The sequence below is a fragment of the Natrialba swarupiae genome, from assembly GCF_008245225.1.
Lineage (GTDB): Archaea > Halobacteriota > Halobacteria > Halobacteriales > Natrialbaceae > Natrarchaeobius > Natrarchaeobius swarupiae.
The window spans coordinates 55,794-168,666 of sequence record NZ_VTAW01000002.1 but is presented as its reverse complement, the minus strand read 5'-3'; the positions used below and the strand labels follow the sequence as shown (position 1 = coordinate 168,666).

Annotated in this window: 106 protein-coding genes (2 of these 106 only partly in view); 51 read left to right on the top strand and 55 right to left on the bottom strand. The window is 64.7% G+C overall.

Annotated elements, in window-relative coordinates:
• Window positions 1-470 carry the 5' portion of a DEAD/DEAH box helicase gene (locus tag FYC77_RS02860; RefSeq protein WP_238386776.1) on the bottom strand. Its footprint begins 1,513 nt before the window's first position, so the window shows 470 of its 1,983 coding nt (coding positions 1-470); it begins with the start codon at window positions 468-470; the stop codon falls past the left edge of the window.
• Between the two features lie 212 nt (window positions 471-682).
• Here FYC77_RS02860 and FYC77_RS02855 point away from each other — a divergent pair, with 212 nt between their 5' ends.
• Both FYC77_RS02855 and FYC77_RS20325 read left to right on the top strand, forming a co-directional pair.
• Complete coding sequence (locus tag FYC77_RS02855) at window positions 683-2,410, top strand: methyl-accepting chemotaxis protein (RefSeq protein ID WP_149080000.1); 1,728 nt, start codon at window positions 683-685, stop codon at window positions 2,408-2,410.
• Window positions 2,411-2,514: 104 nt separating this feature from the next.
• Window positions 2,515-2,691, top strand: coding sequence for a hypothetical protein (locus FYC77_RS20325; protein ID WP_200840329.1), 177 nt, complete (start codon window positions 2,515-2,517; stop codon window positions 2,689-2,691).
• Here the strand turns inward: FYC77_RS20325 and FYC77_RS02850 are convergent.
• Window positions 2,684-3,637, bottom strand: coding sequence for a transcription initiation factor IIB (locus tag FYC77_RS02850; RefSeq protein WP_149079999.1), 954 nt, complete (start codon window positions 3,635-3,637; stop codon window positions 2,684-2,686). The two genes, FYC77_RS20325 and FYC77_RS02850, sit on opposite strands and share 8 nt — an antisense overlap.
• A 772-nt stretch (window positions 3,638-4,409) precedes the next feature.
• On the opposite strand from FYC77_RS02850, the gene FYC77_RS02845 reads away from it, so the two are divergent.
• On the top strand, window positions 4,410-5,009 hold the full coding sequence (locus FYC77_RS02845; protein WP_149079998.1) for a DUF7344 domain-containing protein: 600 nt from the start codon (window positions 4,410-4,412) through the stop codon (window positions 5,007-5,009).
• 431 nt (window positions 5,010-5,440) lie between these two features.
• Here the strand turns inward: FYC77_RS02845 and FYC77_RS02840 are convergent, their stop codons facing one another.
• The 5 genes from FYC77_RS02840 to FYC77_RS02820 form a co-directional block, all read right to left on the bottom strand.
• Window positions 5,441-7,225 carry a hypothetical protein gene (locus FYC77_RS02840; protein ID WP_149079997.1) on the bottom strand — a complete coding sequence of 595 codons (1,785 nt, stop codon included), beginning with the start codon at window positions 7,223-7,225 and terminating at the stop codon, window positions 5,441-5,443.
• Window positions 7,226-7,711: 486 nt separating this feature from the next.
• Window positions 7,712-8,650: a hypothetical protein gene (locus FYC77_RS02835; RefSeq protein WP_149079996.1), complete on the bottom strand. Its 939-nt coding sequence runs from the start codon at window positions 8,648-8,650 to the stop codon at window positions 7,712-7,714.
• A gap of 287 nt (window positions 8,651-8,937) precedes the next feature.
• Complete coding sequence (locus FYC77_RS02830; protein ID WP_149079995.1) at window positions 8,938-10,152, bottom strand: GNAT family N-acetyltransferase; 1,215 nt, start codon at window positions 10,150-10,152, stop codon at window positions 8,938-8,940.
• An 8-nt stretch (window positions 10,153-10,160) separates the two neighbouring features.
• Entirely contained in the window at window positions 10,161-11,381 is a 1,221-nt protein-coding gene (gene mct, locus FYC77_RS02825) for a succinyl-CoA:mesaconate CoA-transferase (protein WP_149079994.1), read from the bottom strand.
• Window positions 11,382-11,435: 54 nt separating this feature from the next.
• Window positions 11,436-13,235 carry a hypothetical protein gene (locus FYC77_RS02820; protein ID WP_149079993.1) on the bottom strand — a complete coding sequence of 600 codons (1,800 nt, stop codon included), beginning with the start codon at window positions 13,233-13,235 and terminating at the stop codon, window positions 11,436-11,438.
• 355 nt (window positions 13,236-13,590) lie between these two features.
• Between FYC77_RS02820 and FYC77_RS02815 the strand changes: the two genes are divergently transcribed.
• Window positions 13,591-14,937, top strand: coding sequence for a hypothetical protein (locus FYC77_RS02815; RefSeq protein ID WP_149079992.1), 1,347 nt, complete (start codon window positions 13,591-13,593; stop codon window positions 14,935-14,937).
• 40 nt (window positions 14,938-14,977) lie between these two features.
• Here the strand turns inward: FYC77_RS02815 and FYC77_RS02810 are convergent, their stop codons facing one another.
• Both FYC77_RS02810 and FYC77_RS02805 read right to left on the bottom strand, forming a co-directional pair.
• Entirely contained in the window at window positions 14,978-15,349 is a 372-nt protein-coding gene (locus tag FYC77_RS02810; RefSeq protein WP_149079991.1) for a hypothetical protein, read from the bottom strand.
• A 97-nt stretch (window positions 15,350-15,446) separates the two neighbouring features.
• Complete coding sequence (locus tag FYC77_RS02805) at window positions 15,447-17,039, bottom strand: alkaline phosphatase family protein (protein WP_149079990.1); 1,593 nt, start codon at window positions 17,037-17,039, stop codon at window positions 15,447-15,449.
• Between the two features lie 329 nt (window positions 17,040-17,368).
• On the opposite strand from FYC77_RS02805, the gene FYC77_RS02800 reads away from it, so the two are divergent.
• The 5 genes from FYC77_RS02800 to FYC77_RS02780 all read left to right on the top strand — a co-directional run bounded on the left by FYC77_RS02800 (window position 17,369) and on the right by FYC77_RS02780 (window position 21,957).
• On the top strand, window positions 17,369-18,343 hold the full coding sequence (locus tag FYC77_RS02800) for a polysaccharide deacetylase family protein (protein ID WP_149079989.1): 975 nt from the start codon (window positions 17,369-17,371) through the stop codon (window positions 18,341-18,343).
• A gap of 197 nt (window positions 18,344-18,540) precedes the next feature.
• The gene (locus FYC77_RS02795; protein ID WP_149079988.1) at window positions 18,541-19,644 is read left to right on the top strand and encodes a Gfo/Idh/MocA family protein; all 1,104 of its coding nucleotides are present in this window, start codon (window positions 18,541-18,543) and stop codon (window positions 19,642-19,644) included.
• Window positions 19,641-20,615 (top strand): DUF362 domain-containing protein, encoded by a 975-nt coding sequence (locus tag FYC77_RS02790; RefSeq protein ID WP_149079987.1) that lies wholly within the window; start codon window positions 19,641-19,643, stop codon window positions 20,613-20,615. The genes FYC77_RS02795 and FYC77_RS02790 overlap by 4 nt, the downstream gene beginning before the upstream one ends.
• Window positions 20,605-21,567 (top strand): NAD-dependent epimerase/dehydratase family protein, encoded by a 963-nt coding sequence (locus FYC77_RS02785; protein ID WP_149079986.1) that lies wholly within the window; start codon window positions 20,605-20,607, stop codon window positions 21,565-21,567. Before FYC77_RS02790 ends, FYC77_RS02785 begins: the two co-directional genes overlap by 11 nt.
• Before the next feature lie 87 nt (window positions 21,568-21,654).
• The gene (locus tag FYC77_RS02780) at window positions 21,655-21,957 is read left to right on the top strand and encodes a ribbon-helix-helix domain-containing protein (RefSeq protein ID WP_149079985.1); all 303 of its coding nucleotides are present in this window, start codon (window positions 21,655-21,657) and stop codon (window positions 21,955-21,957) included.
• 59 nt (window positions 21,958-22,016) lie between these two features.
• Here the strand turns inward: FYC77_RS02780 and FYC77_RS02775 are convergent, their stop codons facing one another.
• On the bottom strand, window positions 22,017-22,934 hold the full coding sequence (locus FYC77_RS02775) for a glycosyltransferase (RefSeq protein ID WP_149079984.1): 918 nt from the start codon (window positions 22,932-22,934) through the stop codon (window positions 22,017-22,019).
• A gap of 153 nt (window positions 22,935-23,087) precedes the next feature.
• On the opposite strand from FYC77_RS02775, the gene FYC77_RS02770 reads away from it, so the two are divergent.
• Window positions 23,088-24,218, top strand: coding sequence for a DUF354 domain-containing protein (locus FYC77_RS02770; protein ID WP_149079983.1), 1,131 nt, complete (start codon window positions 23,088-23,090; stop codon window positions 24,216-24,218).
• 78 nt (window positions 24,219-24,296) lie between these two features.
• Here the strand turns inward: FYC77_RS02770 and FYC77_RS02765 are convergent, their stop codons facing one another.
• Both FYC77_RS02765 and mvaD read right to left on the bottom strand, forming a co-directional pair.
• Window positions 24,297-25,439 carry an NAD(P)/FAD-dependent oxidoreductase gene (locus FYC77_RS02765; protein ID WP_149079982.1) on the bottom strand — a complete coding sequence of 381 codons (1,143 nt, stop codon included), beginning with the start codon at window positions 25,437-25,439 and terminating at the stop codon, window positions 24,297-24,299.
• An 81-nt stretch (window positions 25,440-25,520) separates the two neighbouring features.
• Window positions 25,521-26,504: a phosphomevalonate decarboxylase MvaD gene (gene mvaD, locus FYC77_RS02760; RefSeq protein ID WP_149079981.1), complete on the bottom strand. Its 984-nt coding sequence runs from the start codon at window positions 26,502-26,504 to the stop codon at window positions 25,521-25,523.
• Window positions 26,505-26,705: 201 nt separating this feature from the next.
• On the opposite strand from mvaD, the gene nth reads away from it, so the two are divergent.
• Both nth and FYC77_RS02750 read left to right on the top strand, forming a co-directional pair.
• Window positions 26,706-27,389, top strand: coding sequence for an endonuclease III (nth, locus tag FYC77_RS02755; RefSeq protein ID WP_149079980.1), 684 nt, complete (start codon window positions 26,706-26,708; stop codon window positions 27,387-27,389).
• 145 nt (window positions 27,390-27,534) lie between these two features.
• The gene (locus FYC77_RS02750) at window positions 27,535-27,804 is read left to right on the top strand and encodes a hypothetical protein (protein ID WP_149079979.1); all 270 of its coding nucleotides are present in this window, start codon (window positions 27,535-27,537) and stop codon (window positions 27,802-27,804) included.
• Between the two features lie 45 nt (window positions 27,805-27,849).
• Here the strand turns inward: FYC77_RS02750 and FYC77_RS02745 are convergent, their stop codons facing one another.
• Window positions 27,850-28,617, bottom strand: coding sequence for an NAD(+)/NADH kinase (locus FYC77_RS02745; RefSeq protein ID WP_149079978.1), 768 nt, complete (start codon window positions 28,615-28,617; stop codon window positions 27,850-27,852).
• Window positions 28,618-28,770: 153 nt separating this feature from the next.
• On the opposite strand from FYC77_RS02745, the gene FYC77_RS02740 reads away from it, so the two are divergent.
• A complete protein-coding gene (locus tag FYC77_RS02740; RefSeq protein WP_149079977.1) occupies window positions 28,771-30,972 on the top strand; it encodes an AAA family ATPase in 2,202 nt (733 codons plus the stop codon).
• 143 nt (window positions 30,973-31,115) lie between these two features.
• On the opposite strand, the gene FYC77_RS02735 is transcribed toward FYC77_RS02740, so the two are convergent.
• The 4 genes from FYC77_RS02735 to FYC77_RS02720 all read right to left on the bottom strand — a co-directional run bounded on the left by FYC77_RS02735 (window position 31,116) and on the right by FYC77_RS02720 (window position 36,071).
• Entirely contained in the window at window positions 31,116-31,814 is a 699-nt protein-coding gene (locus tag FYC77_RS02735; RefSeq protein WP_149079976.1) for a protein sorting system archaetidylserine decarboxylase, read from the bottom strand.
• An 85-nt stretch (window positions 31,815-31,899) separates the two neighbouring features.
• Complete coding sequence (locus FYC77_RS02730) at window positions 31,900-32,286, bottom strand: response regulator (RefSeq protein ID WP_149079975.1); 387 nt, start codon at window positions 32,284-32,286, stop codon at window positions 31,900-31,902.
• Between the two features lie 237 nt (window positions 32,287-32,523).
• Window positions 32,524-35,355, bottom strand: coding sequence for a DEAD/DEAH box helicase (locus tag FYC77_RS02725; protein ID WP_149079974.1), 2,832 nt, complete (start codon window positions 35,353-35,355; stop codon window positions 32,524-32,526).
• Window positions 35,356-35,549: 194 nt separating this feature from the next.
• Entirely contained in the window at window positions 35,550-36,071 is a 522-nt protein-coding gene (locus FYC77_RS02720) for a hypothetical protein (protein ID WP_149079973.1), read from the bottom strand.
• Between the two features lie 335 nt (window positions 36,072-36,406).
• Between FYC77_RS02720 and FYC77_RS02715 the strand changes: the two genes are divergently transcribed.
• The 4 genes from FYC77_RS02715 (at window position 36,407) to FYC77_RS02705 (ending at window position 38,314) form a co-directional block, all read left to right on the top strand.
• On the top strand, window positions 36,407-37,429 hold the full coding sequence (locus FYC77_RS02715) for a PGF-CTERM sorting domain-containing protein (RefSeq protein WP_149079972.1): 1,023 nt from the start codon (window positions 36,407-36,409) through the stop codon (window positions 37,427-37,429).
• Between the two features lie 54 nt (window positions 37,430-37,483).
• Window positions 37,484-37,705 (top strand): hypothetical protein, encoded by a 222-nt coding sequence (locus tag FYC77_RS02710; protein WP_149079971.1) that lies wholly within the window; start codon window positions 37,484-37,486, stop codon window positions 37,703-37,705.
• 121 nt (window positions 37,706-37,826) lie between these two features.
• Window positions 37,827-37,991, top strand: coding sequence for a hypothetical protein (locus FYC77_RS20320; RefSeq protein WP_202911761.1), 165 nt, complete (start codon window positions 37,827-37,829; stop codon window positions 37,989-37,991).
• 62 nt (window positions 37,992-38,053) lie between these two features.
• Window positions 38,054-38,314, top strand: a complete 261-nt coding sequence (locus tag FYC77_RS02705) for a hypothetical protein (protein ID WP_149079970.1) — start codon at window positions 38,054-38,056, stop codon at window positions 38,312-38,314.
• Window positions 38,315-38,376: 62 nt separating this feature from the next.
• On the opposite strand, the gene FYC77_RS02700 is transcribed toward FYC77_RS02705, so the two are convergent.
• From FYC77_RS02700 to FYC77_RS02690, 3 genes are all read right to left on the bottom strand, one after another.
• Window positions 38,377-40,938, bottom strand: a complete 2,562-nt coding sequence (locus FYC77_RS02700; RefSeq protein WP_149079969.1) for a DEAD/DEAH box helicase — start codon at window positions 40,936-40,938, stop codon at window positions 38,377-38,379.
• On the bottom strand, window positions 40,935-42,506 hold the full coding sequence (locus FYC77_RS02695; protein ID WP_149079968.1) for a ribonuclease H-like domain-containing protein: 1,572 nt from the start codon (window positions 42,504-42,506) through the stop codon (window positions 40,935-40,937). The genes FYC77_RS02700 and FYC77_RS02695 overlap by 4 nt, the downstream gene beginning before the upstream one ends.
• A gap of 72 nt (window positions 42,507-42,578) precedes the next feature.
• Window positions 42,579-43,811 carry an iron-containing alcohol dehydrogenase family protein gene (locus FYC77_RS02690; protein WP_149079967.1) on the bottom strand — a complete coding sequence of 411 codons (1,233 nt, stop codon included), beginning with the start codon at window positions 43,809-43,811 and terminating at the stop codon, window positions 42,579-42,581.
• A 130-nt stretch (window positions 43,812-43,941) separates the two neighbouring features.
• Here FYC77_RS02690 and FYC77_RS02685 point away from each other — a divergent pair, with 130 nt between their 5' ends.
• A complete protein-coding gene (locus tag FYC77_RS02685; protein ID WP_149079966.1) occupies window positions 43,942-44,871 on the top strand; it encodes a hypothetical protein in 930 nt (309 codons plus the stop codon).
• A gap of 114 nt (window positions 44,872-44,985) precedes the next feature.
• Here FYC77_RS02685 and FYC77_RS02680 read toward each other — a convergent pair whose 3' ends face one another.
• A complete protein-coding gene (locus FYC77_RS02680) occupies window positions 44,986-45,783 on the bottom strand; it encodes an endonuclease V (RefSeq protein ID WP_149079965.1) in 798 nt (265 codons plus the stop codon).
• Window positions 45,784-45,877: 94 nt separating this feature from the next.
• Window positions 45,878-46,807 carry a rhomboid family intramembrane serine protease gene (locus FYC77_RS02675; RefSeq protein WP_149079964.1) on the bottom strand — a complete coding sequence of 310 codons (930 nt, stop codon included), beginning with the start codon at window positions 46,805-46,807 and terminating at the stop codon, window positions 45,878-45,880.
• A 349-nt stretch (window positions 46,808-47,156) separates the two neighbouring features.
• Between FYC77_RS02675 and FYC77_RS02670 the strand changes: the two genes are divergently transcribed.
• From FYC77_RS02670 to FYC77_RS02630, 9 genes are read left to right on the top strand one after another with little or no spacing between them, the layout of a single operon-like run.
• Entirely contained in the window at window positions 47,157-48,194 is a 1,038-nt protein-coding gene (locus FYC77_RS02670) for a monovalent cation/H+ antiporter subunit E (protein ID WP_149079963.1), read from the top strand.
• Complete coding sequence (locus tag FYC77_RS02665; RefSeq protein ID WP_149079962.1) at window positions 48,191-48,472, top strand: cation:proton antiporter; 282 nt, start codon at window positions 48,191-48,193, stop codon at window positions 48,470-48,472. The genes FYC77_RS02670 and FYC77_RS02665 overlap by 4 nt, the downstream gene beginning before the upstream one ends.
• A gap of 14 nt (window positions 48,473-48,486) precedes the next feature.
• Complete coding sequence (mnhG, locus tag FYC77_RS02660) at window positions 48,487-48,897, top strand: monovalent cation/H(+) antiporter subunit G (RefSeq protein ID WP_149080114.1); 411 nt, start codon at window positions 48,487-48,489, stop codon at window positions 48,895-48,897.
• Window positions 48,894-49,442 carry a DUF4040 domain-containing protein gene (locus FYC77_RS02655; RefSeq protein WP_149079961.1) on the top strand — a complete coding sequence of 183 codons (549 nt, stop codon included), beginning with the start codon at window positions 48,894-48,896 and terminating at the stop codon, window positions 49,440-49,442. The genes mnhG and FYC77_RS02655 overlap by 4 nt, the downstream gene beginning before the upstream one ends.
• A complete protein-coding gene (locus FYC77_RS02650) occupies window positions 49,442-49,936 on the top strand; it encodes an MnhB domain-containing protein (protein ID WP_149079960.1) in 495 nt (164 codons plus the stop codon). Before FYC77_RS02655 ends, FYC77_RS02650 begins: the two co-directional genes overlap by 1 nt.
• Window positions 49,929-50,300, top strand: a complete 372-nt coding sequence (locus FYC77_RS02645) for a cation:proton antiporter subunit C (RefSeq protein ID WP_149079959.1) — start codon at window positions 49,929-49,931, stop codon at window positions 50,298-50,300. Before FYC77_RS02650 ends, FYC77_RS02645 begins: the two co-directional genes overlap by 8 nt.
• A complete protein-coding gene (locus FYC77_RS02640) occupies window positions 50,293-51,903 on the top strand; it encodes a proton-conducting transporter transmembrane domain-containing protein (protein ID WP_149079958.1) in 1,611 nt (536 codons plus the stop codon). The genes FYC77_RS02645 and FYC77_RS02640 overlap by 8 nt, the downstream gene beginning before the upstream one ends.
• The gene (locus FYC77_RS02635; protein WP_149079957.1) at window positions 51,903-53,969 is read left to right on the top strand and encodes a proton-conducting transporter transmembrane domain-containing protein; all 2,067 of its coding nucleotides are present in this window, start codon (window positions 51,903-51,905) and stop codon (window positions 53,967-53,969) included. Before FYC77_RS02640 ends, FYC77_RS02635 begins: the two co-directional genes overlap by 1 nt.
• Window positions 53,966-55,798, top strand: coding sequence for a Na(+)/H(+) antiporter subunit D (locus FYC77_RS02630; RefSeq protein WP_149079956.1), 1,833 nt, complete (start codon window positions 53,966-53,968; stop codon window positions 55,796-55,798). Before FYC77_RS02635 ends, FYC77_RS02630 begins: the two co-directional genes overlap by 4 nt.
• A gap of 93 nt (window positions 55,799-55,891) precedes the next feature.
• On the opposite strand, the gene FYC77_RS02625 is transcribed toward FYC77_RS02630, so the two are convergent.
• The 3 genes from FYC77_RS02625 to FYC77_RS02615 form a co-directional block, all read right to left on the bottom strand.
• Window positions 55,892-57,055, bottom strand: coding sequence for a tyrosine-type recombinase/integrase (locus FYC77_RS02625; protein ID WP_202911760.1), 1,164 nt, complete (start codon window positions 57,053-57,055; stop codon window positions 55,892-55,894).
• 182 nt (window positions 57,056-57,237) lie between these two features.
• Window positions 57,238-58,851, bottom strand: a complete 1,614-nt coding sequence (locus FYC77_RS02620) for an alkaline phosphatase family protein (protein WP_149079955.1) — start codon at window positions 58,849-58,851, stop codon at window positions 57,238-57,240.
• 318 nt (window positions 58,852-59,169) lie between these two features.
• Window positions 59,170-60,180 carry a lipid II:glycine glycyltransferase FemX gene (locus FYC77_RS02615; RefSeq protein ID WP_149079954.1) on the bottom strand — a complete coding sequence of 337 codons (1,011 nt, stop codon included), beginning with the start codon at window positions 60,178-60,180 and terminating at the stop codon, window positions 59,170-59,172.
• Between the two features lie 373 nt (window positions 60,181-60,553).
• Here FYC77_RS02615 and FYC77_RS02610 point away from each other — a divergent pair, with 373 nt between their 5' ends.
• The gene (locus tag FYC77_RS02610) at window positions 60,554-61,582 is read left to right on the top strand and encodes a DUF1616 domain-containing protein (RefSeq protein WP_149079953.1); all 1,029 of its coding nucleotides are present in this window, start codon (window positions 60,554-60,556) and stop codon (window positions 61,580-61,582) included.
• Window positions 61,583-61,837: 255 nt separating this feature from the next.
• Window positions 61,838-63,652: an MFS transporter gene (locus tag FYC77_RS02605; protein WP_149079952.1), complete on the top strand. Its 1,815-nt coding sequence runs from the start codon at window positions 61,838-61,840 to the stop codon at window positions 63,650-63,652.
• 78 nt (window positions 63,653-63,730) lie between these two features.
• Here FYC77_RS02605 and FYC77_RS02600 read toward each other — a convergent pair whose 3' ends face one another.
• Window positions 63,731-64,885 (bottom strand): beta propeller repeat protein, encoded by a 1,155-nt coding sequence (locus FYC77_RS02600; protein WP_149079951.1) that lies wholly within the window; start codon window positions 64,883-64,885, stop codon window positions 63,731-63,733.
• 394 nt (window positions 64,886-65,279) lie between these two features.
• Between FYC77_RS02600 and FYC77_RS02595 the strand changes: the two genes are divergently transcribed.
• The gene (locus FYC77_RS02595) at window positions 65,280-67,217 is read left to right on the top strand and encodes a right-handed parallel beta-helix repeat-containing protein (RefSeq protein ID WP_149079950.1); all 1,938 of its coding nucleotides are present in this window, start codon (window positions 65,280-65,282) and stop codon (window positions 67,215-67,217) included.
• A 141-nt stretch (window positions 67,218-67,358) separates the two neighbouring features.
• Here FYC77_RS02595 and FYC77_RS02590 read toward each other — a convergent pair whose 3' ends face one another.
• The 13 genes from FYC77_RS02590 to FYC77_RS02530 all read right to left on the bottom strand — a co-directional run bounded on the left by FYC77_RS02590 (window position 67,359) and on the right by FYC77_RS02530 (window position 81,395).
• Window positions 67,359-68,468 carry a glycosyltransferase family 4 protein gene (locus FYC77_RS02590; protein ID WP_149079949.1) on the bottom strand — a complete coding sequence of 370 codons (1,110 nt, stop codon included), beginning with the start codon at window positions 68,466-68,468 and terminating at the stop codon, window positions 67,359-67,361.
• 184 nt (window positions 68,469-68,652) lie between these two features.
• Entirely contained in the window at window positions 68,653-69,615 is a 963-nt protein-coding gene (locus FYC77_RS02585; protein WP_149079948.1) for an NAD-dependent epimerase/dehydratase family protein, read from the bottom strand.
• Window positions 69,612-70,580, bottom strand: coding sequence for a sugar phosphate nucleotidyltransferase (locus tag FYC77_RS02580; RefSeq protein ID WP_149079947.1), 969 nt, complete (start codon window positions 70,578-70,580; stop codon window positions 69,612-69,614). Before FYC77_RS02580 ends, FYC77_RS02585 begins: the two co-directional genes overlap by 4 nt.
• A gap of 146 nt (window positions 70,581-70,726) precedes the next feature.
• Complete coding sequence (locus tag FYC77_RS02575; RefSeq protein ID WP_149079946.1) at window positions 70,727-72,247, bottom strand: flippase; 1,521 nt, start codon at window positions 72,245-72,247, stop codon at window positions 70,727-70,729.
• Complete coding sequence (locus FYC77_RS02570; RefSeq protein ID WP_149079945.1) at window positions 72,247-73,932, bottom strand: alkaline phosphatase family protein; 1,686 nt, start codon at window positions 73,930-73,932, stop codon at window positions 72,247-72,249. The genes FYC77_RS02575 and FYC77_RS02570 overlap by 1 nt, the downstream gene beginning before the upstream one ends.
• 137 nt (window positions 73,933-74,069) lie before the next feature.
• The gene (locus FYC77_RS02565) at window positions 74,070-75,002 is read right to left on the bottom strand and encodes a hypothetical protein (protein ID WP_149079944.1); all 933 of its coding nucleotides are present in this window, start codon (window positions 75,000-75,002) and stop codon (window positions 74,070-74,072) included.
• Between the two features lie 157 nt (window positions 75,003-75,159).
• Window positions 75,160-76,533 (bottom strand): sulfatase, encoded by a 1,374-nt coding sequence (locus FYC77_RS02560; protein WP_149079943.1) that lies wholly within the window; start codon window positions 76,531-76,533, stop codon window positions 75,160-75,162.
• Between the two features lie 168 nt (window positions 76,534-76,701).
• A complete protein-coding gene (locus FYC77_RS02555) occupies window positions 76,702-78,462 on the bottom strand; it encodes a histidine kinase N-terminal 7TM domain-containing protein (RefSeq protein WP_149079942.1) in 1,761 nt (586 codons plus the stop codon).
• 267 nt (window positions 78,463-78,729) lie between these two features.
• Entirely contained in the window at window positions 78,730-79,578 is an 849-nt protein-coding gene (locus FYC77_RS02550; RefSeq protein ID WP_149079941.1) for a BKACE family enzyme, read from the bottom strand.
• Entirely contained in the window at window positions 79,575-79,805 is a 231-nt protein-coding gene (locus FYC77_RS02545) for a hypothetical protein (RefSeq protein WP_149079940.1), read from the bottom strand. Before FYC77_RS02545 ends, FYC77_RS02550 begins: the two co-directional genes overlap by 4 nt.
• A 61-nt stretch (window positions 79,806-79,866) precedes the next feature.
• Window positions 79,867-80,787: a mechanosensitive ion channel family protein gene (locus FYC77_RS02540; protein ID WP_149079939.1), complete on the bottom strand. Its 921-nt coding sequence runs from the start codon at window positions 80,785-80,787 to the stop codon at window positions 79,867-79,869.
• The gene (locus tag FYC77_RS02535; protein WP_149079938.1) at window positions 80,784-81,032 is read right to left on the bottom strand and encodes a YhbY family RNA-binding protein; all 249 of its coding nucleotides are present in this window, start codon (window positions 81,030-81,032) and stop codon (window positions 80,784-80,786) included. Before FYC77_RS02535 ends, FYC77_RS02540 begins: the two co-directional genes overlap by 4 nt.
• 84 nt (window positions 81,033-81,116) lie before the next feature.
• Complete coding sequence (locus FYC77_RS02530) at window positions 81,117-81,395, bottom strand: ribonuclease P protein component 4 (RefSeq protein WP_149079937.1); 279 nt, start codon at window positions 81,393-81,395, stop codon at window positions 81,117-81,119.
• Between the two features lie 312 nt (window positions 81,396-81,707).
• Here FYC77_RS02530 and FYC77_RS02525 point away from each other — a divergent pair, with 312 nt between their 5' ends.
• A complete protein-coding gene (locus tag FYC77_RS02525; protein ID WP_238386775.1) occupies window positions 81,708-83,417 on the top strand; it encodes an ABC transporter substrate-binding protein in 1,710 nt (569 codons plus the stop codon).
• Window positions 83,417-84,325 (top strand): phosphatase PAP2 family protein, encoded by a 909-nt coding sequence (locus FYC77_RS02520; protein WP_149079935.1) that lies wholly within the window; start codon window positions 83,417-83,419, stop codon window positions 84,323-84,325. Before FYC77_RS02525 ends, FYC77_RS02520 begins: the two co-directional genes overlap by 1 nt.
• A 97-nt stretch (window positions 84,326-84,422) precedes the next feature.
• Here the strand turns inward: FYC77_RS02520 and FYC77_RS02515 are convergent, their stop codons facing one another.
• Window positions 84,423-84,893: an MGMT family protein gene (locus FYC77_RS02515; RefSeq protein WP_149079934.1), complete on the bottom strand. Its 471-nt coding sequence runs from the start codon at window positions 84,891-84,893 to the stop codon at window positions 84,423-84,425.
• Window positions 84,894-84,985: 92 nt separating this feature from the next.
• Between FYC77_RS02515 and trpC the strand changes: the two genes are divergently transcribed.
• From trpC to FYC77_RS02490, 5 genes are all read left to right on the top strand, one after another.
• Window positions 84,986-85,792, top strand: a complete 807-nt coding sequence (trpC, locus tag FYC77_RS02510; protein ID WP_149079933.1) for an indole-3-glycerol phosphate synthase — start codon at window positions 84,986-84,988, stop codon at window positions 85,790-85,792.
• Window positions 85,789-87,186: a tryptophan synthase subunit beta gene (gene trpB / locus FYC77_RS02505; protein ID WP_149079932.1), complete on the top strand. Its 1,398-nt coding sequence runs from the start codon at window positions 85,789-85,791 to the stop codon at window positions 87,184-87,186. The genes trpC and trpB overlap by 4 nt, the downstream gene beginning before the upstream one ends.
• Window positions 87,183-88,103: a tryptophan synthase subunit alpha gene (gene trpA, locus FYC77_RS02500; RefSeq protein WP_149079931.1), complete on the top strand. Its 921-nt coding sequence runs from the start codon at window positions 87,183-87,185 to the stop codon at window positions 88,101-88,103. The genes trpB and trpA overlap by 4 nt, the downstream gene beginning before the upstream one ends.
• A 24-nt stretch (window positions 88,104-88,127) precedes the next feature.
• Window positions 88,128-88,925 (top strand): 2-amino-3,7-dideoxy-D-threo-hept-6-ulosonate synthase, encoded by a 798-nt coding sequence (locus tag FYC77_RS02495; protein ID WP_149079930.1) that lies wholly within the window; start codon window positions 88,128-88,130, stop codon window positions 88,923-88,925.
• 326 nt (window positions 88,926-89,251) lie between these two features.
• Window positions 89,252-89,602, top strand: a complete 351-nt coding sequence (locus tag FYC77_RS02490) for a hypothetical protein (protein WP_149079929.1) — start codon at window positions 89,252-89,254, stop codon at window positions 89,600-89,602.
• Between the two features lie 30 nt (window positions 89,603-89,632).
• Here FYC77_RS02490 and FYC77_RS02485 read toward each other — a convergent pair whose 3' ends face one another.
• From FYC77_RS02485 to FYC77_RS02470, 4 genes are all read right to left on the bottom strand, one after another.
• A complete protein-coding gene (locus tag FYC77_RS02485; protein ID WP_149079928.1) occupies window positions 89,633-90,253 on the bottom strand; it encodes a GNAT family N-acetyltransferase in 621 nt (206 codons plus the stop codon).
• Window positions 90,254-90,319: 66 nt separating this feature from the next.
• Entirely contained in the window at window positions 90,320-90,922 is a 603-nt protein-coding gene (locus FYC77_RS02480; protein ID WP_149079927.1) for a PH domain-containing protein, read from the bottom strand.
• Window positions 90,919-91,680, bottom strand: coding sequence for a PH domain-containing protein (locus tag FYC77_RS02475; protein ID WP_149079926.1), 762 nt, complete (start codon window positions 91,678-91,680; stop codon window positions 90,919-90,921). Before FYC77_RS02475 ends, FYC77_RS02480 begins: the two co-directional genes overlap by 4 nt.
• Window positions 91,677-92,141, bottom strand: a complete 465-nt coding sequence (locus FYC77_RS02470; RefSeq protein ID WP_149079925.1) for a MaoC family dehydratase — start codon at window positions 92,139-92,141, stop codon at window positions 91,677-91,679. The genes FYC77_RS02475 and FYC77_RS02470 overlap by 4 nt, the downstream gene beginning before the upstream one ends.
• A 182-nt stretch (window positions 92,142-92,323) precedes the next feature.
• Here FYC77_RS02470 and FYC77_RS02465 point away from each other — a divergent pair, with 182 nt between their 5' ends.
• From FYC77_RS02465 to FYC77_RS02450, 4 genes are all read left to right on the top strand, one after another.
• Complete coding sequence (locus tag FYC77_RS02465; RefSeq protein ID WP_149079924.1) at window positions 92,324-92,506, top strand: DUF7525 family protein; 183 nt, start codon at window positions 92,324-92,326, stop codon at window positions 92,504-92,506.
• 141 nt (window positions 92,507-92,647) lie between these two features.
• Window positions 92,648-92,872: a DUF7123 family protein gene (locus tag FYC77_RS02460; protein WP_124197675.1), complete on the top strand. Its 225-nt coding sequence runs from the start codon at window positions 92,648-92,650 to the stop codon at window positions 92,870-92,872.
• Window positions 92,873-92,937: 65 nt separating this feature from the next.
• Entirely contained in the window at window positions 92,938-93,384 is a 447-nt protein-coding gene (locus tag FYC77_RS02455) for an SRPBCC family protein (protein ID WP_149079923.1), read from the top strand.
• The gene (locus FYC77_RS02450) at window positions 93,381-94,217 is read left to right on the top strand and encodes a carbon-nitrogen family hydrolase (protein WP_149079922.1); all 837 of its coding nucleotides are present in this window, start codon (window positions 93,381-93,383) and stop codon (window positions 94,215-94,217) included. Before FYC77_RS02455 ends, FYC77_RS02450 begins: the two co-directional genes overlap by 4 nt.
• 115 nt (window positions 94,218-94,332) lie before the next feature.
• On the opposite strand, the gene FYC77_RS20845 is transcribed toward FYC77_RS02450, so the two are convergent.
• The 3 genes from FYC77_RS20845 to FYC77_RS02440 all read right to left on the bottom strand — a co-directional run bounded on the left by FYC77_RS20845 (window position 94,333) and on the right by FYC77_RS02440 (window position 97,088).
• A complete protein-coding gene (locus FYC77_RS20845; RefSeq protein WP_274381023.1) occupies window positions 94,333-94,455 on the bottom strand; it encodes a hypothetical protein in 123 nt (40 codons plus the stop codon).
• Window positions 94,456-94,580: 125 nt separating this feature from the next.
• Entirely contained in the window at window positions 94,581-96,167 is a 1,587-nt protein-coding gene (locus FYC77_RS02445) for an aldehyde dehydrogenase family protein (protein WP_149079921.1), read from the bottom strand.
• A gap of 111 nt (window positions 96,168-96,278) precedes the next feature.
• Window positions 96,279-97,088, bottom strand: a complete 810-nt coding sequence (locus FYC77_RS02440) for an RIO1 family regulatory kinase/ATPase domain-containing protein (protein WP_149079920.1) — start codon at window positions 97,086-97,088, stop codon at window positions 96,279-96,281.
• A gap of 202 nt (window positions 97,089-97,290) precedes the next feature.
• On the opposite strand from FYC77_RS02440, the gene FYC77_RS02435 reads away from it, so the two are divergent.
• The 3 genes from FYC77_RS02435 to FYC77_RS02425 all read left to right on the top strand — a co-directional run bounded on the left by FYC77_RS02435 (window position 97,291) and on the right by FYC77_RS02425 (window position 99,977).
• Window positions 97,291-98,478: a DUF7544 domain-containing protein gene (locus FYC77_RS02435; protein ID WP_149079919.1), complete on the top strand. Its 1,188-nt coding sequence runs from the start codon at window positions 97,291-97,293 to the stop codon at window positions 98,476-98,478.
• Between the two features lie 81 nt (window positions 98,479-98,559).
• The gene (locus tag FYC77_RS02430) at window positions 98,560-99,753 is read left to right on the top strand and encodes an acyl-CoA dehydrogenase family protein (protein WP_149079918.1); all 1,194 of its coding nucleotides are present in this window, start codon (window positions 98,560-98,562) and stop codon (window positions 99,751-99,753) included.
• Window positions 99,754-99,755: 2 nt separating this feature from the next.
• Window positions 99,756-99,977 carry a hypothetical protein gene (locus FYC77_RS02425; RefSeq protein ID WP_149079917.1) on the top strand — a complete coding sequence of 74 codons (222 nt, stop codon included), beginning with the start codon at window positions 99,756-99,758 and terminating at the stop codon, window positions 99,975-99,977.
• A 6-nt stretch (window positions 99,978-99,983) separates the two neighbouring features.
• Here FYC77_RS02425 and FYC77_RS02420 read toward each other — a convergent pair whose 3' ends face one another.
• The 3 genes from FYC77_RS02420 to FYC77_RS02410 form a co-directional block, all read right to left on the bottom strand.
• Entirely contained in the window at window positions 99,984-100,427 is a 444-nt protein-coding gene (locus tag FYC77_RS02420) for a DUF2062 domain-containing protein (RefSeq protein WP_149079916.1), read from the bottom strand.
• 63 nt (window positions 100,428-100,490) lie between these two features.
• Window positions 100,491-101,747: a Glu/Leu/Phe/Val family dehydrogenase gene (locus FYC77_RS02415; protein WP_149079915.1), complete on the bottom strand. Its 1,257-nt coding sequence runs from the start codon at window positions 101,745-101,747 to the stop codon at window positions 100,491-100,493.
• 183 nt (window positions 101,748-101,930) lie between these two features.
• Window positions 101,931-102,794 (bottom strand): HpcH/HpaI aldolase/citrate lyase family protein, encoded by an 864-nt coding sequence (locus FYC77_RS02410; protein ID WP_149079914.1) that lies wholly within the window; start codon window positions 102,792-102,794, stop codon window positions 101,931-101,933.
• Window positions 102,795-102,913: 119 nt separating this feature from the next.
• On the opposite strand from FYC77_RS02410, the gene FYC77_RS02405 reads away from it, so the two are divergent.
• Window positions 102,914-104,314 (top strand): NAD-dependent succinate-semialdehyde dehydrogenase, encoded by a 1,401-nt coding sequence (locus FYC77_RS02405; protein WP_149079913.1) that lies wholly within the window; start codon window positions 102,914-102,916, stop codon window positions 104,312-104,314.
• Window positions 104,315-104,334: 20 nt separating this feature from the next.
• On the opposite strand, the gene FYC77_RS02400 is transcribed toward FYC77_RS02405, so the two are convergent.
• Both FYC77_RS02400 and FYC77_RS02395 read right to left on the bottom strand, forming a co-directional pair.
• Window positions 104,335-105,366 (bottom strand): phosphate signaling complex PhoU family protein, encoded by a 1,032-nt coding sequence (locus tag FYC77_RS02400; RefSeq protein WP_149079912.1) that lies wholly within the window; start codon window positions 105,364-105,366, stop codon window positions 104,335-104,337.
• A 168-nt stretch (window positions 105,367-105,534) separates the two neighbouring features.
• Complete coding sequence (locus tag FYC77_RS02395) at window positions 105,535-106,695, bottom strand: ATP-NAD kinase family protein (RefSeq protein WP_149079911.1); 1,161 nt, start codon at window positions 106,693-106,695, stop codon at window positions 105,535-105,537.
• A 94-nt stretch (window positions 106,696-106,789) separates the two neighbouring features.
• On the opposite strand from FYC77_RS02395, the gene FYC77_RS20840 reads away from it, so the two are divergent.
• Window positions 106,790-106,915: a hypothetical protein gene (locus tag FYC77_RS20840; RefSeq protein ID WP_274381022.1), complete on the top strand. Its 126-nt coding sequence runs from the start codon at window positions 106,790-106,792 to the stop codon at window positions 106,913-106,915.
• Window positions 106,916-106,918: 3 nt separating this feature from the next.
• On the opposite strand, the gene FYC77_RS02390 is transcribed toward FYC77_RS20840, so the two are convergent.
• Window positions 106,919-107,614: a competence/damage-inducible protein A gene (locus FYC77_RS02390; protein WP_149079910.1), complete on the bottom strand. Its 696-nt coding sequence runs from the start codon at window positions 107,612-107,614 to the stop codon at window positions 106,919-106,921.
• A 111-nt stretch (window positions 107,615-107,725) separates the two neighbouring features.
• Between FYC77_RS02390 and FYC77_RS02385 the strand changes: the two genes are divergently transcribed.
• The 5 genes from FYC77_RS02385 (at window position 107,726) to glnA (ending at window position 112,001) form a co-directional block, all read left to right on the top strand.
• Window positions 107,726-108,076, top strand: a complete 351-nt coding sequence (locus FYC77_RS02385) for a winged helix-turn-helix domain-containing protein (protein WP_149079909.1) — start codon at window positions 107,726-107,728, stop codon at window positions 108,074-108,076.
• A 206-nt stretch (window positions 108,077-108,282) separates the two neighbouring features.
• Entirely contained in the window at window positions 108,283-108,756 is a 474-nt protein-coding gene (locus tag FYC77_RS02380; protein ID WP_149079908.1) for a 6-pyruvoyl trahydropterin synthase family protein, read from the top strand.
• Between the two features lies 1 nt (window position 108,757).
• Complete coding sequence (locus FYC77_RS02375; RefSeq protein ID WP_149079907.1) at window positions 108,758-109,561, top strand: 7-carboxy-7-deazaguanine synthase QueE; 804 nt, start codon at window positions 108,758-108,760, stop codon at window positions 109,559-109,561.
• A gap of 11 nt (window positions 109,562-109,572) precedes the next feature.
• A complete protein-coding gene (gene queC, locus FYC77_RS02370) occupies window positions 109,573-110,331 on the top strand; it encodes a 7-cyano-7-deazaguanine synthase QueC (RefSeq protein ID WP_149079906.1) in 759 nt (252 codons plus the stop codon).
• A 314-nt stretch (window positions 110,332-110,645) separates the two neighbouring features.
• Window positions 110,646-112,001: a type I glutamate--ammonia ligase gene (glnA, locus tag FYC77_RS02365; protein ID WP_149079905.1), complete on the top strand. Its 1,356-nt coding sequence runs from the start codon at window positions 110,646-110,648 to the stop codon at window positions 111,999-112,001.
• A gap of 179 nt (window positions 112,002-112,180) precedes the next feature.
• Here glnA and FYC77_RS02360 read toward each other — a convergent pair whose 3' ends face one another.
• The gene (locus FYC77_RS02360; RefSeq protein WP_149079904.1) at window positions 112,181-112,414 is read right to left on the bottom strand and encodes a MarR family transcriptional regulator; all 234 of its coding nucleotides are present in this window, start codon (window positions 112,412-112,414) and stop codon (window positions 112,181-112,183) included.
• An 86-nt stretch (window positions 112,415-112,500) separates the two neighbouring features.
• Window positions 112,501-112,873, bottom strand: the 3' portion of a protein-coding gene (locus FYC77_RS02355) for an SDR family oxidoreductase (RefSeq protein ID WP_149079903.1). Its footprint extends 353 nt past the window's final position; the window shows 373 of its 726 coding nt (coding positions 354-726); its start codon lies off the right edge, out of view; it ends in the stop codon at window positions 112,501-112,503.

Sequence of the window (112,873 nt, the reverse complement as noted above, 5' to 3'; positions counted from 1 at the left end):
GCCAGTTGCGCGCGGGTGAACTGCTCCGGTCGGTCGACGACGATCTCACGTCGTTTCGGAAAGACGACGATCCGCTCTCGGTCGGTCAGATCCTCGAGTTCGCTCGGGTACCAAACGACCGGATCGGTCGACACCGAGAGTCGCTCGAGATCACCGCGGTCGGCGAGGTCGTCGAGGCGCTCGCTGACCGCGTCGTGGGGATACTCGAGCGCTCGAGCGACGGCACCGGCGGTGAGCACCGGTCGCCCCTCGCGCTGGCAGGCCTCGTGGAACGTCGCGAGCGTGATTTCGCCGTCGGCTTCGCCCGGTCCGTCGTCATCGCTCGATTCGTCGGGTCCGTCGACGTCGTTCGGTTCGTTCGTCTCGCCCGCAGTCTCTCGCCCGTCAGGGTCGTCCCCGTTGTCCGACACAGCGTCGGAGTTGCCGGCGGCTCCGTCGGTCGCCCGCTCGGAGGAACGTTCGTCGGTCACTGGGGGATCTACCGTCGGCGGGAGTAAACCCATTTCGCTCGTGTCTCGCCCGTTTCGTCTCTCGACCGCGTCCCGAGGGTCGTCCGTATGCTACTCACGTCGCGCCGGTGAGCCGCGTTTCCCTCGACCGACAGACCAGTTGAATTAGTGATGTATTTCGACGATCTGGTACTAGCCACCGCAGTTAAGTAGTCCTTCGGGAATTTCAGCGTATGTCGACCGCTTCTTCAGAACTCGATGGATTCGACGGCCGGACAACGTCGATACGGGAGCGATACGAGACGGCACTGTGGGGAGTGATGGAACGAATCGGGATCGCCGAGAGCCTCGAGCGTAAGATCATGGCGGCGGTCTTCCTGCAGTTTCTCTCGACGCTCGCCGTCTTTGCGCTTCCGCTCGCGTTTCTCGGGCCGCGAGAAGCGATCGCGGTCTTTCCGACCGCACAGATCGTGTTGACGGGCCTCGTCTTTGCGCTCTCGGTGGTCGCGTTCGTCAACACGCTCCTGATCGCTCGCCGTGACATCGTCGGACCGATCCTGTCCCTTCGGACGGCTGCCGACGCCATCGCGTCGGGACGGCTCGACGATCGGCCGGAACGGACGGATCAGTCGGACGAGATCGGCGACCTCCAGCGCTCGTTCGACTCGATGCACGCCCACCTGAGGACGGTCGCGGCCCAGGCGGATGCACTCGCTTGCGAGGAGTTCGACGCTGACGTCCTCGACGAGCGAGTCCCCGGCGAGTTCGGCGACTCGCTCGAGGCGATGCAGACAGGCTTGCAAGACCGAATCGGAGAACTCGAGGAGAGCCGCCAGCAGATCGACCGTCAGCGTGAGCGCGTCGAACAGCGAAACGCGACGCTCGAGGCCGACGCCGAACGGATACGAGCGGTTCTGGACCGATGTCGCCAGGGCGATTTCACCCGCCGCGTGACGGCCGAAAGCGACCACGACGCGATGAACGAGATCGCTGACGGATTGAACGAGACCCTCGACGACATCGAGGGGACGCTCCACGGCATCCAGACGCTCGCGCTGGAAGTCGAAGACGTCGGACGCGAGGTCTCACAGAGCGTCCGGCAGATCGAGGCGGCCAGCGAAGACGTCAGCCAATCCGCAGAGGAGATTTCGATCGCGACGGACGAACAGAACGATCGTTTCGAAGACGTCCTCGGTGAGATGAGTGACCTCTCGGCGACGATCGAGGAGATCGCCGCGACGGCCGACGGCGTCGCGGACGTCTCGGCGGCGGCGACCAAGCGTGCACAAGCCGGTCGCGAAACGGCGACCGACGCACTCGACGAACTCGATCGCATCGAACGACGCGCCGGGGAGATCGTCGACCGGATCGAAACGCTCGAGGACGACCTCTCGGAGGTCGGTGACATCGTCGACGTGATCGACGGGATCGCCGAGGAGACGAACCTACTCGCGATCAACGCCTCGGTCGAGGCGGCTCGAGCCGGTGCGGACGGGAAACGGTTCGCCGTCGTCGCGACCGAGGTCAGATCGCTCGCCGAGGAGACGAGCGACGCGACCGACGACGTCGACGCCGTGGTCGGCGACGTTCAGTCGTCGGCCGGACGAGCACTCGAGGAGATCCGAACGATGCGACGGGAGGTCGTCGAGGGCGTCGAGACGATCGAGGAGAGTCTCGACGCGCTCACGGAGATCGCCGACCGCGTCCAGGACGCCAACGAGGGGATTCAGTCGATCGACGATGCCACCGACGAGCAGGCGCGCTCGAGTCAGCAAGTCGTCACGATGGTCGATACGGCGACCGAACGGAGCGAGCGGACGTTGAAAGAGACGAGCAGCGTCGCAGCCGCCGTCGAGGAACAGACCGCGACGATCGCCGACATCGCCGGCGCAGCAGAGTCGCTGTCCGAGCGGGCGACGGAACTCAGCGATCGGCTCGAGGAGTTCACCGTAGAGGAGTAAGTGTGACCGGGGGACAGCTCGGGTAATTCGTCGCGGTCGGTACGGAGCCCCAGTTGTTCGTGACGGTCCAACAGTATATGCCGATCGAGGACGTATTCTCGCGCATGTTCCGTGCGATCCTCCCCGAAGGTCAGATCGTCTGTGAACGGTACGACCACGTCGAGAAGGGCCTCGAACTGTACGACGAGAACGACGAGTTCCTCGGGTTCGTCCCGTACGCGAACCTCCACGCGCTGGTCGACGAAGACGTCTACGGCGGCGACGAGCGTTCGATCATGTAGCGGGTGTCTGGTCGATCGCCTCGAGTTGTTCTCGGTACCTGTTTCGGACCGTGACGACCGTCGTCTGTGCGGTGTCGGCGACGGCCCGCTGGGGAATCGTCTCCTCGCAGAGCAATCCGGCGGCGTAGATCGCGGCGGCGGCGAACCCGGTCGGCGACTTTCCGGAGTGAAGCCCCTGTTCGGTCGTGCGGTCGATGATCTCGATCGCCTTCGTCTCGACGTCCTTGTCGACGTCGAGTTCCGAACAGAATCGCGGGACGAACTGTCTCGGGTTCGTCGGCTCGAGGTTGATGTCGAGTTCGTCCGCGATGTATCGGTAGGTGCGGCCGATCTCCCGCTGGTCGACGCGTGAAACTGCCGTCACCTCCTCGAGGCTCCGCGGGATATCCTCCTTTCGGCAGGCGGTGTAGAGCGCGCTGGTCGCGACGCCTTCGATCGATCGGCCGCGGATGAGATCCTGATCGAGCGCCCGTCGGTAGATGACGCTCGCGGTCTCCTTGACTGGGTTGGGGACGCCGAGTGCGCTGACCATTCGATCGATCTCCGAGAGCGCGTACTTGAGATTTCGTTCGCCGGCGTTTTTCGTCCGAATCCGTTCCTGCCAGACGCGAAGGCGATGAATCTGCCCGTGTTTATCGGACGACACCGAGTGTCCTTTCGCATCCTTGTTTCGCCAGTCGATCGTCGTCGTCAGCCCGCGGTCGTGCATCGACTGAGTGAGGGGTGCGCCGACGCGCGAGAGCTGGTCGTGTTCTTTCGCGTTGAACGCCCGCCACTCGGGCCCGTAATCGATCGGATCTTCGGTTAGGACGAGACCGCACTCCCGGCACACTCGTTCGCCTCGGTCGGGGTCGTGGACGATCGTATCGGTCTCACAATCGGGACACAGTTCGGCATCCGCTCGCTGAGACTCGCGCGTAGTATGGTCGATAATGGACTGTGTCATCAGTGGTGGGGGAAGCCGTGCCGAGACTGTAAGGGGTTCACATGGTTTCGCGGGAAACACCGACTTACTGCAGTCGTCGGCTTCCGAAGAAAAAGAGCGAAGACAAGCGACACGGAACGTCCCACCCGCCCGCTCGAGGCGGTCAGCATTCGTGCCGAGACCGTGTCCCGTCGGTCGTGTTCGGACGAAGCGATCGACGGCGGCGGACGATGCGAGCCACCTCGACCGCCTCGGCCAGTGAGTCAAATGCCAACATGGTACATTAATCGACTTCATTGTTCGGCGAATCTCGTCCAATAAACTGGGAGTTCATCCCGTAAACTTCCATTTCGGGGGCAAACCGACGCCCGAATTTATGTCGCTCCAGTCGGACGTTCTCTCGTATTGCCGTGTTCGAGATATCCCCGACAGTCGCCGACGATCCCTCGTCTGCAGCCGAGTTGTGGGGCGTACGCAACGGATACGGCGGCGCAATCGGACGATACCGACGCCGTCGTATTCGCCAGTCGACCCGCCCCGCGAGCCGATGCAGACCCCTAGTGGCGACCCCAGACCGAAGTCGACGCGTAGTACCTTTGCAGCCGGTGCAAAACGTGACCGTGTTTAAGAGAGTCACTGTTGGTGTACAACTTGGTGTGTCAATCGTGATTGCGACCTGCCGTTTGAATACGAAACGGCCCCTGCAAACCCGTCAGTTCGGTGGTGGTCTCGTCTCCCGAAACCGACGCGGACGCGGTTCGAGCAGGCGGCTGCAGTCCGGAGGCCAAACATAATGTCGTCGATCGATACGTCTCTGCCCGACGAGATTTCGTCGTCGGTCTCTCAGTCTGAAGACGATGAGGGACTCTCGAAGGACGTCATTTTCGAACTCCTGAAAAACCGACGCCGACGGGAAGTCCTCGCGTACCTCCTCGAGGCGGAGGAGACGGTAACGCTCGGCGAACTCGCCGAACAGATCGCGGCCTGGGAGAACGATACGGACGTCAACGCGCTCAGCTCCGACCAGCGAAAACGGGTGTACGTCGCATTGTATCAGACTCATCTCCCCAAGATGGACGACGCGGGAATCGTCGAGTACGACCAGGATCGTGGGCTCATTACGCTCGCGGACAACGCGGATCTCCTGATGATGTACCTGGACACCGACTCTCACCAGCAGGACCGATGGGATCGGTGGTACGGCCTACTTAGCGTCGGCGGCGTGGGACTCGTTGGGGCAGCGTTCTTCGGTGTTCCGCCGCTGTCGGCCGTTCCGACCATCGCGGTCGCCGGCACGGTCGTTCTCGCGTTTTTGCTGTTGTCGGCCGTCCACACCGTTCGGAACCGCCGACGTGAGCGCTCCGTCAACGGCAAACTCTCCCGGATCGAGTGATACGGATTGCTGTAACGGTTTACCGGTGAAACCACAGATGGCTCGTGGTTTCGCCGGTACCGATTTACAGCAGATCGTATGAGTCGTCCGCGCCACGCGCGAGCCACGGATTTCGACCCCGATCCGTCGTATCGTTTAATCGTTTTGGAGAAATACGAACGTGGTTCCTCCATACGAGAAGGACTTTTATTCGCGCCGCACGTACGACCGTCTGGCTCCCGGTGACCGTCATCCAGTACCGGAACAGTTCGCGTGCCAGCTTGCTGTTCTCGGCGCGGGAGCCATCTTTACTCGAGACTGTCCAGACCGCGACCAGCGTTCGCTCTCGCTGCCGGATCGGTCGTCACCCTCGTAGGGACCGCTCTGCGTTAGTTCTGGTGTGACCGCAGGTGGGCCGCGGTCACGCCTGGATATCGGGATACTAGTCCGTTTCAGAGATTCCGAGCGTTGTACTGGACGTCGACGGTCGCATCGCCGAGCAGATGGAACTCCTCGATATCGCCGTCGAACCAGTAGGCGTCGAGCCAGTCTCCGACCCCGCCTCGGACGGCGCGCCCCTCGACGACGTCCTCGTCGTCGATCGACGCGTCGCGATACGCTGATTTGACGACCGTCCCGCTCACCTCGAAGGAGTACGTGGTGGGCCCGTCAGCGTGCGTTCCGTCGAAGACGATCGCGTGCGGGAGGAGTTCGTGGTCGCCGTACTCGCTCGGATCGATCTCCTCGCCGTCGACGAACAGGGCGGCCTCCCCGTCCGTGAACGTCACGTCGGTGACTGCACCCGAGAACCGGAACCGGTGGGTCGCGTCGGTGACCGAACTCTGGACGGTCGATCCCGAGACCGTCGTGGCCGTCTCTTCGGGATCGGCGGACTCGAGTTCGATTCGTCCGTCGACGGTGATCTCGTAACTCGTCGGCGCGCCGCGTCCGTCGACCTCGAGGACGTGCGGAAGGTTCTCGCCGAACGCGTCGGGATCGACGACCTCGTCGTTCACCCGAACCGTCGCCGGCCCGTCGACCGTAAGTCTCTCGAGATCGCCGCTGAACCGGAACGCGTCCTTCCAGTCGGCGACGCTGCCGTAGACGGAAGATCCGTCGACGACGTCCTCCTCGTCGATCGAGGCTCCGTCCGCGTTCGACTTCTCGACGTCACCGCCGACCTCGAACTCGTAGCGGCTCGCGTCGGACGGGTCGCCGTCGACGACGAGCAGATTCGGAAGCGACGAATCGTCGGTCGTGTCCTCGTCCGCGCCGCTCCCGTCGCGTCGGCTACTCGAGGCACCCGAAGCCGCCTCCTCGGCGGACGTCGGGACGCCTGCCGGCGGCGACAGCTCCGGCGACCCGGAGACGCTCGATCGCTCGAGTCCGCCCCCCTGGACGGAGCCGCTGATGGCGCCACCGGACATCTGCGCTCGGCCCGAGCCTCGCAGGACCATCGCGTGGGGATAGCCACCGCTGGCGAACTCCGAGTTCTCGATCGTCACGGGACCGCCGGGCCAGACCCAGACCGGGCGACCGGCGTCTTCGACGTAGCCGCCCCAACCGGGTCCGTAGTCCGTGCCGTCGTTGTAAGCGACGCAGTTCGAGATGACGTCGTTGCCGCCGGCGACGCGGTACGTACTGACACCGTTGTTCTTGCCGTAACAGTTTTCGAAGCGAGCCGAACCGCCCGAAGCCGTGTTCGAGCAGTAAAAGCCGTTGTTCGGCCACCCCTGAACGTTGCAGTGTCGAAAGGTGACGTCACACGACGCGTTTCGGTGGTAGAAGACGGCACCCGGGCCGTGAACGAAACTCTCGCCCTCTTTCGTCGAGCCGTCACCGAGGTAGACGTTCTCGATCAGGACGTCGCCGCTGGGCGCGTTGATCGAGATCATGAACTCGTCCCCGCGGTGGAGGCCCCTGAACCCAACGTTCCGGATCACGGAGTTTCCCCCCTCGACGAGTAACAGGACGCTGTTCCCGTTGGTGAGGTCGAACAGCTTGTTTTCGTACGTTTCACCGGCTCCGATTCTGATCACCTGACCGCGCGCCGTGATCTCCTCGTACTCCTCGTCGGCGCTCGTGGTAGTCGAAAGCGCCGCGGCCGCCGTCGTGACGCCGGCCAACCGCATATACGTGCGTCGGTGGAGTAATCCATCGTTACCACCGTTCGCCGTCGTGGTTTCGTCGTCGCGGACTGAACGCTCGTCGTCCAGTACCGAATGTTCGCGTGCCATGCAATCCGAGTAATATACCACTACTCGCATAAACTTTCCCAATTTATAACCCTAAAATTTACACAATGTAATTTCTTCACAGGGGTTTTAATAGACATCTATCGAAAAACGTTCACGGAAGAATGAACGTCGAACCGGCCTACGGCGGCGACGTAATAAGATATTACCGGGTGCAGAACGCTTCGTAAGCGATTATTACCGGATGTCGACCGTCGATCACGTGACTTCCGAGCGTCGACTGCCGGGTCGTCCGATTGCCGTCTCGATGTATCGCCGAAACCGCAAACGGAATCGTGGCCCCACCTGATACGGCGTCCAGCGGTCCGGATCGGGGCAGCTGCTCGCGGCGTAATACCGTATTACAACCGTTCGAGCAGACGTGGAGGAACGAATGCGGACAGTCGACTCGCGCGTCAGCGAAATCGACCGTGAAAAAGAACGAAGCGCGTGGAGGACCGCGTCAGCGGGGTCGTATGACCGATTCGATCAGTTTCCGGCGGCGGCGTCTTCCGCGGAGGTCGGCACGCCGTTCGGAATGTACGCGTCGGGGGCGGTTCCGACGTCGTCCTCGAGTTGGACGGTCGAACCGGCGTGTTCCTGAACGCCTGCGGTTTCGTCGTAGTCGGTGTCACGGACCGCAACCGTCGTTCCCTGCCCGTTCGCACCGGCGTCGATCGCGACGTTCTGTCCGTTCATCTCGAGTTGACAGTTCTCGACTTCGACGGTGCCGGGCGCCCAGGCCCAGATACCACGGCCCTGGTACCCTTCGTCGTCGACGTAGACACAGGAGTTGGTCACCTTGCTCCCCTCGGTCGCGAGACGGAAGTGGGAGACATAACAGTTGGCGGCGAAACTGCTGTCGATGTGGACCGTCCCGCCGCCGGCGTTACCGGGCGCGGAGGCGTAGATCGCGTTGTCCGCGAAGCCCTGGATGTTGACGTTCTCGAAGTCGACGTGTCCGGCGTGGTCGGGGTCGACCCAGAAGGCGGTCTGGCCGTGGCCCGACGAACTGCCGTTGCGGCTGTCGGAGCCGTCGCCGAGGTAGACGTTCTCGATCGTGCTCGAGCCGCCGGCATCGGAGATGCCGAACGTGGCGGAGCCGGTTCCGGACGTGTTCTCGCCGCGGAACCCGACGTTTCGGACCGTCCAGTCGCTTCCGTGTGCGGTGATGACGACGTCCTGGCCGGTCGTCATGTCGATCAGTTTGTTCTCCCAGGTCTCACCGGAGTCGATGGTGATCGTCTGGTTTGCAGCTTCGATGACCTCGTAGTCGTCCTGGCCCGCTACCGTACCCGTTGCGCCAAACGCCGTCGTCGCGGTCGCGACCGCGGCGAGCGAGCGAACGTAGTTTCGGCGGCTTAATCGCGTGTTACGGCCTGTAGTCGGAGCGGAATCCGTCTCGGACGTACGGGGGTTCTGCGCCATACACTCGGGTAACAAGGGTTTACACTCATAAACTTTTCTTTGCCGAAATAGATTAAACTTACTGAATAACTTTAGAACAGTACGTGATCGATCACATTGTGTGGGTGTTTTAGCCCGAAAGTAAGAACAGTTTGGGTGGGTGAAGGGGTCGATGTACGAGGCAATTACTCGAGAAATTCGGTATTTCCCGCAGACGTGACGGGCCTGCGCGAGTCACGCGAACCGACGGAAACAGGTTTATACGGATCGATACCGGTCGGCGAGAACGAGCGTGGCGTCGCGAAGAACTACCAGGAGTCCTGTTCGGCGAACGTAATCGTCCAGTTCGCGGGGTCGGTCACCGCACGGCCCCCGACGGTCCACTCGTGTCCCCCGTCGTCCGCGATGGGATACGTCACCTGCGTCGTCGGCTCGGTCAGCCTCGAGAGGGGGGGTCGCTGGTCGGTGTGAAACCCGAACCGGCGGAGGAGCGTCGGCTGGATCACTCTGCCGCTCGCGGCGAGAATCGCGGCGTCGCGGTGGTCTTGGACGACTCGAGACAGGATCGCGAGCAGGCCGTCCCGACGAGCTGGCGTCTCAGCGAGGGGGACGACGTCCGTCAGACAGGTCGTTTGCGACCGATCGTCGACTCTCGTTCCGACGACCACGCCCGCGACCGGGACGTCGTTTCGGCTCGCGAGATACGCCTCGTAGGACCAGTGGGGAGTATCGAACCGCCACTCGTAGAACGTCTCGTCTCGGGCGGCGTGGATCGTCCCCGGCGTCCGTTTCCCGGCCAGACCGACGAACTGGTCGACTGGAATCCCGTCGAACCGGTCGACCGTCACGTCCGACGGCGTGGCAACGAGCCGTTCGCGGGCGCGACAGTAGCCGGCAGCGACCGGCCGAGCGAGCGAGGCGAGCGTCTCGAGTCGGCCGTCACCGTCGGCGAGCGCGTCCGGGCGTTGTACTCGGTAGAACGTCGGGACCTCCTGGACGATCCGCCAGCCGTGTTTCAGACTCCCGGAGAGCGTCGCCTCGTTGGGAAAGTTGAAAAACAGCGCCGGCTCGCGGTCGCGGTAGTGGTCTTTCAGTCGCTCGGTCGTCCGAGAGTACAGCCCGTTGCGTCGGTGGTCGGGGTCGACCATCACGTCCGCGGGCTGGAGCCCCAGCTTCGTCGTCGATCCGACCTGTAGCTCGAGGGCGAAACAGGGTTTCGTCCCGACGACGCGTCCCTCGTGGGTCGCGACGATCATCGGCACGTGGTCGACGTACGGGTTGTCCTCGTACTTCCAGCGGAACCACTCGTCGTTTCGGTCGCCGAGAACCCGATCGTAGAGCTCGAGGAACTCCTCCCGGTCCGCCGGCTGGTACGGCCGAATGACGTACGGATCGTCCCCAGGCTCGCGACCATTCTCGCTCGCCGCACCCCCGATGTTGTCAGTACGCGATCGTTCGAGACGATCTGTGGCACGATCACCGTCGGTCGATTCCGCGTCAGAGTGTGTACGCTCCGTTGCCATAGCTCCGATCAGTCGTTCTGGGGGTTTCCGTCGGTGACGCCGACGGGACTCGAGTCGGTTTCGTGGCGGCTCGAGTGGATCGCGTCCTCTCTGTCGACGATCTCGCTCCGGTGTTCGTCGAGAAGCGGCGCGCGTTCTCCGGGCGACGGCGGCGTCTTGGCCATCTTGATGGGCGTCCCCGCGATCGTCACCGTCTCCTCGGAGTGGGGAAGTTCGGCCTCGACGAGCATCTCACGCTGGTGGGCGTGTTCGCTGTCGTAGACGTCGGTGATATCCTGGACCGGGCCACACGGAACGGCCCCGTTGAGTTCGGAAAGGACCGATTCGACCGAGAGGGTGGCGACCCAGTCGGCGATCCCCTCCTCCAGTCGATCTCTGTGTGCGAGGCGATCGGACGCCTCGGGATAGTCGACAGCCCACTGCGGACGATCCATCCGCTCACAAAGGTTCCGCCAGTGGCGGTCGGTGAGCGCGGCGATGACGACGTAGCCGTCCTCGGCCTCGAAGGCGTTGTACGGGAACAGCGTCGGGTGTGCGTTCCCACACCGGGTCGGGTTCTCGCCGGTGTAGGAGTGTTGATACACCGCCCGCTCGGCCAGGCTGATCATCGCGTCGTACATCGCCGTATCCACGAACTGGCCGACGCCCGTCCGATCCCGGTAGTGCAACGCGCCGAGGATGTTGACCGCGTGGAGCACGCCCGTGAAAATGTCACCGACGCCGAACCCGACTTTCGTCGGCGGGCCGTCCTCCTGGCCGGTGTGATGCATGATCCCGCCAAGGGCCTGCGCGACCAGGTCGAACGCCGGCTCGTCCTGTCGTGGACTCGAGACCGTTCGCGGATCGCCGAACCCTCGCATCGCGGCGTAGACGAGACGCGGGTTGATCTCGGCGAGTCGCTCGTACTCGAGGCCGAACTTCTCCATCGTCCCCGAGCGGTAGTTCTCGACGACGACGTCGGCCGTCTCGACGAGGGATCGAAACTCCTCGCGGTCGCGTTCGTCGGTGAAGTCGAGTTCGAGACTCCGCTTGCCGCGGTTGATACTCTGGAAGTAGCCGCCGAAGCTGTCGTCGTCTTCGTGAAACGGCGGTGTCTGGCGAACGAAATCGCCACCGGGCGGTTCGACTTTCACCACGTCGGCACCCATATCGGCCAGCAGCATCGTACAGTACGGTCCACCGAGGACCCTCGTCAGATCCAGCACACACACGTCATCGAGGGCAGACATGTATCAACCACGATGGGTGTTCTCGGGCTTTGTTATGCAGACTGTTTTCCCCGCTCACTCGTCGTCGTCCTCGCTAACGACGGCATACATCTCGAACTCGTCGTTCGAAATCACCTTGTCGACGGCCGGATCGGAGCCGAGTCCCTCGAGTGACTGTTCGCTGTAGTGGAGTTCCTGATAGACTTCGATTTCCCGCGTGAGGTCGTACTCGGTGACGATCAGGTAGTAATCGAGACCGTGATACGCACCGGTGTAGTTCCCAGCCGCGAGTTCGTCGGGATCGGCTTCGCCCGTCGCGGCCGTTGCGCCGCTCAGCGTCTCCTCGCCCTCGAGTCCGTGGAGGGCGTGGTCGTACCGGAACGGATCGTAACCGATCGCCGCGTGCGAGTAGCCGTCGGCCCCGTGCTCGAGCCCGGACTCGTAGCCGCTGAACTGCTCGTCAGTGACGTGCTGGCTGGGGTTGTAGATGAGCGGCGAGGCGTAGACGGTCATCAGTCCCAACACGAGGAGTGCAGCGAGACCCACCGACGCGACTGCGTTCGCACCGGGTCTCGTGATCACTCTCGAGAGGCCGCCGATCACGTGTGCGATCCCGATGGCACCGAGGATCGTCAGGAGGACGTAGATGAACCCGACTTGGCGGAAGGCCATCGTCGGCGTTCCGACGAAGTAAACGAGGAAGATCCCACCGAGGGGGATCAGGGCGATCGCGAGGTAGGTGACGAACGACGCCGCCTCGCGGTCGAGTGAGGTCCACCCGAGCCAGGTAACGAGGACGAACAGCGCGGCGACGACACCGACGATCGCCGCATCGAGGAACATCGTGACGAACAGCTCCTGGATACTGCCGCCGATCTCGGTCAGCGAGGCCCCACGCTGGTCGACTTCCGCGCTGGCACCGACGTCAGCTGTGAGGACCCCTTCGGCGAGTCCGACGCCAGCGCTTCTGAACCGCTCGTTCGAGACCGTCCAGACGGCAAACAGCGTCCCCAGGACGATCGTATGCGCGTACGTCGTCGGTTGATCGACCATCGGGTGATCGGAAAATCGCCATCGGGCGAGAAACTGAATGCCCGCGATTGCTCCCACGAGGACGACCACGTTTATCATCTGCTGGGGGTGGACGACAAGGAGAGCGATCCCCGAGAGGTAGATGAGAACGCTGTACGGCGAGATGCCGAACGGAAGGCGCTCGGTCGTCGAGCGTCGCCGGAGGTACGCGACGAGCGCGAAGATGACGACCGGAACCAGAAACAGCGCGTTCGAGTTCGAGTGGATGCCCATGTGGGTCGCGACGTTGTTGATCGGCAACACCATCCAGGAGACGATCGCCGCGACACCCACGGCTGCGGGGGATCCAGTCATCTCTCGGACCGTCAACGGGACGAAAATCAGGAACGGAACGAACAGGACGACGATGGTCAACAGCAACGCGCGTTCGACCGGAATGCCACCGAGGAGGTGTAGAGTGGCTCCGAGCGAGTGAACGCCCGGGTAGATCAGTTCGTGGGGAGACAACAGCCCGTCGACGATATCCCCCGTCCAGCCGAGGTGAGTCAACGCGTCGCCCATCCCCGAGAATCGATAGTTTCTGAGCACGGGAAGACTCACGATCGACGTAACCGTCGTCGCCCCGAGGACGATCCCGAGCGTCTGTGACCGGCCGCGGGCGGCGACCGCCGCAACGACGGACAGGCCGAGTGCGACCGCGAAACAGAGCCACACGGTCGTCGGCGTACCGGTGTAGATCGACGACTCGTACGACGTCGCCGGGTTCGCCCGCGCGAGGACGACTCCCGCAGCGAGTGCGAAGAACCCGAGGGCGAACGTCAGGTTCGACGCCGTCCGATTCACACAAACCCACCCCAGCAACCAACGACGCTCGTATCCGTACGCATCTCTCGAGCGGAGGGTCACTGGACCCGGCGTTTGTTATAGTGACCTTATTCGACGACCCCGGTCCACGCCTGACGACGTCGAATTCGTGACCGACGCCAGTCTCTGTGAGAATCTGCTCGAGCGAACGCGGCGTCTTCGACCGCCGACCGGGAACGCGGTACGAACGTCGTACACCGGTAACGACTCGGTCTCGAATCGACGACGACGGCGTATCCGGTGCTTTCACCTCGCCGTGACGATCAACGATTCTGCCCGTTTTTGTAGCGAGCCGTGATCGTCGGGACCGACGGTCACTGCCGTCTCCACACCAATGTCATCTATCGTCATCGACAGCATCACCGCAACGGGATCGACCCTCGAGTGCGACGTCAGGCCCTCGAAAGACCTCGAGCGCTTCTTCTCGGGGGAGCCGTTCAGGGTAGAGTACGATCGGTCGATCGAGGACGTTCCCGAGGGTATCCTCGCGATTCCGGCCCTCGCGAACGTCTGCCCGCTCGCCTGGGCGAGCGGTGCGGACGTCTACGTCGACGAGGTCGACGGCCGGTTCGCGCACGCCTTAGAGGACGTCAAAGCCTCGTTGCTCTCCATGCACGACTTTCTCGAGGGTGGAACGCTGTACGCACGGGAGACGACCGACGCTGAACCACCGGCAGTCGAGAGTTCCGCCGAACGGGACCACGGTCGATCGACCGACGCGGACAGCGCACTGCTCTTTACCGGCGGCGTCGACTCGACCTGTTCGTACGTCCGCCACCGCGAGGAGTCGCCGACGCTCGTCAGCATCCGCGGCTGGACGATCACGACGGACCGAGCCGACGACGAGAAGTGGAACGACCTCCGGGAACGTGTCTCGACGTTCGCCGACGAGCGCGGCCTCGAGACCGCGTTCCTCGAGTCGAACGTCCTCTCGGCGATCGATCATCCGATGGTACTCGCACACTACAAACGGTTCGTCGACGGCGCGTGGTATAGCTCAGTCGGCCACGGACTCGGGTTGCTCGGTCTCTGTGCACCGATGGCGTACGCACGCGGTATCTCGGAGCTGTACGTCGGGGCGACTCATTGGGAGGGCGTCGACCTCGAGTGGGGCTCCCGACCCGACATCGACGACTACGTCCGCTGGAGCGGGACCCGGTGTCACCACGACGCCTACGGCCTCACCAGACAGGAACGCCTCGACGTGATCGCCGACTACGTCGAGAGCGACGCGCCGACGCTCGACCTCCAGACCTGCAACGTCCGGATGGACGGCAACTGCGGGCGCTGTGAGAAGTGTTATCGGACCGCAGTTGGCCTCCGACTGTCGGGACTCGAGCCGACGGCCCACGGCTACCCGTTCGACGAGACGGAGTACGATCGGATCAGGCGCACGCTCGAGGGTGGCGAGTGGGAACTCGGCGAGGACGAGCGATACATGTGGGCGGACATTCGGGACCGCGTTCGCGAGACGACGCCCGAATCAGCCGCCGAGCGGGCCTTTTTCGAGTGGCTGGTCGACGCCGACCTCGAGGAGCTCGTCTCGGAGGCCGAACCGCCGCTGTCGGATCGACTCTTGCGCGCAGGCGCGAGGAACGTTCCGACTCGACTCTACAACGCGGCGTACCCGGCGGTAAAATCGGCGCGGACCGGACTCGAGCGCGTGCGTTCGGCGCGGTGACATCGCAGGGACACACTGACTGGCTGCCGGAGACGGGTCGCTACTTCTCGTCGGTTTCGTCCCGCACGCCGACCTCGATCGGAGGGCCGTCCTCGTCCTCGTCTCTCCCGCCGCCGACCGGAATCTTGGTCCGTAACTCCGAGGCGAACGACTGGACCTGATCGATCATCGTCTGGACTTCCTCCTCGAACTCCTCGACCGACCGCTCGACGTAGTGTACCCGTTTGGACGGAATGCGACGGACGATATCGTGTCCCTCGTCGTCCTCGTCGGTCTTGATGATCCAGTGGTCCTGGAAGTACGCCACGTGTTCGTTCGGAACCGTCTTCCGGACCGTCCCGTCGTCCGGTTCGTCGTATACGATCGTCGCCTCGCCGATGTCACGCTCGAGTTCGAGGTCGTCGTCGACCATAGGACGAGATAGGAACGCCCGGCGGGTAGCTTCGGTGCTTGCAAAGAGGCAGTCTGCTGTTCGTTGGAGGCGCTGTCAGCGTAGCCGACCGAGAACGTCACTCCATGTAGCCGAGCCCTTTCAGGCGGCTCTCGACGTCGGCGAAATCGTCGTGGACGTCGTCGTCTTCGTCGCGTCTCGAGACGTCGACTCGCTCGACTTTCGTACGGGACGGCTTCGCATCGGTCCGGAACGCATCGAAGAGGACGCGGCCGTCGGCGTTCGCAGGGACCGGTTGGCCGATTCCGTGGAGCAGCGTCGGGGCGACGTCGACGACGCGAGCGCCGCGGAGGGTCGCGCCGGCGTCGATCGTCGGGCCGTGACAGAGGACGATTCCCTGTTTCCGATGGCTCGCGGCGTACGTTCCGGTGTCCCCGAACGGCTCGTCCGTGATCGCGTTTCGTGACTCGTAGCCGTCGACGCCGTTGACGACGAGGTCGGGCGAGTCGTCGTCCGTCGGGAACAGCTCGTCGCCGTCTTCGACGGTGAGAACTCGATTCCCGTCGTCGTCCGTGACCGATTCGAAGATCTCGATGAGCTCGTCTTTGACCGACGGGACGTCGACCGGCGAGACGACGCCGTGCTCGAACCGGTTGGTGTCGTTGATATAACAGTTCCCGGCACCGTGGACGAACGCGCGCGTTCGATCGTAGTCGACGTCGTAGAGGGCGTGATCCCCTGGGATCTGCTCGGCGACCGAGTCGACGAGTCCCCGTGGCAGCGTCGAGACGAGCATCTCCTCGGAGATTCCGACCCGCTCTAAGACGTTCGTGATACGCTCACGCGAGATTCCCAGGCTCGCGAGCGCTCCCCTGGTCCCCTCGTCTTCGCGTCTGCAGAGGTACCCCTCCCGCTCGAGAACGTGATTGACGTAGACGAGTTCGTAAATCGGCCCGAAGCCGTGATCTGAGACGACGTAGAGGTCCGCGTCGTGGCGCTCGGTGTACTCCATCACCTCCCCGAGGAGGTCGTCGAGTTGCCGGTAGTGTTCGAGGAGGCGATCCAGATCCCAGGTAAGATGCTGGAATCGGTCGGGTGCGGTGTAGACGAAGAAAAACAGCTGCCAGTCGTCGTCGGCGCGTTCCATCTGGATGTCCATTACCTCGCGACGGTTCGCGAGCATCTCGTCGACGGCCTCCTCGAAGGCGTCGAGCCGACCGGCGTACTCGGGATAGTCGAGACTGATCCGATAGTCGGGAACGCGCGACTCGATCTCTTCGCCGAGGTCGGGCGGATACGTGAACTCGCGCTCGGTCGAGGGTGTCATCATCCCGGAGACCATCGTTCCGTCGAGTTCGCGAACGGGGTAGGTCATCGGAACGTTCCCGACGTGGGCCGGCGAGAGCAGGTCCCAGAGCGTCGGCTGTTTCAGATCCCGACTCGTATACATCTCGTGGCTATACTCAGCGGAGAGGTTCTGGAAGCCGTAGATACCGTGTTTGTCGGCCCAGACGCCGGTCGCGATCGACGGCCACGCGAGCGGCGTCGTCGGCGGACTGGTGCTTACGAGCGGACCGGATGCCCCTTCCTCACGCAGTCGCTCGAAGTTGGGGAGTTCGCCCCTGTCTGTCCACTGTTCGAGAAGGTTCCACGGGACGCCGTCGAGCCCGAGCACGAACGCTCGCTCGGATCTCGGAGTAGATGCACTCATGATTGTCTGAGAACGCCTGCTGTGGGGGAGGTGGCCGGATATCCGCTTTGTTATAGAGAGTGTTCACGCCGCTGGCGAACCCTGACCATCCCTGTTCGGTCCGCTTACCGTCGGATGCACCGACTGTTCGCGAATTCTGGTACTCGCTTGCGACGATACGATACTCCGGGTGACTCGAGGCGAAAGCCGGAACGGAAGGACCACGGAGGCGGGGGTTCGTCCCGGTCGACGGACGGCCACGAAACGAGATCGCGTCGGAAAAAGCGAGCAATAACAAAACCGTCCGGTCGGTTGCGCTACGGATATGACTGTACGCCGTGGTGGGTCCGATGGGTAGCGTCGTCATCTCGCTCGATGCCGAACTCGGCTGGGGGTTTCACGACCTCGAGTCCCTGCCGGGCCGTCGCGTCGAAGCCGGCCGTCGCGGCTGGTCGACGATGCTCGAACTGTTCGAGACGTACGAGATTCCCGCGACCTGGGCGGTGGTCGGCCACCTCATGCTCGAGTCGTGTGACGGGAGACACGCTGACCATCCCGCACCGGACGAGTGGTTCGAGCGGGAACGAACGACGTGGCGCGACCGCGAGGACCTCAGATTCTGTCCCGACCTCGTCACCGACCTCCTCGAGTCCGACGTCGACCACGAGTTCGCCAGCCACTCGTTTTCGCACGTCCTCTTCGATCGGCCGGAGACGGACGCCGAGATCGCCGCGGCCGAACTCGAGCGAAGCGTCGAGATCGCCGCCGACTGGGGGCTCTCGATCGACTCGTTCGTCTATCCGCGAAACGGCGTCGGCCACCGGGACGTGCTGGCGGAGTACGGCGTACGTGCGTATCGTGGCCGGTCGCCAACCGGCGACGGCGTGTGGGGATTGCTCGATTCGACGATCCGCGACCGGTCCATGCTGGTCGCGCCGACGATCGACGAGTACGGGCTGGTCGACGTTCCGGCGTCGTTGTTCCTGTTCGGGTTCGAGGGGCCAGCACGCACCGTTGCAGAGTCGATCTGGCGGGATCCGATGGTCGTCCAGGTGCGCCGCGGTATCGACGAGGCTGTCCGACGAGACGGGGTCTTCCACATGTGGCTTCATCCGAACAACCTCGTCGGCAAACAAGACGACCGGCGGATGCGGGCGATCCTCGAGTATCTCGATCGCCGGCGGTCAGAAACTGATCTCCGCGTCGAGACGATGAACCGTGTCGCCCAGCGCACCGTCGACGGCAACGCCACGACTGCGAGCGACGCCAACGGCGGCGTGATCTCGGTCTCCCAGCCGGCACCGGCGAGTCGATCGAACGATTGATTTCGGCTCGATCCGCTCGCCCAGTGTATTTTCGTCTTACCGTCTCCGAGACCGACTGTCAGCGCTGTTGATCGGTCCGGTCGTCGATCCGAACCACAGCCGATTCCGACGGCAGGTCGCTGTACGATCACGAATCCGACGACGACAGCGCTGTACGGCGATGATAACAAAGCCCGACGCCACCCCGTCTCCGACAGATGAATACGGCACTTCTCTCGCGGTTGACGGAGTCAGATTCACTCGCTGTGGGCGTACTCGGGGCTGGAAACATCGGCACTGTCCATCTGAAATCGGCGCTGGTCATGCCCGGCGTGGACGTCCGTGCGGTCGCGGACGCCCGATCGGAGAACCGAGCCCGGGCGAAACGCGCCGGCGTCTCGCGGACGTACGACGATTACGCCACGCTCCTCGAGTCGGAGGATCTCGACGCCGCGGTCGTCGCGCTGCCCCCGTTTCTCCACGCGGACGCCGTCGAGCAGGCCGCCGCAGCCGGCATCGACGTCTTCGTCGAGAAACCCTTGGCCCGCTCGAGCGCGGAAGCCGACCGGATGCTCGAGGCGGCGACGGACGCGGGGATCGCCGTGGGCGTCGACCACACGCTTCGCTACCAGCCCGACGTAGTTGGAGTCAAGGAGGCCTACGAGGACGGTCGCGTCGGTCACGTGCCGTACGCGTCGATCACGCGGCTCAACGACGGCGCCCTCGGTCGACCGCCGGCGACGGACTCACCGCCGGAGTGGCCGCTCGACGCCGACGCGGCCGGGGGCGGCTCGTTGCTCGAACTCGGAATTCACTGTTTCGACGTCCTCGAGTGGCTGTTCGGCGACCTCGAGGTCGAGAGCGCGGCGATCGGCGAGACGCTCGAGTTGCCGGTCGAAGACGCCGCGACGGTACTGCTCCGGGCGCCGGAGACCGAGACGACGATCACGCTTCACTGTGGTTCCTACCAGTGGGAACAGCTCCCCGAGGTCAACACGCGGCTCCGTCTCGAGGGCGTGACGGGGACGATCGCCAACGAGGAGTACCTCCCGGAGAACTTCTATGCGAGTGCCGCCAAATCCGCGATCGGAAACGTCGCCGGTCGGGTGACCGGAGACGACCCGGACGTCTTCGGCCCGACGTTCTACCTCCGGGCACACTACGATGCCCTGGCTGCGTTTTTCGACGCCATCCGGAACGACGAACGGCCGCCCGTCGATGGCCGCGACGGCAAGCGGACGCTCGAGCTCGCCGAAGCCGCCTACGAGTGTGCCAAACCGACCGGATCGAACGATCTCGAGGCGACGGAGGTGACGCTATGAGTGCTGACCACGGCGGGAGCCACGGTCACGTTCGCGTGGCCGCCGTCGACGCCGGCGACCGAACCGGTGGCTGGCTCCCCGACGTCGACGCGCGGATGGCGACGTTCGAGTCGTCACTTTCGGCGATCCTCGAGCCGTCGATCACTGTGATCGAGAACGCCGATCGAATCGCCGTCGTTCCCGACGTCCACTACCCCTTTCACCCGTCGACCGGGATGGTGACCGATCCGGCGCTCGTCGGGGCGCTCGTCTCCCACATCGAGCGTCGGGGCGACGCCGAGATCGACGTCGTCGGCGCCGGAACCGGAATCGACGCCGACCGAACCGCCGCCTACCTCGGCTACCCGGCGGTTCTCGAACGCTTCGAAGCGACGTTTTCGGGGATCGACGACGAGACGAGCCGGACCAGAGTCGTTCGATCCGTCGACGATCGGTCGGTTCCGTTCGCGGTGCCGACCGACCTCCTCGAGCGCACCGTGGTCGTCGTCCCGACGCTCAGGCCGACCGAGTCGGGGGCGGTTGCCGGCGGCATGCGGACGCTCGCAGCGCTCGGCGATGAGACGGACGATCCGGACGCGACGGCAGTCGCGGCCGCCGACATCGTCGATCCCGCGCTCTCGATTCTCGACGCGACGACGGCCTACGGCGGGACGCCACACGCGGCGAACGCGATCTTCGCCGGTCCGACGGCGCCAACCGACGCCGTCGCCGCTTCGCTTCTCGGCCGGTCGATCGACGAGGAGCCCGCACTCTCACTCGCGCTCGAGGACGGGGCGAGAATCGACGTCGAACGCGTCGGGCCGGAGGCGCGAACGCTTGACGTCGAGGCGATCGGCGATCGGCTCTCCGGCGGCGAGTTACCGCCGGACGGAGACATGCATCCGGTAGTGACCGCAGCCTACCGACTGTACGCCGCGGCCGGGCGCGATGCCGTCCCACCGCAACTCGAGGGGAAAGGGGATGCCGACTGACGTCGCGGCGGTCACCGGCGCGACGGGGTTTCTCGGGGGCCACCTGTGTGAGCGACTGCTCGAGGAGGGGTGGGACGTTCGGGGACTCAGCCGCCCGACCTCCGATCGAAACGGGCTGGAGGGCGTCGACTGGTACGTCGGAGACGTGTTCGAAGACGAGACCCTCCGGGCGCTCGTCGACGGGGTCGACGCCGTCTTCCACCTCGCCGGCGTCGGGCTCTGGAGTGCCGGCCCGGAGACCGTCGAACGGGTCAACCGCGACGGGACGGCGACGCTGCTGTCGGCCTGTCGCGATTCGGACGTCGGCCGGCTTGTCTTCACCAGCACCGCGGGCACCCGCCGGACCACGAAACGCTTCGCCGACGAGACGGACTTCGCCGAACCGATCGGTGCCTACCAGTCCTCGAAAGCCGCGGCCGAACGACTGGTCGACCGGTACGCCGAGGACGACGGCGATGCGGTGACGGTTCACCCCACTTCGATCTTCGGCCCCGGCGACGACTCCTTTACCCCACAGTTGCTCGCGATGGGCCTCGAGCCGACGATGCCCGCCTACCTCCCGGGCGGACTGAGCGTCGTCGGCGTCTCGGACGTCGTCGACGGCCTACTTTCGGCCTACGCCGCCGGCACGCGCGGCGACCACTACATCCTCGGCGGCGAGAACCTCACCTACGACCGGGCGGCCGAACGGATCGCCGACCACGCGGGTGGCTCCCCCGCACGCGTTCCCGTTCCGTCGACGGCGATCCACGCCGCCGGCCCAGTCGCCGAGGTCGTCGACGCCGTCGCCGACAGGCGAGTGTTTCCCTTCGACCGGCGGATGGCCCGTCTCGCGACCAGCGAACTATTCTACAGCTCGCAGAAAGCCCACGAGGAACTGGGCTACGAGTACGAACCGCTCGAGGCGCACCTGCCGGAGACGGTGGCGTGGTACCGGTCGACGAACGGGTGAACTGCCCCGGGACCATGTCGAGAGACGATCGATCGTTCCATCGAGGATGTCCGCATCTTTATTTGGCTGTACTACTATAGTATTACAATGAAGTACGCCAACGTTAGCGTCAAATTCCCTACAGAGCTCGACCGGGAACTCGAGCAGTTTCTCGAAGAGACAGGCGTCTACACGAACAAGAGCGAGTTCATCAAGGAGTCCGTCCGTCGCCACCTGATCGAACTAAACGACGAGCCAGCTATCGCCGCACTTCGCGTCGAACAGCTACTCGCTCGCGCCGAACAGGAGCCGGTGAGCGACGACGAGCTACACGCCCGCCTCGACGACCTTCGCCAGCGTGTCGACGAAGAGGGGGTTTCGGATTCGGTCGAAACCGCTCGTAGCGAATAGTTTGCCAGAACTCACTCTCGAGCACGTCGACTGACGGTTTTTCGAGGCACCCTCCTGATTTAGACGACTCGTTCGTACACCTCGAGCATCCGCGTCGCCGTGTTGTCGAGGCTCACCTCGCGGGCCGCCTCGCGACCGTTCGATCGCTCGCCGCGCTCGAGGATCTCCCGAAGCCCGTCGACCAGGTCCTCGTCGTCGTCGCTCACGCAGGAGGGGGAGACTCCCTCGAGGCGCGTCCGAACGTCGCCGACGTCGGTTGCAACGACCGGGAGGTTACAGGCGAGAGCCTCCTTCACCGAGTTCGGCGATCCCTCGCTATCGGAGGTCATCAACAGCGCGTCGGCGGCGTTCATGTAGTCCGGGATGGTCTCGTGATCGACGTCGTAGACCGTCCGGAGCCTGACCGGGCGGTCGACCAGTCCGTTGACCGCGTTGACGATCCGACGGGCGCGGGGGTAGTTCTTCACCGTCCGCTTTGGCGTGTACGGAAACAGTACCTGGTACTCGTCGCCGGCCCAGCCGACCGCCTCGCGTGCGTCCCGCCTGGGACCGGGATGGAACTTCTCGAGGTCGACGCCGTCCGGGACGACCGTACACTCCCGTCCGAGGTACTCCCGCATCTCCTCGGACATGACGACCACCTCGTCACAGATCGGGACGCAGGCGCGGCTGATCGGCTCGATCGGGCCGTAGAGGTCCGATCCCCACAGCGAGAGCACGACCGGCTTGCGACACTGTGCGAGGCCCATCGGTGCCGTCAGCCCGTAGTGGGCGTGGATCAGATCGTAGCCGTTCGTCGACTCGCGGAGGACCGACGGGAAGAATCGGAGGTAGTCGGTCGGCCCCCTCGAGTGGCCCGCGCGGCCGTCGCCGGAGACCGAAAGCGTCGAAAACGAGACGCCGCGGCGCTCTAGGAGTCGCATCTGCTCGTTCATGAACGGCGCGTCGTCGTTCGTCGTCAGCGCGAGCACGTGCATCCGGGTCGAGGAGTGAAACCGCCCGACGACGCTTCGTTATCCGCCCCTTTTTCCGACACGTCTCGTCGCACCGAATGGTCCGCCAGCGCCGCCGACCCACGTTCGTTTGTACGTGTACGATTACAAAGCACGCGCGGCGGGAATCCACCCTCGATGCGGATTCTCGTCTTCGCTAACACGCCCGCGCACGTTCACCTCTATCGCCACGCGGCTGATCGCCTCGAGGACGCCGGCCACGACGTCCTCGTCCTGACCAGGGAGTACGCCTGTACGACCGACCTACTCGAGTTCTTCGGGATGCCGTTCCGGCGTTACGGGAGACACGAGACTACGGCGCCGACGAAGCCACAGCTGGCGCGCGAACTCGGCGAGCAAGCCGCCCGGATCGTCGGCGAGAGCCTTCGATTCCGACCAGACGTTGTCTTCGGGCGGGGTCCCTACGCCGCCCTCGCCGGGACGGTGACCCGGACGCCGACCGTGTTGGTGCTCGACGACGAACCGGGCGATTTCAACCACACCGTCTCCAGGCCCTTCGCCGACTGCATCATCTCGCCGGCGGTGACTCGCCGCGACCTCGGCGACGACCACTACACCTTCGACGGCTTCAAGGAGTGTGCGTATCTCCACCCCGACGTCTTCGAACCGGACGGCGCCGTCCGGGAGTACCTCGGGATCGGTCCCGACGAGCCGTACGCGTTGGTTCGATTCAACGGCCTCGACGCGCTCCACGACGCCGGACTCGAGGGCTTTACGCGCGAGCAACGTCGCGACCTGCTCGAGCGCTTGAGCGAGCGCGCGACCGTCTTCGTCTCGGACGAGGGCGGCGAGATGACCCTCCGTGATCTCCCCGCTCGCGAGTACGACCTTCACCCGGCGTTGATCCACGACGCCATGGCCGAGGCGTCGTTACTGGTGGCCGACACCGGGACGATGGTCAACGAGGCCGCCTTACTGGGGACGCCCGCGCTCCGATATCGGGGAACCGACGACCACGAGTACGGCGAGTTCCGCGAACTCGAGCGCGTCGGTCTCGCCGAACAGTTCGACGAGTACGAGGCGATCCGCGATCGCTCGCTCGAGTTGGTGGCCGACGAGACTGCATCCGACCGCTGGGCGACGCGACGACGCGAGTACGTCGGCGATCTGGTGAACCTGACCGACCTGCTCGTCGACGTCGCACAAGCCGGCGGCTCGCTCGAGCGCGTGACGCCGTCGACGCGACGAGCGCTACAGTCGACGTCGCCGGTTGGGGGGACGAACGCGCGGTCGTCGTCGTCCGACTGACGGCCACCGAATTCGACGACTTCGACGGACCGTCGCCACGACTGCTACCGGTGACGCGGATCGAGTTCATCGCGACCGTTACCGGTGTCGCGGATCGAGTTCGTCTCGAGCGCGACCGAGCGCCGTCCTCCTCGCGCCGACCGCGGAGAGGTAGCCGACGCCGACGGTCGATTTGAGCGCCTTCGCCCCACGGCCCGTGAGTACCGCGGGGCCGACCTGTGCGACGGCATCGTCACCGACGCTGACGAGCCAGCCCGGCGAGTGAAAGCTGAACGACTCCATTCGGGGCTCGACGCCGTCGCTCTCGCCACGGGCCGCCTCGACGACCCGCGTTACGTTGGTCGCGGCCGTTCGAGCCTGCCGGACAGCCGCCTGCGCACTCGCCGGGACCGTCTCGCCGTCGGCGTCGACGACGGTTGCGGCGTCACCCAGCGCGAACGTCCGGTCGTCGAGCCGGAGGTCGTCTCCGACCGTCGGACGCTCTCCCTCGAACGCGTCCGACCCTCGAATACCGCCGGTCCAGACGAACTGGTCGAACGGAATCGTCTCACCGCTCTCGAGGTGAACGGCCCGTTCGTCCGCCGATGCGACGGTCGCGTCGGTCCGAATCTCGACACCGGCGTCCCCGAGGGCCTTTTCGACGGCCCGCTGGAAGTTCGCCGGGAACGACGGCGCGACGGACGGAAACTGCTCGACGATCGTGATCGTCGCCTCGGCGCGGCGTTCGCGAGCGAGCGCCGCGAGTTCGCCGGCGACCTGGACCCCCGAGAGCCCCGCGCCCCCGACGACGATCCGCGGGTGATCCTCGCCGAGGACCTCGAGCGCTCGGTTGCGGATCCGAAACGCGTCCGAGAGTCGCGTGAGCGGCGTCGCGTGCTCGCGGACCCCTTCGAGGCCGTAGAACGCGGTTTTCGCGCCGAGACAGATCGCCGCGACGTCGTACTCGAGGATGCCTCCCGAGAGCGACACGGTTCGGTCGTCCCGATCGATCGCCTCGACCCGGCCGACCCGGACGGCCGCGCGCTCGAGAACGTCGGGGAGGGACACTGTGATCTCCTCGGCGAGTTCGGGTCGACGGACGACCCGGTGAAGTTCGTGTTGAACGAGGTGATCCGGCGACCGATCGACGAGCGTAAGCGCGACGTCTTCGGGGAGCTCACGCTCGAGCGAGCGGGTGAGGGTGAGCCCCGCGTACCCCGCGCCGAGAACGACGACGTGCATACGACCAGGTACGGACTCGAGATGTATAGCGATTGATGTACTCGAGCGGCGTCCGGAGCGGTTGCGCTGGGTCAACAGCGTCTAGAACAGGTGGTCGTCCTCCTCGAGCAGACGGGCGGGTCCGCCGACGTCCCAGGTGGTCGTCGAGACGCCGCAGTCGGCGATCTCCTCCTCGACGAACTCGGCGTGTTCCTCGGTGGTGTTGACGTAGACGCTCGCGCCGGTGTCGGTCGAGAAGTAGACAGGAATGTCCTCTTCCTCGCGGAGTTCGCGAACGCGGTTGAAGATCGCGAGGGTGGCCGGCTGCCAGTAGACCCACCCCGAAGGGCCGGTCATCGTCGTCGCGGCCAGCGACAGCGAATCCTGTTCGGCGAGTTCGAACGCGCGGTCGAACTCGTCGTTGCGGAGCGCGTCGCGCATCTCGACGATCTGGTCCTGGACGTGTGCCCGACGAGCGTCGAACATGTGGCTGTCCGTCGCCTCCGCGTGGGCGTCCTCGGTCTCCTTGTGGTAGGGAACGAGACCGACGACGATCTTTAAGTTCTCGTGAAGGTCCGTCGGAATGCGCCGGGAGTGACAGTCATCGTCGTTCAATCCGGCGTCGAGTTGGGAGAACGCGCCCGTGACCGCTCGAGCGGCCGAGGCAGAGCCGACGCGGGCGATCGTCGAAATCTCGGGGAGCGAGAGATCGAGTTCGGCCGCCTCCGCGAGCGCCACCGCGGCGGCCGCGAATCCGGATGACGACGATCCGAGTCCGACGTTCGAGGGGAAGCTATTCTCGCTCTCGAGGCGGACGGGGTAGACCGTGTGGGCGGCGTCGGACATCGATCGAGCCTTCTCGACGACGGCCTCGACCCGCTCGAACGCACGCCCCTCGAGTTCCTCGCCGTCGACGACGTAGGTATCCTCGTCGTAGTCCATCGAGAACTCGACGGTCGTCCGGGTGTGACTCGGCGCCGTACAGAGACTGATGCTGTCGTGGTAGGGGAGGCGCTCGATGTCGTCGCGCATCCCGTGGTACTTCACCAACCCCTGGATCGGGTGGGCCATCGCGGTTGCTTTCATACCCACACACGTGAGTGAAGGCCGCTTAAATGTCACGGCATTCCGACCGACCGTTCTCGACCGACGGTTACCGTCGAAATCGCCGCTCGAGCGATGGCCATCCGCGACACGCAAAGAAGCCGACTGCAGGGAGTCGAGAGCCGACAACGTGGGCGATCCGGAACCCGAACGCTGAAACGAGGCCGCTCCTACCACACCCTCATGGGAACCCCACACGAGACGCGGTCAGAACAGGCCGAGGCGGTCGTCGACCGGCTCGAGGAAGCCTACCCCGACTCGACGATCTCGCTTCGCTACTCGGATCGCCTCGAGTTGCTGATTGCGGTGATCCTCTCGGCGCAGTGTACGGACGAGCGAGTCAACCAGGAGACCGAACAGCTCTTCGAGACGTACGACGGACCGGAAGCGTACGCGAACGCCCCGCAGGCGGAACTCGCGGAGGCGCTGAACTCGATCACATACTACAACAACAAGGCGAAGTACATCCGCAGCGCCTGCGAGACGATCGTCGAGGAGTACGACGGCGAGGTTCCAGATACGATGGACGAACTCACCGACCTCTCGGGTGTCGGCCGGAAGACGGCGAACGTCGTCCTCCAGCACGGCCACGACGTCGTGGAAGGAATCGTCGTCGATACGCACGTCCAGCGACTCTCGCGGCGGCTGGGACTCACCGACGAGGAGTACCCCGAACCGATCGAACAGGAGCTGATGGAGATCGTTCCGGAGGGGTACTGGCAGCAGTTCACCCACCTCTGTATCGATCACGGTCGGGCGACCTGTACGGCGCGAAATCCCGACTGTGCCGACTGCGTTCTCGCGGACATCTGCCCCTCCGAGAAAGGCGACTCCGAGGTCGACCTCGCGGCGGACGAACCCTGGTAACGGCGAGGATCGACGGGCAGACAAGCCGCTGACTACAGGCCACGATCGGACCTGCGACGGACCCACGACGGCTCCACGCTCGAGGCCGACCGTCGCAAGCCCAACGCCTTTTCCGCAACTCCCGATACCCTCAGTCGGGATCACTATGTCCGACAACACCGACACCAACTCCGACGAGCGAACCAAGACGGGCACGGACGAGCACGGACGCGACGTCCAACTCGCCCGCGAGAAGAGCGATCCGGAGGAGGACGAAGGCGAAGGGCTCTCCGAGGCCGAAAAGGAAGCACGAGAGCGCCAGGACGAGCAACAGCGTCGCCAGGACATCGAACACAAATCGACACAGCGCGAGGCCGATGCCCTCGAGAACGCGAACCCCGACCACCACCGAGACGAGGAACCGTACAACAGTTAATCGCGTGTCGAATGCGATCCGACAATTCGTTTTCGCCGCCCGCGATCAGCCTCGCTCGTCTGCTGACTCCGGAACGACGACGGTCGAGAGCGTTCCGTCCGCGGTGATCGAGACTCGTTCACCCGCCGAGATCCGTTCGACCGTGCGGTCGTCGACACAGAGGACGATCGGAGGTTGATCCCGTTCGACCGACAGCGCCACCCCGTCGTTCGGAAGGACCCATCGACACGTCTGCGTGACAAACGGTGCGATCGGAACGACGACGACGCCCTCGACTGCCGTGGAGAGCAGTGGGCCGTCGATCGTCTCGGCGTAGCCGTGACTCCCCGCAGGCGTTGCGGCGACGACGCCATCGGCACGAAACTGGGCGACCGACTCCTCGCGGCTCGAGACGCCGTACTCCGAGATCTGTGCCGGCTCGGCGGTGACGAGCGCGACGTCGAACAGCGCACGTTCGCTGTTTCCGCTCGGAGTCTCGACGACGAGTACTGGATTCGTCCGGAGGTGCCCGTCGCCGCGGAAGACCGATTCGAGTGCGCCCACGACGTCGTCGGGATCGACGGCGGCGATACCGGGGACGTCGCCGACCGGCAATACCGGAACATCGGGCCTTGCGTCGGCGGCCGCGGCGACTGCCGAGTCACCGACGGCGACGATCGTCGAGGGATCGGCCTCGAGAACGTCTGCGGGCGGGCCGGAGACGACGTTCGCTTCAGCGGCCTCGAGATCGCTCGGCTCGAGGTCGTCCTCGGAATCGCTTTCGACGAACCCGACCGGGGACGTGGGATCCGGTCGCCACGCGTCACCGTCCATTGGGTACTCGTTGCCAGGGATCGGACAAAAGGGTGCGGATTCGATGTGCGGAGTCAACCCGGCGGTGAGCCGCCAGCGAGTCGAGGCGGTAGCTGATCCGACGCCAGTCTGTGGAGGGTAATTCTCAAGGCGACTGGCCGGAAAGAACCTGGTATGAGTGGGTCGGATTCAGACGGCGTTTCGCTGTCGGTTCGCGCCGCCGAAAAGCGGGATGCGGGACGCGGTGTCGCCCGAATTCCCGAGATCGCACGGAGACAGCTCGGCGTGCTGAGCGGCGACACCGTCGTCATCGAGGGCGAGTCGACGACCGTCGCGAAGCTCTGGCCCGCGGACTCCGCCGTCCCCGAGAACGTCGTCCAGATCGACGCGGACACCCGCGCGAACGCCGGCGTCCACGTCGGCGATACGGTCACCGTCCGCACGAAGGACAAATCGACCATCCGGGAGGCCGAACGCGTCACCCTCGCCGCCCCGCCGACGCTCTCCGAGGAAGCGCTCACCGCGCGCGAGGCGACGAAGAAGCTGCGCAACCGGCCGGTCAGCGTCGGCGAACAGATCCGACTCGAGGGCGTCGGTCAGGAGCCGTTTCGCGTCGTCGACACCGACCCCGACGGCGACGTTCGGATCACCAGCGCGACGACGGTTCGCGTCGTCGATCGGAGCGGCGAGCCGGCCGACGACCTCGTCACGAGCGCTCGAGGCGGTGATTCAAGCGATTCCTCGACGTCTCGCAGTTCGTCGGCGTCCAGAGACGGGTTCGAATCCGAGCCGAGTTCCGGCGTGACGTACGAGGATATCGGTGGCTTAGACGAGGAACTCGAACTCGTCCGGGAGATGATCGAACTGCCGCTGTCCGAGCCCGAACTGTTCCAGCGGCTGGGCGTCGAACCGCCATCGGGCGTCCTGTTGTACGGCCCGCCGGGCACCGGGAAGACGCTGATCGCCCGCGCGGTCGCCAACGAGGTCGACGCGAACTTCGTGACGATCTCGGGCCCGGAGATCATGTCGAAGTACAAAGGCGAGAGCGAGGAGCGCCTGCGGGAAGTCTTCGAGGCCGCCGAGGCGAACGCGCCGACGATCATCTTCTTCGACGAGATCGACTCCATCGCCGGCGAGCGCGACGACGACGGGGATGCCGAGAACCGGATCGTCGGTCAACTGCTGACACTGATGGACGGGCTCGACGCCCGCGAGGAGGTGATCGTCATCGGGGCAACCAACCGCGTCGACTCGCTCGATCAGGCCCTGCGCCGTGGCGGCCGCTTCGACCGCGAGATCCAGATCGGCGTCCCCGACGCGGAGGGCCGCAGGGAGATCCTCGAGGTCCACACCCGCGGCATGCCGCTGTCCGACGCCGTCAGCGTCGACGCGATCGCTCGTCGAACACATGGCTTCGTCGGTGCAGATCTCGACGCCGTCGCGAGCGAGGCCGCGATGGCCGCCATTCGGGATCGACCGACCGACGCCGACGAGCGGGCGTCGTGGAACCGCGATCCCGTCGTGACGAAACGTCACTTCGACGAGGCGCTGGCGTCGGTCGAACCCTCCGCGATGCGCGAGTACGTCGCCGAGTCACCGAACACCGACTTTTCGGACGTCGGCGGCCTCGAGGACGCCAAACAGGTCCTCCGAGAATCCGTCGAGTGGCCGCTTACGTACGACAGACTGTTCGAGGAGACGAACACTGACCCGCCCTCGGGCGTCCTGTTGTACGGCCCACCGGGAACCGGGAAGACGCTGCTCGCGCGGGCGCTTGCCGGCGAGACCGACGTCAACTTCGTCCGGGTCGACGGCCCCGAGATCGTCGACCGGTACGTCGGTGAGTCCGAAAAGGCGATCCGTGAGGTGTTCGAACGGGCTCGGCAGGCCGCGCCATCGATCGTCTTCTTCGACGAGATCGACGCGATCACGGCGGCTCGCGGCGAGAGCCACGAGGTAACCGAACGCGTCGTTTCCCAACTTCTGACCGAACTCGACGGCATGCGCGAGAATCCGAATCTCGTCGTCCTCGCGGCGAGCAACCGCAAGGATCAGATCGATCCCGCCCTGCTTCGGCCCGGACGGCTCGATACGCACGTGCTGGTCGGCGAGCCCGACCAGGAGGCCCGCGAGAAGATCCTCGAGGTCCACACCCGCGGCAAACCACTGAGCGACGACGTTGATATCGACGGCCTCGCGGCTGAACTCGAGGGGTATACCGGCGCTGACCTCGAGGCGCTCGTCCGCGACGCCTCGATGAAGGCGATCCGCGAGGTCGCAAGCGAGTACGATCCCGAGGAGGCCAACGCGAAGGCGGACGAAGTCGTCGTCGAGCGCCGACACCTCGAGGCGGCCCGCGAGCACGTCGATGGATAGCGGGTTCCCGGTGTGGTGTGAGTCCGCCCTTCCGATTTAGATTTCGCCACTATCAGGAGATGCGGATTGGCCCCCTACGCTCTTTCGTCCCAGGAGGCACTCGTTCTCTTGGGGGCATGGATCACCTCCAGACGCACGGGCGGTTACCCCATGGCGGGGTCGTCGTCATCGGGTGGCGAGACGTCGATCTCGAGGTCGCCACGTTCGACCGAACCGGCGTCGAGGACCACCGTCTCCCCAGCCGTCGTCGAATCGCCCCGTTCGACGGCGACGTCATCTACGTCGACAGTCGGCGGGAAGAGGAGATCGACTCGACTCCCGAACGCGATGTGGCCGATCCGCTGGCCCCGCTCGAGATCCTCGCCGGACTCGACGTAGGGGTGGATTCGACGGGCGAACGCGCCGGCGATGAGGGTCACCTCGGCGTCGCTTTCGGAGGTGTCCGCCGAGGGAAGGTTCGGCGAGTCCGTCTCGAGGCGAGCGTGGACCCGCTCGTTTCGATCGGACTCCTTCGAGAAGGCGGGTCGGTGTGCACCGGAGACGTGTTCGACGTCCACGACGCGGGCGGCGACCGGGGCGCGGACGACGTGGACGTGCCAGACGTTCATGAAGACGCCGAGGCGAACCCGGTCGCCTTCCTCCCGTAGGACCGAGACCGTGCCGTCGGCTGGCGAGACGACGCCCGTCGGTGGCGGCGTTCGCTCAGGATCTCGGAAGAACGCGAGCGTTGCGACGGCGAGTGCGAGCGCGACGACGCTCGCCGTGACGCTGATGACGAGCGCGAACGGCGCGGCGAGCAGGGGAACGACCGCGTACTTCCAGGCCCCCGGCGCGAAGTTCATGTCGAGGTAGACGGACGCGACTCGTATGGCCGTTACGGACGGTTTGCGATCTCCACGAGGGGGCGTCCGCCGCGGTCTGACGACGTCACTCTCCGGCGGCGATCGCGAGTCGAATCCGGTTTGCGAAGACGTCCATCCCGCCCGTCGCGCCGCTGCTCTTGCTGACGAACGCGGAAACCCCGGCCTCGAGGGCCTCCTCGGCGAGTGGCTCGAGCGGGTTTCCGGTAAAGAGGACGAACGGGACCTCGTCGCCGTCACCGTTGATCGATTCGGCGAGTTCGATCCCGGTTTCGTCCGGGAGTTCGTACGTCGAAACGACGCAGTCGAAATCCGACTCCGCGAGGGTGTCTCGAGTCTCACTCGCCGAGGTGACCGTTTCGATCTCGAAGCCGTGTTCCGACTCGAGGGTCTGGCTGACGTGCTGTGTGATGAAATCGCTGTCTTCGGCGAGGAGAACGGTGTACGACGACATACGTATCGAGAAGTGACACAGGTCCGTCTAATAATTCTTCTTGCAGATCGTATCAGACTCCTATCCTTATCAGCGTATTTCGCCACTACTCACCCCGGAAGAAACGTAACTGCGGGGATACTGGGGACAAAACGGGGTGGTGAAACTCGTCCTCCAGCGCCCCCGACACCACTGTCAAATATACGTCACTTCTTCGGGACGTAACGGTCGTTCCGAATTCGACCCGGTCGGTACCCGTCAGTCCCAAAACGACTGCGTTCGCGCGTATTCACGCTCCTTTGAGAGGACGTCCCGGTAGAACTCGGATTCGTCCTCTCGGTGTCTGTTGATGATCTGGGCCGCGTTGTGCGGGCCGACGCCGCGGGCGGCCATCGCGATCACGGCGCGTTTGCCGTGACTCTGGACGAGACTCGCGCTCCGGAATGCACGCTCGGTCATCCGCTCTTGTTCGTCGTCTTTCTTCTGGGCGCGAACGGCGTCGACGACCTCGTCGGCCCACGGGTTCAGCGCCGCGATCCGAGTCGATCCGCATTCGGGACACTCCGGCTGGTCGCGGACACGTTTTACCTTCGTCCTGGACTTCCACTCCGTGCAGTGGGTACAGAGCAGAATAATCCGGTCGTTCTGAATCCGCTCTCGGACCGTCTCGATGACGCTCGCGTCGGCGTTCTCGGGGGCCAGCAGCTCCTTACCCGACGATCGTCCGCCCTGTCCGATTGCCGTCCGCCCGCGGTGGCACATGACCTCGAGGTCACCCGACTGGATCGCCTCGAGGACCGAACTCGCTCGCTCGACGGCCAGGTCCTCGTGGAACACCTCCCGGATCGCCTCCTCGTACATCGGAGTGTCCTCGAGCGCCGAGAGCAGTCGTTCGTTCGAGAGACGACCCGACCCCTGCCAGCGTTTGAGCGCGCCGAACTTCCCCGAGACCTGTGCGAGCCGAAAGGCGAGGGCGTCCGAGCGCTTGAGCCCGAGTTCGACGATCGCCTCGACGTGATCCGGATCCGTCTCGGTTAGGACTTCGAGGACGTCGCTGGTCGCGATCGAACTCGGCACCTCGAGTTCGATCCGGTAGGGATCCGTCTCGAGGGCAACCGACGAACCGGCGCGCTGGCCGAGCAGCGCCGAGAGGATCCGCCCCAGCGTCTCGTTGGCCATGTGGCCGAAGCAGGCGTTGAGGACGACGGTTCGGCCCCGACGCTCGAGAACGAGGCGGTCGGCCGTCGGCATCGGCGCGTCGGCGTCGACCTGGCGCTCGAGTTGGCCACAGGCCTCGGTGAGCGTGTACTCGTCGCCCGGATAGCGGCCCGCGAGCTCCCGACCGACCGCCGCCCCGTCGGCCCCTGCCTCGAGTTGGGTGGCGGCGACGCCGCGGATCTCGCCGACCTCGCCGGCGACGGCGGCCGGAACCGGGATCTCCTGGCCGATCCACGACGGCACCTCGCCGGCAGGGTCCTCGATCGGGCTGACCTTGACTCTGGCCTCGTCGTCGTCGATCTCGGCGATCCGCCACATCTCGCCGCGCTGGACGAACACCTCGCCGGGTCGGGCGAAGTTGACCACGAACCGCTCGTCGAGCGTCCCGATCTGGGTACTCGAGGCGATGTCGTGGACCTCGTAGGTCTCCTCGTCAGGGATCATCGAGAGATTCGCGTAGACGTACTGCCACGTGCTGCCGCTCGTTTCGATCCGGTTCTCGCCCTCGTCGAACCAGACGATCCGATTGCGGTGGAGTTCGGAGACGACGTTGCGAAATCGTTCCTCGGAGAGATCCCGAAACGGGTACGCGCGACGGATCGTCCCGTAGACCTCGCTTGCATGTCTCGAGCCGCGGCTCTGGACGATGCCCGGAATCTGGTTCGCGACGACGTCGAGGCTCCCCTCGTGAATCGCCGCCGGTTCGACCTCTCCTGCACGGGCGCGTCTCGCGATGGCGAGCGCTTCGAACGTGTCGTCGGGACGGGTCGTGACGATGGTCCCGCTCGAGACTTCGTCGCGTCGATGACCGGCACGGCCGATCCGCTGAAGCAGTCGGGTAACCTGTCGCGGGCTCTTGTACTGGATTACGTGATCGACCCGGCCGACGTCGATCCCGAGTTCCATCGAGGACGTACAGAGCAACCCGTCCAGTTCGCCGGCCTTGAACCGGTCTTCGACGTCGATCCGGGCCTCCTTCGAGAGCGAGCCGTGGTGGACGCCGATCGGCAACTCGAGTTCCGTAAAGCGGGAGCCAAGCGCCTCGGCAGTCTGGCGGGTGTTGACGAAGATCAGCGTCGATTCGTGTTCGTCGACGAGGTCGCGGATCAACCGAACATGACTCGCGGTGTCCGGTTCGGTCATCAGCCGCCCTGCGAGTTGCTCGTCTTCCTCGGTGATCTCCGGTTGGCGGACGGCGACGTCGACGTTGCTCCCGACGTCGATCTCCCGTATCTGGCAGGGTCGGCCGCCCGTGAGGAAGTTCCCGACTTCCGCGGGGTCGCCGACGGTCGCCGAGAGTCCGATCCGCTGGATCTCCCCCGCCAGATTTCGGAGTCGCTCTACGCCGACCGCGAGCTGGGCACCGCGTTTCGACGCCGCGAGTTCGTGGACCTCGTCGATCACGACGTGGGAGACGTCCCGAAGTCCTTCCCGCAGCCGCTCGCCGGTCAGCATCGCCTGCAGCGTCTCTGGCGTCGTGATCAGGACGTCCGGCGGATCTTCGGCCTGCTTCCCTCGTTCGTACTGGGTCGTATCGCCGTGGCGAACCGCGACCTCGAGCTCTAGGTACTCACCCCACCACTCGAGGCGCTCGAGCATGTCGCGGTTGAGCGCTCGAAGCGGGGTGACGTAGAGCGCGCCGAACCCCTCGGGCGGTCCCTCGCCGTCGACGAGGTGGTCGAAGACGGGGAGCATGGCCGTCTCGGTCTTGCCACTCCCGGTGGGCGCGATCACGAGCGTGTTCTGGCCGGCCGACAGCGGTGGAATCGCCAGTCGCTGGGGTGCTGTCGGCGTCGAGAACCCGCGCTCGGAGAGCGCATCACGAACCGTCGGTCCGAGGTGCGTAAAGGCGGCTACGTCCCCGTCGCTCATTCGAGATACGGTAGGGGAGACGGCCGGTTAAGGGCCACGTTATTCGTCGATCCCGGCCCGTCGTCGCGCTATAGTAGCCACTGAAAGTCATTGCACACCCGCTCTCGATAATCTACCCGGAGACCGCCCAATCGGGTCGGTCTCCGGGTGATGGCTGCGAGCGATGTGTAAATCGTTTCAGTTGTTACTATAGCTCACTCCTCCTCTTCGGTTTCGTCGTCCGATCCCTCCCCGTCGATCACGTCGGCCACGTCGTCGTCGATCGCCATCTCACCGGGTTCGGCTCGTTCCTCGCGCGCTCGCTCCTCGATCTCTTCGGGCGACCGTTGCTCGTCCGTCACGTCCACGTTCGTCTCCGCGTCGTCGATGACGTCGGCGGCGGATGTCTCGTCAGCGGAGAGCTCGTCGGCGTCCTCGTCCGACGCGTCGGGTTCGTCCGACTCTCCGATGGGAATCTGCTGGAACTCACCCGGAACCGCGTTCGACGTTCGATCGCGAACCGCCTCGAGCGACGGTGCCAGGTCGCGTGCGTTCTCCACTGCGGTGTCGTCGGCCCGGTCGAGATATCGGACGACGAGGTATCCGACAGCGACGAGACCGACCGCGAGTGCGACCAGTCGTCGCAGGGACGTGTCTCGAGACCCCGGTTCGGTCGTCTCGCCCTGTCGTTCGTCGTCGGTTGGCGGCCCCGCTCCAGCGGTGAATCGAGAGCGCATCGAGCGTCGTACAGCCTCGAGTCGGAAGTCGGTTCGGGGTGATCCCGCAGGCGGTTCGTCCCGCGGTCGGCAAAACCGGTCGAAGGCACTCCGTACCTGCGACTAGGCGGAGCATATTTAGAACCACGCACTCGGAACTTCAGCTGAATGATTGGTCCTCATCCACGACAGTCACGGCCCCCGAACGATGGCGGCGTCGGAACCAGGCGGCCGGTCGATACGGTCGAGCATCGGCGGACCGCCGACCCGCGAGCACCAGCCAGTGAACCGAAAGCAGACACCGCCGAACCGAGACCACGAGGCCGGTCCAGCACGTGGCTGCTCGTGAGGTGACCATGCGCGAGAGTCGAGACGCCAGGTTGGTCGTTCCGATCGGTGCGGTCGTACTCGGAGTGCTCGTGGCGAGCGGCGCCGTTGCCGGTGTCGCCGCTTCGCCAGGAACGCCCGCCCCGGTCGCCCAGTCGACGAACGATACTCCCGTTTCCGAGCAGACGTACGAGGAGCCAGTGCCCGAACCCGACGATCCGTACTTCGAAGCGACCGCGGAGGACGGTAGCTGGATCAGCTACGTCAATCCCCGCGACGAGTATCGGGTGCCGTATCTCGGCGACGGCTCCGGAAAACTCTGCGTCACGCTCCTCAACGAAGCCGGCGAACCCGTCGTCGGCGAGTCGGTCTCGGACGTGACAGCGACGATCGACACCGGCGAGGAACTCGAGTGGCACAGCCACGCCGACCCGTTCGTCGTGGAGTACCCGCTGACGGAGAACTACGACCGCCCGCTCGACGCCGACCAGTTCGGTACCGATCCCGATCTCCCACAGGGCGACGGCTACCTCGATTCGCACTGTCTCGAGTGGCACGGCCTGCCAGAGGACGAGACGGTGGCCTACGGCGAGATCGAACTCGAGGGTGACGACGCCGACAGAATCGAGGTCGTCGGCTACGTCCAGCAGGCCCACGATTCCTGGGATACGGACGTCGATCCGCTGACGGAAGCACAACCGTACGAGGAGGCTGGCGGCTGGACCTACCTCCCCGACGGCTCACACGGGCAGGCAGTCGTCGTGTTACAACTCGACGGCCAGGATCTCGAGACGTCCACGGACGACGGTGGCGAGCAGGGCGGCGATGCGGACGATACGATCACCGACGCCGACGATACGATCACCGACGCCGACGATACGATCACCGACGTCGACGACCACGAGTCGGTCGACTCGGACGACCGGGCGAGCGAGGGAGATGACACCGAAGCGGACGACTCCGGTGACGAAAGCGACAGAATGCCCGGATTCGGCGTCCTCGTCGCACTCCTCGCGCTGACGGTCGCCGCCGTCGCGAGCCGGCGGTGGTGATCTCGAGCGAATCACGTACGCTTTTACTGATCGGTCCCGGAGCATTCGAGGACGATGAATTCCGACGCCGAGAGCGGAAACCCACGCGTTCCGATCGTCTGTCCCGAATGCGAGACCACCTCGCGCGTCCCGCTGACAGATCTCGCCGACGCGATCGAACGGCACAACGACCAGCTCCACGACGGCGAGGGGGTCGCCGAAGTCGACCCGGACGTCGCAGACCACATCGCCGACCTGATCGCGACGGAGCTCGGGTTGCTCGAGGACGGCGCCTAATCTGTCGCCTTCGCCCGTCTAATCACGTTTCGTCTCCGGCCGAGTGACTCGAGGAGCCATCGCGACCTCACGCCGAATAGCCGGCGGTCGATTTATCGACGACGACGCGTTCTCCTCATGTATGGCTCGCTCGAGTCACACCTGTGTCTGTGGCGCCGTGTTGCAGTTCAAACAGGATCTCCGAAAGGAGCCGGGAACGACCGCTCCGACGTGGAAGTGCAAGGACTGTGGCACTCCGGTTCCCGGAACAGTCGCCGAGAAAATCAGCCATCAACACCCCTCGTGACCGGAGCCGGTGGCCGGACCGAAGCACACATTCGTCTCCGAAGCGAACGAGAGATCAGGCACATGTCCGAGGACACCGACGACTGGATGGCACCACCGGACGAGTACATCCTCGAGGAGATGCAGTCCGACGACGTCTTCTCGCCGACGCACATCGAGGAGGCCGACATCTGTCGCGGTCCCGATGCAGCCTACCGATGTCGCGAACTCGCGAAACGCGGACTGCTCCGAAAACACGCGCCGGGCCTGTACGACATCACCGACCTCGGCGAGCGCGTTCTCGAAGGGTCGGTCGATCCGGACGAACTCGAGGCCGAGGACTGAACTTCGTCGCGACGGGGCGACGAGCCTCTGACCCCCGGCGAAACAGCCGGGTGGCGGTGCTCTCAGGACACCGATGCGGGAGGGCGTCGGTCGTCTCGGTCGCCGTCGTCGGGCACGTCATCCACGTGCGCCGATTCGCCGTCTACGTGTGCCGGTTCGTCGTCTTCGTGTACCGGTTCGTCCTCACCCTCGAGGAGCGCGTCGATGACGGCCGTCGCCGCCGGCGAGTACAGCGGTTTGTTGTCGTTTCCACACCGCGGGTCCATCAGGCAGGCCGGACAGCCGTCGTCGCGGCCACAGCCACAATCGACCATCAGCGCTCGAGCGCGTCGGGTGACGTCCTCGAAGCGCTCGTAAATCCGCCGCGAGAAGCCGAGTCCGCCGTCGACGCCGTCGTAGATGAACCAGCCGCTCCTGTCGGGGCGGTCGGGGAGGCGATTCGTCGCCAGCCCGCCGAGATCCGCCGGATCGACGGTGAGTTCGAGCGGCGTGACGGCGATCATCGCGTGTTCGATCGCGTGGATACCGCCGAGGTAGCCGTGCAGATGTGGTGGGATCTCTTCGCAGTCCTCGTCGAGGTAGTCCGCGTGTGCGTCCGTCACCGCGCGCTCGAGGGCTGGCGGCACCTCCGCCCAGCACAGTTCGGTCCGCATCTCGAGAGGCGACACGCCGGTTTCGAGGCCTGCCTCGATCGTCTCCCCGGTCGATACGTCGCGTTTCGCGTACTTGTTGTAGCGCGCCGTCACGGTGCCGTACCCCCGGTTGAGCCGAAACGCGCCGACCCGTCGTGAGTCGCGGATCTCGGTGTCGTAGATCGACACCTGCCGCTGGGACTGCGTGTAGTAGTCGACGTCGACCGACTCGAGTTCCACGTACGGCTGTGGACCGTCCTCCCGGAGTTCGCGGACCTGATACTGCTCGCCGCGATAGCGCACCGTCGCCCCCTCGTGGTAGTCGCGATAGGCACGGGCGCGGCCGATCGGTTCGTGGTCGAACGACTCCGCGCCAGCGAGGCGAACGTCGAAGGCGTTCCCGCCCGCCGCGTAGAGACTCACCGCGTCCTGGGGCCGGTCCCGGTGGGCGTAGCTCACGCCGCCCGCGAGCGTCCCCTCGAGGTCGCCCGTCCGACGGCCGTACTCGACCGCCTGCCGGAGTCGCTCGATCCCACCGAACCGGTCGGCGTCCTCGCGGGAAAGCGGGAGTTCCTGGGTCGCACACCGGACGTGCTGGAGGTAGACCGGATTGTTCTCGAGGTCGACCACCGCGCGTTCGGGCTCCCCCTCGAGTACGTACTCCGGGTGCTCGAGGACGTACCTGTCGAGCGTCGAGTATCTGGGGACGAACGCGAGAAGCGCCTCCCGTCGACCGCGACCCGCGCGACCGAGTCGCTGCCAGAACGACGCGCGACTCCCCGGATGCCCCTGGAGTACGGCGCCGTCGATTCGACCGACGTCGATCCCGACCTCGAGTGCGCTCGTCGTCGCGACGCCGTCGAGCGTTCCGTCCGCGAGTCGGGTTTCCGTCTCGCGGCGCGACCGGGCGCCGTGGCCCGCGTTGTACGCCGCGAGTTCGACGTCACCGCGGTCGGGCAGGGAAGGTGTCTCGAGATAGTCGGTCGCGCGATCGACCGCGAGTTCGGTTCCTTTCCGCGACCCACAGAACAGCAGACTCGAGACGTCGCTGGCACACAGATGCGCCCAGAGCTCGGGTGCCTCGACGGTCGCGGGACGTGTACCGGCAGAGCGGTCGTCGCGGCCACGCCCCTCACCGAGATCAGCGGAATCGGCCGGGGACTCGTCGTTCGATGGCGGCTCCCAGAACACCAGCTGTCGGCGGCCGCTCGGCGAGCCATCGTCGTCGATCACCGTCGCCGGCTCGCCGGTCAGCGCGCGGGCGTGTTCGCCCGGGTTACCGATCGTTGCGCTCGTCAGGACGTACTGTGGATCGCCGCCGTACCACTCGGCCACCCGGCGCGCTCGTCGGAGAATCCACGCGGCGTGCATCCCGCTGATCCCCGTCCAGGAGTGGGCTTCGTCGACCACGACGAGCGAGCAGTTCGCGTGAAACGCCGCCCACCGGTGGTGACCCTCGAGGTACTGGTTCAATCCCGCGACGTTGGTGATGACGACGTTCGACTCCTCGCGGATCCGCGATTTCGTCTCGGGGTCGGTGTCGCCGTCGTAGACGCCGACCGAGACGTCGACGCCGAGGTGCCCAAACAGCTCCTCGAGTTCGCCCCGCTGATCCCTGCTGAGCGCCTTCGTCGGATAGACGAGCAGCGCCCGCACGTCCGGGTCCTCGAGGTACTGCCGGGCGATTTCGAGACCGTAGACGTACGTCTTCCCGGAGGACGTCGAGGTCGAGACGCAAACGTTCTCGCCCGCCCTGAGCGCGCTGAGCGCCTCGGCCTGATGACTCCAGAGGTCGACCTCGAGTCTCGACGCCAGCTCCGCGGGCAGAACCTCCACCGCGGGAACGTACTGTGGCTCTCGTTCGGGAATCGTGAACTGGTCGCGAATCTGCCCGTGGTATCGGCCGGCCGGGTAACTCGCAGCGAGTTCCTCGCCCGAAAGCGCGATGCCGTCGCCAGAAATGACGTCGTCGTCAGGGACGTTCGAGTTCATGAGTCGAAATCGGTTAGTCCGGTCTGAGTCGTCGCGTCGGTTCGCTCGTCTTCGGATTCGCCGGCTCCGCCCGCCGCGCTCCTCGAGTCGGAGTCGGCCGGCGGATCGGCCTCGGCGAGCGCGTCGTACACGGCGGCCAGTTCGCGAACGTCGGCCTCGCAGTAGCGACGTGCCCGTTCCCAGTCGATCCGAGGTTCGCACTCGAGTCGGGTCTCGTCCGCGCAACGGCTCGGTTCGTCCGCCGAACGGTTCGATTTCCCCGCCGAACGGCACGGGTCGTCCGCGTCGGGAGCCTCGAGCAGTCGACGTACCCGCGTTGCGAACGTTCGGCCGTCGACCGCCTCGGCGTCGGCCGCTCGCTCACAGCCGAGTGCCCTGGCGACGTCCTCGAGTCGGTTCGTCCGTCCCGGCAGGACGGCGTTGTCGCGCCGGATCGCCCAGTCGTAGGGATCGACCGTCGAGACGTGCTCGGTCCAGTACTCGCGGTATTCGGGCGCGTACCGGGCGACGAACCGCTCGAGGTGGAGAAAGTCGAACTCGTAGCCGTTCCAGGCCGCGAGAACCGGTTCGTCGTACGTGGCCGCCAGCCAGTCGACGAACGCCCGGGTCGCGGTGCCTGGGTCGGTCCGTGACGGATCGCTGTCCACGAAATCGACGTACTTCCTGCGGTTCGGATCGAAGACCCCGATCAGGGGGATCACCGTCGGATGGAGCCCGTCAGTCTCGACGTCGACGAACAGCGGATCGCACCCGACGGGGGACACCGGATCGTCGGTTCGACGAACCACGCGGGACTGCTCGAGCGCACGAGCGCTTCGCTGTATCGCGCTCGCCGTCGACTCACCGATGCCGCGGATCGAACGCAGGTCGGCGACCGACGCGTCGGCGACCGCTCTCCTCGAGTCGTACCCTCGATTTCGAAGCCGTTCTGCGGTCGTCGGGCCGACGCCGGAGAGCGCACCCAGCCCGAACCGGTCCGCAGGAACGGACGAGACTGTGACCGACCCGTCTGCGCCGAGGCGGAGACGGGCGAGTTCGGCTGCTCCGGATCGACGGATCGGACCGAGTCCGCGGAGCGGAAGCCGAACCGATCCCTCCTCAAGTTCGCGGCCCCAGACGTGGTCGTAGCTCGCCGGAAACGAACCAGTACAGAACACCGTTTCGGTGGCGGACTCGCGCTGATAGTCGGCGATCGTCCCGAGTCCCTCGAGTTCCACCTCGAGCGCGACGCGGTCGGTCGTCGGCGCCAGGTCCTCGCAGACGACGTAGTCGGCGTCCGGCGGAACGTCCGCAGACGCCCGGTTTTCGAGGAGTTCGATCGAGTCGGCGAAGACGACCGAGTTTCCGGCGACAGTCTCGGTCCGGCACGTCGCGGAACCGCCGGGCGCGATCACGGGACCGTCGAACGCGCGCCGAATTCGGCTCGCGACTCGGACGTCGGCCCCCTCCCAAAGGACGTAGACGAGGTCGGGATCGGCGTACTCGAGCAGGTCACAGAGTGCGGGCTCGTCGGCGTACTCGAGCGCGTCACAGCCCAGAGCGAGCAGGTCCGCGCCGCGCTCGGTCATGGACACTGGATACCGGCGGCGGGTGATAAGACTCGTGGTCGGGGACGCGGTCGGCGGCATCGACCTGCCGCGCTACCAGGCGTCCTCGAGAATACCCTCGATCTCCTCCCGCGAGGGGTCGAGTCCCGGCGGTGCGTTGGCCATGAACGAATCGGCGAGAATACTCTCGGCGACAGCGGGGAACTCGTCGGGGTTGGGGCCGTCGACATCGCGGAGTCGGTCGGGGAGCGCCAGCGCGTCGCGAACGTCCTCGACGGCCTCGAGGATCGCGTCGTCCGGATCAGCCGGGTCGTCGACGCCGAGCGCGTCCGCCAGGACGGTCGGCCGAACGTCGACGCCCTCCGCCTCGAGGAGGTACTCGAGGACGTGGGGAACGACGACGGCGTGGGCAGCTCCCTGCTGGACGTCGTACGTCCGCGTCAGGCCGTGGCCGAACGCGTGGACGATCGAGATCGTCGTCTCGCCGGGTCTCGAGATGCCGTACTGGACGAGGACGGTCCCTTCGACGATCGTCTCGAACGTCGACAAATCGCGCTCACCCTCGCCGAACGCGCGGAGGCCGTCGACCAGCGAGCGCAAACCGCGGGATGCGGTCGCGTCGGTTACGGGCGTGGCGTTGCTCGCGTACAACGTCTCGAGACCCTTGTCGAAGCCGTTCATCGCCGAGCCCGCGAGGATCGGTTCGGGCGTCGTCGCGACGAGTTCCGGATCGCAGACGGCCGCGGCGGGCATCAGTGCCGGGCCGGAGATGCCGCCGCTGACCTCCTCGTCGACGAGGCCGGAGTCGGGCGCGGCCGTCACGCCAGCGACTTGTGAGAGGTCTGCACCCGCAAGCGTCGTCGGGACGGCCACGATCGGGAGCAGTCCCTCGTCGGGAACCGGAATCGTCCCCGTCTCGGCGAACGCTCCGGCTACCGCCTCCCGCGGCCGATCGAGCGCCGCGAGCGTGCTCACCACCTTCGCGACGTCGAGACTACTTCCGCCGCCGAGACTCACGAGGACGTCGACGTCCTCACGCTCGGCTCGCTCGAGGCCGTCGACCGCCGTCTCGAGGCGCTTTTCGGGGGTCGTCTCGTCGAAGACGCCAGCCAGCCGATCGCCGAGCCCGCTCCTGACGGGATCGATGACGTCCGGCGTGGTACCGACCGTCGAGCCACAGACGACCAGCGCGCGTTCGAGACTCTGGCGCTCGAGTTCGTCCTCGAGGTCGTCGACGCAGCCGGAGCCGAACCTGATCGTCGCGGGATCGTACTCGAACCGAAACGCCCGGTCGCGCCCTCGATCGTCCGTCCGCGTTGCAGTCATAGGCGTGCCTACGAGTTGAGCGGTGTTAAAAGCGCGAACGGCGGCGAGATACGCGACGTCGGATGTCGAAGACCACTATCCTCGGGTCACTACCGTAATTCATTTGACCGACAGGTCTGACAAACGAACGATGCCCTCCACACAACTATCTTCCAGACGGGCGTTTCTCGCCTCGAGTGCGATCGGCCTCGGTGCCGTTCTCGCGGGATGTGTCGAACCCGGTGGTGCGTTGACGATGACGCCCGTCGAAACCGACGAGGAGATCGGAGCCGAGGCCACGCTCTCGATCGAGTCGGATCGCGATTCGGAGACGACTGCGTTGCTCGAAGCTGCCCACACCGACGGGGAGGCGACGGTCGACGGCGAACGGCCACCGTTTCGTCCTGATCGTCCGCTCGAGTTTCGCGGGGCCGTCTTCGAGGCCTCCTTGGCGGTCGTCGACGAGCGGACGGAGACGGGATACGTCGTCACCGCGACGGTCGGTTCCGAAGACGTCGGCGATCCAGAAATCGCGTTCGAGGATCTCCCCGCCGTGGATCGGTCGGCGCTTGAGGCGTTGCCAGAGCGCGTCGATGCCCACCAGGGCGGTGACGACCCGGAGACGGGTGCCGTCTTCGAGTACGATCGAGACGTCGACCTCGAGGCGTCGGCGCTCGTCCCCGATTCCGACTACCAGGTGATCGAGGTCGACGGAGAATCGGTCGAGGTCGAGAGCCGCGAGACGGAGACCGCTGTCCACACGTATCGGTACGAACTCGAGGAGCAAGCGTCGTCGGTGGCCGAGTACGGCACACAGCTTCGTCGACGAACCGTCGTACTCGACTCGCTGACCGACGACGAACGGGAACTCGTCGAGGAAGCCATCGAGGATGGCCGTGCGGTCGTCGACCGAGACGACGAAGCGTTCGTCTCCGTTGGCGAGCGATTGCTCGAGGAGGAGCCGATCTACGAGGACGAGTACACCGGGGAGTGGCTCGTCGAGTACGAGGGCGCACTCTACTGGACGGAACTCGACGCACTCCGAACGCAAGAGCTCGTCGAGCAACTCGACGATGGGTGAGAGGTTGGCTCTCCGTCAGTTCCGTGGAACCGACGAAAGAACCCCATCTCGACAGTAGACCGTACGAGCCGTTGCTCGCGCCCGTGTTATCCATTCGGGTTGTGATCGTCGATCTCACGTCCGTCCACGTTCGCGTTTGGCCTCGTCAGCGTAGGCGTCGGCCAGCCGAATCGGCTCCGGGAGTTTGTACGACGTCGCGAGGTCGAAAGCGACGTCTGCGGCCGTCTCGGCGCTGACCCGGTGGCCAGGGCTGACGTACAGCGGGTTGATCGACCGATTCGGCGAGTCGTACTGTCTCGTCTGGACCGCGTAGCCGAGCACCGTCCCCTCGAGAGCGTCGACTCGCTCGTTCGCTTCGATCGGGACGCGTACGCCGGGCTGGCGGTTCTCGAGGTCCCCGCGAGGCGTTCCACACAGCAAGCTCTTCGCGACGCCGACGCTCGGTGCGTCGAGGACGACGCCGACGTGGGTCGCGATCCCAGCCTGACGGAAGTGGATGCGCCCGCTCCCGTCGAACAGGTAGCAGTCGGGGTCGACGGAGAGTTCCTCGAGCGCTGCGAGGATCGGCCCGCCCTCCCGGAACGCGAGCAGACCCGGTACGTAGGGGATCTCGAGGGACGTTACGGCGTGGACGCGCTCGATCACCTCGCCGCCGCGCATGGCGACGACCGCGCTCAGGGCGCGTTCGGGCTCGGAATCGAGGAGAAACGACTGGTCGACGCCGGCGACGATCGGCGTCTCCGCACCCGCCGCGGCCGCCTCGAGCGGGCTCGAGAGTGCCTCCAGATCGACCTCGAGTGAGTCTTCGAATATCGCGGCCTCGGCGATCTCCCGCTGGAGCGATTCCATCTCCTCGCGGGAGAGGTCGGCCTGTGGGGCGAGATCGGGGCGTGGATCGTGAGACGTGACCATCGGTTAGCGGTCGTAGGGAGGGGACGAAAATCAGTGTCCGGGTTGATAAGTGGCCTCGAGTCCGATCGTCGGTTCCGACCCACAGCAGACCGTATCAGAACCGTCGGCGTCCGCCGGGACCGCCGGGACCGCCAGGACCGCCGGGTCCACCGGGACCGCCGCCGCCGAGTTGGAACTGGCTCGGCGCGCGAACGTTCTGCGTTCGTTTGACGTACTCGCCGTAGCCGAGGCCGACGACGAGACCGACGAGGTGGGCCATGTGGGCGACGTTACCGCCGCCACCCGTTCCGATGAAGATGACGCTGATGACCGCCGTACCGGCAGTCAACAGCCAGATCGGGACGGGGAGGATGAAGTAGAGGTAGACCTTGAGACTCGGATTCAACACCGTGATAACGCCCATAATCGCGAGTGCGGCACCGCTTGCACCGAGGACGCCGGCGATCCCACCCTGGAATCCAGTGATAGCAACCTGACTGAGGCCGGCGAGTGCGCCGCTGACGACGAACAGGATCGCGAACTTCTTCGAACCGACGTAGCGCTCCACGAGCGGGCCGAAGAAGAATATCACGATGCTGTTGAAGACGATGTGCATCAGGCTGCCGTGGGCGAAGACGGAGGTGACCCAGGTCCAGACGAACTCCGGATTCTGTGGCGTCAACACGAACACCATCCGGTGGACGCCGGCTCCGAAGATCACCCCAACCAACTGCTGGGCGACGAACGTGAGCCACATCAGTGCGAGGAACGTGTAGGTCATGTTCCCGCGGAAGTAACTTAACGGCCCGCCGGGACCGGTGTCGATCGGGAGTTTCCCGCTGATTCCCGACCGGCCCGAGGACCCCCCGTTTTGCACGCTATCGTCGAATCCGCTGTCGAAGACGCCGTTCGGATCGTTCCAGTCCTGGAGGCCGCTACAAGAGTGATTCTCCGGCAGCCTGTGGTCGGCACAGTAGGTTCCGCCGCAGTGCCGACAGTTGTAGGGCATGCTTTCGTCTTTCCCACACACGTCGCACTTGGCCATTGACCGGGGGTATGTGTGGCACGGCTAAGGGATTTGGGGTTCACTGCAGTTCCGCCCGTCCTGTGACGCTCTGTCACACGATTCGATCGTGTCTCGCGGCCTCGTATCGTGGTCCACGCCCGATGGGTCGTGGGTCTATACCCCGTCGGACGCCGTATCGACACCCTATTTCTTGACGTTCGTCAACGAAATCTCCGATAGAAGTGAATGATACGAGGGTTGGTTCGGAGTAGATCTCCGAAAGGCGAACGCTGTCGGATAACGAAACCGTTTTCCTACGGCTACCGCTTGAGTCGACTAACAATCAGAGCCATGAGTAATCGACGACGACCACCCGGAGGGACGTACCGTGGTGGATAACCGACTCCTCGTACCGCTGTCGGAGACACCAACCGTTCGGCAGACGGTCGGCTACGCCGTCCAGTCCGGACTCGAGGACGCAGACGAACTCGAGGTCCACCTCGTCGTTGCGTTACCGTACGACGCGGAGGTCCCCGAGGGCGAACAACAGATCTCGGAGGCGAAACAGCTGCTCTCGAAGGCTACACGCTGGGCCGCGGAGGATGCCGGAAACGCGGACGTAACGCTCGAAACCGAGGTCCTCGGAACCGACGAGTATCTGTTCGGCCCGCGGGACTACGCCGACGTCTTCGGGTCGTACGCCGACGAACACGACGTCGAACGGATCGTTCTCGATCCGGAGTACAAACCGGGCGTGACGTCGTCGATCCTCCAGCCACTCGAGCGCGAACTCGACGCCGTTGGTCTCCCCTACGACGAGGCACCGGTCGAGCGTCCGGCTCGCCACGAGCGGCTGGTCGGGACGGGGACCGAACGGTTCGACCGGTACTTCGCGCTGTTCTGGATCTCCTTTGGCTTCTATCTCGTATTGGGCGATCCGACCTACTGGTTCGATCTCGTCACCGGCGTCGCGGTGGCGGGGATCGTCTCGTTCTCGCTCGCGAACGTGACGTTTTCCTTTCCGCTCCACCGGGTCGAATCGCCGCTTCGGACGCTTCGATTCGCGATCTACGTCCCTTACCTCATCTGGGAGATCGTCAGGGCGAACATCGCCATCTCTTATGTCATCCTCCGGCCGTCGATGCCGATCGAACCGGTGGTGACCCGCGTCGACGCCCGCGTCAGAAGCGGGCTCCCGCTTCTCGCGCTCGCGAACAGTATCACGCTTACGCCGGGGACGCTCGTCGTCCGGGCGAACGATCAGCGACTGATCGTCCACACGCTGATCCCACCAGCCCGCGAGGACCTCTTCGACGGATCACTCGAGCGCGCGGTCAGGTTCGTCTTCAACGGCCGCGCGGCGGCCAGAATTCCGACGCCGCGTGAACGCGGCGACGCGGAGATCGTCGGAGGTGACGAGGTGTGATACCGACGTCGATCGAGGAGATATTCCTCCTCGCGGCGGCGCTGTTCGTCCTCCTCGCGATCATGATGTTCTACCGTGCGGTCGCCGGACCGACGACCCAGGATCGGCTGCTCGCGGTGAACGTCCTCGGGACGAACACGGTCGTCATCCTGGCGTTGCTCGCGGCGGGACTCGACGAGCCGTGGTTTCTCGACATCGCGTTGATCTACGCGTTGCTCAACTTCCTGATGGCTGTCGCCATCTCGAAGTTCACGGTCGAACGAGGTGGCGTGCTGTGATCGACGCGATTCCGATGGGCGAACAGCTTCGCTTCGCCGCGATCGTGATCCTCGTCGTCGCCGGACTGTTCTTTACGTTCGTCTCGGCCGTCGGCGTCCTCCGTCTGCCCGACATCTACGCGCGGGCACACACCGCATCCCAGGCGGACACGCTCGGCGCCGGACTCGCGCTCGCGGCCGTCGCGCTCGCGCTGGGCTGGCAACACGCGACGGTGTACACCGTCTTGCTGTTGTTCTTCGTGTTCATCACGAACCCGACCGCGGCCCACGCGATCGCCCGCTCCGCGGCCGAATCGGGAATCACACCCGTGACGAGCGAGCCGACTGCGACCGACGGCGGTGAGCGGGCCGACGACGGCCCAGCCGACTCGAGCCCGAACACCGACGGAGAGGACGGATCGACGGGCGGAGGTGGGTCGGCGTGAGCGCCGTCGCCTACACGCTCGTCGTCTTCATCCTGCTGGCGGCAGTCGCGACCGCCCTGTTCCGAGACGTCCTCTCGGCGATCGTCGTTTTCGGCGCGTACAGCCTGGGGATGGCGATCCTCTATACGTACCTGCTCGCGCCGGACGTCGCGATGACCGAGGCGGCGATCGGCGCGGGCGTGACGACGATCCTGCTGTTGTTGACGATCGCGCGTACGACTCGCCCGTCGACCGACCGGCTCTTCGAGCGGGTTCACCTGCCCGCGGTCGTCGTCGTCGGTGCGTTCGTCCTCGTGTTGTTCACCTTGTTGCCCGACATGTACGCCGTCGGCGATCCCGACGCACCGATATGGGGCGGCGGGGTGTTAGCGGAGACGCCGTCGGTCTACTACGTCCAGAACACGTTCGCCGACACGGGCGCACAGAACGCGGTGTCCGCGGTGCTTGCCTCCTACCGTGGCTTCGACACCTTCGGCGAGGCGGTCGTCGTCTTCGCTGCCGGTGTCGCCGTTCTCCTCGTGCTGAAACGGGAGGTGTTCACGTGATGTCCCGTAGTGATACCCACGGCGATACGTACACGGAGAGTCAGGTGATCATGACCACTGTCAAGATCATCGCACCGTTTACGCTCACGTACGGAGCGTTCCTGAGCCTTCACGGCGCCGATACGCCCGGCGGGAGCTTCCAGGGGGGTGCGATCATCGGCGTCACCGTCCTCATGCTCGCGTTCGCGTTCGGCATCGAACCGACCCGGCGGTGGCTCAAAAACTCGGTCGTCGTCGGCCTCGTCACCGGCGGCGTCGCGATCTTCATCGCGACCGGTCTGGCGACGATCGCACTCGGGGGAAACTTCCTCGAGTACGACGCGTTCGTCGAGACGTTCGGCATCGCCCATTACTGGGGAATGGAGGCGATCGAGGTCGGCGGCGTCGCGCTGATCGTCGCTGGCGTCGTCATCACCCTCTTTTTCGCGACGGCGGCGGGCTTTACGCCCACCCGTCGCGAGGAGGGCATAGAGGAGGTGAGCCAGGATGATTGAGATTCTCGCGAGTCGCTACGCCTACGCGTTGATGTTCGTCCTACTCGGGATCGGCATGTACATGATGATCGCCAACGAGAACCTCGTGAAGAAGCTGATCGGCGTCAACCTGTTCCAGACGGCGATCTTTCTGTTCTTCGTCTCGGTGGCCTACGTCCAGGATGGGAAGGCTCCGATCGTGCCGGACGATCCGGCTCCCGGCGAGTTGGCGATGGCCAGTCCGCTTCCGCACGTGATCGTGCTGACCGCCATCGTCGTCGGCATCGCCCTGACCGCCGTCGGCCTCGCGCTCATCGTCCGCATCCACGCGGAGTACGGAACGCTCCGCGAGGACACCCTCCGGGAGGTGCGTGCCGATGAGTAGCGTCGAACTGTTACCGGCCTTGCTGGTCGCGATTCCGATCCTGCTCGCGGCCGTCCCGATCGTCCTCGGGCTGCGATACGACCGAACCGGCTGGTCGGTCGCCGCCGTGACGACGGTCGGGCTGGCCGCCGCGACGATCGCCCTCGCGAGCGCCGTCTACGCGGACGGCCAGGTCGTCCACGTGCTGGGCGGCTGGGGCGAACCGCAGGGGATCGGCATCGAACTCGTCGCCGACGAGTTCTCGACGCTGATCGCCGTACTCGTCACCGTCACCGCCGCGGCCGTCCTCGCGTACACCCGCATCGGCGGCCCGCGCGGGAACACGTTCTACGCAGGCTACCTCCTGCTCGTCGGCGGCCTGCTCGGGCTCTCGATGACCGGCGACGTCTTCAACATGTTCGTCTTCCTCGAGATCGTTGGGCTGGCGACGTACGCCATGATCTCGAGCGGCGACGGCCCCGAATCCGCCGTCGCGGCCCTGAAGTACCTCATCTTGGGAACCGTCGGCGCCTCGCTGTACCTGATCGGCGTCGGCTTCCTCTTTATGGCCACCGGCGCGTTGAACATGCAGGTCCTCGGCGAGGCGATTCCGCAGATCGCCGAGGCCGGCGGGGGCGACCTGACGCTGCTTCATGCGGCGTTTGCGTTCATCTTCGTCGGCTTCGCGCTCAAAGTGGCCCAGTGGCCGCTTCACACCTGGCAGCCCGACGCCTACCAGCACGCCCCGGACGGCGTGACGCCGGTGATCGCGGCGCTGGTCTCGACGGTCTCTGCGTACGCGCTCGGACGCGTGATGTTCACCGTCTTCGGCGTCGACTTCCTCGTCGCCACGCCGTATCTCACCGAAATCGTCGTCGCGGTCGGCTCGATCAGCGTCCTCGCGGGGAGTACGCTCGCCGTGATTCAGACCGACGTCAAACGCATGTTCGCGTACTCGTCGGTCTCGCAGTTCGGGCTCGTCGTCGCCGCCTACGGGCTCGTCACCGAGACGGCGTTGCTCGGCGCGATCGTCCACCTGATCGGTCACGGGTTGATGAAAGCCGGACTCTTCGTCGCCGCGGGCGTGATCGCACTCGGCTACGGCGCACGAACCGTCGACGAGTACGCCGGCCTCGCGGATCGACGGCCGATCCCCGCCGCCGCGACGGCCGTCCTCCTGATCGCGCTGATCGGTATCCCGCCGTCGGTCGGCTTCATCGGCAAGTGGTACATCGCCGTCGGCTCCGTTCAAGCGGAGATGTGGCCCGTCGCCGCCGTCGTCTTCCTGAGCACCATGCTCACGCTCGCCTACGCCGCCCGACTGCTCGAGAAGATGTACTTCACGCCGGCGTCGGCCCTCGAGTCGCCACACGGCCCGGGAGCCGTCGCGACCGACGGCGGTGAACGAACGGACGGCCACAACACCGCCGACGCCGGAGCCGAATCGATCGCCGCGGACGGCGGAATACTCGTCGGCTCGAGTTCCCGTGGATCGCCCGACTCGGTCTCGTTCGGTATGCTCGCGTTGCTGGTGAGTACGGCAGTGCTCGCGGTTGTCCTCGGCTTCGCCGGTGGGACGTTCGCGGACCTGCTCGGTCCGTTCGTCACGGAGGTGTTTAACTGATGGCTGAAGAATCAATCCTGCCGCTGGCCGCGGTTCTCGTCTCGGCTCTCGCGGTGTTCCTGATCGTCGCGTCGTATCGGTACCCGAACGTCCGTGAGGGGTGGTCGGTCCTCGCGGCGCTCGTGAAGTTCGGCATCGTCGTCAGCATGCTGCCCGGCGTGATGGACGGCACCGTCTACGAGTGGAGTCTCGCGAACTCGCTCGGCGTGGAGTTCCTCGCCGGCATCGACTTCGTCCTGCGTGCCGACCCGCTCGGGATGCTCTTTGCCCTGCTCGCGAGTTTCCTCTGGATCTTTACCTCGTTTTACGCCGCGGGCTACATGCGCGGGCTGGACGAACAAGCCCAGACCCGATTCTTCGCGTCGTTCGCTGCCAGCCTCTCGACGGCGTTAGGAATCGCCTTCGCCGGCAACCTGGTGACGATCTTCCTCTTCTACGAACTCCTGTCGTTGGTCACCTACCCGTTAGTCGCTCACAACGAGGACGACGAGGCCCGCATCGCCGGCCGAAAGTACCTCGCGTACACGTTCTTCGGCGGCGGCGTCTTCTTGCTCGCCGGGACCGTCCTGACCTACTGGCTCACCACCAGTGCCGATCCCGCCGGTGAGGGTACCCTGGCGTTCGAGACCGGCGGTATCGAACTGCTCGCGGACGCCGCGGCGGCCGAACCCGTCTTCGCACAGGCCGCCTTCTTCCTCCTGATCGCCGGCTTCGGCGTCAAGGCCGCCGTAATGCCGCTTCACTCCTGGCTCGCCGACGCGATGGTCGCGCCGACGCCCGTCTCCGGGCTCCTTCACGCCGTGGCCGTTGTCAAATCCGGCGCGTTCGGGGTGGCTCGAGTCATCTTAGACGTCTTCGGGCCGGGGTTGGTCCACGACCTCCCGCTGTCGGTGCCCGGCGTGGGGGAGGTCGGGCTGAACGTCCCGGTCGCCATCCTCGCCGCCTTTACGCTGACGGCGGCGAGTATCATCGCACTCCGGAAGGACCACCTCAAGCGGCGGCTCGCGTTCTCGACGACCGCACAGCTGTCCTACATCGTGCTGGGGCTGTCGATGCTCCATCCCTTCGCGATCCTCGGGGCGCTGTTTCACATCCCCGCCCACGCGTTCGGGAAGCTCACGCTGTTCTTCTGTGCGGGCGCGGTTCACGTCGAGACCCACACCGACTACGTCAGCGAGATGGCCGGTATCGGCAAGCGGATGCCGCTGACGATGTCCGCGTTCGCAATCGGCGCGGCGGGGATGGCCGGCATGCCGCTGATCGCCGGCTTCGTCAGCAAGTTCTACATGCTGATCGGCTCCGGCACCGTCGGCGGCGGCTACTGGATCTTTTCGACCGCGCTGATCGTCTCCGGTGTCTTGAACATCGCCTACCTCTGGCCTGTCGTCTACACGGCCTTTTTCGAGAGCGAGGACCGCCACGACGCCAAGCCGCTGCTCGAGTTCCCGCCGGGCGGTAAACGCGAGTCGTACGTCGCGGACGACGCGGTCGCAACGGACGGCGGGACCCCTACCGACGATGATGATGATGCCAGTAACGACGAGAGTGCCAGCGACGGTGACGATGACGACGAACACGCACCCAGCGGCCAGCCCCGTCCCGTCGACGACGCCGAGGGCGATACCGAGGCGAAGGGTGCGGGGACGCCCCTCGAGTCGGACGAAGATGACTCCGATACTCACGACGAGCCAGAAGACGACGATGACGAGTACGAACACGCCGTCGACCGGTATCCGAGCGACGCCGACGTGCCGGGCGGTCACGGTGCAAGCGGCGAACCCCACGAGGGTCACCCCGACGAACACCACGACCACGGCGACCACCACCACGGCGGGCCGCCGGCCGGCGGCTGGAAACGACACTCGCCGTTCACCGAGAGCACCTGGCTCATGATCGCCCCAATCAGCATCATCGCGGCCGGCGCGATCACGCTCGGAATCGTTCCCGACTACGCCGTCTTCCTCGAGTTGGCCACCTACATCGTCGAGGGCGTCTTCGGGGTCGAAAGCTTCGACGAGCTCGGGAGTCTTTCGCTGGCTGAGGCGATGGAGGTGAGCCGCGAATGATCGAATCCGACCTGCTGACGATGGCCTACCCGCCGCTTCTCGTCTTCGCGGCGGCGTTGCTCGTCCTCGTCCTCCCGCGGGCGCTCGGCTTTGCCGTCGCCGCGCTCAGCCTCGCGGCCACCGTCGCCGTCGCCTTCTTCGCGCCGGAGGGTGCACACCTGACGACGACGTTTCTCGGCTTCGCCGACATTCAGCCGTTCTACATCGACGAGTTCACCCGGATGGTCGGCGGCGGCCTCGGGTTCCTCGGCGCGTTCGGCGTGATCTACGCCTACTCGAGCGACGCACCACGGGTGATGGCCGCGTTCGCGCTGGCGTACGTCGCGTCGGCGCTCGGCGCGGCGTTCGCCGGCGACTGGCTCGTCCTCGTGTTCATGTGGGAGATCATGGCCATCACGAGTACGCTGCTCGTCTGGCACCACGGTGGTGACGCGGTTCGTGCGGGCTACCGCTATGCGATCGCCCACGGCATCGGCGGGAGTCTGGTGCTGTTCGCGGTGATCGCCCAGTACGCCATCACGGGCTCGTTCGCGATGGTCGACGCCGCTGGCGAGACGGTCGGGATGGCCGACGGCCTCCCGCTGTTGCTCGCCGTGCTGGGAATCGGCGTCAACGTCGCCTTCGTCGGCTTCCACACGTGGCTGCCCGACACCTACCCGCGACCGCACTTCGCGGCGTCGGTGTTCCTCGCCGCGTTCACGACGAAGACGAGCGCGTACGTACTCTTCCGGGCGATTCCGGACGGTCACCTGCTCCTGGCGTACATGGGCGGCGCGATGGCCGTCTACGGCGTCGTCTTCGCGTTGCTCCAACACGACATGCGCGCGCTGCTGTCCTATCACATCCAGGCCCAGTTGGGGTACATGGTCGCCGGGATCGGGATCGGCACGGCGATCGGCGTCGCCGGCGCGATGGGGCACCTGTTCAACAACGTGCTGTACAAGAGCCTGTTGTTCATGGCCGTCGGGGTCGTCATCTACCGCACCGGTGAGAACGATCTCTACAAGCTCGGCGGACTCTGGCGCGAGATGCCGATCACCGCGATCGCGTTCGCCATCGGCGCACTCTCGATTACCGCCGTTCCCGGCTTCAGCGGCTTCATCAGCAAGGGGATGGTGCTCGACGCGGCCGATCCGGGCTACTACGGCGCACCGGAGTACCAGGCGCTGTACTGGCTGTTGTTCATCGGTGCAATCGGCACCTTCCTCTCGTTCATCAAACTCGGCTACTACGTCTTCCTCCACGGACCCGCCGAGCGGACGGTGAAGGATGCGAAAACCGGCCAGACGGTCGCGATGTTCTCCGTCGGCGGCGCCTGTGTAATTCTCGGCCTTCCCGTCGTCGGCTGGCCGGTGTTCACCGATCTGTTGCCGTTAGTGGACGGAGTTACGGTGACGCAACTGGATACCGCACTCAACCCCTACAGCGCGGGTCACCTCACCGATGCGGCGATCCTGATCGCCGTCTCCGCCGTCGGCTTCAAACTCATCCGTAAACCGCTCTCGAAGCTCGATTACTCCGATCCCGCGTTGATCGTCAACCCGGCGACCTACTACACCGGACGCTACACGATGCTCGGTGTCACCGACCTCTACGCCGCCGTCGACGCCGCCGTCGTCGGATTCGTCAAACGCTGTTACTGGCTCGGAAACAACCCGGCGCTTGCGGTCGACGAAGCCGCTCGACGCGTGCCGGGACTCGAGGTCGAGAAGCGCCAGCCCGCCGACGGCGGCCGGCCGTCGACGATCCACCTGCGCACGAGCATCGGAACCACCGTCTTGCTGTTGACGATCGTTTTGACGGCAGTCCTCTGGGTGCTCGTCACCTGACCGCTCAATCGTTTTCACAGCCGAACGGATCCCGGTGTGCGGGTTGGACCGAAACGAACTATCGTACTGACAAACTGAAGAACTAACGAACTGTTACTCGCTGGCTTCGTCCTCGAGAACGGATTCGACATCGACGACTGGCCGCCAATCGGCCGGAACGGCGATCGTCCGGTCTGCGGTGGGAGTACGTAACGCTGGCTTCGACCCGGTCGCCTCCCTGCGAGAGCGATCGTCATCGAGGTCGCTTCGAACGCGCCGCGGCGTGAGGGGGACGCCATCGGCGTCGACCCCTGCGTCGGCACAGAGACGCTTCAGCACCGACCGGGCCCCCTCGGTCGTGATCGCTGGCGGCGCAATCGCTCGCTCACGTGCGAGTTCGATCGCTGTGCGGTCGGCAAACAGCGCGTCGATCTCCTCGGCGTCGTACCCGCGTTCGTCGAGTTGCTCGCGAACGTGGCGGGCGATCGACGGCGCGTGGCGAGTCGGAAACAGCGGCCAGTCGTTCGTCGGCGGATCGAGAACGACCCGGTAACGTCGAAGTGGCGTTCGGGCCTGTGCGAGCATCGTGACCTCCTCTGCCCGCTGTGTTCGCCCGAGAACCCGGATAGTCCCGGTGTAGAAGTCGACATCCTCCCAGGTCGCGCCGGTCCGCCGGTCGTCCTCGGGGACGCGAAACAGTTCCGCCCCGCGGGCACCCGAGTGAGCGAGTACGGCGACGAGCGCGTACTCGCGCAGTCGCGTCAATCGTTCCTCGACATCGAACGCGTCCGCCGTCGCCTCGAGCGCCCGAGCGCGAACGAACCGCTCGAGACGGCGACGGTGATCGACTGACTGGCCGTCGTCACCTCGGCCGTCGGCGACGTCCGAGTCGTCGGAGGGTAACGCCGACGCGGCCGACTCCGTTGCCGCCGGGTTCTCCGGAATGATGGCGCCACCGACACACCACGAGAGAAACGCCCGGACGACGGCGAAGTAGGTTCGTGCACTCGAGGCCGTGAAATCGCCGCGATCCGTGCGTTCCTCGAGCGATCGAGCGTACGACCGCAGGTGGGCCGTCTCGAGTGCGACGATCGAGTCGACGTCGTGGTCCCGTGCGAGCCAGTCGGCGAACCGTCGGAGGATCGACTCGGCGTTGACCGCGTACGCACCGGCTCCCGGACCGTCGGGGTCGGCGACGGCCTTCCGCTGGAGGTAGGCGTCGACCGCGTCGTCGACGGTGACGTCGGTCACCCGACCGTCACCCCGTCGGACGACCACCGATCGCTCGACGATTCCATTGGTCGTCCGGTACTGACGGGCGGATCTAAATTTGTGTTTCGGTCTCACACCCGGGTGTGCAACGGTCGGACGGTCACCAGTCCGTGACGGGCGGATGGACCGTTACTGGTCCGTGACGATCGGACGGTCACCGGTCCGTGACTGTCGTCCGATTGTGACGGTCACTCGAGGTAGCCGAGATCCGCGAGTCGGCGCTCGACGCCTTCGTTCGCCGTTTCGACCGAGGCGTCGCGCTCGAATCGTGGATAGGAGTCGACGCCGGGGGAGTCGACACACGGGAGCGCCGATCCGTCCATTCGCTCGTCGGCCGGGACGTCGAACGTCGCGAGGACGGTCGGTGCGACGTCGAAGATGTGAGCGTCGCCGAGGCCGCCCGCGTGATCGATATCCGCACCACGGGCGGCGACCGTCCCCTGAAGCTTGTGGTTCCAGGGCTCCGACGGCGGACCGAACTGCTCGCCGTGAAGCGTCGCCGACAGGAAGTGATCGAAGTCGGCAGGGACCGTCACGACGTCGACGGCGCGTTCGCTCTCCGGTCCGTGAAAGTACTCCTCGCGCGGGCGAACCTCCTCGAATATCGGCTCGCCGTCGGCCGTCGTGACCGACCTGAGCGCGTCGATGAGTTGCATTCGGACGGCTTCGTACTCCTCGGGCGGAACGACACCCTCCGGATCCCGACCCTCGAGGTTGATCCGGACGCCGAGTTCGATCCGGGATCGGACGTACGCCGACGACGCCGGGAAGTCGACCTGATCCGCCCCGGCGTTGACGAGGCTCGTCGGCGCGCGGGCCGCGACCGCGTCGGCGAGTCCCACCCATCCGAGGACGGTCCCGATCCGCTGGCTCGTGAGACCGAGCCCGGCGGCGGACGCCATCGCGCGTTTCGCGAGTCCCGGTTCGTACTCGTCGGCGTCCGCACCGCGTTTGAGGCTGTCGTCCCGGACCGTCGCCCACGTTGGCATCCCCTCGCCGCCGCGTCTGGTTTCGACGTGGCCCTCCTCGCGGAGGAACTCGTTGACGCGGAACTCCACGCCGTCGTACGGACCCATCCCGTGGTCGCTGACGACGACGACGTTCGCAGGATCGGTTGCCTCGAGGGTCGCGCCGAGCTGTCTGTCGAGTTCGCGGTAGATCGCCCGGATCGCCGCCTCGTCGTCCGGCGCCTCGTGGAAGATCGAGTCGGTCGCCTGGAACTCGAGGAAGCCGAAATCCGGATCGAACCGGTCTGCGAGGTACCGAAAGGCCTCCCCACGCATGCGTACGCAATCGCTGTAGGCGTCGCCGAGGTCCTCGGCGTTCTCGTCGGGATAGACGCGGTACTCGCCGACCGCGTCCCGGACGTCCGCGAGCAGGCCCTCGGGGTGACAGTCCGGATTCTCCGGAGCGGTGTAGCCGGGGATCACCGCCCCGTCGAACGCCCGTGGCGGGTGAGTGACCGGAACGTTGACGACGACACTCGAGAAGTCGTGCCGGTCGAGGTGTTCCCAGACCGTCCGCTCGCGGACGTCGGTCGCGTTGACGACGTCCCACTCGTAGCCGTCGAACTCGAGAAAGCCGAAGACGCCGTGTTTTCCGGGGTTCATCCCAGTGTACAGCGAGGGCCACGCCGAGGCCGTCCACGGCGGTATCTGGGACTCGAGCGAGCCACTCGTCCCGTCGCGATAGATCGATTCGAGCGTCGGTACCTCGTCGTCCTCGAACAGCGGGGCGAGCACCCGGTCGCAGGCCGCGTCGATCCCGACGAGCAGCGTTCGGAGGGAAGATCCGTCGTCCATCGTCGACGACTCCGCGGCCTCGTCCCTTGGTTATGGTCGCGGTTATCGCCGACCGGCCCGGTTAGTTACGCTCGACTCAGCCAGCGTCACGACTAGCCGCTATCTATTCGGATTCGATGGCTGTCACGCTCGAGACACCGTCACGAACGTCGAAACGCCGATAAATCCGTCCATACCGCCGTATCGGCCACGGTTTTCGGGACGGTTCACCCAGCCAGCCGGGCGACGAGGAACGGAATCTGATCGAACCGACGGACAGACTCGAGGAGGTAAAGCCGTACCTCGACGCAGTTCCACCCCACGAGCGCTGACCGGATCTCACTTGACGCTGTCGTACACCGACGCCGCCGTCCGCATTCCCCAGGAGCCGTACTCGAGGCTGTAGTACGTCTCGAGGCCGGGGTTGAACTTGGACTTGTACCGGTTGATCCGGCGAGTGTCTGCGCCGACGAGGTCGTATCGCTCGAGTCCGGAGTCGATCCCGTCTTCCATGATCGCCCAGTCGAGCAGGTCGTTCGTCGGGACGTCCACGTCGGCGTCGGTTCTGACGCCGCCCATCCACCGTCCCGTCCGCGGGCCGTACTCGAGTGCCAGAATGCCGCCGACGAACTCGCCGTCGACCCGCAGCGTGTACGGGCGGACGTGGCCGTTCTCTGCGCGCTCGGCGAGGTCCGTGACGAACTCGAGTGGAACGCCGAAACTGATACCCTGTGACTCGTACCGGCGTCTGACCTGGTCGTAGATGAGCCGGATCTCCTCGGTGTCGCCGACCTCGACCGTGTAGGCGTCGTCGTCGGTGTTTCGAACGTTGCTCCGAGCGTCGCTACTGAACGTCATCAGGAGATCGTCTTTCGACCGCGTGAGGTCGACCGCGTACGTGTATTCGGGGTTCGCGTCGTACCCCCGCCACGTGAACGGACGCACGTCGTCGAATCCCGTCGTCGTCCTGACGTGGCCGTAGCTCGGATTCACGTGTTCGTCGATCCACTCGAAACAGCCGTCCATGAAGCGCTGTCGCCGCCGTTCGCGTTTTCGACGTTTCGGCGACGCACACTCGAGTAACGCCGGACCGAGATACGGGACGCGGAGGTGTGGCGGCGGCGAAAACACCGTCGTCACGAACCGCTTTCTGATCTCGAAGACCGGAAAGACGCCAACCGGCTCTTGTCCCTTGAACCCGATCAACGGGTGCAACGTCGCCCCCGCGTGGTCGGCCTGTACTCGCAGCGACTCGAGTTCGTGACACATCGTCCCCTGTGGCGACCGTCGGACGTACTCGTTCCACTCCTCTACGTCGTCGTCGGTCGCACGTCGAACGTCGACGCTCATGGTTTCCTCGCGGCGGTGTTCCAGCTTCGGTCGTCCCGGCAGTCGAAGATATCGGTCGCTCGACGTCTCATACCCGGTTGATCGCTCCACGACCACTTTGTAAGCGTCCAGTTTCTACCGGCTCGACCGACGGATCACGGGCCCGACCGTCGCGAGCTCGAGCCGGCCCCGACGTCACACACCCAGGGTCATCACGGGCGTCCCGAACCGGCTTCCGATTCGTCCGAATCGGCGTCTCGTCGAACGAACGGCCGGTGTTGATCGGACGCACGGCCGATGGTGGGCTCATTGTCTCGAGTTCGAACCGGTCAGCTGGGTTATGCGACGAGTAACTATGCCCGGATCGCTCGAGCAACCGATACTGACCGGATAGATGAAAGACCGCTCGACACAACAGTACCAGTCGTCCACCGCCGTCAGACAGGATAGTAAACAGCTCGCCGCGCGTCTCCCGATGGACCTGATCGGCGTCGCCGGATTCGTCGTCGTCGCGGCCCTCCTCCTCGCGATCGTCGACACCGGCTCCGCGGTTCTGCGGATCGTGGTCGGATTCCCGCTTTTGCTTTTCGTGCCGGGGTACGCGACTGTCGCCGCGCTGTTCCCGCGTACGGCGGCGGACGGCAGACGCGAGACGAACTCACGCCCGTTGATCGATCGACGGAGCGTAACCGACGGAGAACGCGTCGCACTCGCGTTCGGGCTGAGCCTCGCGATACTCCCGTTGCTCGGACTGGTGATCGCAGCGGCCTCCTGGGAGTACTCGACATCCGTCGCCGTGGGCGTGGTCTGCGTATACGCGCTTTCTGTGGCCTGTATCGGCGCGATCAGGCGACTGCGTGTTCCGACCGAGCAGCGGTATCGACTGAATCTGATGCGGCGGGCGAGCGCACTTCACGCGGCCGTTTTCGAGACGAAATCACCGGTTCACACCGCCGTCAACGTCGCACTCGTCGTCGCCATGCTGGTCGCCCTGACGACGGTCGGCTACGCGCTCGTCGCTCCCCAGGACGGTGAGCGCTACACGAGCCTCGAGATACTCACAGAGGACGACGACGGCGAACTCGTCGCCGATCCACCCTCGGAAGTCGATTCCGGCGAGGAACTCTCGTTCGTGGTCGGCATCGAAAACCGAGAGGGTGAGGAGATGGAGTACACGGTGGTGGTGCAAGAACAGTGGGTGTCAGACGACGGGGTCATCGACCGCCACGAACACGATCGGATCGAAGCTCAGGTAAGCGACGGCGAAACTGCCTACGGCGACCGTGAGATCACGACCGAGGCAACTGGCGGCGACGTCAGAATCGCCGTGTTGCTGTACGAAGACGACGCCCCGTCGAACCCGACTACCGACAACGCCTACCGGTACGGCTACTTCTGGACGGAGATCGTCGACGACGCCTAATCGGCCTTCGGTTCGGTCACAACTCGATCCACGCCAGTTGGATAGTAACAACTGAACCGATTCACACACCCATCACCGATCAGTCTGTCGATCGGGTGTACAGTGACGGTCAGTGGCTACTATCGCCCACCCGGTGGGAAAAACACCCGACTCGAGTTCTCTCGGGCTAACTCAGTCGATTGGTATTAGGATGCTTCCTGTCGGCAACTGGTGTATAACAAGGGCGGGGATCGGACAAGGGACGGATAGCCTCGAATGTCTTCACACGCTGCGGGTTCCGACGAACCGGTTCACAAACTGATCCTCACGGGTGGCTTTCTGGCCGTTACGGTCGGTGCGTTCCTCGCGCACACGTCACCGGCGGCCGGATACGAACTGTCGATCTACGCGAGTACGCCCACCGCGGTCTGGTTCGGGCTGGCAGCGGCGATGCTCGTCTCGCTCGCCGTCGCGTTCGCCCCCGCGACCGACGGCTCGAGAACGCGTTCGATCGCGCTCGTCCTCGGCGGGCTGGTGATGGCCGTCTTCGCGGGGTTACCGATCGTCCGGGGGTATCACTTCTACGGACACCACGACGCGTTGACGCATCTCGGCTGGGCGCGAGGAATCGCCGAGGGTTCGATCTCGCCGTTCGACCTCCTCTATCCCGGCATTCACACCGTCTCGGTGTTCATCAACGCGGTCGTCGGTATTCCGATCACCAGGGCGCTGTTGCTGGTCGGAGTGTTCTCGACGATCGCGTTCGCCGCCTTCGTCCCGTTGAGCGTCGGAACGATCGTTCCCGACTCGCTGGCGGTGGCGATCGCGACGTTCGGTGCGTTCTTGCTCTTGCCGGTGACGACGATTTCGACGTTCATGCACCCACACGCGATGACACAGACGATCTTGCTGTTCGCCCTGTTCGTCTTCGTTCTCCTGAAGTACGTGACCGCGGACGAGCGTCGGTCGGCGGGACTCCCGATGCTCGTTGCAGTCGTTGCGATCGCCGCGGTCGTCTACCACCCACAGTACGTCGCACACATGCTCGTCGTCATGGTCGGCATCTGTGCTATTCAGTTTCTCTTTCCGCGGCTCCCGCTGGTTTCGCGGACGGCAATCGCCCGGCGGGTCGCCGGACATCAGCGCCTCTACGGACTGACGCTGTTCGTGCTCGGTGCCTTCCTGCTCTGGTCGGCGAACCACGGCTTCTTCTCCGGGTTCGCCGGTCGAGCGATCACGTCCGCACTCGAGTACATCCTCACGGGCTCCGGCCAGGCGGGTGCGTCGATCGTCGCACAGGGTGGCTCAGTTCTCTCGATCGGCGGCAGTCTGACGGAGGTCTTTCTCAAACTCTTCTTCGCCCACCTGGTCGTGACGGTACTGGCGACGGCGCTAATCGCGACCGTCTTCCTCGTCGGCCGACCGGCCCGGTTTCCGGACGTCCCGGCGACGACCGTCTATCTGGCGACCGGGCTGGCGGGGCTCTCCGCCCTGTTCGTCGTCTACTTCGTGAGCGTCACGAGCGAGATGTACTTCCGGGTGTTCGGGTTGATGATGGTGTTCGCCGTGATCCTCGCGTCGATTGCGTTCCACACGACGGTTCGTTCGCTCTCCGCTCGGATCTCGCCGCCCACGATTCGGACGGTCGCCGTCGGAATCTTCGCGATCCTGTTGATCTCCTCGCTGGCTGCCGTCTACGCGTCTCCGTACACGTACGGCCAGACCCACCACGTCTCCCAGGCGCAGATGCACGGCTACGAGACGTCGTTCGCGAACGCGGGTGAGGAGGTCGAACTAGCCGGGTTCAGGGGGTCGCCGAACCGCTTCGCCGACGCCATCTTCGCCGCCGAGACGCGGACGAACGAACACGCGAGCGTCTCGCCAGAAACGTTCGAACAGGGACCAGGCGAGTACTACGGTATCGAACAGTATCTGGTCGTCTCACAGCTCGATCAGGAACGCGAGTTGATATCGTATCAGGGACTGCTCTACTCCGAATACGACTTCGACTCACTGGACGACCGTCGCGACCTCGACCGCGTCCACGCCAACGGCGAGGTCACCACCTACCGCGTGAATCCGGACGCCTAACGCAGTCGCGTCGGTCCAAATCTCGAGAGGAACGGTCGGTCCGAGAATCGTTCAGTGACGTCCGCTCGAGTGGGTCCCTCACGCCGGTTTCTGGGCGTCTTTTCGCTCGAGGGGTCCCTCGCGTTCCGCGGACAACCCGGTGAGCATCCGGTTCGAGATCACGCGTACTCGTCCGTCGTCTCGATCGGTGTTGTAGGGGTTTACGAACACGCCTCGAGCCGGGTCGCGCGCGAGGAAGACGTATGCGTTGGCAATCGGAACGACGTGGCCCGGATTCACGTGGTCGGCCGGCGTCGTTCGTTTTCGGTAGGCGACGAGTTCGTGCCAGTCGGTGAACTCGGACGCCGAGGAGGCGGCGACCACGGCGGCGCGATCCGAGTGGACCGACTGGGACTTCGGCCCCGTACTGTCCGTTCCCGCCTCCATCGACGTCGAGAACAGGGCCCACAGCTCGTCGCCGACACGGAGCGTCTCCGCGTAGTAGACCGAACTCGAGAGTTCGTGGACCGTCTCCGGTCGTGGATCGTCGGCGTCGAAACGGTCACGCGATAGCTTCCGGATCGGCTTTCGTTCGCTGTAGACGCTATCGACGCCCCAGAGGACGGCCGACGGCGTAAACGCGAGTTCGACCGCTCGCCAGGTTTGATCACCGCTGCCGACGGGCTCGAGGCGGCCGTCGCGAAGGCGGCCGATTCGACACTCGGGGTCCGCGTCACCGGTCGTCACCCACACCTCGCCCGTGTAGGGATCTTCCTGTACCGCGTGGACGTGGCGGACGTCCGCGAGCGCTGCGGCCGTCGACCACGTTCGACCGTCCTGGGAGGACAGAATCCTGGGCGTCGTCTCGCCGTCGAGCGGGTACTCGCCGAGGTAGATCGTTCCGTCGCTCACACAGACGGCGCTCGGCAGGATTCCCATCGGCGCCGACGACGCCGGCAACGTTCGGACGACCTCCCAGGTTTGCCCGTCGTCGGTCGAGCGATACAGCCACCGATCGGCGCTCGCGAGCAGGAGGTCGTCGTCGATCGACCAGACGTTGACAGCCGGGAACCGACCGGTAACAGTCGTGACGAGCGATCGAAACGGCCTCGTCGTCTTCAGTGCGAATCCCACACCCCCTCCCGGCGGGGCCGGGAGACGGCCGATCGTCGCCGCCCCGTCTCCGCCCTCGAGGTAGATCGTGCGTCCGACCGTCGCGAGGATCCGTCCGTCGTGGATCGTCTGGAGTTTCATGAGAGCAGTCGAACCGGTTCGTTCGGTTCGTCTCCTCGAGACGGTCGACGTGGGTTTTGTAATCCACCCACTGAATCTCTACCGGGACAGAGTGTCTGTTCTACCTGACGTATAGGGCGATCATTGTAATCTATCTCCTGAATACGATTTTCCGATAGATAACATAACCAGACGTACAGGAGTTCGATATCAACGAAACAGACGATCGCTTCGACGGCCGAAAACCGGCAGACTGCGACGCCGTAATCGACATTAACTTTTTCGTGAAGTTATAATTTACCTTCCAATGAAACAAAATAGCTGAGGTAAATTGGCATGAAAACATTACATTCTGGAATGATTGAACGAGTTTTAACAGAAAGTTTATACCGGTATGCTTGAATTACTCGAAAGCATGGCACGCGATCCATCGGTACTGGATGACGATAATCCAGCCGCTACAGACCCCGAGCAGACAGAACGAGACGATAGTCCGACCATACTGCGCAGACGATCCTATCTGAAGTGGGCGGGGACGGCCGCCGGCGCGGCCCTCGCGACGAGTGCACCGGCTGCCGCCTCGAGCGGCGCGGACGTCGCAGCGGCCGCCGAGGTTGCGAACCTGAATCGAATGTCCGAACGCGAGCTCTCGATCGCCGAGGGCGAGGACCTCTCGAGGTACGTGGCGAACGCGAGCAACGGTGAACTGCTGATCGTTCCCGAGGGAACGTACGAGTGGAACCGAACGCTGTCGTTCTCCCGGCGGAACTGGGGGATCGTCGGAGACGGCGACGTCACGATCATGGTCCCCGGAAACCGGGGCCACGGGACGAAAAACGACTACGTCCTGAACGCCTCCGGGAACAACGTCTTCGTCGCGAATCTGACGTTCGATTCGGACGGACGTCCGGCGACCGGGTTTCGCTGTATCGTCAACGAGCGCGCGGAGTTTCGGGACATCACGGTCGCGAGCGACGGCCCGCGCACGTGGGACCAGTCTCAGACGAACATGTTCAACGTCGGCGCCGAGTCCTCGAGCGGCGAGGTGCTGTTCGACGGGTTGGTCGCGTACAACAACGGAAACATCTCGCAGTACAACGGCGGCCAGTCTCGGATCGGGATCTGGTGTTCGCGTTCGGGCAAGCTGACCGTTCGAAACTCCGTGATCTCCGGCTTTCCCAACAACGGAATCTACACGCGGATGCCCGGTGAAATGGAGATCGACAACTGTGTGTTCGCAAACAACAACGTCGGGAGCATCCGCCTCGGCGGGAGCAACGAGGTCGTCAAAAACAGCACGTTCTACCTCGACCTCTCGCTCGACGACTCGACGTCCTCGAGTCGTGGCAACGCGAACGCTGGTGGGATCACCGCCGACAACCGTGGCAACGCGTCCAACGGTGGCTACGTCCAGAACTGTTCGTTCATCGTTCGCGAGATCCCACAGTCGACCGGTGCGATCCGGTTCCTCGACAACAACTGGATCGACGTCGAGGACTGCCAGTTCCTGCTGGACCAGGGGAACGTCCCGGGCGTCGGCTGGAACAACAGCGGCTCCGTGAGACTCCGGAACCTGACGTTCGATACCGAGAACGGATCGGGAGCGACCGTCGCGTCTTCCGGCGGATCGTACTCGACCGTCGAGAACGTCTGCGTCAGTTCCGACCTCCTCACGGGACAGATCAACGCGAGTTCCCGAAACTGCAGCTTCGACTGGGAGAAAGCCCACGACTACCCGAACCCCGAGTTCGAGGACCGCGAGGAGGACGATTCGGGAAACGGGAGTGAGGAGCCCGAACTCGGAAACACGCTCGTGATCGACGGCGAAGGGAGTTCCGAACGCTCCGACTACCAGTTCGAAGTCGACGGCGAGGTCGACCACAGCGAGTACCACTCCGAGTACGGCACCGGCGGCGAGATCGACGGCGGCTCCGTCGCCGGTTTCGTCCGCGGCGGCGCCGACGGCTTCCGCTTCGAGGGCGAACTCGTCGACCTCGAGGTCGAAGACGGCCCGACCGTCCGCGTCAACGGCATCGAGGTCGATCCGGCGGACTACGGCGACGAAGACGACGAAGACGACCAGGAGTTATCTAACACCCTCGTCATCGACGGCGAGGGGAGTTCCGAACGCTCCGACTACCAGTTCGAAGTCGATGGCGAGGTCGACCACAGCGAGTACCACTCCGAGTACGGCACCGGCGGCGAGATCGACGGCGGCTCCGTCGCCGGTTTCGTCCGCGGCGGCGCCGACGGCTTCCGCTTCGAGGGCGAACTCGTCGACCTCGAGGTCGAAGACGGCCCGACCGTCCGCGTCAACGGTATCGAGGTCGATCCCGACCGGTTACTCGGCTAAGACCGACTCGATCGACTGATTCGGGCGAGGCTTCGAGCCTCCCTCGAGTCGACGGTATCCGGGGAGTCGGACGACAGCGTCGAGGGCCAGACGACGACAGCATCCGAAGAGTCAACCGCAGCGCGGACGGTGTTCGAGGCGTCAGACGACGACATCCGAGGAACTGCCGGCTCCACGGCCCTCGAGTGCCGGCACCTCTCGACCGTAGATCTCGAGGAGTTCGTCGGTGATCTCCTCCCAGGAGTACCGCTGCTCGATTTGCCGTCTGTTCTGGCGTCCCATCCCTTCGACCCGTTCCGGGGAGGTGACTAGCGTCTCGAGGGCGTCGTGAAGTTCGTCGACGTCGCCCGGCTCGATCAGGATTCCGTTCTCGTCGCCGATAACCTCCGGAATGCTCCCGACGGTCGTCGAGACGACGGCGTTTCCGCCGGCCATCCCCTCGAGCATCGCGATCGGAAGCCCCTCCGCGTACGTCGGGAGGACGTAGATCGAGCCCTCGCTCAACAGCTCGCGCTTTCGCTGCTCGGAGACGTAGCCGTGGTAGGTGACGTTCTCGTGTTCCGCGGCGAGTTCCTCGACCGAAGACGAGAGCGGCCCCTTGCCGGCGAACTCCGCCTCGAATGGGCGGTCGGTACTCGTGGCGAGGCGGTCGACCGCCTCGACGAGTTCCGCGACGCCCTTCCGGTCGATCATGTTCGAGACGAACACCAGCCGCGGCGGATCGGCGCCGAACTCCGGATCGTACGACGACGGTTCGACGGCGTTCGGGAGGACGTGAATCGACTCCTCGTCCGTGCGGGTGGCGACGACGTCTCGCCAGTGCGGCGAGAGGACGACCACCCGATCGCTCGCGTCGAAGACGACCGACTGGTACCACGCGAGGGCTCTCGAGTCGGTCGCGACGAACTCGTCGAACGACGAGCCGTGGACGTGGACCACGACGGGCCGGTTCCAGACGTACGCGGCGAACAGCACGTACAACGACGACCGGTAGAACGAGAAGCGGTGGGAGGTGTGCACGTGGACGATATCCGGCCGCCGCCTGAACGGAAACAGGATCGCCGCCCACAGACCGAGTAACACCGAGTAGACGAACCAGGTCGCACCGCTTCCCGCCGGCGGCATCCGCATGTCGTAACTCGAGACCGACAGCCGATCGCTCAGCCGCCGGTGTTGTTCCTCGACGTACTGGTGGACGCCCCCGCCGCCGTAGGTTCCCACGATGAGAACCCGTGGAGACTCTGCTGTCATAGCCGACTCGACGCGGTTCGGCGTGTTTGTTATGCCACGACTGTCCCGCGCTCACGCCGTGGTTGACTGGTCGTCACGGCGCGGTCGTACACCTCTCACCGCCGCCGTAGCGCAGTCACCGGTCCGAGCGGACGACAGGCGGTCGTTACCGGCGCTCGAGGTGGCAGTCGCCCGTCCCGTCCGACTAGTGGGATGGTTTCGTCCGTACCGGCATCTCCGCGAGCAACTGTTCGGTCGCCGCCTCGACCGCGGCCTCGCTCGAGCGTTCGGGCTCCCAGCCGAGCGCCGCGAGCTTCTCGATCGAGAGGCGCATCTTCGGGACGTCACCCGTCCAGCCGCGGTCGCCGCCGGTGTACTCGTACTCCGGCTCGAGACCCATCGTCTCGCTGACGACGTCGGCGATCCGCGTGACGGAGGTCGTCGTCCGCGTACCGAGGTTGAACGTCGCCACCGGGCCGTCGGCCGCTGCGAGAACGTGAATCATGGCGTCGACGCAGTCGTCGACGTGGAGGTAGGACTTCTCCTGGCGGCCGTCGCCGAGGATGCGAAGCGAGTCGGGATCCGCCTGCAGCTTCTCGATGAAATCGGGGATCACGGCCCCCCGAAGCCGTGGGCCCACCACGTTCGCGAACCGGACGATGCGTGCGGTCAGATCGTGGGAGTTCGCGTACACCGAGAGCAGGGCCTCGTCGGCGAGCTTGCTCGCGCCGTAGGCGCTGATCGGCTCGAGCGGCGCGTAATCTTCCGGCGTCGGCCGAGGAGCCTCGCCGTAGACGGTCGACGACGACGTAAAGAGGATCTCGGGGACGTCGACCGCGCGCATTCGCTCGAGGACGTTGTGTGTCATCGCGGCGTTCGATTCGAACTGCTCGCGTGGCCGGTCGGTGTCGACGGACTTGCTCGCCGCGAGGTGGCAGACGACGTCGGTGTCGGCCGTAATCACGTCCGCGGCGTCCTCTGGGTCGGTGAGGTCCGTGTGGACGAACGTTGCCCCGTCAGGAACCCACTCCCGGCGGCCGTTCGAGAGGTCGTCTGCGACGACGACCTCGGTGCGTTCGACCAGCCGCTCTGTGAGGTGCGAGCCGACGAATCCGGCGCCACCGGTCACCACGATCCGCTTCCCGGAGAGGTGCGCTAACCCGTTCATTCTCCGTTGACGATCCGCGTGTGAGCGCCGACGAGGGCACCGTTGAACTCGAGTCCGTCGAGGGCGGTCTTCCGGTCGATGATCGACGAACGCACCTCACAATCCTGGATCGTGGCGTCCGGGAAGATGACCGATCTCGAGAGGTGCGAATCCGTCACCTCCGCGCCGGCCATCACGTGGACGTTCTCTCCGAGCGTCGTCCGCTCGACGGTCGCACTCTCGGCGACCCGGGTCTCCCCCTGTAGGTGCCAGGCGACCGCGTCGAGGTAACACTCCGGCGTACCGATGTCGAACCAGGCCTCCTCGAACGGAAACGCCCGGATCGACTCGCGCTCTAAGAGCCACTGGACGAACCAGCCCGGCTCGTCGGGGTTGTTCCCCTCCTCGAGGTACGTCGAGAGCGACGGGAGCGTCTCGGCGGGAAAGCCGTAGCAGGCGATCGAGACGAGCGAACTCGTCGGATTCGTGGGCTTCTCCGCGAAGTCGACCACCTCGCCGTCGGCCACGTCGACGACGCCGTAGGAACTCGCACGATCGACGGAGCCGACGTCGTAGGTCGCGATCATCGGACTCGCTGCGCTCCGGAAGGCGTCGACGAACTCCGAGACGTCGAAGCTCAGCAGGTTGTCGCCGGCGATCACGACGGTATCCTCGTCGATCCCCTCGCGCTCGACGAGTTGGGCCAGCGCGCCGACGACGCCGAGTTTCTCCGTCTCCGCGGTCGTCTCTTCGACGGTGAGCGTCGGCTTCTCGTATCGACTCCCGGAGAGGTGTTCGCGGAAGTGATCGGCGAAGCGTCGATTCGTGCTCACGAAGACCTCGGAGATGCGGTCGTCCGCCTCGAGTTCGGTGAAGATTCGATCGATGACCGTCGCATCGCCGATCGGAAGGAACATCTTCGGCCGATGTCTCGTGATCGGCCACAGCCGCGTCGCGTAGCCGCCAGCGAGGACGATTGCTTTCATACCCTGTTCGAACTGCCCCCTCGTTCAGCCATTGTTATGAGTCTGGTAACGAATTCTATCCGTCGGCTGTCGCCGAGAGCGGGTCGTTCGCCACGAGAACGGACCGCCGAACGGATCGGTAGCTCGTTCGTTGGGCCGGTGAAACGTCAGCTCACGTCGGGTAGGTAACGCCGAACGAACGGAATCGTGACGTCGAGTCGCTGCTCGAGCAGCGAGATGGGGATGCGATCCTCGGGCTGGAGACAGCCGGTGACGGAGACGACGGCGACCGAACAGAGGCCGACGATGACGAGGAAGACTGGGAAGGTAAACACGCTCAACGAGATCACGCCGCGCAGGGCGAACGCGATCGGGAACAACACGGCAGGAAGGACGACGAACGTCCGCCCGGACCACCGGGAGAAGGGAGTGATGCCGTATTTTAGCTTCAGGATCGCGTAGACGGTCAGGTTGAGCGCCACGAACGAGAGCATAGAGGTGACGGCAGCGCCCATGAAGCCGTAGCGGGGAATGAGGAGCAGGTTCAACGCGATGTTGATCAGAAACGCCACTCCGTTCGCGGCCATGATCGCGGTCGTAAAGCCGAGCGCCGAGAGCGTCTCACGGTTGCGTCCGAACGTCGCGCTCGTGAAGAAGCCGATCGCGAGGATCGAAAGCGCTAGTCCAGCCTCGCGGTAATCCGCTCCGAAGACGATGGTGAGGACGTCGCCGGGGAAGACGACGAACGTGAGAAACAGCGGGAACGTGATGATGAAGATCCATTTCGTCGTCAGCTCGTAGATCGATTCGACCTCGGCGCGCTCGTCGTCGGCGTCGAGCCGAGACGCAAGCGGCAGATACAGAAAGCCGAACGAGGAGAGGACGAGCAACATGCCGCTGGCGAGCGGGTACGCCGAGCTGTAGAGGCCAACCTCGTGTGAGGAGCGAAAGTAGCCGAGCATCAGCGTGTCGGTTCGGGTGAGCATGTTCGAGAGCACCGTCGCGAACACGAGCGGCGCGGAGAAGACGAGCAGCTCGCGGACGTGAAGACGGTACGTGCCGACCAATGGCAGGAGTCGATTCAGGAGGAGACAGGCGAGGAGACAGGAGAGGACCGCACCGACGAGGTAGGCCATCGCCGCGGCGTGGATGCCAAAGCCCGCGAGGAGGAAACCGGCGAGAAAGAGCAATCTGGCGGTCGGGTAGAGCAGGTCCCGCGTGTAGGTTCGATACAGCGTGTTCTCGCGCCCCCGAATGCCCGCGACGGCGAGTTCGAGTCCGACGGTAAAGGGGATACAGAGCACGAACAGGGCCACTAGCAGCTCCGAGTCGGGTCGATCGAACAGAAGGTTCGAAACCAGGCCGGAGGCGAACAGCAGGACGATCGTGAGGGCAATCGTCACGACGCTCGCGATAACGAGTCCCGCGACCAGGGCGCCGCGTTCGTTCGCGTCGTCGTCGTATCGGGACATGAAGCGCGGAACGCCGTCTCTCAACCCGACCAGCCCGATCGTCGTCACGAACGTCAGTATCGCCAGCCCGATGCTCACCTCGCCGTAGGCGTCGGTCGTCAGCAACCTGGCGACGACGACGCGCTCGATCAGCTGCGACGCCGAGTAAAACACCTGTCCGGCGCCGATGAGCACTGCACTCGAGAGGAGCTTCGAGACGTCGCCTTCGTCCACCATCACAGATAACCGAGGTTCTCGAGTCGGTCGACGACGTCCCCGTCCTCGGACGGCTCGTCTCCCACACCGCGACCGCCGTCGCGTTCTCCGCCGTACGTGCCGTCGTCCTCGAGCGGGCCGTACTCCACGAAAACCGGCTCGTCCACGAGGAGGCCGGAGGGGACGCGGCCACCCATCCGTTCCGGAACGGGCTGGTCGAGCAACGTCATCGCGATCGGTGCGACGTCCGGAAGCGAGAGCGAGCCGAGTTCGGCGGCGTCGACGTCGGCGAAGCCGGGGCCAGCACCGAGGAAGACCCCCGTCCGCTTGTGGTTGTGTTTGTCGATCGGAACGAACGCGGATCCGAGGAGGCTCGTCGCCACGAGGCTGTTCATCGCCGTCGGCATGAACAGCACGTCACAGGCTTCCTCGGCGTACGGGCCGTCGTAGACCGCCTCCCGCGGCTCGACCCACTCGAACGCCGGCTCGCCGTCGGGCGTCCGGAGCCCCTCGAGGACCCGGACGATCTCGTTGCGGACATGCTCGTACCCCTCGGGGGGAACGACGCCCTCCTCGTCGCGTCCCTCGAGATTGATCCTGACGCCGAGTTCCGGGCCACTTCGACAGTAGGCCATCGACCGCCGCCAGTCGACGTTCTCGCCGAGTGCGGCCTGGGTTCCCTTCGGCAGGAGTCGTTCGACGACGGCGTCGGCCCCGACGCGCTGGACCAACCGGTAGGCGTCGCCTGCCGACATTCCGACGGCCCGAAGGGCGGACTCGGCCGTCGAGACCATCCGCACCGGAACGCTCTCTCCACCTCCGTCGTTTCCGCCGTCTCCGGCGTCCGTCTCGTCGCCGCCGAGTTCGCCCTTGCTCTCGCCGAGCGTCGGCGTTCGTCCGTCCGAACAGGTTTCGACGAACCCCTCGCGGCGGAGCACCTCGTTGACGTAGACGTTGTAGCCGTCAGTTCGCCCGATTCCGTGGTCTGAGCAGACGATCACGTTCGTCCCGTCGGGAACCGTCTCGAGAACCGTTCCGACGAACTCGTCGGCAGCCTCGTAGGCTCGGCGAAACGCATCCTCGTCGTCGAACGTGTGGAAGACGGTGTCGGTCTTCTGGACCTGGAGGAACGCGAACTCCCAGTCGGTGAGTTCGAGGAGCGCTCGAGCGGCGCGGCGACGGTGGTCGATCAGCGAGACCAGGTCGTCGACCGACGGCGAGCCGTCGGCCTCGTTCTCGCCGTAGATCCGGTAGGGTTCGCCGAGTTCGTCCGCGAGGTCGTCTCTGATCCCAGGGGGCGATCCCTCGACGGGTTCCGGGGCGAGGTAGCCGGGGATGAGCGATCCCCGAATCGAGTCGGCGGGGTGTGTAACCGGCACGTTGAGGACGGCCGCGGGAACGTCTCTGGCGGTGAGGTAGTTCCAGATCGCCGGCGTGCGAACGTTTTCTCGTGAGATCACCGTCGCGTCGTCCGGATACGTCTCACGGAAGTCGAAAAAGGAGTAGACGCCGTGGTGTGCCGGATCGACGCCGGTGTAGATGGAGGGCCACGCGCTTCCCGTCCAGGGCGGAAACGTCGACTCGAGTTCGGTCTCGACGCCCTCCTTACGGATCGACTGCATGTGGGGGGTGTCGAACCGGTCGAGATAGTCGAACGACAGTGCGTCGAGTCCGATAATAACGGTGTGGGAGGTATCCGTATCCATTGAACAGTCACCTGAAACCGACAGTCCTAGCGATTCCTCCCCGATGACAGCCATTGTTATCCCCCGCTTACCCGTTTCGCCGAGCGCGAACGCGGACGAACGGAGAAACGACCGTCCGGAAGTCCCGAGCGACCCGGTCAGTCGGCGTACCCCAGCTGGCGAAGCCGATCCTCGACGACCTCGTCGGCGATCCGGTCGTCGGCCGACTCGATCGTTCCACTGACGACGTCCCGGCGCGGACCGTTCTCGGAGACGAGCCACGGCACCTCGACCAGTTCGTCCGTGTAGATGCCCGGCGGGTGGCCCCACTCGCGCATCGGGATCGGAAAGCCGTGTTCGCCGATCATGTTTCCGTGATCCGAGGTGACGACGGTTCGACCCTCTATCTCCTCGAGCAGCGACCGAACGACCGGCAAAACGAGCTCGAGATTCTCTCGGTAGGCTGCCCACACCTCTTCGGGCGACGCGTCGAGATTACCGGTTCGGAGCGCGTTCCAGACGTCCGGAGCGTTCCCGTCGTTTCCGAACGCCGTCGTGTTCAGGTCGTCCGCCCCGACGAAGGGGTAGTGAGGTTGGAGAAAGTGGCCGATGATCCGCTTTTTGGGATACTCCTCGGCCGCATCGCGAACGTAGTTCCCCATCGTCTCCGGCATCACCGTGCCGTGGGTCTCGTCCCACCCCGCCTCGAACCAGACGTTGATCACGTCGTGAAACTCGACGTCGATCTCGTCGCTCCACCGGTACAACTGGGGACTCGCGGTGACGTAGACCGTGTCCGTCGCCGTCCGGCCGTCGAAGTTCGCCCGGAGAAACTCGGTCGTATGAGAGGACCGCGACCGCCGGGGCTCGAGGCGGCCCGGAAGGTCGTGCTGTTGCTCGAACATGTCGAACCGACAGGCGTCGAGGACGAGCACGGTGTCCCAGTCCTCCGCGAGGAGATCGATCCCACCCGTGTTGTACTCCCGACGGTACAGCCGTCGGTGGTAGAGCCGATTGAGTTCTCGAGCAAAAACCGATGGATCGGAGAGCCCACGTCGGAGACCGCGTTTGAGTTGTGCGGGCGAGTACATCGATCGATGATCGCGTCGCTCGATCCATTGTTAATACCTGTGTAGGCGGGAAAATAGTCACCTGATCGAGATCGTCCGCCGACGATGCCGATCGATCGACGGGCCTACCGTTCGATCGTGCCGCCATCACACGTACCCGAGATCCGCGATTCACTCGTTACATGTAGCCGAGATCCTTCAACTGGGCTTCGACGTCCGCGTCGATCTCGCGATCGGTCGCCGACCCGTCGTCGGCCGCGTCGGACCGCTCGGAGCCGAACCGTCGGACCCGCTTGGAGAGTGACTCCCCATACGACTCGAGTCGATCGGGATCGGGGCTCGACTGCCTGGCGTCGGCCGACCGGTCGTACAGGTGTTCCTCCCCCGCGTCGTTTCGGGCGTACTTGTACTCGCGGTCGGCGGCGACGCGCCACCGGGTGATCTCGTCGGGCGTCGTTCGGCCGGCGTGTGGGACGAAGTCCTCGGCGATCGCCGTCTCGCAGGTGTGGGTCCCCGCCGGCGGATCGCCGTCGCGAACGACGTCGAACAGCGAGACGAGTTCGAACGGCTCCCCGATCCGCTCACCCTCGCGCTGTCCGGGCCGTTTGATCCACAGCGGCACGTTGAGGTTGATATCCCGGAGGTAGTGAGGCGGGTGTTCGTCCCGCGGGTAGTCCCCGAGCGTCTTGCCGTGGTCGGCACAGACGATCACGAGCGTCTCGTCGAACAGCCCCTCCGTCTGGAGCAATCCAAACAGTTCCTCGACCTTCGAATCCTGGTAGCGCGCGCTCGCGTCGTAGTACTCCATGATTCGCTCTCGAGTCTCCGGATCGAGATCCGCCTTCCCCATCACGTACGCGAGCAGTTTCGTGTTGAGAACGCGCGGTTCGATCGGGTTCGGTACCTCGAGTCCGAGATCCGCAAACGCCTGCTTCGGCGGGAAGTAGGGGCTGTGGGCCTCCATCAGGTTGAGAAACGTAAACGTCGGTTCGTCGTCGTCGGCACGTCGGGCGAGCCAGCGTTTCGTCCGGTCGACCAGGCTGTCCGTGAAGAAGCGTCGTTTCAACAGGAACGCCGGCTGTCGGGCCGCCTTCCCGAGCACCGAGTGAAACCGCGAGTGGCGCTCGTCGCGTCGCGTGTGAATCCCGTCGTCGGCTGACGAGGAAATCTCGAGGTCCCACTCGACGAACTCCTCGAACCCGCGGTCGAGCCCCGACAGTTGGCCGACCCACGGGTTGTTCGAGAAGCCGGCGGTTCGATACCCGGCCGCTGCGAGTTCCTCGGCGAGCGTCGACCGCGAGGGCTCGAGCCGGCTCATCCTATCGGAGAAGCCGTTAGTCACCCCGTGTTCGGAGGGAAACGATCCCGTGAACATCGAGGCGTGGGAGGGAAGCGTCCACGGCGCTGGCGTGAACGCGTTTTCGTAGGTCGTCGCGTACGTCGCCAGCGTTGAGAGGGTGGGCGTCGTCTCCCTGTCGTGGTCGTACGTCGAGACGCGATCTTTGCGGAGCGAATCCAGTACCAGAAACAGAACGTCCGGACTGTTCGACATACCTGTACCTTCGGGAATGCTGACTTTGTTACCGCCCGGCTAACCGCGCCCCATCCTCGAGTTGGTCGTCACAGCGGGTGAGGGTGGGTCTCATACCGCTTGCGGGTGGATCCGTCCCACTCCGCAGATGCGAGAGTCCGTCTCACTCCCCAGACGGGCGAGTATATCTCACTCCTCGAACTCCTCGAGGACGGTAACACCCGTAAACGCGAACCGAGCGCCGCCCTCCGGGGACTCCTCGACGTGGGCTGACCAGCCGTGGGCGGTCGCGATCTGATCGACGATCGCGAGGCCGAGACCGGTTCCGTTTTCCGCAGACGTGTATCCCCGATCGAACACCCGGTCCCGTCGGTCGGCCGGAACGCCCGGCCCGTCGTCGTCGACGGCGAACCCGCCCGGAATCGTCCGGATCGTCACCGACGTCGGTTCGTCGGGTCGACCGACGAGCACCTCTCCGCTCGAGATGGACGTGGCCGCGCGATCGGTCGCCAGTTCCGGCCCCCGGTTCGTCCGGCCGTCGTCCGCTCGCCCGTGTTCGGCCGCGTTTCGGATGCAGTTCTCGAGCAGTTGCTGGAGGCGGTCGGGGTCAGCTTCGACCGTCGACGCTCCCTCAAGGCGGAGGTCGACGTCGGGTGCCCAGACGCTCCGCCAGGCGCGCTCGGCGACCGCCTCGAGCGAAACCGCCGACGGATCGTCGATTCGCCGCCCCGTTCGGGCGAGGTCGAGAAGCCCCTCGACGAGGTTGTCCATTCTATCGGCTGCATCGAGAACGTCCTCGGCGTAAGCGGTCTCGCCCGTTCGGACGGCCCTGCCCGCGGAGCCACGGATCTCCATGAGCGGTCCCTGGATATCGTGGGAGACGACGTCGGCGAACTCCGACAGCGTCTCGTTTTGCTCGAGCAGCTGTCGTTCGCGTCGGATCCTCTCGGTGACGTCCCGGAGGACGATCACTCGGCCGGTGTGTTCGTCACGACGATCGACGCTCGATGAGGTACACTCGAAGTGACGCTCACCGTCGCCGGTCTGCAGGGCGAACTGAACGTGGCCAGCCGTGCCGGTCTCGAGGGCCGTCACCGCTTCCTCTGGGACGTTCGCGAAGAACTCCCGTGCGGTCGCGCCGGCACCGTCTCCGGCGTCGAAGTACCGGCTGGCGACACCGTTGTAGTCGGCGACGCGACCGTCTCCGTCGAGGATGACGACCGCGTGGGGGAGCTCCTCGAGGGCGGTCTGTCGGGCGATCGGGACGACGTCGAGAAACTCGGCCCGGTAGAGCGCGATTGACATGATCGCCGCGCTCCCGACGAGGCCGAACGGCGTCAGATCGTGACCGATGGTAATAATGTCGCCGATCGTGGCCACGTTGGCGATCGCAGCCGGAACGACGGCACTCGCCAGGAGCGCGCTCTGTCGGCGACGGAGGCCGACGGATCGAATGGCTTCGACCGCGAGAAGCGACGTTGCGGTGGTCATGAGGGCGTAGTTCGCCGTCGCCTGGGTCCAGAACCAGCCGTTTCGATCCGATCCCATCCCCCCGCTTGCGGTGACCGCCCCGGGATCGAACGCGATCGAGTGAACGGGGTTCGTCGCGACCAAGAGCAGTTCGACGGCGACGTATCCCGCGAGCGCGCCGACCAGCCACCGCGGCGGCGTCCGCCCGTTGCCGATTCGCAACGCGAGCACGAACCAGCCGACCGAGAGCACGGTCGGCGCGACGAGTCGTCCGCTCCAGGCGAGTGCGGAAACCGTCTCGCCGCCGACGAGGATGCCGAAACCGAGGCTGATCGGCCACAGCGCACAGCCAAAGACGGTGACCGCGAACGCCTTGCTCCCCGGCGTATCCGGCCGGACGAACGGTTTGTACGCGAACGCGAGAATTCCGAGCCCAGTCCCGAGATAGGCGAGTCCAATCCCACTGAGACCCAGGCTCATCGATCGGATTGTCAGTGGTACTGGACAATAACTGTTCGTGAACCACCTCGGGATCGAGTGGTTCGAGACGCCTCCGCCGTCTCGTCATCTCGCGGAACTCCGTTTCGCGACGACGTACCGACGCAGCTTCGCCGCTCGCTCGCAAATGCGAAGCGTTTGCGTCGCATCGAAGGCCTCACCCCTTCGAGATCACGGACATCGAAGTTTTTTGTCTGTCGATCGAGGCACGCGACGAGCTAGGAGTCGAGCAGTGCAGTGTGGGTCGAGTCATTCTCGGAGTCCGAGGAGGTCTCGAGCCTGCGACGGCGACGCGACCTCCCGTCCGAGTTCGCGGGCGACTCGAACCACTCGCTCGACGAGCTGTGCGTTGCTCTCGGCGAGTTCCCCGCGGCGATAGTAGACGTTGTCCTCGAGGCCGACGCGGACGTGCCCGCCGAAGAGGATCCCCATCGTCGCGAACGGAAGCTGGTGGCGACCGAACCCGATCGTGTTGAACGCCGCATCGTCCGGCAGCGAATCGATCGCATTCAGGAGGTTTCGCGGTCTCGGTCTGCTCAGCGTTCCGGGGCCGAAGATGAGCGTCGCGTAGACGGGGTCGGCCAGGTCACGACGCTCGCACAGCCCGTAGAGTTCGTTCAGGTGACCGTCGTTGAACACCTCGAGTTCGGGTTTGATCCCTCGGTCGACCATCTCCGCATGCAGCGAGTCGATCAGCGCGCGGCTGTTCTCACTGGTCAGGTGGTCGTAGCGGTTGAGCGGCCCCATGTCGAGTGAGGCCATCTCCGGCGGTGGATCCGTTCGTAACGGAAGGTGTCGGACGTCCGCCGGCGCTCCAGTCCCGCCCGTCGAATGCTGGACGATCACGTCGTCGGCGTGGCGACGCACGGCGTCGTCGATCTCCTGAAATCGGTCGGTTTCGAACGACCGCTCGCCGTTCGGTCGCCGAGCGTGAAGGTGGACGACCGACGCGCCGGCGTCCTCGACCGCGGCCGCCGCCTGGCCGATCTCTTCGGGCGTCTCGGGCAGGTTCGGGTTCGCCTCCTTGCCGTGGACGCCGCCGGTCAACGCCGCGGTGACGATCACCGGCTCGTCCGCGAGGAACGCCTCGTAGCTCACGGGTTCCCTCCAGACCGATCACGTCGTTGGTCGGTTCCGCCACCGCCGTCGTCCGCGCACCCGAGATATATCTCGCAGTGTTCGTCGTGTGCGAGTCCGTACCGATCGTTACAGATGTCGGCGCGCATCGCCTGGACGAACCGATCGGCCACCGTACAGTACGCTCGAGGCTCGTCGAACTGTGCGTCGCCAGCCTGCGTTCGATACGCGAGATACGGACAGGCCATACCTCGAGTACGCCAGATAGTGTGTTAACAGTTCGCTAGAGAAGACGGTCGGATCGGGTAGCTACTCCGATATCGACGGCGGGGCGACTCGATCCTCGAGTGCGACTCCGCCCTCGAGCGTGCGGACCGGGTAGGGAATGTCGATACCCTCCTCGTCGAAGCGCTCTTTCACTGCGGTGACGTACTCGCCTTTGATTCGGACGAACTCCCCACGCGAGGGGTTTCCGATCCAGAACCGAGACTGGAGTCCGACGTCGGAGTCGCCGAGTTCGGTCAGTCGCACGGACGGCTCCGGATCCTCGAGGATCTCCGGGTGGGCGTTGGCTTCTTCGACGATGATATCGGTTGCCTGCTCGATGTCGTCGTCGTAGCCGATCCCGAAGACGAACTTGAGGCGGAGTTTCTCGGCGTCGACCGGGTTCTTCAGGACGGTTTCGGTGAGCGCCGAGTTGGGGACTGTCAGTAGTTCGTTATCGAACGTTCGAACCCGTGTTACGCGGAGGCTGATATCTTCGACGACGCCCTCGTGATCCTCCCACTCGATCCAGTCACCGAGCTGGAACGGCCGATCCGTGTAGATGAACACGCCCGCGACGAAGTTCCTGATGACGTTTTGCATCGCCAGACCGATCGCGAGCGCACCCGCAGCGGCGATACCGGCGAGCGAGACGAGGAAGTTCCCGAAATCCGCCGCACCGAACGCCGCGGCGAGCGCCACGAAGACGATTCCGAACTTCGCGATCTTTATCAGCGGCCTGCGTGCGTGGCGATCGAGGTCGCGCCTGTCGAACGCTCGCCCGAGCACCGGAAGCACGACGAGCCGACCGAGAAGGTAGACGACGAGAAACGCCAGGACGAACAGGAGAACGCGCTCGAGCGCCGCTGCGACGGTCGCGTCACCGAGTACGCGCTCGAGGAGTTCGCCCACGACCCCGATGTCCGACGGTGGATCGGCCTGTCCCGGGAACACGCCGCCGGTCATCGGTAGAACACTGCCGTATGTCCTCTCGTTTCGACCAGTTCCGCGTCGACCCGGTTGGCCAGATCGGTCGCTTTCTCCTCCGTAGAGTCGCCGGCTCTGGCCGCGCGAAGGAGTTTTACCTTCACGAGATCGCGATCCGAAAGCTGATCGTCGAGTTCGTCGACGACCGATTCGATCCCGCTTTTCCCCACCCAGACCGTTACGTCGAGGTCGTGTGCGCGTCGCTTGCGTTCTTCTCGGTCCATACCACCGGTTGAGGGTACCGAATGATTTGAATCTTCTCGAATCGGTATCTCGCGGGCTGTCGTCCACCGTCGCGACGATCCTCCTCAACCATCGTACGGATACCGGGCGTGGGAACCACAGTCGCAGGTGACGACGACGTGTCCGTCCTGAAGCCTGACGCGAGCGTTCGTTCCCGGTCGCAGGTAGGCATCACACGAGTCACAGGTGAACCGTCGAAACGTCCGAGGGAGTTCGAGCCGATTTCGCTCGGCGACGCGGCGTGCAAGCCGAACGTAGTACCGGGCCCGATCGTCCTCGCCGTCCGCAGCCGCCGCTCGAGCGAGGTCGTGGAGCCGGTCGATCCGTTCGGCCGCGACGTCCATGCGGTCCCTTTCGTCGGTCGACGTATTGGTGTTACGCTCGCGTAGTCGACTCCGGTCGAATTGCAGCGAGGGTCAGCCCACACCGTGCCAGGAATCACGAGACCTCGGACGTCCGTGGTACGGAAATACTGTTATAGACGGGTCAGTTGTATACGACCGTGACTCGTCATCCTCCAGTGGACGACGGTAGCCCGTCGGCGAAATACTGTAATACGACCACTCGCGAAGGTTCACCGACACCGGATGACCGGAACCCCTCGACATAGCGGTACCGCCCCCAGCGGTTCGAATAGCGACTTCAGCCGTCGCGCGATGCTCGCGGGGACGGCTAGCGCGACCGTCGCGGCCAGCGGTTGCATTCGCCAGTTTCGCACCACCGTCAACCGCGACGGTATCGATCAGCTCTCGATCTCGATCACGACCGTCCCGGCCGACAGCGACAGAGAGAGTATCCAGCTTACACGCGCCATCCGCGAATCGCTCGAGGCCGCCGGGATGGACGTCTCGATCGAGATGAAAGCCCAAGAGGAGTTCCTGCGGACGGTCCTGGTCAATCACGATTTCGACGTCTACGTTGCCAACCACCCTGGCGGCGATCCGGACTCCCTCTACGAGAGTCTCCACTCCCAGTACGTCGACGAAGCCGGGTGGCAGAATCCGTTCGGATTCGCGAACCTCGCGTTCGACGACCTCCTCGAGGGCCAACGGTCCGCCGACGACGAGGACCGCGAAGCGGCCGTGGCGACGACGCTCGAGGCGTTCGCCGCCGAACAGCCGTTCGTTCCGATCTGTGTGCCCCAGGAGTATCGGCTCGCACGGACGGACCGGTTCGACGGCTGGGACGCCGACCTCGCGCCGACGGCGCTTGCCTACCTCGGACTCGAGCCGACAGAGGAGGGGATCGAGAGCCTTCGACTCGTCCACACCGACGCCCGACTCTCGGAGAATCTCAACCCGCTATCCGTGGAGTACCGGGACGCTGGGACGATTACCGAACTGCTCTACGACTCTCTCGCCGTTGCGGTGCCACACGAGGAGAGAATCACGGGCTGGCTGGCCGACGACTGGACGTGGACCGACGGAACGATGTCCGTCGAACTCCGCGAGGACGTGACCTTTCACGACGGTGAACGGCTCACCGCCGAGGACGTCGCGTTCACCTATCGGTTCCTCGCGGATACGACCCTCGGCGAGACGGACGTTCCGGCTCCCGCCCCCCTGTTTCGCGGTCGCGTCGCGGCGGTCGACGAGATCGACGTGGTCGACGACGGTCGTCTCGAGTTCTCGTTCGGGGTTGGCGAACCCGCGGCCGAACGCGCACTGTCCGTCCCGATCCTCCCGGAGCACGTCTGGCGGCCCCGGTCGGAACCGGCTACTGCCAGCGGGGTTCGTGTCGCGGCCGGAACGACGGAGGCGCTCGTGACGGGCAACGTCCCACCGATCGGCAGCGGTCCGTTCGCGTTCGTCGACGTCGAGGAACGCGATCACGTCTCGTTCGAGCGCTTCGACGAGCACTTCACGCGTCGGACGAGCGTCTCGCTGCCCGAACCGACCGTCGAACGTCTTCGGGTCGCGATCGATCCGCGCAGCGCGTCAGCGATCGAAGTAATCAACGGAAACGACGCGGACGTCACGAACCGCCCACTCGAGAGCTACGTCGTCGACGACGTACTCGAGACGACTCCCGAAGACGTCGGCGTGCTCGAGTCCCCGTCGCGGCGGTTCTACCACCTCGGGTTCAACGCACGCAAAGCGCCGTTCAGTAACCCGCGGTTTCGACGAGTCGTTGCGGGGCTGATCGACAAGGCGTGGCTGGTCGAGGACGTCTTCGACGGCTACGCGCGACCGACCGCGGTGCCGGTCACGGCAGAGTGGACTCCCGAATCGCTCGCGTGGGACGGCGCGGACCCCGAAACGCCGTTTTTGGGAACCGACGGCGAGGTGGACGTCTCGGCTGCTGCGGCGGCGTTCGAGGAGGCCGGCTTCCAACACGACGGCGACCATCTCCGGGTGAGACGCTGATGTTGATGCGCGTGCTCACGCAGCTGGTCGCGGTCGTCGCCCTGTTGACGCTCGTCTCGCTCGCGGCCTTCGTCGGCCGATATCGCCTTCGCGATACACGCACGGAGTGGCGAAGCCGCGTTCGAGCGGCCGCCCCGATCGCCGTCGTTCTCGCGGTCGTCTTGCTTGGAAACAGCGTCGCGAGACACCTCGTCCCGGAGCTGTCGTGGATGATCGGCTGGAACCTGACGTGGCCGATCTACGACCTCGAGGGGCAGTTTATCATCTGGCTCCAGTCCCAGGCGACGCCGACGCTGACGGCGTACTTCTCGTTCGTCTACATCTACGGCTACGTCTTCTTGCTCGTCTTTCCGGTACTGGCGTACTTCGCACTCTCGAATACGCGGCCGCTGCGCGAGCTCCTGACGGCGTACACGTTGAACTACACGCTCGGACTGGTGCTTTACGTCTTCGTGATCGCGTACGGACCGCGAAACCTGATGCCCGAACTCGTCGACGCACTGTTGTACGATACGTATCCACAGTATCAACACCTGACTCGACAGGTCAACCGGAACACGAACGTCTTCCCCTCGTTGCACACCTCGCTCGCGGCGACGGTTGCGTTTCTCGCCTACCGGACGCGAACGGTGTATCCGAAGTGGTTCGTCGTCGCGACCGTCCTCGCCGTCTCCGTCGCCGTCTCGACGATGTATCTGGGCATTCACTGGTTGATCGACGTTCTCGCTGGAATCGCACTCGCCCACGCGAGCGTCGCGCTCGCCGGTCAGTTCGTCGGACGGTGGTCGCTCTCGGAGCGTCTGAACGGGCGTGTTCCGGCCGTCTCCGACACGGGAGACGACAACGCCCCGCAGGAGGCTCACTCGAGTGATCGCTCCGGGAGCCACAGCGCACACAATAGAGAGTAGCTCCGGGTCACCCACAGCCGCCGTAAACGGCGGCGATTCCCTCGCTGTAAACGGTGGCGGACACCTCGAGCCGCGTCTCGACGCTCCCGAGAGTCGACTACAGTTCCTCGAGCGACCGGAACTTCTGCTCGACCTGGGGCGGTGCGGCACTCGGCCCGTCGCGGATGCGGTGGTCCGGGATCAACAGCGGCGTCGGATTCTCCGCCAGTGCCGTTCTGACGAGAATGACGTCGTCCTCGTCGTCGGGATCGAGGTCCGGAGTCATGCGGACGAGGCTCTCGACGGTGACCTGGTCGCCGTACGGGATTCCCTGTACCTGCTCTAAGACTGCACGCTGGTCGGTCGGGATCGTGAGTCCGACCTGTACGTCCTCGAACGTGACGGGCTCGAGCCCGTCGAGATACTCGAAGATGCGCTCGAGAACCGGGTGGTCGTCGTCTACGGCCTCCTCGTCCGGGAGGTCGGGAAACGAGACGCTGATGACGCGCCCGCTCGCCGCACCGACCTGCACGTACCGGTCTAAGTACGACGATTCCCGCGCGTAGATTCCGGCGTCGGCGTCGTCCATGCGTAGTACCTAGCCGGATGGGACTTGAATATTCGCCGGTCCGGATCGATGGCGCAAGCCTTTTGTACATATTAGTACGTCGATGTACAACAATGAACTCCGAAACGGCACTCGCCCCCGCGGTGGAGTCGATTCTCGAGGCCGCACGGGAGCGGGCCGAAGACAGCCGTGACCGCGACAACGTCTCCGTCGACGCACGCTCGTTCCCGGACGCGATCGCACAGGCAGAAGCTGACGGTCGGGTTCCAGTGATCGCGGAGGTGAAACCGACGAGTCCGACCGCCGACGGGACGCGGCCCGACGATCCGGTCGAACTGGCCGAGGCGATGGTCGACGGCGGGGCGGCGGCGATCTCGGTGCTCACCGAGCCGACGCAGTTCGGCGGTTCACCGGAGGCGTTGACTCGAATCCGCGACGCGGTCGACGTCCCCGTCCTCCGCAAGGATTTCGTCCTCGCGGAGTCGGGGATGGACATCGTCGACGCCGATCTCTTCTTGTTGATCGCCCGGTTCGTCGACGACCTCGAGGGGCTCGTCACGGCCGCACGGAAACGCGGGTTCCAGCCGCTCGTCGAAGTTCACGACGGCGACGAACTGGAAGCGGCGCTCGCGGCGGGTGCGGAGATCGTCGGCATAAATAATCGGGACCTGACGCGTCTCGAGGTCGACCTCGAGACGTTCGAGACGGTCGCACCGCAAGCGCCCGCGGACGTCACGCTGATCGCCGAGAGCGGGGTGTCGACGCCGGCGGACGTCCGCCGGATGCGCGCGGCCGGCGCTGACGCCCTGCTCGTCGGGAGCGCGATCATGGACCACGGCGCGGGCGAAACGGACGTCCGCGAGAACACGCGGCGGCTGACCCGAGCCGAGGACGCGACCGATTCAGAACACCAGACATGACCACGAGCGATCGAGACCGCGACGGCGAGGACAGACGAGATAGCACGACCACGTTCGGCGAGTACGGCGGACGGTACGTCCCCGAGGCGTTGATGCCAGCGATCCTCGAACTCGAGGACGCCTACGAACGGTACGTCCTCGCAAACGAGGACGGCTTTATGGACGAGTTCCGCGAGCGAATGTGCGAGTTCGGTGGCCGGCCGACACCGCTCCAGCGCGCAGGTCGACTAAGCGATCGGTACGACCGAGAGATCTACCTCAAACGCGAGGACCTCGTCCACGGCGGCGCGCACAAACTGAACAACGCGCTCGGCCAGGTGCTGCTCGCGAAGTACATGGGCAAAGAGCGGATCATCGCCGAGACCGGTGCCGGCCAGCACGGGACGGCGACGGCGATGGCGGCGGCTCACCTGGATGTGCCCTGTGAGATCTACATGGGGCGGACCGACGTCAACCGCCAGCGGCCGAACGTCTACCGGATGCGGATGAACGGCGCGGAGGTCAACCCCGTCACGGCCGGCAGCGGAACCCTGAAGGAGGCGATCAACGAGACGATGCGCGACTGGGCGACCACCGTCGAGACGACTCATTACGTCATCGGGAGCGTCGTCGGCCCCCATCCGTTCCCGAAGATGGTTCGGGACTTCCAGGCCGTTATCGGACAGGAGGCCCGCGAACAGATCCGCGAGCAAGCGGGGCAACTTCCCGACAGCGTCGTCGCCTGTGCCGGCGGCGGGTCGAACACGATGGGGGCGTTCTACGCCTTCGTGCCGGACAGCGCGGAGCCACGGTCCGGGGCTGACTCGAGTAGCGCGGAACGAAGTTCCGCGGACAGTCAAGCGGCGCAGCCGCGAGACGACGGCGAGCAAACCGAACCGCGAGAGCACGTCGACCTCGTCGCCGTCGAGGCCGGCGGCTCGAGTCTCGAGATCGACGAGGAGATGGGTCTCGCGCCCAACTCCGCGACGCTTTCGACCGGGACCGACGGCGTGCTTCACGGCGCGATGACCAAACTCCTCCAGCGCGGGGACGGCCAGATCGTCGAATCACACAGCGTCAGCGCGGGACTGGACTACGCCGGCGTCGGCCCCGAACTCTCCCACCTCGTCGAGACCGGCCGCGTGATGCCGGAAAGCGTCGGCGACGAGGCCGCACTCGAGGCGTTCCACCGACTCTCCAGGCTCGAGGGGATCATTCCCGCACTCGAGTCGAGTCACGCGCTCGGCTATCTCGAAGAGGTGGCGGGCCCCGACGCCGACGGATCGGCGGATCTGGGCGACGTGGTCGTCGTCAACCTCTCCGGGCGCGGCGACAAGGACCTCGAAACGGTACTCGAGGAGACCGAAACGCGTGATCTCGCGGCCGCGCCGGACGTGGAGGTGTTCGATCGATGAGCGACGACGACACAATCGAAAGCGAGATCGAGACGGCCATCCGCGACAACCATCCCGCGCTCATCACCTACGTCTGTGCGGGCGATCCCTCCCTCGAGGCGACGGCGGCGTACGTCGAGGCACTCGACCGCGGCGGCGCGGATCTGATCGAACTCGGCCTCCCGTTCTCGGAGCCGATCGCGGAGGGGCCGACGATTCAGGCCTCGATCGATCGCGCGCTCGGGGCTGGCACCTCCCCCCAGGGCTTTTTCGAACTCGTCGACGAACTCGAGACCGACGCGCCGTTGCTGGTGATGACCTACTACAACATGATCCTCCAGTACGAGGCGGCCGAGACGGCAGATGCGCCGGGAACCGACGGCGCTTCCCTGCGGGGCGGACCTGGCGTCGGACCGTTCGTCGAACGCGCCGCGGACGCGGGACTGTCGGGGATCATCGTCCCCGACCTCCCGGCAGAGGAGGCCGATCCGCTTCGCGACGCCTGCGACGAACACGGCCTCGATCTCGTCTTCATCGTCGCGCCGACGACCGAGGGCGAGCGCCTCGAGCGGATCATGTCCCAGGTGTCGGGCTTCGCGTACGTCCAGGCTCGACTCGGAACCACGGGGGCTCGTGGGGACGTCTCGAACGCGACCCACGACAGCCTCGCGCGCCTCGCGGAGTACGACGGTGTTCCGAAAGCGGTCGGTTTCGGCGTCAGCGAGGGCGATCACGCCGCGGAGATCGTCGAAGCGGGCGCCGACGGCGTCATCGTCGGCAGCGCGCTCGTCGATATCGTCGCCGAACACGGCTCCGACGGCGACGCGCCGGCCGCAGACGCCCTGGAAGCGAAAGCCCACGAACTCAAAGCGGGCGCGATCCGTGGTGCGGACGAAACCACCCCCCCGAAAGACACACCGGAACCAGAACAGCCATAACCGCAAGCTTGCTACACACCCGCAATGACCGCGACAGGTACTCAGGCACGACTCGAGCGAATCGGCACAGATGGATCGTACGTCATCGTCCCGATGGACCACGGTATCACGATGGGGGCCGTCCAGGGGCTGAAAGCGATCGAATCGACGATCGACGGCGTAACGAGCGGCGGCGCAGACGCCGTCCTCACCCAGAAAGGGATCGCCCCGCGCGTCCACGACAACAAAAACGGGAAAGGCTACATCGTCCACCTCAACGGTTCGACGACGATCGGCCCGGACGAAAACGACAAGCGGCTAACTGGCACCGTCGAGGAAGCGATCCGCGCCGGCGCGGACGCCGTCTCCTTTCACATCAACGTCGGCTCGGATCACGAACCGGACCAGATTACCCAGCTCTCGGAGATCACCGCGGACGCCGACCGGTTCGGCATCCCCGTCCTCGCGATGGCCTACGCGCGCGGCCCCGGCGTCGACCCCGAGGACCCCGAGGCGCTCGGCCACGCGGTCCGACTCGCCGAGGAACTCGGCGCGGACCTCGTCAAGACCGGCTACAGCGGCGACGCCGACAGCTTCCAGCACGTCGTCGAATCTACCCGACTCCCGGTCGTCATCGCGGGCGGCTCGAAAGGTACCGACCGAGAGACGATCGAGATGGTCCGCGGCGCGGTAGACGCCGGCGGCGCGGGCATCTCGATGGGACGATCGATCTTCCAACACGAGAACCCCGAAGCCATCGCGGCCGCCGTCTCAGGCGTCGTTCACGACGACCTCGCAGCGGAGGAGGCCCTCGAGAAGGCGGGACTGGCGCTCGAGGCCTGATCGGGACTGGTAGACTGATTGTACGCCAGCGGCGACGGGACGATCGGTGCGATAAACCGACTCGACCTTGGTAACGACGGCCAACCGAACGGTGAACCACTACCTACCAGCGCTAGCGTCGTGATACTGCTGACATAACAATATCTCATTCGCTGGAACCGGCGCGTGCAACGTCCGCACGCTCCCGGTGGCCCTACCGACTCGACCCTGGTCGACACGATTCGCCGTTGGTGTGTCCGCGACCAGCGGAACACCGATTTCCGTGGGTCGTATCCAGCCGAGAACCGCCCACCGCACGCGCCCGGTTCGATTCCGGCGGGGAGCCTATGAGTTCCGACGGCGCGTACACGCGCCTTCGCGTTCCCGTCTCCGTAACGCCCGCCCGCCTCGAGCACCTCTGTTGGGCGCTCGTCGTCGTCTCCCTGGTCGGCGACGTCGTGACGACGTTCGTCGGTCTCCACCTCGGATTGGCCGAGTCGAACCCGATCGCACTCCGTGCGATCGAGGGGTACGGTCTCCTCGGCATGCTCGCGCTCAAAGGGTTCGCCGTCGGCGTTGGACTCCTCTGTCGCCCGCTGCTCCCCGAGGAGTACCGGCCGATTATCCCCGCTGGCCTCGCGATTCCGTGGCTGGGGGCCGTCTGCATCAACCTCTACATGATCTCGCTCGTGGTCTGACGACGAAAGACGGACGCCTCGAGACCAGGGCTACTCGATGGACACGACTACGTCCGACCGATTCTCCCGCCACTCTGACTGTGAGACGGTGTACCGGTAGCAGTCCGTGGGATCGTCGCCGATCACGACCCAGTTTCGAACGAGACCGTCTCGCTGGCCTCCGTGGGCGTTCACGTACTTCCGGATCGCACGATGTGAACGATCGTTCTCGACGTCCACGCAGACGGCGACGAGTTCGAGGTCGAGACGGTCGAACGCGACCTCGAGAAACGCAGCCGCGCGTTCGCCGGAGTATCCGCGCCCCCAGAACCGCGTTCGCAGCCACACGCCGAGAGTCATTGTCCGTTTCTTCCAGTCGATGGCGAACCCGGACTCGCCGGCGATCTCGCCCGCACCGTCCTCTCCCGCTTTCGGCCTGATCAGGTAGGCGGCGCCGTCGTCGGATTCGTACCGTTTTGCGACGTGGTCGACGAACTCGAGAGTTTCGTTCGGCGTCTCGTGGGGGTCCCACGTCAGATACTCGGTGATCTCGTCGATCTCCGGATCCGACGAACAGATCTCGTACAACTCGAGTACGTCGACCGTCTCGGGGCGAATCGCCTCGAATCGCAGCCGGTCCGTCTCGATCGTCCCCGGAACGAGCGATCCCATGGCTGGGGCGTCGACTCGGTCCGACAAAGTCTCACCGGTGGTGTGTCAGGTAGTACCGTTTGGGGTTTATCGCTCGAGCGCCCGTCGCCACCCACGAACCTCGGCGAGAATCGCCTCCCACTCCTCGACCGAACCCGGCAGGTCCGCCGTCCGGCCGCCGTGGCGCTGATCCTCGAGTCGGTCGTGAACGGCGTCGAACTCCTCGACGTTCCGGAACGCAAACGTCGCGCCGCTTGCGGCCTCGATCGTGACGGTGCCGTAGCCGACGACGCGTGCGATCGCGTGCTGGCTCACGGCCGTGTTCTGGACGCGTTCGAGGCCGACGGTGTCGACGTCGACGCCGAGGACGCCGCGTCTGATCGCGATCCGCCGGTCCGTCACGACGTACTCGGTACGGCTGACGCTGGCGAGCGCCCAGAACGCGACGAGTGCGGGGAGGGGGACGCCCGCGAGTGCAACCACCGGCAGGAGTTCGAGGACCACCGCGGCGAGGGCCGCGACCACCCCTGCGGCCGCGAGGCCGACCCACGGATACGCCGTCTGAATCCTGGGCCCGCCACGCCACCGGATCGTCTCGCCGGCGTCCGTGCCGTCGCCTGCGAGCGAGAGCCACTCGAGCGTCTCGTCGTTGGCGTCTGTTGCCGACTCGAGTCGGTCGTCCGGGCTCATCGTGGCGAAGATTGGGGTTCGTCGCGGCCGGTCGAGTCGTCGCGACTCGTCGCCCCATCGCGACTGGGCGAATCGCCGTGGTTCGCCGAGTCGTCATCGCTGGCCGAGTCGTCGCCGTTCGACCACTCGAACGAATCTCGATCGACCGCTTTCGCGGACTCGACTCCCTCGAGGCCGGCGTTCGATCCCGCCGCGTCGGATTCCTCGAGCGTCGTCCTGATCGCTCGAAGCTCGTCGCGGATCTCCGTGAGGACGTCCGTTTTCGTCCGATCGCTTGCCTCCTCTCGGTGTTCGCGTTCGATGAGTTCGCTGATCAACTGCTGGACGCTTCTCGGTTCGGGGACCGACTTGAACGACATCTCGACGCCGGATCCACCCGCCGTGCTCACCTCGACGGTCCCGTACCCGAACTGCGTTCCGAGTGCCGACTGGGAGTAGGAGATGTCCTGGACCTTCTCGTGTTCGATCCGCTTGACGTCCCGCGAGAGCACGCCGGTCTTCCGGTAGAGCGCACGGTTCGTCACGACGTAGGCGGTGTTCGTCACCCGAAGGTACTCGCTGACGATGATGAGGATCCCGACGAGTACGATCGCAAGCGGGATGCCGACGAGAAACGACGGGAGAAGCGTTCGCTTGTCGGGGCCATCCGCCCAGACGATCTCCTCGCCCGCCTCGAGTGAAAGCCACTCGAGGTCGTCGATCGACGTAGTGTTCGGCCCGTCGGCGTTGCCGGCCGGATTCGGACTCGAGTCGGTCATCGGCCCCCCTCCGCGTGCTCGCGTTTCAGCGAGAGGACTGTCCGGTCGAACGAACAGACGAGATCGTCGTCCTGATTGAACGCCTCGACGTGCATGGTGACGACGCCGCGTTCGCCGTCCGAGGTCTCGCGTTTTTCCGTGACGGTCGAACGGGCCCGGATCGTATCGTCGTGAAAGACCGGCGTCGGATGTTCGACGTCGTCGTACGAGAGGTTCGCGACGATCGTTCCGTCGGTCGTCTCGGGGATGGAGATGCCGACGGCGAGGGACATCGTGTACAACCCGTTGACCAGGCGTTGGCCGAATTCGGTGCCGGCGGCGAACTCCCGATCTACGTGCAACGGCTGTTGGTTCATCGTCAGATCGCAAAAGCGCTGGTTGTCGCTCTCGGTGACGGTCCGTCGACGGCGATGCTCGATCGTCTCGCCGATGTCGAACTCCTCGTAGTAGCGCCCGCTCATACGATTAGGGGTGGACGACCGGCGTCAAAAACGTATTGTATCGACTACACGAGGACGGTCGCCGAGGGTGGGTCGCCGAGGGCGCACACGGCCTGCGCTCGTCGCTCGCCTGGTCGGTCCTACCTCGCCGTCACCGTCCTGAATGAGTGCTATTAAGAGACCTCGCTGGCATACTCTCGCGTATGGCTACCCAGACGGAGTCGACGGACAAGGGCCTCGGAGTAGCGCTCGCACTCGGTGCGCTCGCGACGATCGGCGCACTCGTGATGCTCGTCAGTGCCCCGGAGATCGAAGCGGCGTGGGGATTCGGTGCTGCAATGGTCTTTAGCGCCCTCGCAGTCGTCGGCATTCACCTGTACTACTGATTCACCCTATTCTTATCCCAACGTTCGGGAATCCTCGCGCTTCAGCGCGGGGTGGATCTCGAGGGTGACCTGCCCGCCGACATCGGGGTAAAATCTGAAAAACAGTTAAGAGCGATTGTCCCCTACTATCCCCCACGGACGATGACCGACTACTCCGACGAAGAGCAGCGGATTCTCTCGTATCTCCGCGAGAACGCCGCCCGCGGTGAACGGTACTTTCGAGCGAAGAACATCGCACAGGCGATCGGACTCTCGTCGAAACAGGTAGGCGTACGACTCCCCCACCTCGCCGAAAAGTCCGACGAGGTCGACATCGAAAAGTGGGGCCGCGCCCGTTCGACGACCTGGAAAGTGACGATTAGCTAGCCACTACTCCGGAGCCCCCGCCTCGGTCCACGTTCTTTTTACTCTCCAGTCCCCCAGATAGAGCCATGACTGTACGGGTCGACCGGTCGTTCGAACTCTCGGCGTCGCCCGAGCGCGTCTGGGAGTTTATTGCCGATCCGGAAAACCGCGCCCGGTCGATCAGCGTCGTCGACCGGTACACGACTACCGATGCCGACGGGCGGGAGGTCACCTGGCACGTCGAGTTACCGATCCCTCTCGTTCGCCGGACGATCGCCGTCGAGACCAGAGACGTCACTCGCAGACCGCCGGAGTACGTAAAATTCGTCGGCCGGTCGAAAGGGATGAACGTCACCGGCGAACACGAAATCGTCGAAACGGACACCGGAAGTCGCCTCGAGAATCGGTTCGTCGTCGACGGTAAACTGCCCGGCGTCGAACGCTTTTTCAAGCGAAACCTCGACGGCGAACTCGAGAACCTGCGTCGCGAACTCGAGCGAGCGCTTCGGACGACGCGAGGTGACGAGCGTTGACCGACCGATCCGGTTCAGACGGGACGCTTTCGGTCGGGCTCGCCCAGATTCGAATCGACGCCGGTGAGGTCGACCGGAACGTCGATCGAGCCTGTCGGGTGATCGGGGATGCCGCCGATCGCGGGGTCGACCTGGTCGCCCTCCCCGAGATATTCACCGTCGGCTACTTCGCGTTCGATCGCTACGAACGATGCGCCGAACCCCTCGACGGCGAGACCATGACTCGTCTCTCGGCAGCGGCAGCGGAACACGACGTCGCGGTCCTCGCAGGGAGCATCGTCGAGAACCTCGCCGCGACCGACGGCGTCGAGACGCCGGCCGACGAGGGACTCGCGAACACGGCCGTACTGTTCGACGCGGCCGGCGATCGGCAACTCGTCTACCGCAAACACCACCTGTTCGGCTACGAGTCCGCGGAGTCGGATCTGCTCGTCCCCGGCGAGCGCATCGAGACCGCGACGATAGAGGGCGTGACGGTCGGCGTCTCGACGTGCTACGATCTCCGGTTTCCGGCGCTCTACCGCCGGCTGGTCGACGACGGGGCCGAACTCGTCCTTGTCCCGAGCGCGTGGCCCTACCCGCGAATCGAACACTGGGAGACGCTCTCGAGAGCGCGTGCGATCGAAAACCAGTGTTACGTCGCGACGATCAACGGCTCCGGAGCGTTCGACGACGCCACGCTACTGGGTCGATCGACGGTCTACGATCCGTGGGGGGTCGTCCGCGCCTCGAGCGGCGACGAACCGACCCTCGTCACCGCGGAGATCGATCTCGAGGCGGTCGAGGGCGTTCGATCGGAGTTCCCCGCGCTAGGCGACCGGCGTCTGTCGTGACGGCTGCGACCGGCGGGAGATGGACGATTTCCGACGGGACGGTGTCTCGATTACGTCCTGACTCTCCGTCGTCACCAGCGGCAACCGACCGCTGACTTTTTGTTTGGGGGCCTCGTCAGGTCGAGTGCCGGTAGAAGGCGCTTTTCACGTCGATGCCGGCATTACGCGTCGCTCCGGCCCGTCGCGGCTCGTTTCCCGGGAACGAGCCACCCCACTCCCGTCTCCTCGCCTCGTTCATCCCGTTCGTTCTCGGACCGTGAGAGTCAGCACACCGATCCGAACTGATGCGGAGATGGCCACACGAACAGAGTTCTCGGATCGATTCGTTCGGTTCGGGTGCGTACGAGCGTAGCCGCTTACCGACTACGAGTCGTCTCGAGTGACGATGTCGGCCGAGAGCCCCTGTGCCATCTCGATCTCTCTCGAGTTGTTCATCGTCCAGGCGGTTCGCTCGGTGACGGCCTCGATCGCTTCGCGAGCGCTCGGATAGCCGTTGCCGGACTTCTTGACGCCGCCGAACGGGAGCTGGACTTCCGCGCCGATACACGGCAAGTTCGCGTACGCGAGCCCCAGATCCGCCCGGTCGCGGAAGTAGTTGATCTGGCGGTACTCCTCGGAGATGATCGCCCCGGCGAGTCCGTACGGCGTATCGTTGTGGATCTCGACCGCGCGCTCGATGTCGCCGGAGTACTCGATCAGGGCGACGTGGGGACCGAAACACTCCTCTTTGAGACACCTGAGATCGGGATCGTACTCGATCTCGTAGACGAACGGGCCGACCCAGTGACCGTTCGCGTCGCTGGCATTGCGTTCACCGTCGTCGGCAGTGGCCGTCCCGTCCGCGTGTTCGTCGGGAATCTCGCTGTCCTCGAGTTCGAACCGATCGACGAGCACCTTCGCACCCTCCTGTCGGGCCAACTCGTTGTGTTTTCGGATCTTCTCGACGTGGTCGGCTTCGATCACCGGCCCCATGAACGTCTCCGCCTCGAGGGGGTCACCGACTGTGATGCGTTCGGCGAGTTCGACGAACTCCGTTTTGAACTCGTCGTAGACGTCCTCGTGGACGATCAGTCGCTCGGAAGAGACACAGCGTTGGCCGGTCGTCTTGAAACTCGACATGACGGCGGCGTGGACGGCGATCTCCATGTCCGCGTGTTCGGTGATGACGATCCCGTTTTTCCCACCCATCTCGCAGGCCGCGAGCTTACCGGGTTCACCGCCGACCTTTCCACCGATCTCGTGGCCGACCTCGGCGGAGCCGGTAAAGAGGACGGTGTCGACTCGATCGTCCTCGACGATCGCCGCACCGGCGTCGCCAAATCCCTGTACCATGTTGAACACGCCCTCGGGAACGCCGGCCTCGTCCATCATCTCGGCGATGATCTGGCCACACCTCGGCGTCTGCTCGGCGGGTTTCCAGACCACCACGTTCCCCTCGACGAGTGCGATCGCCATGTGCCAGAACGGGATCGCGACGGGGAAGTTCCAGGGCGTGATACAGCCGACGACGCCTCGAGGTTTCCGGCGCATGTAGGCGTCTTTCTCTGGGACTTCCGATGGAACCACGTCGCCGTGGGGGTGGCGGGCGTTGCCGGCGGCCCACTCGACCATGTGCCAGGCTTCGGTGACGTCGGCCTTTCCTTCGCTGATCTCTTTCCCACACTCTTTCGTGACGATCTCGCCCAGTTCCTCGTGGCGTTCGCGTAACTCGTGGTAGATGTCCCAGAGATACTCCGCCCGGTCGATATAGGAGAGCGAGCGCCACTCGTCGAACGCCTCGTGGGCAGCCTCGAGGGCGGCGTCGACGTCGTCGTCCGTCCCGCGTTGGAACGTCGCCAGCGTCTCGCCGGTCGCCGGGTTCTCGCTCTCGAAGCTGTCGCCACCGGAGCCCTCGATCCACTCGCCGTCGACGTAGTGACCGTACACCTGTTCCGTGGCCTGCTGGCTCATACTCGAGGCTACGACGAACCTGGTGAAAAGCCCTGCTGGTCGTTCACACGTGCCGAACCACAGCGGTGGCCCGGCGGTACGCAACGCGAGACGGCCGTCTCACCGTCTCGATCACCGCTGTTCCAGGTCGGCGGCCTTCTCGAGTTCGCTGCGCAGACGCGTCGAGTCGAACTCGTGATCCGGGCGAAGGCGGACGAAATCGAGGAACCGGCGGGCCGAGAGCAACTCGTCGGGGCCGTACGCCGACGTCGCCGCCCTGACGGCTCGGCGGGGACCGATCCGCGGCTCGAGGACGGCGAGCGCGCAGGCGAGGTCGTAGGCGGTCGTCTCGTCGACGCGGTCTTCGTGGACGCTCGTCGCGTCGATGAAGTACAGTTCGCGCTCACAGAGCAGGATGTTTTCGGCTCGCAGGTCGCCGTGTGCGAGACCGTGCTCGTGAAGCGTCGCGAGCATCTCGAACAGTTCGGATGCCTGCCGGTCGACGACCTCGTCGGAGACGGTATCGAGTGACTCGAACTCGGGGAGATACTCGAGGACGAGCACACCGAGTCCGTTGACTTCGAACGCTTCGATCGGCTGGGGTGCGTTGATGCCGATTTCACGCATCCGCTGGGTCGCCTCGTACTCGTGTTCGACCATCTCACGTGGCGTGTCGAACCGATCGAAAAAACCCCCGGTGCCGGCCGAGACCGCCCCGACGTTCCGTCCAGCCGTCAGGAGAGTGTGAACGAGTGCGTTCTGGCGGGAGACGATCTTGACGAACCACTCGTCGTCGATGACACACGGGGTCGACAGCCAGTTGTCGGCCTCGAGAAACTCGACCCGGACGACCTCGCGGTCGTGTCGGTCCGCCAGCGACCGGACCACCCGCTCGATTCGGTCCCACTCGACAGTTCCTCGAGCGATCTGGCGGATATCCATACGTTGGGAGAACGCGACATGGGGTTAAATGCGTCCCGAAGTATCGTCGCCTCGACCTGTCAGGTGGAGTCCGTCCGATCCTGGAGCAGCCTGCCACACGTCGCTCGCCCAGTATTGCACGTCGAAGGCGGCCCCCCTCTTTGACTCTCCAGACGAGCATCAGATCAGAATTATTTTCATCCGTGCGACCATATCGGTCGGTATGGACGCTGTCGACAACTTAAGCGACGCGATCGATGCGACGCGGAACCTCCTGTTACCGATTCGAGCGTGGCTGTGGCTCAAGCTCGCGATCGTCGTCTTCTTCCTCGGCGGAACCGGCGGTGGATTTTCGACCGGGGATCCAACCATCGCTACCGACGACGAGATGATCTCGATGGTCCAGGATACGGTGACCGAGGAGATACTGATCGGGTTCGCCATCGTCGCCGCGGTCGTACTCGTCATCTGGTTACTCTTCGAAGCCCTCGGCGCGATCGCCGAGTTCGTCTTCATCGAGGGACTTCGTTCGAAAGAGGTCTCGATCATCAGCTACGCCCTCGACAACATCGGTCGCGCGGTTCGTCTCTTCGTCTTCCGAGTGGGACTCGGTCTGCTCGTGTGGGCGATCGTTCTCGTCCCAGCCGGTTTGCTCCTCTACAGTGCAGGGTGGGACGTCGAGGCAGCGTTCGACGTGGGGACCATCCTGTTGTTGCTCGGAGTTGGTGCACTCTCGTATCTCGTCTTCGCCATCGTGATGCGGTTTACCTCCGAGTTCGTCGCCCCGATCATGCTCCTCGAGTCTCGCGGCGTCCTCTCCGGCTGGAAACGGTTCTGGGGGACGCTCACCGCGAAGCCGAGTGAGTACGTCGTCTACCTGCTTCTCGTCTGGATTCTCCAGCTCGTGATCGGCATCGCGGTCGGGTTCCTGATGCTTTTCGTCACGATCATCGTCGCGATTCCGTTCGTCATCCTCGTCGTCGCGTTGCTCGCCCTCGGGGATATCGGTGTCTGGCTCGCGATCATCGCCGGAATCATCGGCGTGCTCCTGTTTTTCGTGATCAGCGCGTTCATCTCCATGCCGATTCGGACGTACTTCCAGTACTACGCGCTGTTGTTACTCGGCGATACGAACGACGAACTCGATCTCATCCCCGACCAGCGAGCCGAGATCCGCAGCGACGGTGGCCGGGACGAGCCCGGCTCTCCGGCCGGCCGTGAACTCCGCGACGGAACGGATGACGACGACTGGGACGCGGATACCGACGATCGGAACGACGACTGGGACGCGGATACTGACACGCGAGAGGACTCGAGCGACTGGGACGACTCCACCCCGTGGGACGACGACTCGAGCGACTGGGACGAACCCGACGACGGTGAGGACGATCGGGACGACCGCGGCTGGTAACGATCCCCCTCTCCACGGAGTCGGCTGGAGTCCCGTTCTGTTCGTCGGTGCGTTTATTTCACACGCCGGCACGTATTGCGTATGGAGTTCGAGCTGCCTGACGAACACCGGATGATCCGGGAGACTGTCAGGGACTTCTGTGAGACGGAGATCGAGCCGATCGCCCAGGAGATCGAAGACGAACATCGGTTTCCGGCGGAGATCTTCGACCAGCTCGCCGACCTCGACGTGATGGGCGTGCCGATCGCCGAGGAGTACGGCGGGCTCGGCGGCGATACGCTCATGTACGCACTGGTCGCCGAGGAACTCGGCCGCGTCTCCGGCGCGATCGGTCTCTCGTACGTCGCCCACATCTCACTCGCCTCGAAACCCCTCGAGTACTTCGGAACGGACGAACAGAAGCGCCGATGGCTCCGTCCACTCGCGGAGGGCGAGCACCTCGGTGCCTGGGCGCTGACCGAACCGGAGAGCGGCTCCGACGCCTCGAGTATGAACACGACGGCCGAACGCGACCCCTCCGAGCACAGTTCGGACGACGCGTCGGCGGTCTCGGCCGCCGCGGACGGCGACGAGTGGGTGCTAAACGGGACCAAGCAGTTCATCACGAACGCCAACGTCGCGGGGTCGATTCTCGTCAAGGCCGTCACCGATCCCGAGGCGGGGTACGACGGTATCTCGACGTTCATCGTCGATCCCGACGAAGACGACGGCTTCGAGGTGACGACGGTCTGGGAGAAACTGGGATTGAACGCCTCGCCGACCTGTGAAATTCGATTCGACGACGTTCGCCTGCCGCCGGATCGGCTCCTCGGCGAAGTCGGCGACGGCTGGGACCAGACGAAACACACCCTCGACGGGGGCCGGATCTCGATCGCTGCGCTCTCGACGGGGCTGGCCCAGGGTGCCTACGAGCACGCGAGCACCTACAGTCAGGAACGCGAGCAGTTCGGACAGCCAATCTCCGAGTTCGACGCGATCCGGGACACGATCGTCGACATGCACCGGAAGACCGAACGCGCACGATTGCTCACCTATCGTGCGGCGCGGACGGCCGACGCCGGCGATCCAGTGACCAGGGAGTCGGCGCTCGCGAAACTCGACGCCAGCGAGGCCGCACGCGAGGTGGCCGAAGACGCCGTCCAGGTACTCGGCGGCTACGGCTACACGACGGAGTTCGCACCACAGCGGTTCTACCGCGATGCGAAACTCATGGAGATCGGCGAGGGAACGAGCGAGATCCAGCATCTCGTGATCGGGCGCGAACTCGGCCTCTAACGATGCTGTGGCTCGTCGTCGGTGTGGTCCTGATCGGACTCGGCCTCGCGGGAGTACGGTACGCGCCGGCCATCGTCGAGGCCCAGCACCGGCAGGGAATGACCCCCTACGCGGGCGAGGAGTCACTCGAGGACGACGACCGCGTTTCGGTAACTCGGGGTGTCGGCGTCGTCGCCGTCCTCGGTGGACTCTTCGTTGTGGCGTACAGTGTCGGTGTTTTCTGAAAGACGTTACCTTCGGCTTCTGTGTGCTCGGGTGAGATGCAAGACGATCGTGTAACCGACGATCGAGAGACCGACCGCGATCACCAGATTGCCGATCACGAGCTGGCGGGCGACGGCCCACGCCGATTCGGTCGCCGTCTCCTCTAGTGGGATCGGGTCCGTGCCGAGTACCGTCGCCCCCGTCTGCAGACTCGCGACGTACACCGCCGGTTTGACGAACGGGTTGAGCACCGCGACCGACGCGAAGATGGCGGGCTTACTGATCCACGACCAGATCGAGACGAAGACGAAAAACAACCCGACGCCGAGACCACCCGTGGGAAGCGCCGTGACGAAGATCCCGATCGCAAAGCTCGAGGCGACCTGATGTGGCGTATGCTCTTCTCGAAATGCGTCGGTGAGCTCACGCCGAACTCGGTCGCGGTATCGGGCGAATCGTTCCCACAACATCCCCTGGCGATCCCACAGATGCAGAACGCAAAAAGGTGTCGAGACGAACTGTCGCCGAACTCGTCACGGGAAGCTGCCGGCTTCCTCGAAGGCGTCGGCGACGCGCTGAACGGCGACGACGTACGCCGCAGTTCGTGGATTGTCGAGGTCGAACTCCTCGATGGTTTCGACGAGTCCGTCGAACGCCTCGACGATGACAGCCTCGAGTTCGGCGTTGACTTTCTCCTCGGTCCAGGAGAATCGCTGGCTGTTCTGGACCCACTCGAAGTAACTGACGGTGACGCCGCCAGCGTTCGCGAGGATGTCCGGGATCACGAAAACGTCCTTATCCTCCAGGACGGCGTCGGCCTCGGGCGTGAGCGGCCCGTTTGCGGCCTCGGAGATGACGTCGGCCTGGACGTCTTCCGCGAGCTCCCCGTCGATCGCGTTCTCGAGTGCCGCGGGAATCAACAGGTCGACGTCGAGCGTCAGGAGCTCCTCGTTCGTAACCTCATCGTCGGCCTCCGGATAGCCGACGACACTGCCGGTCTCGTTTTTGTGGTCTTTCGCGGCGACCGGATCGAGTCCGTCTGCGTTGTAGATACCGCCGCTCGAGTCGCTTACGGCGACGACCGTCGCACCCATCTCGTCGATCAGTCTGGCGGCGATCCAGCCGGCGTTTCCGTACCCCTGGACGGCGACGGTCGCCCCCTCGAGATCCATATCGAGGTACTCGAACGCCTCGCGTGCGGCGAGGACGGTCGATCGACCGGTGGCCTCGACGCGGCCTTCACTGCCGCCGCTGGCGAGGTTCTTCCCCGTGATGACGCCGGGTTCGGTCGTGCCCTCGAGCGTCTCGTAGGTATCTTTGATCCAGTTCATCTCCCGTTGACCCGTGTTCACGTCGGGTGCGGGGATATCCTTGTCTTCGCCGATCAGCGGCGTGAGTTCGACGGCAAATGCGCGAGTCAGACGCTCGAGTTCGCTCTCGGAGTAGTCGGCTGGATCGACGATGATCCCACCCTTTCCACCGCCGAGGGGAATGTCGACGATCGCGGTCTTGTACGCCATCCACCCGGAGAGTGCCATGACTTCGTCCTGTGACACCTGTGGGTGATATCGGATGCCCCCCTTGTACGGACCACGGTCGCCGTTAAACTGCGACCGGAACGCCTTGAACCGCTCGAGTGACCCATCGTCGAGTTCGATCGTGAGGTTCGTCTCGAGCACTCGCTCGGGATATTTGAGTCGTTCGATGACGTCGTCGCCGATGTCGAGATAGGCTGCAGCCTCGTCGATCTGTGACTGCAGGCTTTCGAACGGGTTAGCGTCTTCAGCCATTGTGGACCGATTCCGGCGAAACAAAAATAAGTATGCCGAATGTCGGTCGTGATGGATCTTAGTCAATATAATGTATACTTATGCAATTATATAGTGACGAATCAATGCCCATGTGCCTTCCAACCTGACGGTTCGTCAAGAGCGTCGGATGGGAGAAAACGGTTCGTTTGCTTCTCCCGTCAACTATTCGACGCCCTGTACCGACTCAGTTCGCTCCCGAATCCGTCGAGCTCGTTCGATCAACGGCGCGTCGATCATCTCGCCGTCGACCTCGAAAACGCCTCGATCGTCCGCGTCGGCCTCCCGTTTGGCCTCGAGGACGGCGTTCGCCCACTCACGTTCCTCCTCGCTGGGCGTAAACGCCTCGTTGATCGGATCGACCTGTGCGGGATGGATTGCCAGTTTGCCGTCGTACCCAAGTTTGATCGCGAACGCCGTCTCCTCGACGATGCGGGTTTCGTCTTCGAACGCCGTGACCGGGGTATCGATCGCGTCACACCCGTGTGCGGCCGCAGCCACGACGACGCGTTGTCGTGCGTACAGCACTTCTTCGCCCCCACGAGTTCGCTCTGCACCGAGGTCGGCCGCGAGATCCTCGGCACCGAAGACCAGCGCCTCGGTGGCCGTCGCGGCCGCGATGTTCGGTGCGGCGAGGACTCCCCGGGCGCTCTCGATCAACGCGAGTACGGGGACCGAGACGCCGTACGTCCCGAGGGCGTTCGCCAGGTCTCGGACGTCCGTCTGTGAATCTGCTTTCGGAAGGAGGACCCCGTCTAACCGAATATCGTCCGCATCAGTACCGAGAATCGCTTCGAGGTCCGTTTCGTACTCGTCCGGCGACGGGTTCACCCGGACGCACACCTCCGCGGACGGGTCGAAAGCCGGATCGCTGAGAACGCTCCGAACCGCCTCACGAGCCTCCGCCTTCCGGTCGGGCGACACCGCGTCCTCGAGGTCGAAGACGAGCGTGTCGGCACCCGACTGAGGTGCCTTTCGAAGCATCTCCGGCCGATCGCCCGGCGTGAACAGCAGGCTCCTGCGGACCATATCCACATTCCGGACAGTACGGACGTGAAAGTACGGGTTGCTCACCGGTGGACGACGGTGGTCGGCGACACCGATCGGGAGCCCGTCCTTCTAAGCCACTCGACGTGGTCGACGTGCTCGTGAGTATCGAGAGTGTCAATCCGGCTACCGGCGAGGTAGTCGACAGCTACGACGAGACGTCGGAGTCCCAACGAGAGGATCGACTCGAGCGAGCAACCGAAACGTACGCGGAGTGGCGCGAGACGCCGATCGAACGCCGGCAGGGACTACTGTCCGAGGCTGCCGACGTGCTCCGTGGGAACGTCGAGGAGTACGCGACGTTCATGACCGAGGAGATGGGAAAGCCGATCGTCCAGTCACGCGCGGAGGTCGAGAAATGTGCCTGGCTCTGTGAGTACTACGCCGAACACGCCGCGTCCCACCTCCAGGACGAGGTCGTGGCCAGTGCACCCGAGGCTCGAACGGTCGTCGTCCACGAACCCCTCGGGCCGGTCCTCGCGATCATGCCGTGGAACTTCCCGTTCTGGCAGGTCTTTCGCTTCGCCGCACCCACCCTCGCGGCCGGGAATGTCGGCCTCCTGAAACACGCGTCGAACGTCCCGGGCTGTGCGCGCGCAATCGAGGACGTCTTTCGAGAGGCCGGCTTTCCGGAGGGCGCGTTCACCACCTTGCTCATCGGATCGGACGAAATCGACGCAGTGGTCGCCGACGACCGGATCGCTGGCGTCACGCTCACCGGCAGCGACGGGGCCGGCCGAGCGGTCGGCGAGACGGCAGGACGCGAACTCAAAAAGAGCGTCCTCGAACTCGGCGGCAGCGACCCGTTCGTCGTCCTCGAGGACGCGCCGATGGACGAAACCGTCCAGGCCGCCGTCCAGGCCCGACTCCTCAACTCGGGCCAGTCGTGTATCGCGGCAAAGCGGTTCGTGGTCGTCGACGACGTCTACGACGAGTTCGTCGATCGGTTCGTCGAGGCGATGGACGAACAGGTCGTCGGTGATCCGACCGACGAGAGGACGGACGTCGGTCCGCAGGCGCGTCCGGATTTGATGGACGAACTCCACGAACAAGTCGAGAAGACGCTCGAGGCGGGCGGCGAGTGCCGTCTCGGCGGCGAGCCCATCGATCGAGAGGGGGCGTTCTATCGGCCGACGGTGCTCACGGACGTTCCCGAGGACGCACCCGCGGATCGGGAAGAACTGTTCGGCCCAGTAGCGACGGTGTTTCGCGTTCCCGACGAAGCGGCCGCGATCGAGAAGGCAAACGACACCCGGTTCGGCCTCGGTGCGAGCGTCTGGACGGAGGATCTCGAACGCGGCGAACGCGTCGCTCGACGGTTCGAATCGGGACTCGCGTTCGTCAACGAACTCGTCAAATCCGATCCCCGGTTGCCCTTCGGCGGTATCAAAGACTCGGGTTACGGTCGAGAGCTCGCCGAGGATGGCATCACGGAGTTCGTCAACACGAAGACGATCTGGGTCCAACGCGCGGGCGGGGCGGGGACCGAGATGGTGGAGTGACGCGCCGGTGGGAGGGTCGATCAGTTGATCGTGGTGTGATCGGACTCCTCGTTCAGAGCGAGGTTCGCGGCGATTTCTGCGTTTCGCATCGCGTACTGGGCAGTCTGTTGGAGGCTGACGAGTACCTCACGTACCCGGAGCAACTCCTCGTTTGGCATCTCCGGGAGTCCCGAGAGGATCTCCTGTTCCCGGTCGGCGATCTCGTGGAACAACATCCTCACCTCGTTTGATTTGTCGTAGTCACGTTCGACGGCCGATTCGACTGCCACCGACGTGATCTCGTCGACGAGTTCGTTGAGTTCACGAATCTCACGCATCACCGAGCTATCGACGTCGAGCGTGTGGCCGTCGGTCTCGAGGACGATGTCGGCGATGTCCTCACCGTTGTCGGCTGTCAGTTCGAGATTCTTCGCGATAGAGCGGTAGCCGATCAGCGGGAACCCGGTATCGAGGCCGACCGCTCGAGCGAGGTTCGGATTCTGGTAGGCGGTAAAGATCAGTCGCAACAGCAAGACGAAGATTTTGTTCGCCTGTCGCTCCCGGTTGAGCGCGCGCTGAGCGAGATCCGGATTTCCGTGGGCCAACGCCTTGATCCCCTCCCCTCGCATGGTCTGTCCGGTTCGCTCGAGACGCTCTAAGAGGTTGTCGAGCGTGAAGTCTTCGGGATCGACCGAACACCGGATCGAGATGCTCTCTGGGGTCTCCTCGATGACGCCGAGACCCATCAGCTGGGTTTCGGCCTGATAGACCGCGTTGATGTGTTCCGACTCGAGGGCGCCGTCCTCGCGCTCGATGCGGATGACGCGGCGGCCGAGGACGTACTGGGCGACGATCGCCCGTTCGACGGCACTCGCATCGAGATCGTCAGCGTGGATAATCGCCTCCGTTTCCTCGGAACTCGCCGATTCCGGCATCACCGTCAGTGTTCCTTTCCCACTGGTTCGAAGCGACACTTCGTCGCCTTTCTCGACGTCGTGTTCCGACGCCCACTCCGCAGGGAGGGTCATCGCGAGTGTCGATGGCCCGAGTCGCTGCACTTTCCGCGTTTCCATACACCCCCTATGGAAGGCCGTACCTTAATATTGACTATATTGGCATTACTGAACGGGATAATCGTTATATAGTTATCTTACAACCGAGTTTCGACCTATCCCTTATACAAAATCTATCGACCTAGGTGAATATCACACGTGGTCGCTCCGATCGCTCTGTGATCGAGATTAGACGAGTCGGATCAACCGAGTCGTAAACCGCCCCGTCCGAACGTGTGTCCAGCCCCTGAGATCCTCGTCGATCGATTCGTCGTCCGTATCGGTTCGCAACATCTCGAGACCGTCGAGTTTCGCGCCGGTCGCGACGATTTCGATGTCGTCGGCTCGATCGATCACCGCCGGCGAAATCTGGTGGTTCCCGCGGCCGAAGACGAACCCCTGGCCGCCGATCGGCGAGACCACGATCGTCACTGGATCCTCGAGCACCTCGAGAACGTCGGCTTCGGCACCGTCGCGGACGAGCAGTTCTCCGTCCCGCCAGACGTCGACGCCGAGAGGTGACGCGTCGATTTCGAGTTCTGCCTCGATCGCGCCGACCGTCCCGCCCGGGCCGAAGACGTACGTCCGATCGGGATCGATATCGCGGGCGACCCCCTCGGCCAGGGTGTCGACGCTGCCACTGGCGAGCTGTTTGCTCGACTGAACGGTCGGCGCGACCGGGACATCTGCGACGGCTTCGAGACGGGATTTAACCTCACCTTCCCGATAGGCGGCCTCGTCGATGTCGTTGACCTCCCTGGGTTCGACGCGATCGAACTCGGCGAGAGTCCTGCCGACGTTCCCGGGAGTCACGGCGAACACTGACGAGTAGATCTTGACGCCAGCAGGAACCCCGAGGATCGGAACGTTCGCCCCCTCTTCCTCGAGCGTCGTGGCGACATCGGTGGCGGTTCCGTCGCCGCCGACGAAGAGGATCAGGTCGACCCCACACTCGAGGAACGCTCGAACGGCCTGGTGGGTATCCGCCGCGGTCGTACCAGCCTCCGCCGGATCGATCTCGCTCGGTGGCCCGTCGGCCTCGCGTCGATCCCTGCTAGACGGGTCGCCTTCGACGTCGGCACCGCTCCCGTCGGCCGACGGATCGTACACCACCTCGGGCTCGTATCCCGCGTCCACCGCAGCGTACTCACCCATCACGCCGGCGGCAGTGTAGACGCTGAGCGTCGGCAGGCGACTGGAGAGCGACTCGAGCGCCTCGCGGGCCCGATCCGGTGCGCGCGCCTCCGCGCCGCGGTGTTTGGCCTCCTCGAGAGTGTCGTCGGTCCCCTTCAGACCGACCCGTCCACCCATTCCCGCGATCGGATTAACTACGACGCCGATCGATTCCATGCTCGAGCATAGGTGAGACACTCCTAAAGCCGTGTGGATCTCCCCACGGCGTCGTTTCTGAAAGACTAAGAGGGATGGGCAGTGATCCACGCATATGACCGAACTCACCAACGGTATTCTCAACGCGGAGCCAGTATTGCCCATGGATCTGGTCGGCTGGGGAACGTTGCTCCTGGCGGTGCTCGTCACCGTCGTCTGGCTCGTCTACCTGTACCGATAGCTGCTACCGACCGTCGTCGGTCGTTTCGACGCGGTTACGAAGCCACGAGGCTGCTTCGCGGACGGTCGTTTCGTTCACGTTTTCGATCTCGACCCGGACGGACTCCCCCGGATAGCTCCCAACGGAGACGTCGAACTCCTCGCGCAGTCGTTCGAGGCGATCCAGCAAGGCGCTCTCGGGTTCGTCCGCGACGACGACCGCCCGGTGGGTCGGCGTCCCGACGAACTCGGACTCGATCGTCTCGAACATCGCCCGCATTTCGTCCGGCACGCCGGGAAGTACGTACACTCCCTCGAGAGCCGCACCCGGCGCGACGCCGACCTCGTTGTGGAGTGGGCGTGCGCCGGCCGGTAACTCCGTCGTCCCCTCGGTCAGGTCCGCGTGGGAGTAACCCTGTTTTTCGAGCCAGGCATCGGCGTCTTCGTGTTCCGTCAGGTCGGTTCCGAGCGCAGCAGCGACTCCGTCCATCGTCACGTCGTCGTGTGTCGGACCGAGCCCGCCGGTGACGATCACCGCGTCGTACTCGGCTCGATACTCGTTGACGACGCGGGCGATGTCTCCGACCCGGTCGGGAACGGTAGTGACCCGTTCGACCGTCACACCGCGTGTGGCGAGTTGCTCGCAGAGCCACGTGGCGTTCGTATCCGTCGTCCGTCCCGCGAGCAGTTCGTCTCCGACCGTAACGACTGCGGTGTTCATATCGACCCGTTCGACCCGGTTCGCCAAAGGCATCTCGCCATCTTTCGTACCCTGTCGTGACGGTCACACGAACCACAAGATTCAATCTTGATAATTTAAAATACTACAACGATGCCTCGTTCGAAACGAACCGACTCGGATCCGGCTGGTGTCCTCTCGGCGCTCGGTAACAAGTACAGTGCCGAGATTCTCTGTGCTGCAGGGACCCCCAAGTCGGCCCAGGCGTTGAGTGAAGATATCGAGATCCCGATCGCGACCTGTTACCGTCGCATCGAGGAACTCGTCGACGCAGGCCTGCTAACCTGCGAGGGACGCAAGCTCTCCGAGGAGGGTCGTCGAACGAACATTTATCGACGGACGGTCGACGAACTCGAGGTCGACTTCTCGGGCGACCAACCGGAGTTCTCCCGGAAGCGACGGACCGAGGCGAAAAACCAACTGCAAGATCAGCTCGGTGACTAGTACCGTTCCAAACGTCGACTGATGGGTGAAACGAGACGACCGCCATCGGTTCCACCCACCAGTGCAGGTTTGGAACGCCACTAGTAGAGCCTCCAGTTAATTCATACCCAGTTGGGCAGCCCCTCGAAGATAGGCCTGCGCGCCGGTGTCGTGAATCGATTACGGTCGTCGAGTAGCTTTAAGTAATCGTATGAGAATACTCGAGTATGACTCAGGGAATACTTGGAGATGGCTCGGCGGCAGCGGTCGACGAGTCAGTCGCCGGAACCCCGCGAACGATCCACGTCGGTCACGACCGGCCGATTCGAATCAGCACGGGACATCGACTCCTCCACCACGACGGGAACTGCGCCCGCCCGCACGGACACAACTACGAAATCGCCGTGACACTCGAGGGGGAACTCACGGCTGAGGGGTGGATCGTCGACAAAGGCGACGTCACGGACGTCATCGAGGAGTGGGACCACACGTTCCTCTTGGAGCGGGGCGATCCGTTGATCGACGCCTTCCACGAAAGCGGCGACGGCGACGCGGTTGTCGTTCTCGATCATCCGCCGACTGCGGAGGTGATGAGCGTCGTCCTGGAGAGGAAACTCGAGCGCGCTCTGCCGGAGAACGTTCACGGCGTCTCCGTACGGGTCGACGAGACGCGCGAACTTTGCGGGGAGACCGCTCGCTGAGATGCCCGTCTCCGACAGCACCGACGTCGACGGCACCGGTATCGCTGACGGAAGGACGCTCGGAGGGAACGTCGACGACGAGAGACTGCCGATCAACGAGCTCTTTTGCTCGCTGCAAGGAGAGGGAACGCTCGCTGGCGTCCCCTCGGCGTTCGTCCGGACGAGCGGTTGCAATCTCCGGTGTTGGTTCTGTGACTCCTCTCACACCTCCTGGGAGCCGACTCACGTCTGGCTCGGTCTCGAGGAAATCCTCGCCGAGGTCGAATCGTACGGGGTCGACCACGTCGTGTTGACCGGCGGCGAACCCCTGATCCACGATCGGAGCGTCGACCTCCTCGAGAAATTCGCCGACAGGGGGTACCATACCACCGTCGAGACGAACGGAACGATCTATCGGGACGCGCCGATCGATCTCGCATCGATCAGCCCAAAGCTCGCCACCAGTACGCCAACGCCTGATCGGTCGCCGACGGCCGACGGTGCAGGCGAGTGGGAGAGCCGCCACGAAGAGAAGCGAATCGACCTCGAGTCGCTCTCGAACCTCGTCGAATCGACCGACTGTCAGCTCAAGTTCGTCGTTACCGGCGACGACGACCTCGCGGAAATTCTCGAACTGCTCTCCGCGCTTCGAGAGACGACCGACGCGACGGTCCGAGACGAAGACGTCCTTCTGATGCCCGAGGGGGCGACCCGAGAGCGACTCGCGGAGACGCGGACACGCGTCGCGGAACTCGCGTTGAGCCACGGGTTTCGATACTCCCCCCGACTGCACGTCGACCTCTGGAACGACGCCCCCGAAACGTGACCCGAAAATCGATGGCAACCGACACGAGTACCGATTCCGACTTCGTCCCCACCGACCAATCCACGGGAGACGACCGCCCTGGCGCGGTCGTCCTCCTTTCGGGCGGGATGGACAGTACCACCGTCGCCTACGAAGCACGCGACCGAGGCTACGACGTCTACGCCTTGCACACCTCCTACGGCCAGCGCACCGAACACCGCGAACTCGAGTGCGCTCGGACGATCGCCAGGGAACTCGAAGTGGCCGACTTCCTGCGAGTCGAGACGGGTCACCTGGCCGAGATCGGTGCCTCGAGTCTCACCGACGACGAGATGACCGTCGAGGATGCCGACGTCGACCGTGAGGAGATTCCGTCGTCGTACGTCCCCTTCCGGAACGCGAACCTGCTCTCGATGGCAGTTTCCTACGCCGAGGCCACCGACTGCGAGGCCGTCTTCGTCGGCGCACACAGCGAAGATTTTTCCGGGTATCCGGACTGCCGACCGGCGTTTTTCGACGCCTTCCAGCGCGTCGTCGACGTCGGGACGAAACCCGAAACCGAGATCGCCATCGAGGTGCCGTTCGTGGATCGGTCGAAGACGGAAATCGCAAAACGGGGACTCGAGCTCGAAGTGCCGTTCGAGCACACCTGGAGTTGTTACCGCGAGGATCGGCCCGCTTGCGGAACCTGTGACGCCTGTGCCTACCGACTGCAGGCGTTTCAACGACTCGGCGTTCGGGATCCGATCGAGTACGCCGAACGCCCGTCCTACGTTGGCGGTGAACGGTAAGAACCGTCGTCACTCTGGCGGCGAACGTCTCGTTTTCTATCGTGTCCATCGCCGTCAGTCGAACCGGTACCACTCTGTCGGGGCCGAGGCCGAAACCGACGACGATCGCCGATATTTGTGTGGATGTAAACCGCAGTTCTGGTGAATTATTTTCGATCGTCAACCTGGTTCCGGCCAGTCGTTCGATTAGCGTGATGAACGTAGAGATAGAGGATGAAAATTGAACAATAGTGGTGTTTTGAGCCGTTTCAAGGATATTCGCCCACAACAGCAGAGCTTTAATAGTAGAATCCATTGGTTGACTCGAGCATAAGATGACAGGTGACAACCTGACTTCGGCAGAACAGGCGGTACTGGACGAAATCGAAGAAAAGGGCGTCGACTTCCTTCGATTACAGTTTACCGATATCCTGGGAACGGTCAAGAACGTCGCCGTCCCCGCACGCCAGGCCGAGAAGGCGTTCGCCGAGGGCATCTACTTCGACGGCTCCTCCATCGAGGGCTTCGTCCGCATCCAGGAATCGGACATGCGTCTGGTTCCCGACCCGGAGACGTTCGCGGTTCTGCCCTGGAGACAGAAAGACGATAGCGCCGCCGGTCGGATGATCTGTGACGTTTACGATACCTCCACGGGCGAACCGTTCGAGGGCGACCCGCGTCGCGTCCTGAAAGACGCCATCGAGCGCGCCGAGGAGATGGGCTACGAGGTCAACTTCGCACCCGAACCCGAGTTCTTCATGTTCGAAGAGGACGAGGACGGCTACGCGACGACCGAAACCGCCGACCACGGCGGCTACTTCGACGTCGCCCCCAAGGACCTCGCAAGCGACGTCCGACGGGATATCATCTACGGACTCGAGGAGATGGGCTTCGAGATCGAAGCCAGCCACCACGAGGTCGCCCGCGGTCAGTACGAGATCAACTTCGAGTACGACGACGCACTCTCGACGGCCGACAACGTCGCGACGTTCCGCACCGTCGTCCGTGCAATCGCCGCCCAACACGACCTCCACGCGACGTTCATGCCCAAACCGATCCCGAAGATCAACGGCTCGGGCATGCACACCCACCAGTCGCTGTTCACCGAGGACGGCGAGAACGCCTTCCACGACGAGGACGACGAGTTCGACCTCTCCGACACCGCCCACTCCTACCTCGCGGGTATCTTAGAGCACGCGCCCGCGATCACCGCCGTGACGAACCCGACGGTCAACAGCTACAAGCGTCTGGTGCCCGGCTACGAGGCACCCGTCTACGTCGCGTGGTCCGACCGCAACCGCTCGGCGCTGATCCGCAAGCCCGCCGCACGCGTTCCGGCGGCCTCGCGCATCGAAGCTCGCTTCCCCGACCCGTCGTGTAACCCGTACCTCGCGTTCGCCGTCATGCTTCACGCGGGTCTCGACGGCATCGAGAAGGACCTCGAGTGCCCCGACCCGGTTCGCGAGAACATCTACGAGTTCGACGAGGAGAAACGCGAGGAGTACGGCATCGAGACGCTGCCGTCGAACCTCGGCGAGGCCGTCGACGCCTTAGAAGAGGACGAGGTCGTCCTCGAGGCCCTCGGCGAACACGTCGGCCCCAAGTTCATCGAGGCCAAATCCCAGGAGTTCGAGGACTACCTCGTCGACGTCTCCCAGTGGGAACTCGACCGCTACCTCGAGACGTACTGAGCGTCCATCGGGCGTAGGGGGCCGCCGCTTACGTGTCGCCCCCATAACACTACCGGATGGACGTCGCTACGAAGACGCTCGGTTATCGGAGGCCGTCTCATACGGATTGCTGTACCGATGGACCGGCGAACCCGCGACCTCTCTGCGGGTTCGCCGGTACCGACTGACAGTAATCCGTATCAGTCGGCGACGACGTACGTCGTACCGTCTTTTTCGAGGAGGCCCCTACTCGTCAGCGAGTGGAGCACACTCAACACGTCGATTTTCTTCAGCGACAGCGCTCGCCCCAGTTCGTCGACCGTTGCACCGCCGGTCGTCTCGAGATAGACGTACACGAGTTTGGCCTGGGCGGATTCGAGTTGGTCGGGCACCGGTTCGAGCCGTTCGGCTGGGACCCGCTCCTGTGATCTCATTGTCACTCGAACGGATTCCGCTCAAATATATAACTGTTGGTGGTGATTGTGTTTATATCGTATGGGGTGAATACATATGTGGCTCGTTACGCATCACCGTACACTGGCACCGCGCCACCGCTGGTAACGGTCGTGGCGTCGCTACAGAGAACGGCCATCACGTCGGCGATTTCGGCCGGGTCGACCCAGCTCCCGTGATCGGCGTCGGGCATCATCTCGCGGTTCGCCGGCGTGTCGATCACGCTCGGCATCACGCAGTTCGCTCGAACGCGTCCACGATTCTCCTCGGCGATCGTCTCGGTCAGTAGCCGAATACCGGCTTTCGTGATCCGGTACGGTCCGTCGCCGTCGCCGCCCTCGAGCGACGAACGTGCGCTCACGCTGACGATCGATCCCTCGGATTCCTGTAAGTGGGGAAGGGCGTGTTTCGACGCGAGAAACGCGGTTTTCAGGTTGACG

What these genes read in the sequence shown, in the direction of transcription:
- FYC77_RS02855 (WP_149080000.1), top strand. Translation starts at nt 683, where the DNA reads ATGTCGACCGCTTCTTCAGAACTCGATGGATTCGACGGCCGGACAACG.
- FYC77_RS20325 (WP_200840329.1), top strand. Translation starts at nt 2,515, where the DNA reads ATGTTCCGTGCGATCCTCCCCGAAGGTCAGATCGTCTGTGAACGGTAC.
- FYC77_RS02850 (WP_149079999.1), bottom strand. Translation starts at nt 3,637, where the DNA reads ATGACACAGTCCATTATCGACCATACTACGCGCGAGTCTCAGCGAGCG.
- FYC77_RS02845 (WP_149079998.1), top strand. Translation starts at nt 4,410, where the DNA reads ATGTCGTCGATCGATACGTCTCTGCCCGACGAGATTTCGTCGTCGGTC.
- FYC77_RS02840 (WP_149079997.1), bottom strand. Translation starts at nt 7,225, where the DNA reads ATGGCACGCGAACATTCGGTACTGGACGACGAGCGTTCAGTCCGCGAC.
- FYC77_RS02835 (WP_149079996.1), bottom strand. Translation starts at nt 8,650, where the DNA reads ATGGCGCAGAACCCCCGTACGTCCGAGACGGATTCCGCTCCGACTACA.
- FYC77_RS02830 (WP_149079995.1), bottom strand. Translation starts at nt 10,152, where the DNA reads ATGGCAACGGAGCGTACACACTCTGACGCGGAATCGACCGACGGTGAT.
- mct (WP_149079994.1), bottom strand. Translation starts at nt 11,381, where the DNA reads ATGTCTGCCCTCGATGACGTGTGTGTGCTGGATCTGACGAGGGTCCTC.
- FYC77_RS02815 (WP_149079992.1), top strand. Translation starts at nt 13,591, where the DNA reads ATGTCATCTATCGTCATCGACAGCATCACCGCAACGGGATCGACCCTC.
- FYC77_RS02810 (WP_149079991.1), bottom strand. Translation starts at nt 15,349, where the DNA reads ATGGTCGACGACGACCTCGAACTCGAGCGTGACATCGGCGAGGCGACG.
- FYC77_RS02805 (WP_149079990.1), bottom strand. Translation starts at nt 17,039, where the DNA reads ATGAGTGCATCTACTCCGAGATCCGAGCGAGCGTTCGTGCTCGGGCTC.
- FYC77_RS02800 (WP_149079989.1), top strand. Translation starts at nt 17,369, where the DNA reads ATGGGTAGCGTCGTCATCTCGCTCGATGCCGAACTCGGCTGGGGGTTT.
- FYC77_RS02795 (WP_149079988.1), top strand. Translation starts at nt 18,541, where the DNA reads ATGAATACGGCACTTCTCTCGCGGTTGACGGAGTCAGATTCACTCGCT.
- FYC77_RS02790 (WP_149079987.1), top strand. Translation starts at nt 19,641, where the DNA reads ATGAGTGCTGACCACGGCGGGAGCCACGGTCACGTTCGCGTGGCCGCC.
- FYC77_RS02785 (WP_149079986.1), top strand. Translation starts at nt 20,605, where the DNA reads ATGCCGACTGACGTCGCGGCGGTCACCGGCGCGACGGGGTTTCTCGGG.
- FYC77_RS02780 (WP_149079985.1), top strand. Translation starts at nt 21,655, where the DNA reads ATGAAGTACGCCAACGTTAGCGTCAAATTCCCTACAGAGCTCGACCGG.
- FYC77_RS02775 (WP_149079984.1), bottom strand. Translation starts at nt 22,934, where the DNA reads ATGCACGTGCTCGCGCTGACGACGAACGACGACGCGCCGTTCATGAAC.
- FYC77_RS02770 (WP_149079983.1), top strand. Translation starts at nt 23,088, where the DNA reads ATGCGGATTCTCGTCTTCGCTAACACGCCCGCGCACGTTCACCTCTAT.
- FYC77_RS02765 (WP_149079982.1), bottom strand. Translation starts at nt 25,439, where the DNA reads ATGCACGTCGTCGTTCTCGGCGCGGGGTACGCGGGGCTCACCCTCACC.
- mvaD (WP_149079981.1), bottom strand. Translation starts at nt 26,504, where the DNA reads ATGAAAGCAACCGCGATGGCCCACCCGATCCAGGGGTTGGTGAAGTAC.
- nth (WP_149079980.1), top strand. Translation starts at nt 26,706, where the DNA reads ATGGGAACCCCACACGAGACGCGGTCAGAACAGGCCGAGGCGGTCGTC.
- FYC77_RS02750 (WP_149079979.1), top strand. Translation starts at nt 27,535, where the DNA reads ATGTCCGACAACACCGACACCAACTCCGACGAGCGAACCAAGACGGGC.
- FYC77_RS02745 (WP_149079978.1), bottom strand. Translation starts at nt 28,617, where the DNA reads ATGGACGGTGACGCGTGGCGACCGGATCCCACGTCCCCGGTCGGGTTC.
- FYC77_RS02740 (WP_149079977.1), top strand. Translation starts at nt 28,771, where the DNA reads ATGAGTGGGTCGGATTCAGACGGCGTTTCGCTGTCGGTTCGCGCCGCC.
- FYC77_RS02735 (WP_149079976.1), bottom strand. Translation starts at nt 31,814, where the DNA reads ATGAACTTCGCGCCGGGGGCCTGGAAGTACGCGGTCGTTCCCCTGCTC.
- FYC77_RS02730 (WP_149079975.1), bottom strand. Translation starts at nt 32,286, where the DNA reads ATGTCGTCGTACACCGTTCTCCTCGCCGAAGACAGCGATTTCATCACA.
- FYC77_RS02725 (WP_149079974.1), bottom strand. Translation starts at nt 35,355, where the DNA reads ATGAGCGACGGGGACGTAGCCGCCTTTACGCACCTCGGACCGACGGTT.
- FYC77_RS02720 (WP_149079973.1), bottom strand. Translation starts at nt 36,071, where the DNA reads ATGCGCTCTCGATTCACCGCTGGAGCGGGGCCGCCAACCGACGACGAA.
- FYC77_RS02715 (WP_149079972.1), top strand. Translation starts at nt 36,407, where the DNA reads ATGCGCGAGAGTCGAGACGCCAGGTTGGTCGTTCCGATCGGTGCGGTC.
- FYC77_RS02710 (WP_149079971.1), top strand. Translation starts at nt 37,484, where the DNA reads ATGAATTCCGACGCCGAGAGCGGAAACCCACGCGTTCCGATCGTCTGT.
- FYC77_RS20320 (WP_202911761.1), top strand. Translation starts at nt 37,827, where the DNA reads ATGGCTCGCTCGAGTCACACCTGTGTCTGTGGCGCCGTGTTGCAGTTC.
- FYC77_RS02705 (WP_149079970.1), top strand. Translation starts at nt 38,054, where the DNA reads ATGTCCGAGGACACCGACGACTGGATGGCACCACCGGACGAGTACATC.
- FYC77_RS02700 (WP_149079969.1), bottom strand. Translation starts at nt 40,938, where the DNA reads ATGAACTCGAACGTCCCTGACGACGACGTCATTTCTGGCGACGGCATC.
- FYC77_RS02695 (WP_149079968.1), bottom strand. Translation starts at nt 42,506, where the DNA reads ATGACCGAGCGCGGCGCGGACCTGCTCGCTCTGGGCTGTGACGCGCTC.
- FYC77_RS02690 (WP_149079967.1), bottom strand. Translation starts at nt 43,811, where the DNA reads ATGACTGCAACGCGGACGGACGATCGAGGGCGCGACCGGGCGTTTCGG.
- FYC77_RS02685 (WP_149079966.1), top strand. Translation starts at nt 43,942, where the DNA reads ATGCCCTCCACACAACTATCTTCCAGACGGGCGTTTCTCGCCTCGAGT.
- FYC77_RS02680 (WP_149079965.1), bottom strand. Translation starts at nt 45,783, where the DNA reads ATGGTCACGTCTCACGATCCACGCCCCGATCTCGCCCCACAGGCCGAC.
- FYC77_RS02675 (WP_149079964.1), bottom strand. Translation starts at nt 46,807, where the DNA reads ATGGCCAAGTGCGACGTGTGTGGGAAAGACGAAAGCATGCCCTACAAC.
- mnhG (WP_149080114.1), top strand. Translation starts at nt 48,487, where the DNA reads ATGGGCGAACAGCTTCGCTTCGCCGCGATCGTGATCCTCGTCGTCGCC.
- FYC77_RS02650 (WP_149079960.1), top strand. Translation starts at nt 49,442, where the DNA reads ATGTCCCGTAGTGATACCCACGGCGATACGTACACGGAGAGTCAGGTG.
- FYC77_RS02645 (WP_149079959.1), top strand. Translation starts at nt 49,929, where the DNA reads ATGATTGAGATTCTCGCGAGTCGCTACGCCTACGCGTTGATGTTCGTC.
- FYC77_RS02640 (WP_149079958.1), top strand. Translation starts at nt 50,293, where the DNA reads ATGAGTAGCGTCGAACTGTTACCGGCCTTGCTGGTCGCGATTCCGATC.
- FYC77_RS02635 (WP_149079957.1), top strand. Translation starts at nt 51,903, where the DNA reads ATGGCTGAAGAATCAATCCTGCCGCTGGCCGCGGTTCTCGTCTCGGCT.
- FYC77_RS02630 (WP_149079956.1), top strand. Translation starts at nt 53,966, where the DNA reads ATGATCGAATCCGACCTGCTGACGATGGCCTACCCGCCGCTTCTCGTC.
- FYC77_RS02620 (WP_149079955.1), bottom strand. Translation starts at nt 58,851, where the DNA reads ATGGACGACGGATCTTCCCTCCGAACGCTGCTCGTCGGGATCGACGCG.
- FYC77_RS02615 (WP_149079954.1), bottom strand. Translation starts at nt 60,180, where the DNA reads ATGAGCGTCGACGTTCGACGTGCGACCGACGACGACGTAGAGGAGTGG.
- FYC77_RS02610 (WP_149079953.1), top strand. Translation starts at nt 60,554, where the DNA reads ATGAAAGACCGCTCGACACAACAGTACCAGTCGTCCACCGCCGTCAGA.
- FYC77_RS02605 (WP_149079952.1), top strand. Translation starts at nt 61,838, where the DNA reads ATGTCTTCACACGCTGCGGGTTCCGACGAACCGGTTCACAAACTGATC.
- FYC77_RS02600 (WP_149079951.1), bottom strand. Translation starts at nt 64,885, where the DNA reads ATGAAACTCCAGACGATCCACGACGGACGGATCCTCGCGACGGTCGGA.
- FYC77_RS02595 (WP_149079950.1), top strand. Translation starts at nt 65,280, where the DNA reads ATGGCACGCGATCCATCGGTACTGGATGACGATAATCCAGCCGCTACA.
- FYC77_RS02590 (WP_149079949.1), bottom strand. Translation starts at nt 68,468, where the DNA reads ATGACAGCAGAGTCTCCACGGGTTCTCATCGTGGGAACCTACGGCGGC.
- FYC77_RS02585 (WP_149079948.1), bottom strand. Translation starts at nt 69,615, where the DNA reads ATGAACGGGTTAGCGCACCTCTCCGGGAAGCGGATCGTGGTGACCGGT.
- FYC77_RS02580 (WP_149079947.1), bottom strand. Translation starts at nt 70,580, where the DNA reads ATGAAAGCAATCGTCCTCGCTGGCGGCTACGCGACGCGGCTGTGGCCG.
- FYC77_RS02575 (WP_149079946.1), bottom strand. Translation starts at nt 72,247, where the DNA reads ATGGTGGACGAAGGCGACGTCTCGAAGCTCCTCTCGAGTGCAGTGCTC.
- FYC77_RS02570 (WP_149079945.1), bottom strand. Translation starts at nt 73,932, where the DNA reads ATGGATACGGATACCTCCCACACCGTTATTATCGGACTCGACGCACTG.
- FYC77_RS02565 (WP_149079944.1), bottom strand. Translation starts at nt 75,002, where the DNA reads ATGTACTCGCCCGCACAACTCAAACGCGGTCTCCGACGTGGGCTCTCC.
- FYC77_RS02560 (WP_149079943.1), bottom strand. Translation starts at nt 76,533, where the DNA reads ATGTCGAACAGTCCGGACGTTCTGTTTCTGGTACTGGATTCGCTCCGC.
- FYC77_RS02555 (WP_149079942.1), bottom strand. Translation starts at nt 78,462, where the DNA reads ATGAGCCTGGGTCTCAGTGGGATTGGACTCGCCTATCTCGGGACTGGG.
- FYC77_RS02545 (WP_149079940.1), bottom strand. Translation starts at nt 79,805, where the DNA reads ATGGCCTGTCCGTATCTCGCGTATCGAACGCAGGCTGGCGACGCACAG.
- FYC77_RS02540 (WP_149079939.1), bottom strand. Translation starts at nt 80,787, where the DNA reads ATGACCGGCGGCGTGTTCCCGGGACAGGCCGATCCACCGTCGGACATC.
- FYC77_RS02535 (WP_149079938.1), bottom strand. Translation starts at nt 81,032, where the DNA reads ATGGACCGAGAAGAACGCAAGCGACGCGCACACGACCTCGACGTAACG.
- FYC77_RS02530 (WP_149079937.1), bottom strand. Translation starts at nt 81,395, where the DNA reads ATGGACGTCGCGGCCGAACGGATCGACCGGCTCCACGACCTCGCTCGA.
- FYC77_RS02525 (WP_238386775.1), top strand. Translation starts at nt 81,708, where the DNA reads ATGCTCGCGGGGACGGCTAGCGCGACCGTCGCGGCCAGCGGTTGCATT.
- FYC77_RS02520 (WP_149079935.1), top strand. Translation starts at nt 83,417, where the DNA reads ATGTTGATGCGCGTGCTCACGCAGCTGGTCGCGGTCGTCGCCCTGTTG.
- FYC77_RS02515 (WP_149079934.1), bottom strand. Translation starts at nt 84,893, where the DNA reads ATGGACGACGCCGACGCCGGAATCTACGCGCGGGAATCGTCGTACTTA.
- trpC (WP_149079933.1), top strand. Translation starts at nt 84,986, where the DNA reads ATGAACTCCGAAACGGCACTCGCCCCCGCGGTGGAGTCGATTCTCGAG.
- trpB (WP_149079932.1), top strand. Translation starts at nt 85,789, where the DNA reads ATGACCACGAGCGATCGAGACCGCGACGGCGAGGACAGACGAGATAGC.
- trpA (WP_149079931.1), top strand. Translation starts at nt 87,183, where the DNA reads ATGAGCGACGACGACACAATCGAAAGCGAGATCGAGACGGCCATCCGC.
- FYC77_RS02495 (WP_149079930.1), top strand. Translation starts at nt 88,128, where the DNA reads ATGACCGCGACAGGTACTCAGGCACGACTCGAGCGAATCGGCACAGAT.
- FYC77_RS02490 (WP_149079929.1), top strand. Translation starts at nt 89,252, where the DNA reads ATGAGTTCCGACGGCGCGTACACGCGCCTTCGCGTTCCCGTCTCCGTA.
- FYC77_RS02485 (WP_149079928.1), bottom strand. Translation starts at nt 90,253, where the DNA reads ATGGGATCGCTCGTTCCGGGGACGATCGAGACGGACCGGCTGCGATTC.
- FYC77_RS02480 (WP_149079927.1), bottom strand. Translation starts at nt 90,922, where the DNA reads ATGAGCCCGGACGACCGACTCGAGTCGGCAACAGACGCCAACGACGAG.
- FYC77_RS02475 (WP_149079926.1), bottom strand. Translation starts at nt 91,680, where the DNA reads ATGACCGACTCGAGTCCGAATCCGGCCGGCAACGCCGACGGGCCGAAC.
- FYC77_RS02470 (WP_149079925.1), bottom strand. Translation starts at nt 92,141, where the DNA reads ATGAGCGGGCGCTACTACGAGGAGTTCGACATCGGCGAGACGATCGAG.
- FYC77_RS02465 (WP_149079924.1), top strand. Translation starts at nt 92,324, where the DNA reads ATGGCTACCCAGACGGAGTCGACGGACAAGGGCCTCGGAGTAGCGCTC.
- FYC77_RS02460 (WP_124197675.1), top strand. Translation starts at nt 92,648, where the DNA reads ATGACCGACTACTCCGACGAAGAGCAGCGGATTCTCTCGTATCTCCGC.
- FYC77_RS02455 (WP_149079923.1), top strand. Translation starts at nt 92,938, where the DNA reads ATGACTGTACGGGTCGACCGGTCGTTCGAACTCTCGGCGTCGCCCGAG.
- FYC77_RS20845 (WP_274381023.1), bottom strand. Translation starts at nt 94,455, where the DNA reads ATGAACGAGGCGAGGAGACGGGAGTGGGGTGGCTCGTTCCCGGGAAAC.
- FYC77_RS02445 (WP_149079921.1), bottom strand. Translation starts at nt 96,167, where the DNA reads ATGAGCCAGCAGGCCACGGAACAGGTGTACGGTCACTACGTCGACGGC.
- FYC77_RS02440 (WP_149079920.1), bottom strand. Translation starts at nt 97,088, where the DNA reads ATGGATATCCGCCAGATCGCTCGAGGAACTGTCGAGTGGGACCGAATC.
- FYC77_RS02435 (WP_149079919.1), top strand. Translation starts at nt 97,291, where the DNA reads ATGGACGCTGTCGACAACTTAAGCGACGCGATCGATGCGACGCGGAAC.
- FYC77_RS02430 (WP_149079918.1), top strand. Translation starts at nt 98,560, where the DNA reads ATGGAGTTCGAGCTGCCTGACGAACACCGGATGATCCGGGAGACTGTC.
- FYC77_RS02425 (WP_149079917.1), top strand. Translation starts at nt 99,756, where the DNA reads ATGCTGTGGCTCGTCGTCGGTGTGGTCCTGATCGGACTCGGCCTCGCG.
- FYC77_RS02420 (WP_149079916.1), bottom strand. Translation starts at nt 100,427, where the DNA reads ATGTTGTGGGAACGATTCGCCCGATACCGCGACCGAGTTCGGCGTGAG.
- FYC77_RS02415 (WP_149079915.1), bottom strand. Translation starts at nt 101,747, where the DNA reads ATGGCTGAAGACGCTAACCCGTTCGAAAGCCTGCAGTCACAGATCGAC.
- FYC77_RS02410 (WP_149079914.1), bottom strand. Translation starts at nt 102,794, where the DNA reads ATGGTCCGCAGGAGCCTGCTGTTCACGCCGGGCGATCGGCCGGAGATG.
- FYC77_RS02400 (WP_149079912.1), bottom strand. Translation starts at nt 105,366, where the DNA reads ATGGAAACGCGGAAAGTGCAGCGACTCGGGCCATCGACACTCGCGATG.
- FYC77_RS02395 (WP_149079911.1), bottom strand. Translation starts at nt 106,695, where the DNA reads ATGGAATCGATCGGCGTCGTAGTTAATCCGATCGCGGGAATGGGTGGA.
- FYC77_RS20840 (WP_274381022.1), top strand. Translation starts at nt 106,790, where the DNA reads ATGACCGAACTCACCAACGGTATTCTCAACGCGGAGCCAGTATTGCCC.
- FYC77_RS02390 (WP_149079910.1), bottom strand. Translation starts at nt 107,614, where the DNA reads ATGAACACCGCAGTCGTTACGGTCGGAGACGAACTGCTCGCGGGACGG.
- FYC77_RS02385 (WP_149079909.1), top strand. Translation starts at nt 107,726, where the DNA reads ATGCCTCGTTCGAAACGAACCGACTCGGATCCGGCTGGTGTCCTCTCG.
- FYC77_RS02380 (WP_149079908.1), top strand. Translation starts at nt 108,283, where the DNA reads ATGACTCAGGGAATACTTGGAGATGGCTCGGCGGCAGCGGTCGACGAG.
- FYC77_RS02375 (WP_149079907.1), top strand. Translation starts at nt 108,758, where the DNA reads ATGCCCGTCTCCGACAGCACCGACGTCGACGGCACCGGTATCGCTGAC.
- queC (WP_149079906.1), top strand. Translation starts at nt 109,573, where the DNA reads ATGGCAACCGACACGAGTACCGATTCCGACTTCGTCCCCACCGACCAA.
- glnA (WP_149079905.1), top strand. Translation starts at nt 110,646, where the DNA reads ATGACAGGTGACAACCTGACTTCGGCAGAACAGGCGGTACTGGACGAA.
- FYC77_RS02360 (WP_149079904.1), bottom strand. Translation starts at nt 112,414, where the DNA reads ATGAGATCACAGGAGCGGGTCCCAGCCGAACGGCTCGAACCGGTGCCC.